General features: G+C 54.5%; 98 protein-coding genes and 11 tRNA genes (2 of these 109 running past the window's edge). 69 read left to right on the top strand and 40 right to left on the bottom strand.

The features are described 5' to 3' along the window. The 3 genes from BB497_08430 to BB497_08440 all read left to right on the top strand — a co-directional run. Nucleotides 1–349 carry the 3' portion of a glutamate--tRNA ligase gene (locus BB497_08430; GenBank protein ID AVI62730.1) on the top strand. 1,130 nt of this gene lie to the left of the window's left edge, so 349 of the gene's 1,479 nt are visible here — the last part of the coding sequence; its start codon lies beyond the left edge, outside the window; it ends in the stop codon at nt 347–349. A gap of 116 nt (nt 350–465) precedes the next feature. Continuing rightward, a tRNA-Ala gene (locus BB497_08435) sits at nt 466–541 on the top strand. A 36-nt stretch (nt 542–577) separates the two neighbouring features. Next, nucleotides 578–653 (top strand) — tRNA-Glu (locus BB497_08440). Between the two features lie 368 nt (nt 654–1,021). On the opposite strand, the gene BB497_08445 is transcribed toward BB497_08440, so the two are convergent. Together BB497_08445 and BB497_08450 are read right to left on the bottom strand one after the other, a co-directional pair. Beyond that, nucleotides 1,022–1,903 (bottom strand): oxidoreductase, encoded by an 882-nt coding sequence (locus tag BB497_08445; GenBank protein ID AVI62731.1) that lies wholly within the window; start codon nt 1,901–1,903, stop codon nt 1,022–1,024. Between the two features lie 122 nt (nt 1,904–2,025). Beyond that, nucleotides 2,026–3,312 (bottom strand): citrate (Si)-synthase, encoded by a 1,287-nt coding sequence (locus BB497_08450; protein AVI62732.1) that lies wholly within the window; start codon nt 3,310–3,312, stop codon nt 2,026–2,028. 477 nt (nt 3,313–3,789) lie between these two features. Here BB497_08450 and BB497_08455 point away from each other — a divergent pair, with 477 nt between their 5' ends. From BB497_08455 to BB497_08505, 11 genes are all read left to right on the top strand, one after another. Then, nucleotides 3,790–4,179, top strand: coding sequence for a succinate dehydrogenase, cytochrome b556 subunit (locus tag BB497_08455; GenBank protein ID AVI62733.1), 390 nt, complete (start codon nt 3,790–3,792; stop codon nt 4,177–4,179). Continuing rightward, nucleotides 4,173–4,520, top strand: a complete 348-nt coding sequence (locus BB497_08460) for a succinate dehydrogenase, hydrophobic membrane anchor protein (GenBank protein AVI62734.1) — start codon at nt 4,173–4,175, stop codon at nt 4,518–4,520. The genes BB497_08455 and BB497_08460 overlap by 7 nt, the downstream gene beginning before the upstream one ends. Before the next feature lie 3 nt (nt 4,521–4,523). Next, nucleotides 4,524–6,296 carry a succinate dehydrogenase flavoprotein subunit gene (locus BB497_08465; GenBank protein ID AVI62735.1) on the top strand — a complete coding sequence of 591 codons (1,773 nt, stop codon included), beginning with the start codon at nt 4,524–4,526 and terminating at the stop codon, nt 6,294–6,296. Between the two features lie 27 nt (nt 6,297–6,323). Beyond that, a complete protein-coding gene (locus BB497_08470; protein ID AVI62736.1) occupies nt 6,324–7,034 on the top strand; it encodes a succinate dehydrogenase iron-sulfur subunit in 711 nt (236 codons plus the stop codon). A gap of 340 nt (nt 7,035–7,374) precedes the next feature. After that, on the top strand, nt 7,375–10,209 hold the full coding sequence (locus BB497_08475; protein ID AVI62737.1) for a 2-oxoglutarate dehydrogenase E1 component: 2,835 nt from the start codon (nt 7,375–7,377) through the stop codon (nt 10,207–10,209). A gap of 38 nt (nt 10,210–10,247) precedes the next feature. Next, complete coding sequence (locus tag BB497_08480; protein AVI62738.1) at nt 10,248–11,819, top strand: dihydrolipoamide succinyltransferase; 1,572 nt, start codon at nt 10,248–10,250, stop codon at nt 11,817–11,819. 111 nt (nt 11,820–11,930) lie between these two features. After that, the gene (locus BB497_08485; protein AVI62739.1) at nt 11,931–13,370 is read left to right on the top strand and encodes a dihydrolipoyl dehydrogenase; all 1,440 of its coding nucleotides are present in this window, start codon (nt 11,931–11,933) and stop codon (nt 13,368–13,370) included. A gap of 150 nt (nt 13,371–13,520) precedes the next feature. Next, nucleotides 13,521–14,687, top strand: a complete 1,167-nt coding sequence (locus tag BB497_08490; protein AVI62740.1) for a succinate--CoA ligase subunit beta — start codon at nt 13,521–13,523, stop codon at nt 14,685–14,687. Next, nucleotides 14,687–15,559 carry a succinate--CoA ligase subunit alpha gene (locus tag BB497_08495; protein ID AVI62741.1) on the top strand — a complete coding sequence of 291 codons (873 nt, stop codon included), beginning with the start codon at nt 14,687–14,689 and terminating at the stop codon, nt 15,557–15,559. Before BB497_08490 ends, BB497_08495 begins: the two co-directional genes overlap by 1 nt. Nucleotides 15,560–15,811: 252 nt before the next feature. Then, nucleotides 15,812–16,228: a CopG family transcriptional regulator gene (locus BB497_08500; protein AVI62742.1), complete on the top strand. Its 417-nt coding sequence runs from the start codon at nt 15,812–15,814 to the stop codon at nt 16,226–16,228. A gap of 38 nt (nt 16,229–16,266) precedes the next feature. Next, entirely contained in the window at nt 16,267–17,466 is a 1,200-nt protein-coding gene (locus tag BB497_08505; protein AVI62743.1) for a plasmid partitioning protein, read from the top strand. A gap of 90 nt (nt 17,467–17,556) precedes the next feature. Here the strand turns inward: BB497_08505 and BB497_08510 are convergent, their stop codons facing one another. Next, nucleotides 17,557–19,497: an exoribonuclease II gene (locus tag BB497_08510; GenBank protein AVI64306.1), complete on the bottom strand. Its 1,941-nt coding sequence runs from the start codon at nt 19,495–19,497 to the stop codon at nt 17,557–17,559. A 181-nt stretch (nt 19,498–19,678) separates the two neighbouring features. Here BB497_08510 and BB497_08515 point away from each other — a divergent pair, with 181 nt between their 5' ends. From BB497_08515 to BB497_08545, 7 genes are all read left to right on the top strand, one after another. Continuing rightward, entirely contained in the window at nt 19,679–20,476 is a 798-nt protein-coding gene (locus tag BB497_08515; GenBank protein AVI62744.1) for a haloacid dehalogenase, read from the top strand. Nucleotides 20,477–20,596: 120 nt separating this feature from the next. Then, nucleotides 20,597–21,322, top strand: coding sequence for a DNA-binding response regulator (locus BB497_08520; protein AVI64307.1), 726 nt, complete (start codon nt 20,597–20,599; stop codon nt 21,320–21,322). Beyond that, nucleotides 21,319–22,791, top strand: a complete 1,473-nt coding sequence (locus BB497_08525; GenBank protein ID AVI62745.1) for a two-component sensor histidine kinase — start codon at nt 21,319–21,321, stop codon at nt 22,789–22,791. Before BB497_08520 ends, BB497_08525 begins: the two co-directional genes overlap by 4 nt. A 154-nt stretch (nt 22,792–22,945) precedes the next feature. Then, nucleotides 22,946–24,241, top strand: a complete 1,296-nt coding sequence (locus BB497_08530; GenBank protein AVI62746.1) for a sugar ABC transporter substrate-binding protein — start codon at nt 22,946–22,948, stop codon at nt 24,239–24,241. Nucleotides 24,242–24,324: 83 nt separating this feature from the next. Beyond that, complete coding sequence (locus BB497_08535; GenBank protein ID AVI62747.1) at nt 24,325–25,239, top strand: ABC transporter permease; 915 nt, start codon at nt 24,325–24,327, stop codon at nt 25,237–25,239. Then, nucleotides 25,232–26,110 (top strand): sugar ABC transporter permease, encoded by an 879-nt coding sequence (locus BB497_08540; protein AVI62748.1) that lies wholly within the window; start codon nt 25,232–25,234, stop codon nt 26,108–26,110. Before BB497_08535 ends, BB497_08540 begins: the two co-directional genes overlap by 8 nt. 161 nt (nt 26,111–26,271) lie before the next feature. Next, the gene (locus tag BB497_08545; GenBank protein ID AVI62749.1) at nt 26,272–27,393 is read left to right on the top strand and encodes a sugar ABC transporter ATP-binding protein; all 1,122 of its coding nucleotides are present in this window, start codon (nt 26,272–26,274) and stop codon (nt 27,391–27,393) included. 69 nt (nt 27,394–27,462) lie between these two features. Here BB497_08545 and BB497_08550 read toward each other — a convergent pair whose 3' ends face one another. The 4 genes from BB497_08550 to BB497_08565 form a co-directional block, all read right to left on the bottom strand. Next, on the bottom strand, nt 27,463–28,506 hold the full coding sequence (locus BB497_08550) for a TIGR01620 family protein (protein ID AVI62750.1): 1,044 nt from the start codon (nt 28,504–28,506) through the stop codon (nt 27,463–27,465). Further along, nucleotides 28,503–29,891: a hypothetical protein gene (locus BB497_08555; protein ID AVI62751.1), complete on the bottom strand. Its 1,389-nt coding sequence runs from the start codon at nt 29,889–29,891 to the stop codon at nt 28,503–28,505. The genes BB497_08550 and BB497_08555 overlap by 4 nt, the downstream gene beginning before the upstream one ends. 54 nt (nt 29,892–29,945) lie before the next feature. After that, nucleotides 29,946–30,137: a hypothetical protein gene (locus BB497_08560; protein ID AVI62752.1), complete on the bottom strand. Its 192-nt coding sequence runs from the start codon at nt 30,135–30,137 to the stop codon at nt 29,946–29,948. Between the two features lie 87 nt (nt 30,138–30,224). Next, nucleotides 30,225–31,094, bottom strand: a complete 870-nt coding sequence (locus BB497_08565; GenBank protein ID AVI62753.1) for a D-hexose-6-phosphate mutarotase — start codon at nt 31,092–31,094, stop codon at nt 30,225–30,227. A gap of 158 nt (nt 31,095–31,252) precedes the next feature. Here BB497_08565 and BB497_08570 point away from each other — a divergent pair, with 158 nt between their 5' ends. The 4 genes from BB497_08570 (at nt 31,253) to BB497_08585 (ending at nt 36,125) form a co-directional block, all read left to right on the top strand. Further along, nucleotides 31,253–31,495, top strand: a complete 243-nt coding sequence (locus BB497_08570; protein AVI62754.1) for a transglycosylase — start codon at nt 31,253–31,255, stop codon at nt 31,493–31,495. A 181-nt stretch (nt 31,496–31,676) separates the two neighbouring features. Beyond that, a complete protein-coding gene (locus BB497_08575) occupies nt 31,677–34,142 on the top strand; it encodes a hypothetical protein (GenBank protein AVI62755.1) in 2,466 nt (821 codons plus the stop codon). Between the two features lie 212 nt (nt 34,143–34,354). Continuing rightward, nucleotides 34,355–34,885, top strand: coding sequence for a glycoside hydrolase (locus tag BB497_08580; protein ID AVI64308.1), 531 nt, complete (start codon nt 34,355–34,357; stop codon nt 34,883–34,885). A 52-nt stretch (nt 34,886–34,937) separates the two neighbouring features. Then, nucleotides 34,938–36,125: an MFS transporter gene (locus BB497_08585; GenBank protein AVI62756.1), complete on the top strand. Its 1,188-nt coding sequence runs from the start codon at nt 34,938–34,940 to the stop codon at nt 36,123–36,125. Here the strand turns inward: BB497_08585 and BB497_08590 are convergent. The 5 genes from BB497_08590 to BB497_08610 are packed head-to-tail and all read right to left on the bottom strand — an operon-like array spanning nt 36,122 to nt 40,960. Then, a complete protein-coding gene (locus tag BB497_08590; GenBank protein ID AVI62757.1) occupies nt 36,122–36,736 on the bottom strand; it encodes a nickel ABC transporter ATP-binding protein in 615 nt (204 codons plus the stop codon). The genes BB497_08585 and BB497_08590 overlap by 4 nt on opposite strands. After that, on the bottom strand, nt 36,729–37,556 hold the full coding sequence (locus BB497_08595; protein ID AVI62758.1) for an ATPase: 828 nt from the start codon (nt 37,554–37,556) through the stop codon (nt 36,729–36,731). The genes BB497_08590 and BB497_08595 overlap by 8 nt, the downstream gene beginning before the upstream one ends. Nucleotides 37,557–37,602: 46 nt before the next feature. Continuing rightward, nucleotides 37,603–38,403, bottom strand: coding sequence for a peptide ABC transporter permease (locus BB497_08600; GenBank protein AVI62759.1), 801 nt, complete (start codon nt 38,401–38,403; stop codon nt 37,603–37,605). Further along, on the bottom strand, nt 38,400–39,380 hold the full coding sequence (locus BB497_08605; protein AVI62760.1) for an ABC transporter permease: 981 nt from the start codon (nt 39,378–39,380) through the stop codon (nt 38,400–38,402). The genes BB497_08600 and BB497_08605 overlap by 4 nt, the downstream gene beginning before the upstream one ends. Next, nucleotides 39,371–40,960, bottom strand: a complete 1,590-nt coding sequence (locus BB497_08610; GenBank protein AVI62761.1) for a nickel ABC transporter substrate-binding protein — start codon at nt 40,958–40,960, stop codon at nt 39,371–39,373. Before BB497_08610 ends, BB497_08605 begins: the two co-directional genes overlap by 10 nt. 118 nt (nt 40,961–41,078) lie before the next feature. Between BB497_08610 and BB497_08615 the strand changes: the two genes are divergently transcribed. Beyond that, nucleotides 41,079–41,480 (top strand): nickel responsive regulator, encoded by a 402-nt coding sequence (locus BB497_08615; protein ID AVI62762.1) that lies wholly within the window; start codon nt 41,079–41,081, stop codon nt 41,478–41,480. Between the two features lie 115 nt (nt 41,481–41,595). Here BB497_08615 and BB497_08620 read toward each other — a convergent pair whose 3' ends face one another. Then, nucleotides 41,596–42,078 carry a peptidylprolyl isomerase gene (locus BB497_08620; GenBank protein ID AVI62763.1) on the bottom strand — a complete coding sequence of 161 codons (483 nt, stop codon included), beginning with the start codon at nt 42,076–42,078 and terminating at the stop codon, nt 41,596–41,598. A 183-nt stretch (nt 42,079–42,261) separates the two neighbouring features. On the opposite strand from BB497_08620, the gene BB497_08625 reads away from it, so the two are divergent. Further along, complete coding sequence (locus BB497_08625; GenBank protein AVI62764.1) at nt 42,262–42,543, top strand: hypothetical protein; 282 nt, start codon at nt 42,262–42,264, stop codon at nt 42,541–42,543. 89 nt (nt 42,544–42,632) lie between these two features. Here BB497_08625 and BB497_08630 read toward each other — a convergent pair whose 3' ends face one another. The 9 genes from BB497_08630 to BB497_08670 form a co-directional block, all read right to left on the bottom strand. Next, nucleotides 42,633–43,103 carry a hypothetical protein gene (locus BB497_08630; protein AVI62765.1) on the bottom strand — a complete coding sequence of 157 codons (471 nt, stop codon included), beginning with the start codon at nt 43,101–43,103 and terminating at the stop codon, nt 42,633–42,635. Between the two features lie 328 nt (nt 43,104–43,431). Then, nucleotides 43,432–45,030 (bottom strand): isocitrate lyase, encoded by a 1,599-nt coding sequence (locus BB497_08635; GenBank protein AVI62766.1) that lies wholly within the window; start codon nt 45,028–45,030, stop codon nt 43,432–43,434. A gap of 410 nt (nt 45,031–45,440) precedes the next feature. Continuing rightward, the gene (locus tag BB497_08640) at nt 45,441–45,863 is read right to left on the bottom strand and encodes a GNAT family acetyltransferase (GenBank protein ID AVI62767.1); all 423 of its coding nucleotides are present in this window, start codon (nt 45,861–45,863) and stop codon (nt 45,441–45,443) included. A gap of 2 nt (nt 45,864–45,865) precedes the next feature. Next, nucleotides 45,866–47,044 (bottom strand): transcription factor, encoded by a 1,179-nt coding sequence (locus BB497_08645; protein ID AVI62768.1) that lies wholly within the window; start codon nt 47,042–47,044, stop codon nt 45,866–45,868. Nucleotides 47,045–47,112: 68 nt separating this feature from the next. After that, nucleotides 47,113–48,498 (bottom strand): adenylosuccinate lyase, encoded by a 1,386-nt coding sequence (locus BB497_08650; protein AVI62769.1) that lies wholly within the window; start codon nt 48,496–48,498, stop codon nt 47,113–47,115. 59 nt (nt 48,499–48,557) lie between these two features. After that, nucleotides 48,558–49,196, bottom strand: a complete 639-nt coding sequence (locus tag BB497_08655; protein AVI62770.1) for a lysogenization regulator HflD — start codon at nt 49,194–49,196, stop codon at nt 48,558–48,560. Further along, nucleotides 49,193–50,335 carry a tRNA 2-thiouridine(34) synthase MnmA gene (locus tag BB497_08660; GenBank protein ID AVI62771.1) on the bottom strand — a complete coding sequence of 381 codons (1,143 nt, stop codon included), beginning with the start codon at nt 50,333–50,335 and terminating at the stop codon, nt 49,193–49,195. Before BB497_08660 ends, BB497_08655 begins: the two co-directional genes overlap by 4 nt. 88 nt (nt 50,336–50,423) lie before the next feature. Next, entirely contained in the window at nt 50,424–50,864 is a 441-nt protein-coding gene (locus BB497_08665; GenBank protein ID AVI62772.1) for an NUDIX hydrolase, read from the bottom strand. Then, entirely contained in the window at nt 50,861–51,460 is a 600-nt protein-coding gene (locus BB497_08670) for a pseudouridine synthase (protein AVI62773.1), read from the bottom strand. The genes BB497_08665 and BB497_08670 overlap by 4 nt, the downstream gene beginning before the upstream one ends. Before the next feature lie 254 nt (nt 51,461–51,714). Between BB497_08670 and BB497_08675 the strand changes: the two genes are divergently transcribed. The 4 genes from BB497_08675 to BB497_08690 all read left to right on the top strand — a co-directional run bounded on the left by BB497_08675 (nt 51,715) and on the right by BB497_08690 (nt 58,429). Then, nucleotides 51,715–53,949 carry an isocitrate dehydrogenase, NADP-dependent gene (locus BB497_08675; protein AVI62774.1) on the top strand — a complete coding sequence of 745 codons (2,235 nt, stop codon included), beginning with the start codon at nt 51,715–51,717 and terminating at the stop codon, nt 53,947–53,949. Between the two features lie 281 nt (nt 53,950–54,230). Further along, entirely contained in the window at nt 54,231–54,539 is a 309-nt protein-coding gene (locus BB497_08680) for an ATP-dependent Clp protease adapter ClpS (GenBank protein ID AVI64309.1), read from the top strand. A gap of 138 nt (nt 54,540–54,677) precedes the next feature. After that, entirely contained in the window at nt 54,678–56,954 is a 2,277-nt protein-coding gene (locus tag BB497_08685; protein ID AVI62775.1) for an ATP-dependent Clp protease ATP-binding subunit ClpA, read from the top strand. A 302-nt stretch (nt 56,955–57,256) separates the two neighbouring features. After that, entirely contained in the window at nt 57,257–58,429 is a 1,173-nt protein-coding gene (locus tag BB497_08690) for a transposase (protein AVI62776.1), read from the top strand. A gap of 100 nt (nt 58,430–58,529) precedes the next feature. Here the strand turns inward: BB497_08690 and BB497_08695 are convergent, their stop codons facing one another. From BB497_08695 to BB497_08705, 3 genes are all read right to left on the bottom strand, one after another. Continuing rightward, entirely contained in the window at nt 58,530–58,748 is a 219-nt protein-coding gene (locus BB497_08695; protein ID AVI62777.1) for a translation initiation factor IF-1, read from the bottom strand. Between the two features lie 149 nt (nt 58,749–58,897). Beyond that, nucleotides 58,898–59,632, bottom strand: a complete 735-nt coding sequence (locus BB497_08700) for an arginyltransferase (protein ID AVI62778.1) — start codon at nt 59,630–59,632, stop codon at nt 58,898–58,900. Nucleotides 59,633–59,666: 34 nt separating this feature from the next. Continuing rightward, nucleotides 59,667–60,413, bottom strand: coding sequence for a leucyl/phenylalanyl-tRNA--protein transferase (locus BB497_08705; protein ID AVI62779.1), 747 nt, complete (start codon nt 60,411–60,413; stop codon nt 59,667–59,669). Nucleotides 60,414–60,529: 116 nt separating this feature from the next. On the opposite strand from BB497_08705, the gene BB497_08710 reads away from it, so the two are divergent. Next, nucleotides 60,530–63,778 (top strand): cell division protein FtsK, encoded by a 3,249-nt coding sequence (locus BB497_08710; GenBank protein ID AVI62780.1) that lies wholly within the window; start codon nt 60,530–60,532, stop codon nt 63,776–63,778. A gap of 175 nt (nt 63,779–63,953) precedes the next feature. Then, complete coding sequence (locus tag BB497_08715; protein AVI62781.1) at nt 63,954–64,607, top strand: outer membrane lipoprotein carrier protein LolA; 654 nt, start codon at nt 63,954–63,956, stop codon at nt 64,605–64,607. Nucleotides 64,608–64,648: 41 nt separating this feature from the next. Here BB497_08715 and BB497_08720 read toward each other — a convergent pair whose 3' ends face one another. Further along, the gene (locus BB497_08720; protein ID AVI62782.1) at nt 64,649–65,983 is read right to left on the bottom strand and encodes an AAA family ATPase; all 1,335 of its coding nucleotides are present in this window, start codon (nt 65,981–65,983) and stop codon (nt 64,649–64,651) included. 308 nt (nt 65,984–66,291) lie between these two features. Between BB497_08720 and BB497_08725 the strand changes: the two genes are divergently transcribed. The 5 genes from BB497_08725 to BB497_08745 all read left to right on the top strand — a co-directional run bounded on the left by BB497_08725 (nt 66,292) and on the right by BB497_08745 (nt 75,097). Then, complete coding sequence (locus BB497_08725; protein AVI62783.1) at nt 66,292–66,837, top strand: hypothetical protein; 546 nt, start codon at nt 66,292–66,294, stop codon at nt 66,835–66,837. A 116-nt stretch (nt 66,838–66,953) separates the two neighbouring features. After that, a complete protein-coding gene (locus BB497_08730; GenBank protein AVI62784.1) occupies nt 66,954–67,757 on the top strand; it encodes a glutamate racemase in 804 nt (267 codons plus the stop codon). A gap of 60 nt (nt 67,758–67,817) precedes the next feature. Continuing rightward, the gene (locus BB497_08735; protein ID AVI62785.1) at nt 67,818–68,930 is read left to right on the top strand and encodes a tRNA (uridine(54)-C5)-methyltransferase TrmA; all 1,113 of its coding nucleotides are present in this window, start codon (nt 67,818–67,820) and stop codon (nt 68,928–68,930) included. A gap of 173 nt (nt 68,931–69,103) precedes the next feature. Next, nucleotides 69,104–73,927 carry an NAD-glutamate dehydrogenase gene (locus BB497_08740; GenBank protein AVI62786.1) on the top strand — a complete coding sequence of 1,608 codons (4,824 nt, stop codon included), beginning with the start codon at nt 69,104–69,106 and terminating at the stop codon, nt 73,925–73,927. A gap of 153 nt (nt 73,928–74,080) precedes the next feature. Then, nucleotides 74,081–75,097 carry a dihydroorotate dehydrogenase (quinone) gene (locus tag BB497_08745; protein AVI62787.1) on the top strand — a complete coding sequence of 339 codons (1,017 nt, stop codon included), beginning with the start codon at nt 74,081–74,083 and terminating at the stop codon, nt 75,095–75,097. 100 nt (nt 75,098–75,197) lie between these two features. Here BB497_08745 and BB497_08750 read toward each other — a convergent pair whose 3' ends face one another. Beyond that, nucleotides 75,198–75,407 carry a ribosome modulation factor gene (locus BB497_08750; GenBank protein AVI62788.1) on the bottom strand — a complete coding sequence of 70 codons (210 nt, stop codon included), beginning with the start codon at nt 75,405–75,407 and terminating at the stop codon, nt 75,198–75,200. 402 nt (nt 75,408–75,809) lie between these two features. Here BB497_08750 and BB497_08755 point away from each other — a divergent pair, with 402 nt between their 5' ends. Together BB497_08755 and BB497_08760 are read left to right on the top strand one after the other, a co-directional pair. Further along, nucleotides 75,810–78,023 (top strand): 23S rRNA (guanine(2445)-N(2))/(guanine(2069)-N(7))-methyltransferase, encoded by a 2,214-nt coding sequence (locus BB497_08755; GenBank protein AVI62789.1) that lies wholly within the window; start codon nt 75,810–75,812, stop codon nt 78,021–78,023. 23 nt (nt 78,024–78,046) lie between these two features. Continuing rightward, nucleotides 78,047–78,382: a hypothetical protein gene (locus BB497_08760; protein ID AVI62790.1), complete on the top strand. Its 336-nt coding sequence runs from the start codon at nt 78,047–78,049 to the stop codon at nt 78,380–78,382. Nucleotides 78,383–78,465: 83 nt separating this feature from the next. Here BB497_08760 and BB497_08765 read toward each other — a convergent pair whose 3' ends face one another. Further along, entirely contained in the window at nt 78,466–78,747 is a 282-nt protein-coding gene (locus BB497_08765) for a hypothetical protein (protein AVI62791.1), read from the bottom strand. An 84-nt stretch (nt 78,748–78,831) separates the two neighbouring features. On the opposite strand from BB497_08765, the gene BB497_08770 reads away from it, so the two are divergent. Further along, complete coding sequence (locus BB497_08770; GenBank protein AVI62792.1) at nt 78,832–79,977, top strand: 4-phosphoerythronate dehydrogenase; 1,146 nt, start codon at nt 78,832–78,834, stop codon at nt 79,975–79,977. Between the two features lie 113 nt (nt 79,978–80,090). On the opposite strand, the gene BB497_08775 is transcribed toward BB497_08770, so the two are convergent. From BB497_08775 to BB497_08790, 4 genes are all read right to left on the bottom strand, one after another. Beyond that, the gene (locus BB497_08775; protein AVI62793.1) at nt 80,091–80,996 is read right to left on the bottom strand and encodes a zinc metalloprotease HtpX; all 906 of its coding nucleotides are present in this window, start codon (nt 80,994–80,996) and stop codon (nt 80,091–80,093) included. An 88-nt stretch (nt 80,997–81,084) separates the two neighbouring features. After that, the gene (locus BB497_08780; protein ID AVI62794.1) at nt 81,085–82,332 is read right to left on the bottom strand and encodes an aminotransferase; all 1,248 of its coding nucleotides are present in this window, start codon (nt 82,330–82,332) and stop codon (nt 81,085–81,087) included. A gap of 57 nt (nt 82,333–82,389) precedes the next feature. Then, the gene (locus tag BB497_08785; protein ID AVI62795.1) at nt 82,390–83,343 is read right to left on the bottom strand and encodes a ribosome biogenesis GTPase YlqF; all 954 of its coding nucleotides are present in this window, start codon (nt 83,341–83,343) and stop codon (nt 82,390–82,392) included. Between the two features lie 95 nt (nt 83,344–83,438). Continuing rightward, nucleotides 83,439–83,837 (bottom strand): peptide-methionine (R)-S-oxide reductase, encoded by a 399-nt coding sequence (locus tag BB497_08790; GenBank protein AVI62796.1) that lies wholly within the window; start codon nt 83,835–83,837, stop codon nt 83,439–83,441. Between the two features lie 327 nt (nt 83,838–84,164). Here BB497_08790 and BB497_08795 point away from each other — a divergent pair. The 25 genes from BB497_08795 (at nt 84,165) to BB497_08915 (ending at nt 101,915) form a co-directional block, all read left to right on the top strand. Then, nucleotides 84,165–84,240, top strand: a tRNA-Glu gene (locus BB497_08795). Nucleotides 84,241–84,265: 25 nt separating this feature from the next. Next, a tRNA-Gly gene (locus BB497_08800) sits at nt 84,266–84,340 on the top strand. Between the two features lie 20 nt (nt 84,341–84,360). Beyond that, a tRNA-Glu gene (locus BB497_08805) sits at nt 84,361–84,436 on the top strand. A gap of 26 nt (nt 84,437–84,462) precedes the next feature. Continuing rightward, nucleotides 84,463–84,537: transfer RNA gene (locus tag BB497_08810), tRNA-Gly, on the top strand. A gap of 20 nt (nt 84,538–84,557) precedes the next feature. After that, nucleotides 84,558–84,633: transfer RNA gene (locus BB497_08815), tRNA-Glu, on the top strand. A gap of 26 nt (nt 84,634–84,659) precedes the next feature. Next, nucleotides 84,660–84,734: transfer RNA gene (locus tag BB497_08820), tRNA-Gly, on the top strand. A 20-nt stretch (nt 84,735–84,754) separates the two neighbouring features. Further along, nucleotides 84,755–84,830, top strand: a tRNA-Glu gene (locus tag BB497_08825). A 42-nt stretch (nt 84,831–84,872) separates the two neighbouring features. Further along, a tRNA-Gly gene (locus BB497_08830) sits at nt 84,873–84,947 on the top strand. A 187-nt stretch (nt 84,948–85,134) separates the two neighbouring features. Next, nucleotides 85,135–86,097, top strand: coding sequence for an ABC transporter (locus BB497_08835; GenBank protein ID AVI62797.1), 963 nt, complete (start codon nt 85,135–85,137; stop codon nt 86,095–86,097). After that, complete coding sequence (locus tag BB497_08840; protein ID AVI62798.1) at nt 86,094–86,867, top strand: ABC transporter permease; 774 nt, start codon at nt 86,094–86,096, stop codon at nt 86,865–86,867. Before BB497_08835 ends, BB497_08840 begins: the two co-directional genes overlap by 4 nt. Nucleotides 86,868–86,900: 33 nt before the next feature. Further along, on the top strand, nt 86,901–87,734 hold the full coding sequence (locus tag BB497_08845; protein ID AVI62799.1) for an NADPH-dependent 7-cyano-7-deazaguanine reductase QueF: 834 nt from the start codon (nt 86,901–86,903) through the stop codon (nt 87,732–87,734). 50 nt (nt 87,735–87,784) lie between these two features. After that, the gene (locus BB497_08850; GenBank protein AVI62800.1) at nt 87,785–88,345 is read left to right on the top strand and encodes a nitroreductase; all 561 of its coding nucleotides are present in this window, start codon (nt 87,785–87,787) and stop codon (nt 88,343–88,345) included. A 31-nt stretch (nt 88,346–88,376) separates the two neighbouring features. Beyond that, nucleotides 88,377–88,883, top strand: a complete 507-nt coding sequence (locus BB497_08855; protein ID AVI62801.1) for a thioesterase — start codon at nt 88,377–88,379, stop codon at nt 88,881–88,883. Between the two features lie 92 nt (nt 88,884–88,975). Continuing rightward, nucleotides 88,976–89,063 (top strand) — tRNA-Ser (locus BB497_08860). A 563-nt stretch (nt 89,064–89,626) separates the two neighbouring features. Then, nucleotides 89,627–90,565 carry a sugar transporter gene (locus BB497_08865; GenBank protein AVI62802.1) on the top strand — a complete coding sequence of 313 codons (939 nt, stop codon included), beginning with the start codon at nt 89,627–89,629 and terminating at the stop codon, nt 90,563–90,565. Nucleotides 90,566–90,736: 171 nt separating this feature from the next. Continuing rightward, entirely contained in the window at nt 90,737–91,747 is a 1,011-nt protein-coding gene (locus tag BB497_08870; GenBank protein AVI62803.1) for a ribose ABC transporter permease, read from the top strand. A gap of 16 nt (nt 91,748–91,763) precedes the next feature. Further along, a complete protein-coding gene (locus BB497_08875) occupies nt 91,764–92,723 on the top strand; it encodes a ribose ABC transporter (protein ID AVI62804.1) in 960 nt (319 codons plus the stop codon). Beyond that, nucleotides 92,720–94,264: a D-xylose ABC transporter ATP-binding protein gene (locus BB497_08880; protein AVI62805.1), complete on the top strand. Its 1,545-nt coding sequence runs from the start codon at nt 92,720–92,722 to the stop codon at nt 94,262–94,264. The genes BB497_08875 and BB497_08880 overlap by 4 nt, the downstream gene beginning before the upstream one ends. Before the next feature lie 83 nt (nt 94,265–94,347). Continuing rightward, nucleotides 94,348–95,427: a maleylacetate reductase gene (locus BB497_08885; GenBank protein ID AVI62806.1), complete on the top strand. Its 1,080-nt coding sequence runs from the start codon at nt 94,348–94,350 to the stop codon at nt 95,425–95,427. Further along, nucleotides 95,424–96,809 carry a cytosine deaminase gene (locus tag BB497_08890; protein ID AVI62807.1) on the top strand — a complete coding sequence of 462 codons (1,386 nt, stop codon included), beginning with the start codon at nt 95,424–95,426 and terminating at the stop codon, nt 96,807–96,809. Before BB497_08885 ends, BB497_08890 begins: the two co-directional genes overlap by 4 nt. Further along, nucleotides 96,806–97,753, top strand: a complete 948-nt coding sequence (locus BB497_08895; GenBank protein AVI62808.1) for a dehydrogenase — start codon at nt 96,806–96,808, stop codon at nt 97,751–97,753. Before BB497_08890 ends, BB497_08895 begins: the two co-directional genes overlap by 4 nt. Next, nucleotides 97,746–98,609 carry a hydroxyquinol 1,2-dioxygenase gene (locus BB497_08900; protein AVI62809.1) on the top strand — a complete coding sequence of 288 codons (864 nt, stop codon included), beginning with the start codon at nt 97,746–97,748 and terminating at the stop codon, nt 98,607–98,609. Before BB497_08895 ends, BB497_08900 begins: the two co-directional genes overlap by 8 nt. Before the next feature lie 59 nt (nt 98,610–98,668). Next, a complete protein-coding gene (locus tag BB497_08905; protein AVI62810.1) occupies nt 98,669–99,259 on the top strand; it encodes a malonic semialdehyde reductase in 591 nt (196 codons plus the stop codon). Between the two features lie 114 nt (nt 99,260–99,373). Further along, a complete protein-coding gene (locus BB497_08910; protein AVI62811.1) occupies nt 99,374–100,117 on the top strand; it encodes a hypothetical protein in 744 nt (247 codons plus the stop codon). A gap of 34 nt (nt 100,118–100,151) precedes the next feature. Beyond that, the gene (locus tag BB497_08915; protein ID AVI62812.1) at nt 100,152–101,915 is read left to right on the top strand and encodes a sugar ABC transporter; all 1,764 of its coding nucleotides are present in this window, start codon (nt 100,152–100,154) and stop codon (nt 101,913–101,915) included. A gap of 85 nt (nt 101,916–102,000) precedes the next feature. Here BB497_08915 and BB497_08920 read toward each other — a convergent pair whose 3' ends face one another. Next, the gene (locus BB497_08920) at nt 102,001–102,804 is read right to left on the bottom strand and encodes a shikimate dehydrogenase (GenBank protein ID AVI62813.1); all 804 of its coding nucleotides are present in this window, start codon (nt 102,802–102,804) and stop codon (nt 102,001–102,003) included. 413 nt (nt 102,805–103,217) lie between these two features. On the opposite strand from BB497_08920, the gene BB497_08925 reads away from it, so the two are divergent. Next, nucleotides 103,218–104,048: a 3-keto-5-aminohexanoate cleavage protein gene (locus BB497_08925; GenBank protein ID AVI62814.1), complete on the top strand. Its 831-nt coding sequence runs from the start codon at nt 103,218–103,220 to the stop codon at nt 104,046–104,048. Between the two features lie 679 nt (nt 104,049–104,727). On the opposite strand, the gene BB497_08930 is transcribed toward BB497_08925, so the two are convergent. From BB497_08930 to BB497_08945, 4 genes are all read right to left on the bottom strand, one after another. Continuing rightward, complete coding sequence (locus BB497_08930; protein AVI62815.1) at nt 104,728–104,964, bottom strand: hypothetical protein; 237 nt, start codon at nt 104,962–104,964, stop codon at nt 104,728–104,730. Between the two features lie 722 nt (nt 104,965–105,686). Continuing rightward, complete coding sequence (locus BB497_08935; GenBank protein AVI62816.1) at nt 105,687–107,363, bottom strand: hypothetical protein; 1,677 nt, start codon at nt 107,361–107,363, stop codon at nt 105,687–105,689. Between the two features lie 66 nt (nt 107,364–107,429). Then, nucleotides 107,430–108,341 (bottom strand): structural protein MipA, encoded by a 912-nt coding sequence (locus BB497_08940; GenBank protein ID AVI62817.1) that lies wholly within the window; start codon nt 108,339–108,341, stop codon nt 107,430–107,432. Nucleotides 108,342–108,533: 192 nt separating this feature from the next. Next, a complete protein-coding gene (locus BB497_08945) occupies nt 108,534–109,811 on the bottom strand; it encodes a peptidase M42 (protein ID AVI62818.1) in 1,278 nt (425 codons plus the stop codon). Nucleotides 109,812–109,996: 185 nt separating this feature from the next. Between BB497_08945 and BB497_08950 the strand changes: the two genes are divergently transcribed. After that, entirely contained in the window at nt 109,997–111,220 is a 1,224-nt protein-coding gene (locus tag BB497_08950) for an MFS transporter (GenBank protein ID AVI62819.1), read from the top strand. Nucleotides 111,221–111,309: 89 nt separating this feature from the next. After that, on the top strand, nt 111,310–112,773 hold the full coding sequence (locus BB497_08955) for a transporter (GenBank protein ID AVI62820.1): 1,464 nt from the start codon (nt 111,310–111,312) through the stop codon (nt 112,771–112,773). Between the two features lie 4 nt (nt 112,774–112,777). On the opposite strand, the gene BB497_08960 is transcribed toward BB497_08955, so the two are convergent. The 3 genes in view from BB497_08960 to BB497_08970 are tightly spaced (at most 41 nt apart) and all read right to left on the bottom strand, a layout consistent with a single transcriptional unit that may run on beyond the window. Further along, nucleotides 112,778–113,887: a hypothetical protein gene (locus tag BB497_08960; GenBank protein ID AVI62821.1), complete on the bottom strand. Its 1,110-nt coding sequence runs from the start codon at nt 113,885–113,887 to the stop codon at nt 112,778–112,780. A 41-nt stretch (nt 113,888–113,928) separates the two neighbouring features. After that, a complete protein-coding gene (locus tag BB497_08965) occupies nt 113,929–115,227 on the bottom strand; it encodes a DNA polymerase V subunit UmuC (protein ID AVI62822.1) in 1,299 nt (432 codons plus the stop codon). Next, nucleotides 115,224–115,343, bottom strand: the 3' end of a protein-coding gene (locus tag BB497_08970) for an SOS mutagenesis protein UmuD (GenBank protein ID AVI62823.1). Its footprint extends 324 nt past the window's final position; only the last 120 of its 444 coding nucleotides appear in the window; its start codon lies off the right edge, out of view; its stop codon occupies nt 115,224–115,226. Before BB497_08970 ends, BB497_08965 begins: the two co-directional genes overlap by 4 nt.

The following is a 115,343-nucleotide window of genomic DNA, read 5'->3' on the forward strand; positions in this document are numbered from 1 at the left end:
CGCCTTAACAGAAGATGACTTTGACAGCGTTAAACTCGATAAAGAAACGCTGGTGAAGTTGCTGCAGTTCTTGGTATGGCGTTTTGAAACGGTGCCTGGCTGGGATAAAGAGGCATTGTTAGCTGAAGTGAAAGCGTTAGCAGAGCATTTTGAGCTAAAAATGAAGGCTTTCTTAGCGCCGGTCTTTATTGCCATTACGGGCAGCTCGTCAAGTACCTCTGTGATGGATGCTATGGCGATTTTGGGGTCGGATGTCACCCGTGCACGGCTTCGAAATGCGCTTGAAGTATTAGGTGGCGTATCCAAGAAGCAAGCTAAACGCTTCGAAAAGGAGTATCGCGAGCTGTAAGCCTGTTGGGAAGCGCCAAACTCCGCTGGTTGGGCGAGTTTGGCGCTTTCTGGTGAGCAATAGGGTTGACGAAGATCAGCTTAATCAGTATTATACGCTCCGTCTTAACGACATGTGGGGCCTTAGCTCAGCTGGGAGAGCGCAACACTGGCAGTGTTGAGGTCAGCGGTTCGATCCCGCTAGGCTCCACCAATAACGAGCATCGCGCGTCATTTCAAGGTTAGATACGTCCCATTCGTCTAGTGGTCTAGGACACCGCCCTTTCACGGCGGTAACAGGGGTTCGAACCCCCTATGGGACGCCACCTCCTACATTTCTTGCTCTGTTAATCTGCCAACGGGTCCTTACCTGTTAGTTGGCATTTTTTCTTGCCTGTCATTTGTGTTTCTACCCTATATCAGCCTCTTTTTGAGTGATTTTGTGCTTGACTTGTCCACTTTTGCGATTCTAGCGAAGGGGTTGTGCACAACCCCTTGTTGTTAGCCTAAAAAATCAGCGATTTAAATTAAAATCTATAAAATCAATGGCTTACGTTAGGTTAAAAAATGACCAATTTAAGGCTGGGTCACTGTTCATGGCGATTGTGGGACGTTTTCTAGTGGTTGTGAACAGGGTTATCCACAGATAGTGTGGAAAACCCTTTTCAAGACCGAGCCGCTAAAAAGTCAAGCGTTATTCTGGTTTTCGTAGCCGCTTTAAAAGTGACGACGTGTCCCACCGGCCGCCCTCCATGCGCTGCACATCCGCATAGAATTGATCGACCAGGGCGGTGACGGGAAGGGTGGCATCCAGGCGACGCGCTTGCTCTAGGCAAATGCCTAAATCCTTGCGCATCCAGTTCACTGCGAAGCCATGGTTATACTCATCGGCAATCATGGTTTTGTGGCGATTATCCATTTGCCAGGAACCCGCGGCACCTTTTGAGATAACGTCGATGACCTGTTGCTGATCAAGACCTGCCTGTTCAGCAAAATGCAGGCCTTCGGAAAGACCTTGTACTAAACCGGCAATGCAGATCTGGTTAACCATTTTGGTGAGCTGGCCACTGCTAGCAGGCCCCATCAATGTGACGGCCTTGGCATAGTGGTTGAGAACAGGCGCTACGGCATCAAAATGGTGCTGTTCACCGCCGCACATAACCGTCAGCGCGCCATTTTCAGCGCCTTGCTGGCCGCCTGAGACAGGCGCGTCTAGAAAGGCGACGCCTTTCTCGCGGCAAGCATTATCTAGCTCTAACGCCAAATCCGCAGAAGCGGTAGTGTGGTCAACTAGAATGCTGCCGCTGGCCATAGTGCTTAATACGCCGTCAACGCCGGTGGTGACTTGTCTTACGTCGTCGTCGTTACCCACGCATACCAGCACCAGGTCTGCGCCTTCAGCGGCTTCTTTAGGTGTAGCATGGGCAGTCCCGCCGTGTTCCTTGGCCCACGCTTCAGCTTTGCTATAAGTGCGGTTATACGCGCGAGTGGTTAAGCCCTGTTTCGCGAGGTGGCCTGCCATGGGGTAGCCCATAACGCCTAAGCCAATAAAGGCGACGGTTTTGATGGTCTTCATAGAGCACCTTTCTTGTGGATGTCGGTTTTGTCGATATCAATAAGTGGGTGGCGAAATATACGCAAAAGGCCACCCGAAGGTGGCCTTTCATCATCCTATAAATCCGCCTGACGGCTACAGATTTATTTTTTAGGATAGTCACGCTGGTCATGGCCAATATAGAGCTGGCGCGGGCGACCAATTTTGTAGCTTTCGCTGAGCATTTCGTGCCAATGAGAAATCCAGCCAATCGTCCGGGATACCGCAAAAATAACGGTGAACATATTGGTAGGAATGCCCATTGCCTTGAGGATGATGCCCGAATAGAAATCAACGTTCGGGTAAAGCTTGCGCTCAATGAAGTATTCATCTTCCAGGGCGATCTGCTCAAGCCGCTTGGCAATTTTAAGCTGCGGATCGTCAGCCATGCCTAGCTCTTCGAGTACTTCGTCGCAGGTCTCTTTCATTACCTTGGCACGCGGGTCGAAGTTGCGATAAACGCGGTGACCAAAGCCCATCAGCTTGAACGGGTCATCTTTATCTTTCGCTTTATCGACAAAGCGCTGAATGTTCTCTTCAGAGTCGTCGCCGATCTCATCTAGCATATTCAGTACAGCTTCGTTTGCTCCGCCGTGGGCTGGGCCCCACAGTGCGGCGATACCAGCGCTGATACAGGCAAACGGGTTAGCGCCGGTAGAGCCTGCTAAGCGAACGGTAGAAGTAGAGGCGTTTTGCTCGTGGTCCGCATGCAGCATAAAGATGCGGTCCATGGCTTTCGCGTATACCGGGTTGATTTTGTACTCTTCGCACGGGTTGCTGAACATCATGTAGAGGAAGTTCTCTGCATAGCTCAGGTCGTTGCGCGGATAGTTAAAGGGCTGACCAACATTATATTTGTGCGACATTGCAGCCAGAGTAGGCATTTTCGCAATGAGGCGAACGGCGCTAATGACGCGATCTTCTTCTTGGGTAATGTCCATATGGTCGTGGTAGAAAGCAGCTAAGCCACCCACCACGCCACACAAGATCGACATAGGGTGCGCGTCGCGGCGGAATCCCTTGAAGAAGTTGTTGATCTGGTCGTGGACCATGGTGTGATTGCGAATGCGCGATTCGAAATCAGCGTACTGCTCGTCGTCGGGTAGCTCACCGAAAAGTAGGGTGTAGCAAACTTCGACAAAGTTAGATTCTTTAGCCAGCTGGTCAATGGGGTAGCCGCGGTGAAGCAGTACGCCCTTGCCGCCATCAATATAGGTGATTGCGGACTGGCAGGAAGAAGTGGCCATGAAGCCGGGGTCGTAGGTAAACAGGCCTTCAGCACCTAAGCCGCGTACGTCGATGACGTCGGGGCCAAGTGTGCCGGAATACATGGGTAGATCGATCGGTTTTTCTAAACCGTCTACCGTCAATGTCGCTTTCCTGTCAGCCATGCTGGCCTCCTTTCGAATTCGGTTTGGGACGTAAAGTCGTTGTTTCGCTTACCGCGCCGGCGAAAAGGCCTGCCCACTATAGAAGCGTGCAACATTTTGTCAATTAGCCTATTCGCCAGTCATTGGTTGTACAAATGTTGTTGTTATGAATAATTTCTGTATATGATGTTTAGGCAGTTTATACTATAGAAGTGCCAGTGAGTTGACGATAAGTTAGGAGACTTATCAAACCGTCAAACTCCTGTCACTATAGCTATGCTGCAACGCAAAATCGACTCGGTTTGGTGGTAATCATCTTGCACCATGGTCGAGTCTAGCCTGAGTTCAGTTTGTCAGCGGGGGCTAAGGTTCTTATAATCCACGGCGCGCGACCGGCAGGCAGGTGGTCGTGCTCGACTTGGCGACGGCCGAGCCCCTTCCAGCAATCACTGCCCGCTCGGGCCATGCCCGAACAGTCGCAGAGCGGGCCAAGAGAGTGTGTACAACGCCGTGAATAGCAAACGACCCGTAAACTTAGATTTAAATACGATACATTTCCCACTTCCGGCGCTAACGTCGATTACACACCGTATCACGGGTGTCATCCTGTTCGTTGGCCTGATTTTCGCTTTTTGGGCGCTGGGTAAATCCCTATCATCTCCGGCTGGCTTCGATGCCGTCAGCAGTGCGCTGGCCAACAATTTTTTTGCCAAGTTCATCGCTTGGGGGTTGTTGTCCGCTTTAGCATTCCATTTTGTCGCAGGTATCAAACACCTGTTAATGGATGCTGATATTGGCGTAACCCTTGAAGGTGGTGTGAAAAAAGCACAGATCACTGTCGTGGTTAGTGCCGTTCTGATCATTTTGGCAGGAGTCTGGGTATGGTAACTAACATCACTAGCTTTGGCCGCAGCGGGCTTTCTGATTGGCTAATGCAGCGGGTTTCTGCGGTTATCCTGGCCCTTTATACGGTCTTTATAGTCGCTTATTTGTTGTTCAATCCGAACCTGGATTACTACGCCTGGAGCGGACTGTTCAGCCAAACGTGGATGCGTATCTTCTCGCTGCTGGCGTTTATCTCCATTGCAGCACACGCCTGGATCGGTTTGTGGACTGTCACCACCGATTATCTCAAGTCCACTCGCCTGCGCGTAGGTGTCCAGACGCTGATTATTCTGGCCATCTTCGTATACCTGGTGTGGGGCATTCAAATTCTGTGGGGAGCTTGATACATGTCTAACCTTCGTAGCCTGACGTTTGACGCCATCATTGTGGGTGGCGGTGGCTCTGGCCTGCGTGCTGCTTTAGAGCTGGCTAAGTCCGGTAAAAAGACAGCGGTTCTGTCCAAAGTGTTCCCGACGCGCTCTCACACCGTTTCTGCCCAGGGCGGTATTACCTGCGCGATTGCATCAGCTGACCCAAATGATGATTGGCGCTGGCACATGTACGACACCGTTAAAGGCGGCGACTACATCGCTGACCAGGACGCGGCTGAGTACATGTGTTCTGAAGGCCCAAAAGCGGTATTTGAGCTTGAGCACATGGGGCTGCCGTTCTCTCGCTTCGATAACGGCCGTATTTATCAACGCCCGTTTGGTGGTCAGTCAAAGAACTTTGGTGAAGGCGGCCAGGCGGCACGTACTTGTGCGGCAGCTGACCGTACCGGTCACGCGCTACTGCACACGCTTTACCAGAACAACCTTAAGAACAACACTACGTTCTTGAACGAGTGGTACGCGGTTGATCTGGTGAAAAATGCTAACGGTGATGTGGTGGGTTGTATCGCCATGTGCATCGAGACTGGCGAAGTTGTCCACGTTAAATCGAAAGCCACCGTACTGGCGACCGGCGGTGCAGGTCGTATTTATGCCTCTACTACTAACGCTCTGATCAATACAGGCGACGGTATCGGCATGGCGCTACGCGCTGGCTTCCCGATGCAGGATATGGAAATGTGGCAGTTCCACCCGACCGGCATTTACGGTGCGGGCACCTTGGTAACGGAAGGTTGCCGTGGTGAAGGTGGTTACTTAGTCAATAAAGATGGCGAGCGCTTCATGGAGCGTTACGCGCCGAATGCCAAAGATTTGGCAGGCCGTGACGTTGTAGCCCGCTCCATGGTGATGGAGATTTTGGAAGGCCGCGGCTGTGGCGATAAAGGCGATCACGTCTTCTTGAAGCTTGATCACTTGGGCGAAGACGTCCTAGGTAAGCGTTTGCCGGGTATCGTTGAGCTATCTAAAACCTTTGCTCACGTTGACCCTGCTAAAGATCCAATCCCGGTCGTGCCTACTTGCCACTACATGATGGGCGGCATTCCAACCAACGTTCATGGCCAGGCGATTACCCAAGACGAGAATGGCAAAGATCATATCGTTAACGGTCTGTTTGCGTGTGGTGAAGCGGCGTGTGTGTCGGTTCACGGTGCTAACCGTCTGGGCGGTAACTCCCTGCTTGATCTGGTCGTGTTCGGTCGTGCAGCGGGTATGTTTATCGAAGGCGCTCTGAACGAAGGTATTGAGTATCTGGATGCCTCTGAGTCTGACATCGAATCAGCCATGAAACGCATCACGCGCTGGAACGAATCAGAAGGCGGTGAAAGCATCCCCGAGCTCAAAGCTGAGCTACAAGACATCATGCAGAACTCTTTCGGTGTATTCCGTGAAGAGAAAAACATGCAAGACGGTGTCAAAAAGCTGGATGAGCTGCGCGCCCGTATTGCCAACGCGCACCTTCCAGACAAGTCCAATGCCTTTAACACCGCGCGTGTTGAAGCACTGGAGCTTGATAACTTGATGGAAGTGGCGGAAGCAACGGCGATTGCTGCCCTAGAGCGTAAAGAGAGCCGTGGTGCTCACTCGCGCTACGACTATCCTGACCGTGATGATGTCAACTGGCTGAAGCACTCGCTCTACTTCCCAGCAACGAAAGTGCTGAAGCAGCGCGACGTCAACTTTAAGCCGAAAACCGTTGATACCTTCGAGCCTAAGGTTCGTACCTACTAATCTCCGCATTGACGAGAGGGAGTCACCATGTCCAATCTTCAGGTATCCGTATACCGTTACAATCCGGAAACCGACTCCGCGCCTTACATGCAGGAGTTTCAGGTTGATACTAAGGGCCGCGATCTGATGGTGCTAGATGTTCTGCACCTGATGAAAGAGCAGGATAGCGGACTGGCGTTTCGTCGCAGCTGCCGTGAAGGCGTATGTGGTTCCGATGGCATGAATATGAACGGCAAAAACGGCTTGGCATGTATCACGCCGCTGTCAGACGTTGTGAAAAACAACAAGCTGACCCTGCGTCCGCTGCCTGGCCTGCCGGTTATTCGCGATATGGTTGTCGATATGGGGCTGTTCTATAAGCAGTACGAGCGCATTCAGCCGTACCTGCAGAACGATACCCCGGCACCGGCCATTGAGCGTCTGCAATCACCGGAAGAGCGCGATAAGCTAGACGGTCTGTACGAGTGTATTCTGTGTGCTTGCTGTTCGACGTCTTGCCCATCATTCTGGTGGAACCCGGAACGCTTTGTCGGCCCGGCGGGTTTGTTGCAGTCTTACCGCTTCCTGGCCGATACACGGGATACGGCAACACGCGAGCGCTTGACCAGTCTGGAAGACCCGTTCTCCGTTTTCCGCTGCCGCGGTATCATGAATTGCGTTGCGGTTTGTCCAAAAGGGCTGAATCCGACCCGCGCAATTGGTAAGATTCGCGAAATGTTGCTGGCAGACGCTACGTAAATGCCTAAAGTATGAGAAAAAAGCGAGTGCCACTTAAGTTCAGCTACAAAGCTACTTAAATCGTGGCGCTTCGCTTGTTATCATAGGGGCTATCATGTTGTGCGGCGACGCGTCGCACCCCATGATGAGTCAAGCTTAAAAGCCGGTGCTGGAAGTGCCGGCTTTTGAGCATGAACTGATAATAAAATAGCGCGTCATGAAAAACGTACGATGAACAGGGCTTCCGGCCTCCGGTCGGCGCCGCCGGCAAATGTCCCGCCCCGCCGGCAGGGCAATAGCGATGTCGTTGCGCTAGTGCAGCGATGCCGATACCACCCCATCAGTGCAGGGTGACCGAGAGATGCAACAAGGCATAATGGATTTAATGTGGCGTTCTTCTCACGTTAGTGGCGGCAATGTCCACTACGTGGAAGCGCTTTATGAGCAGTACCTCGCCGATCCCGATTCTGTCCCTGACGAGTGGCGCAGCTATTTTGACCAGCTGCCGCGTTCTGAGGGCAGTGCCTCCCACGATGTTCCACTAAGTCCGATTCGTGATCAGTTCTACCAGCTAGGCCGGGAAAGCCGTCCTGGGCAGGTGGTCGCCACTGTTGATAGTGGTGAAAACAAAAAGCAGGTGAAAGTCCTGCAGCTGATTAACGCCTATCGCTTCCGTGGTCATCAGAAGGCTAATATCGACCCGCTAGGGCTGCGTAATCCCACCCCCATTCCCGACCTCGACTTGTCGTTCCATCAGCTCTCAAAAGCTGATCTAGACACCGAGTTCCAGACCGGTTCGTTTTTCTTAGGTATCGATAAAGCGCCGCTGCGTGTAATCGTCGATGCGCTGGAGCAGACGTATTGCCGCTCCATCGGCTGCGAGATCATGCACATCGTTGATACCGAAGAGAAACGCTGGCTGCAGCGGCGTTTTGAGTCGGTTCGCAGTGCCCCCAAATTTAGCGATGACGTGCGCAAGCATATACTTGAGCGCTTAACCGCTGCTGAAGGTTTGGAAAATTACCTGGCGTCTAAATACCCAGGCACCAAACGTTTTGGTTTGGAAGGCGGCGAATCATTTGTTCCGATGATGGACGAACTCATCCAGCGTGCCGGTGGTTATGGCACTAAAGAAGTCGTTATCGGTATGGCTCACCGCGGTCGCCTCAACCTGTTGGTCAATATTCTGGGTAAAAACCCAACTGACTTGATCGACGAGTTCGATGGCAAAAAAGTGATTGAGCGTGGTTCTGGCGACGTTAAATACCACCAGGGCTTTAGTTCTAACGTCATGTCCCCTGGTGGTGAAGTCCACTTGGCCATGTCTTTCAACCCGTCGCACCTGGAAATTGTGGCGCCGGTAGTTGAAGGCTCGGTGCGTGCACGTCAAGACCGCCGCAATGACGAAGAGGGCAGCAAAGTACTGCCAATCAACGTTCATGGTGATGCTGCCTTTGCTGGACAGGGCGTGGTTATGGAGACATTCCAGATGTCTCAAACCCGCGCTTACAAAACCGGCGGCACGGTTCATATCGTGATTAACAACCAGGTGGGTTTCACAACATCGAACCCGCTGGATTCACGTTCTACTGAATACTGTACCGATATCGCCAAAATGGTTCAGGCGCCGATTTTCCACGTTAACGGCGATGACCCCGATGCTGTCATTCACGCGACCCAAGTGGCGCTGGATTACCGCCAGCAGTTCAAGAAAGACGTGGTGATCGACCTGGTGTGCTATCGCCGTCGCGGCCATAATGAAGCCGACGAGCCGTCAGGCACCCAGCCGATGATGTACGCCAAAATCAAAGACCACGCCTCCTCGCGTACTTTGTATGCCAAGCGGTTGGTCGAGCAGGGCGTTATTTCTGAAGAAGACGCTAAAGCGATGGTCGAAACCTATCGCGATGACTTAGTGGCAGGTAATCACGTTGCCAATGCGCTGGTTCAAGAGCCTAACACCACGCTATTCGTGGATTGGGCACCGTACCTGGGGCATGAGTGGAGCGGCGACGCAGACACTACCTTTGATATGAAGCGTCTGCAGCAGCTCGCGGCAAAAATGTGCGAGATTCCTGACGGGGTCGATGTACAGCGCCAAGTGGCTAAGATTTACGAAGATCGCCGTAAGATGCAGGCGGGTGGCATGGGGCTTAACTGGGGCTTCGCTGAAACCCTTGCTTACGCCACGTTGCTTGATCAAGGCCACCCGATTCGTATCACGGGTCAGGACGTTGGTCGCGGTACCTTCTCGCATCGTCATGCGGTGGTACATAACCAGAAAGATGGTTCTACCTACGTACCGCTGCAAAACATGGCCGACAGTCAGCCGCGTTTTACTATCCACGACTCCTTCCTTTCCGAAGAAGCCGTGCTAGCGTTTGAATACGGTTACGCTACTACCGCACCGAATCATCTAGTCATTTGGGAAGCCCAGTTTGGTGACTTCTTCAACGGTGCCCAGGTAGTGGTCGACCAGTTCATCTCCTCGGGTGAAACCAAGTGGGGTCGCCTGTGTGGTTTAACCATGCTGCTGCCGCATGGCTACGAAGGCCAAGGGCCAGAGCACTCCTCTGCGCGTCTGGAGCGCTTCTTGCAACTGTGTGCTGAGCACAATATGCAGGTATGTGTGCCTACCACACCGGCGCAGATTTACCACCTGCTGCGTCGCCAGGTAATTCGCCCACTGCGTAAACCGCTGATCGTAATGTCGCCTAAGTCGCTCTTACGCCATAAAGACGCTGTGTCCAGCCTTGAAGACCTTGCCCATGGCAAGTTCAACATGGTATTGCCGGATCAGGCAGAGCTTGCGGCTGAGCAGGTCACTCGCGTGATCATGTGCGCCGGTAAGGTGTACTACGATTTAGCTAACTGGCGTGCTGAAAACGAGCGTAACGATACGGCGATTATTCGTCTTGAGCAGCTCTATCCCTTCCCGAAAGAAGAGCTTCTGGATGTGCTCCAGGCGTATGCCAATGTGGAAGACATTGTGTGGTGTCAGGAAGAGCCGTTGAACCAAGGCGCCTGGTACTCCAGTCAGCACCACATGCGTGCCGTAGCCGATATACTTAAAGATGGCTTTGGACGTGAGTTGAAATTTGCAGGACGTCCTGCCTCGGCTGCTCCGGCAGCAGGCTATATGTCCGTCCACACTGAACAGCAGCGCCAGCTGGTGGAAGACGCTTTTAACCTATAAGCGCCCATCAGATTTAGAGAACATATAAGGGAAACGACATGGCTATTGATATCAAAGCGCCAACCTTTCCGGAATCCGTTGCCGAGGGCACTGTTGCTGCGTGGCATAAAAAGCCGGGTGACAGCGTCGAACGTGACGAACTGATTGTTGAAATCGAAACCGATAAAGTGGTGCTCGAAGTCGTCGCACCGGAAGCGGGTACCTTGACCGACGTAATGGCTGAAGAGGGCGAAACCGTCGAGTCTGAGCAGGTATTGGGCAAAATTGGCGAAGCCAGTGCATCAAGCAGCAAAGAAGACAAATCTTCTGGCGACAGTGCGAAAACGTCAGAAGAGAAGTCCGAAGAAAAAACCGCTGAAAAGAAAGCCAACGGTGGCAACGGCGGTGGTAAAAAGCATGATGTAAAAGCACCGAGCTTCCCTGAATCTATTCAGGAAGGCACCGTGGCGACTTGGCACAAGAAGGTAGGCGAAGCGGTTAAGCGCGATGAAGTGCTAGCCGATATCGAAACCGATAAAGTTGTGCTTGAAGTGGTTGCCCCCGCTGATGGCGCCTTGGCTGAAATTAAAGCCGAAGAGGGCAGCCAAGTTGAATCTGAAGCGGTTCTGGCTATCTTTGCTGAAGGCGCAGGAGGAGAGGCAAGCACTGCTGCCGATAAGACTCCTGAGGCATCAGCGGATGATGGTGCGGGTGATGAGAAAGTGGGTGATAAAATTCTCGCCCCGGCGGCACGTAAAATGGTTGCCGAGCATGATTTAGACGTTGCCAAGATCGAAGGTACCGGCAAAGGTGGCCGTATCTTGAAAGAAGACGTGCAAAAAGCAGTTAACGATGGCACTGCTAAGAAGGCGGCGAAGTCTGCTGCGCCGGCAAAAGCCGCTACGGCCACAGCCTCGGTAACGGAAGGCGAGCGTGTCGAAAAACGCGTGCCCATGAGCCGTTTGCGTCAAACCATTGCCAAGCGCTTGGTTCAGGCCCAGCAAACCGCTGCCATGCTGACCACGTATAATGAAGTGGACATGACCGAAATCATGGCCTTGCGTGCTCAGTACAAAGATACGTTCTTAAAAGCTCACGATATTAAGCTGGGCTTCATGGGCTTCTTTGTTAAAGCCGCTTCTGAAGCGCTCAAGCGCTTCCCGGATGTCAACGCCTCTATCGACGGTACCGACATTGTATACCACGGCTATCAAGATATCGGCGTTGCTGTATCTACTGATCGCGGTTTGGTGGTTCCGGTACTACGTGATACTGACAGCATGAAAATTGCCGATGTCGAGCGGACCATCATGGACTTCGGTAAGCGTGGTCGTGACGGCAAGCTGGGCATGGACGACATGATCGGCGGCACCTTTACTATCACTAACGGTGGTACCTTCGGCTCGCTGATGTCGACGCCGATCATCAACCCGCCACAAACCGCAATTCTGGGCATGCATAAGATTCAGGATCGCCCGATGGCGGTAAACGGTAAGGTCGAGATTCGCCCAATGATGTACCTGGCGCTCTCGTACGACCACCGTATGATTGATGGTAAAGACGCAGTGCGTTTCCTGGTAACTATCAAAGAGTTACTTGAAGATCCTGCACGCCTGTTGCTGGACGTTTAACAAAGCGCGTCAATGTGCTCTGTTTTTAACTAACGTTCTTATGCAATCGCACACTGCCTCTAGCCCGGTTTAAACCAATCGGGCAGAGGCAACCATGCTAAAGGAGCCAACATGGCTGACAAGTTTGACGTGATCGTTATTGGTGCAGGCCCTGGTGGTTATGTTGCCGCTATTCGCGCTGCGCAACTGGGCCTCAAAACCGCCTGCGTTGAGAAATGGATCGGTAAAGAAGGCAATGTCGTCCACGGCGGTACTTGCTTGAATGTAGGCTGTATCCCGTCTAAAGCATTGCTTGAAGCCTCACACAAGTTCGTCGAAGCCAAGCACGACTTCGACGATATGGGTATCCAGGCAGGCGACGTCACCATGGACGTCGAAAAGATGATGGCTCGCAAGGACAAGATCGTTAAGAACTTGACCGGCGGCATCTCTGGTTTGTTTAAGGCTAACGGCGTTACCGCTATTGAAGGTACCGGTAAAGTGGTTTCCGGTAAGCAAGTCGAAGTAACAGGCTTAGATGGCAACGCTACTACCTATGACGCCGATAATATCGTCATTGCAGCAGGCTCTGTGCCGGTTGAAATTCCGCCGACGCCGCTAACCGAAGGCCTAATTGTTGACTCCACCGGCGCGCTGGAATTCCAAGAAACGCCGAAGCGTCTTGGCGTTATCGGCGCTGGCGTTATTGGCCTGGAGCTTGGCAGCGTTTGGAACCGTTTAGGTTCTGAAGTGACCGTTCTGGAAGCGATGGACGCCTTCCTGCCGATGGTTGATACGGCGATCGCCAAAGAGACCCAAAAACTGCTTAAAAAGCAGGGCATGGACATTAAACTGGGCGCCCGTGTGACCGGTTCGGAAGTTAATGGTGAAGAAGTTATCGTCAAATACACCGACGGCAACGGCGAACAGGAAATGACGTTCGACAAGCTGATCGTTTGCGTTGGCCGCCGCCCATACACCAAAGGCGTGATTGCTGACGGTGTTAGCGTCGAGCTTGACGAGCGCGGCTTCATCTTCGTTGACGACCAGTGCCGCACGAATGTGCCCGGCGTTTACGCCATTGGTGACTGTGTGCGTGGTCCCATGCTGGCACACAAGGCATCTGAAGAAGGCATTATGGTCGCCGACATCATCGCAGGCCACAAAGCCGAGATGAACTACGACACGATCCCGAATGTGATTTACACCTTCCCGGAAGTGGCGTGGGTGGGTATGACTGAGCAAGATGCCAAAGCCAAAGGCATCGAAGTAAAAACGGGCAGCTTCCCCTTTGCGGCAAGCGGTCGTGCAATGGCTAACAATGCCACCGAAGGCAGCGCCAAGATCATCGCTGATGCGGAAACTGACCGTATCCTTGGCATGCACATCGTTGGCCAGCACGCGGGTGAAATGATTGCCCAAGGCGTGATTGCCATGGAATTTGGCTCTAGTGCTGAAGACCTGGCCTTAACCTGCTATGCGCACCCGACTATGTCGGAAGCGGTGCACGAAGCAGCGCTTGCGGTAGAAGGCCATGCGATTCATATGGCTAACCGCAAGAAGCGTAAATAATCCAGTAAGTAATAACGAAGCGCCACCTACTAGGTGGCGCCACACTTTTGGCCTTGTAATGAAACACAAGGATCAAAAGAACGGGGATGACCAGTTCTTTCAAAGCAACTAGTCATCGTTCGAGTCACATGCAACCAATGGCATGAATCGATGAACCTTCACGAGTATCAAGGCAAACAGCTGTTTGCTGATTATGGTCTGCCAGTGTCCAAAGGCTTTGCCGTGGACACCCCCGAAGAAGCGGAAGAAGCGTGTAAAAAAATCGGCGGCGACATGTGGGTTGTTAAAGCCCAAGTTCACGCTGGTGGCCGTGGTAAAGCGGGCGGCGTTAAGCTGATTAAAGATCCAGCTGAAGCGAAAGCGTTTGCCGAGCAGTGGCTGGGTAAAAATCTGGTAACGTTCCAAACTGACGAAAAAGGTCAGCCAGTTGCCAAGATTTTGGTTGAGACCTGCACTGACATCGCCGATGAGCTCTACCTTGGCGCAGTGGTAGACCGTACTACCCGCCGTGTGGTCTTTATGGCCTCTACCGAAGGTGGTGTAGAAATCGAGACGGTTGCTGAAGAGACGCCGGAAAAGATTCTTAAAGCAGAGATTGATCCGCTGGTTGGCGCACAGCCCTACCAGGCGCGCGAGTTAGCGTTTGCGCTGGGCCTAAAAGGCGACCAGATTAAGCAGTTCACTAAGATTTTCCTGGGTCTGTCCAAGCTATTCCATGAAAAAGACTTGGCCCTGCTGGAAATCAACCCGCTGGTTGTGACCGACGAAGGCAATCTGCACTGCCTCGACGCCAAACTGGGCCTCGACAGCAATGCGCTGTACCGCCACCCAGACCTGCAAGCGATGCGCGATCCTTCCCAGGAAGACTCTCGTGAAGCCGATGCAGCGAAGTGGGAGCTTAACTACGTAGCACTTGATGGCAACATCGGCTGCATGGTTAACGGTGCTGGCCTGGCCATGGGTACCATGGACATCGTCAACTTGAGTGGCGGCAAGCCCGCTAACTTCCTGGACGTAGGCGGCGGCGCGACCAAAGAGCGCGTAGCAGAAGCGTTCAAGATCATCCTGTCTGACGACAACGTTAAAGCCGTTCTGGTTAACATCTTCGGCGGTATCGTTCGCTGCGACATGATTGCTGAAGGCATCATCGGTGCCGTTGAACAAGTCGGTGTTAACGTACCGGTTGTGGTACGTCTGGAAGGTAACAACGCCGAGCTGGGCACTGAAAAATTAGCGTCTAGCGGTCTGAACATCATCGCTGCTACCAGTCTGACCGACGCGGCTCAGCAGGTCGTTAAAGCGGCGGAGGGCAAGTAATGAGCATCCTGATCGATAAGAACACCAAGGTCATCTGCCAAGGTTTCACCGGTGGCCAGGGCACGTTCCACTCCGAGCAGGCGATTGCCTACGGCACGCAGATGGTCGGTGGCGTTACGCCGGGCAAAGGTGGTCAAACGCACCTGGGCCTGCCTGTTTTCAACACCGTGAAAGAAGCGGTTGAGAAAACCGGTGCAGAGGCTAGCGTGATTTACGTTCCGGCACCGTTCTGTAAAGACTCGATTCTTGAAGCCGCTAATTCGGGCATCAAGCTAATCGTGTGCATCACCGAAGGTATCGCCACGCTGGATATGCTTGAAGCAAAAGTAAAATGCGACGAGCTGGGCGTACGCCTGATCGGCCCGAACTGCCCCGGTGTTATCACCCCAGGCGAATGTAAAATCGGCATTATGCCGGGTCACATTCACCAGCCGGGCAAAGTCGGTATCGTGTCTCGTTCAGGCACCCTGACCTACGAAGCCGTTAAGCAGACGACTGATCACGGTTTCGGTCAGTCTACCTGTGTGGGCATCGGCGGCGACCCGATTCCGGGTTCTAATTTCATCGACATCCTTGAGATGTTTGAGAAAGACCCGAAAACCGAAGCGATCGTGATGATTGGTGAGATCGGTGGTACCGCTGAAGAAGAAGCAGCTGCCTACATCAAAGCCAACGTTTCCAAGCCTGTGGTTTCCTACATTGCCGGTGTAACTGCACCTCCTGGCAAGCGTATGGGCCACGCGGGCGCGATCATCTCGGGCGGCAAAGGTACAGCCGACGAGAAGTTTGCTGCTCTTGAAGACGCTGGTGTTAAAACCGTGCGTTCTTTGGCACAAATCGGCGACGCGCTGAAAGAAGTGACTGGCTGGTAAGCACTCGCTTTACCAAGCAAGTTAAAAAGAGCACCTTCGGGTGCTCTTTTTTTTGCGCTTCATTCCGCAATGTCTTTCCCATCTCCTGGGCAGCTTCTCCTTTCAAGCACGCTTAGACCCGTTTTCCAGTTGCTCGCACCTTGACTATTACGTGCTTTGATCTAATATAACATCCATATAGATGGTATATGGAATCTATTTGGATGTTTTTTTGGCTATCAAGCCCAATGCTGGGCGCAACGAGGATCACCCATGAGCGTTCATGAACTTCGCCGTAAGACCGGCGACGCCAGCGAGAAGATCACCATTAATTTGGGGGTCGTCGATTTAGGGCAAATCGATCTACTGGTTCAGGAGGGGTTTTACTCCAACCGTACCGATCTAATTCGCACGGCCATTCGTAATCAATTGGCGACTCATGCCGAGGTGGTGAAGGAAACCGTAACCCGCAAGGCGTTCGTATTGGGACTTGAAAACTACAGCCGCTCGGATCTTGAAGCGCTGCAGTCAGCAGGTGAGAAATTGCAGATTCAGGTTTTGGGTATGGCCTGCATTGCTGATGACGTAACGCCGGAGCTTGCTCTTGCTACTATTGAATCCGTGGTGGTACTAGGCGCCCTGCATGCCAGTAAAGCGGTGAAGGCCGCTTTGGCAGATCGAATCCACTGAATCATTAACCACCGCTTAGGTGAATAGGGGCATTGATCATGATTAGCGCCACCATGACGAAGCGAATGGAAGAAGCAACACGACTCACCCGCGCGGGTAAGTTGAACGAAGCCATGACTCTCCTTCAGGGCGCAATGCCTGAAATGAAAGGTGAAGAAACGCCGGATAGCCCTTACCAGGGCGGGAGTATTTTTGACGGAACCTGCCAGGTCATCGACGAAGACGTGACGATATCGAAGCCAGGGCCAGAGCCAGAGTCTGCTGAGCCGATAGCTGGAGTCTTCTCGGCAAGCGATATTAAGATGCCAGCTGAATGGCGGGAAAAGTGGATGACGTTTCGAGGGAACTTAGCACAGCCCGAGCACGCCACCGAGGAGCCAAAGCCGGGCGCGTTCACTGCCGGGCGTTTTTCTAACCCTGTGGGTACGCGTGATTACAAACTGTATATACCCAGTGGCTACCATGGCCAAGCGTTGCCGCTGGTGGTCATGCTTCATGGCTGTACGCAGAACCCTGATGACTTTGCTTCAGGCACCGATATGAACCGGCTGGCTGAAGAGCAGCTGTGTTGCGTGCTCTATCCGGCTCAGCCGATGAGTGCCAATAGCTCTAAATGCTGGAACTGGTTCAAAGCTGAAGATCAGCAGCGCGAAGGCGGTGAGCCAGCGATTCTGGCGGGCATGACGCGGCAAATCATCGATACTCATGGGCTCGATGAAAGCCGCGTGTATGTGGCAGGGCTCTCGGCAGGCGCAGCCATGGCGACAACGTTGGCTATGACGTATCCGGATCTGTTTGCAGCGGTGGGCGTACACTCTGGGCTTCCTCACGGCGCTGCTCAAAGCCTTCCTGATGCTCTTGGCGCTATGCAAGGTGGCACTGGGCCACTTGGTGGCGGTAATAAAGCCAAAGGAGCCCGTTGGTTATCTGACGTACCTGCGATTATTTTTCATGGTGATCGGGATACAACCGTACACCCCAGTAACGCCGACCGTATTGCTGCTCAGTTCAGCGTATCGCGTCAAACAGGGGCGACGGTGGAGCAAGGACAGGAGGCCAAAGGTCATGCCTACACGCGTACTACGTACCACGATGCGGCAGGCAAACCCCGCTTGGAGCAGTGGCGGATAAAAGGGGCGGGACACGCTTGGGCGGGAGGCAGTGCCCAGGGGAGCTATACCGATCCAAAGGGGCCAGATGCCACCAAAGAAATGCTGAGATTCTTCTTTCAACACTAGCAGACTTGATGCTTGATACCGCACAGAACCAACAACGGCACCTTAGGGTGCCGTTGTTGGTTACATCAAGCATGACTTAGAAGGACAGGCTCAAACAGCAGGTTTTGCCACCAGCGAGCGTGTCTCTTCACGGGCCTCAGTGAGCACCACGCGAAGCGGGTCGCCAAGCTTGTAGCGCTCTTCGCCTTCGATCTGGATACGGCCCTCTTTATCGTCAATCACCACTTTGCTGCGGTCGCTGTGCATTAAAGGCGCAGGTACAAACGCTGTTGCGCCATTTTCCAACAGGCGAACGCGCATGCCGCCACGGTTGATGGCCATGATCTCGGCCTCAAAGGTGTCCTGGTTCTGTGCGGCAGGCGTTAGGTAACGCACGTAGAGCCAATCTTTCACGTCGCGCTCGGCCATACGGTTCAGGCGTCGGCGTTCAGTGAGCTGCTCGGTGAGCTGCTGGGTGGCCTCGGCGGGGGCCTGTTCCCCTTTTAGCACGCGCTTGATCAAGCGGTGGTTGACCATATCGCCATACTTACGGATGGGTGATGTCCAAGTAGCGTAGGCAGCCAACCCTAAGCCGAAATGCGGGCCAGGCTGGGCCGACATGCTGGTAAACCCTTGGAAGCGGCGTAGGCGTGCATCTAGCCAAGCGTCATCGCGGCTTTCCAGGGCGCGCTTAAGCTCGGTGTAGCGGGCAAGCTCGGTTAGCGCTTCGCGCTCAACCACAATCTCTTGGCCTGCCAGGAACTCCTGAGCGGCCTCGGCTTTTTCCGGCTCAAACGCGCGATGCACATTGAAGATGCCGTGGCCGATATGTTGTGCCAGGAAGTCCGCACAGCAGGCATTGGCGACAATCATTGACTCTTCGATCATGCGGTTGGCTATGCGGCGCTCTTCGGTGCGCACGGCCAGCACGTTGCCAGCGGGATCGAGATCAAACACGTAGTCGGGGCGGTCTTTAAATACCAGTGCGTGCTCGTTGCGCCAAGCGGTACGCGCTTCGGTTAGCTCACGTAGGGCAGTAAGCTGTTCGGCAACATCATCGGCTGGTGCCCACTCGCCTTGACCTTCAATCCAGTCGGAAACGCTATCATAGGCGAGTTTGGCATGGGATTTTACATTCGCCGCGAAGAAGCGGTAATCGCCCAGGCTGCCGTCGGCGTTAATGTCCAGCGTACAGGCGAGGGCAGGGCGCTCCTGGCCTTCCCATAGTGAGCAAAGATCATCCGCTAACTGCTCCGGCAACATGGTGACGTTTTGGCCGGGCAGGTAAACGGTGAAGGCGCGGGTGCGGGCTTCTAAATCCGCCGCATGGCCCTCTTCCACGTAAGCGGTGGGGTCGGCGATTGCTACGCTTAACCGCCAGCCACCTTCGGCGCGTTGGGAGATGTGCAGCGCATCATCCATATCGCGGGTTTTTTCACCGTCGATAGTGAAGAAGGGCGTTGCGGTTAAGTCTTCACGGGTAAGGCCTTCATCGATCAGCGGCCAGTCGGTGCCAGCATCGGGGCACTCTTGCTCCAGCGCATGGCGGGCCAGGGTAACGCGCCACGGCACGGCGGGGTCATCGCTCTTGGCGACCAGCTCATCAATTTGGGCAAAAAAGGCACGGTCGTCGGTTTTCAGCGGATGACGCACCAGTCGCGCCACAACCCAGTCGCCATCAGCAATGGTGGCTTCATCAAGGCTGTTCTTAATGCGCGATTTGAGAACGTTTTTAATCGAGGGGTGATCGGGTACAACGGCGAGACGGCCTTCGCGCTTCTGCACACGGGCAACAAACCGATCCAGCCCAGCTTCAATCAGCTTTTCCGGCTCAACGGACTTCTTGTCACCGTTTTCGTGGATGACGGCTTCTACGCGATCACCGTGAAGCACTTGCTTCATGGCGGGCGGTGGTACGAAATAGGATTCACCGTCGTCGGTTTCTAGAAATCCAAACCCTTTATCGGTGGCTTTTATCACCCCTTCGGCGCGTGGGGTGGTTTGACGAATCTGTTGCTTGAGCTGGGCAAGCAGGGAGTTGTTTTGAAGCATGTGCTCAATCAGTTGGCGAGAGTAGGCTGACACTATACGGATTCCCACTGGCTGCGCCAATTACCCTCCGTGGGGAAGTTGGATCCTCAACGGCAGGTCAATGACTTACCCGTGCTTCGTTGAATCGGTTAAGCTGAAGTCTACCCAGGGCTGCTGATCCATTGTTTAACGAGGAGCGCTTATGACACCGCGGCTGATTGTTTCCGACCTTGATGGCACGCTGTTAGGCAGTGACCACCGGCTGCACCAGAGCACAATTGACGTGCTGCGCGCGCTAGCGGAACAGGGGCATCATGTCGCGTTGGCGTCTGGCCGCCATTACAACGATATGCGGGTATTTCGTGATCAACTGAACATCCCCGCTCATTTAATCAGCACCAACGGGGCTTATACTCATGACCCTGCTGGCACGCTGTTGAGCGCGACGCATCTTGAACCAGCCCATGCCGAAACACTTATTCAGCTGCCGCGTCCGCCCCAGGTGCGGCTCAGCCTTTACCGTGAAAACGGTTGGCATGTCGATGCCGAGGCACCACATCTATTGTCATTGCATGCGTCGACTGGCTTTACTTACGAGGTCGTACCGCCGGAAGAGATGGATGCCAAGGGCGTTGGTAAAGTGCTCTATTTGGGCGACCCAGATTCATTAGCGCAACTGGAAGCGCAGGCCCATCAAGCATGTGGGCAGAGTTTACATATTACTTACTCCACCACGGATGCTCTGGAAATCATGGCCGGTGGCATCAATAAAGGCGTGGCCTTAACGGCGCTGCTGGAAACGTTAAAGCTGACTCCGGCAGAGTGTTTGGCCTTTGGCGATAACCTGAACGATACCGAAATGCTTAACCTGGCAGGGGAGGCTCAGGTAATGGCCAATGCCCACCCGGCGCTATTTGATCGTATAAAGGGGGCTGAACGTATCGGCCACCATGGCGAAGCCGCCGTTGCCGAGTGGCTGAAACAGCGCTTTGGGCTGTAACAAACGCTTCGCGCTGCCACCTTGGTCGATGACCGCTTGCGATAGGGTGGCCACTCCACCATCATTTAGCCCCGACAACGATAATAACGAGTGATATTAACCCAGGGGCGCTTTGCTACCATGACTACCACGCCAGCTACTTTGATGGTCGTTGATGACGACTTGGAAATTCGCGAACTACTGGCAGACTATTTAGGGCGTCACGGTTATCACATGTTGACCGCCGACGGGGCGGATTCGCTGTATCAGCAACTGGCCAAGCAAACGCCAGACTTGTTGATTGTTGACGTTATGATGCCGGGAGATGATGGTTTTACCATCTGCCGAGAGCTGCGCAAAACCAGCGATATACCGATTGTTATGCTTACCGCCAGTGCCGATGATACTGACCGTGTTTTGGGGCTCGAATTAGGCGCTGACGACTATATCGCTAAGCCCTTTAATCCTCGCGAGCTGCTGGCGCGGATTAAAGCGGTGCTGCGCCGAGCCCGTCCTGCAGCAACTGTCGCGACAGCCCAAGAGGCTCGCTGGGTGCGGTTTGGCGACTGGCAACTTGACCGCATGACCCGCGAACTGATCGACCAAGAAGGCATTCGTACCGCACTTTCCGGCGCAGATTTTCAGCTATTACAGGTGTTTCTGGAGCGGCCTGCCACGGTCATTACCCGCGATGATCTCTACGCATTGACCCGCGGTCGTGAAGCACCACCGCTGGATCGCTCGATTGACGTACATGTGTGCCGCTTGCGCCAGCGGTTGGGGGAAGATGCGCAGCACTCTCAGCTGATTCGTACCGTGCGTGGGGCTGGTTATGTGCTGACCGCCATGGTTGAACCCGCTTCGTGAAAGGCGTAAAGCGAAAACTCGCATGCTGGTTACCCAGCAGTCTACGCGGGCGCTTTGTTATCATCATGATTGCAGGGGTTCTGGCTGCTCAAGCGGCCAGCTATGCGCTATGGACTTCCCAGGTGCGGGCCAGCCAGCTGGAACAGTTAGATGAGCTTTCTAGCAATATGGCTTTCAGTATTGCCTCGACTATGCGGTTTTTCCGTTCGCTGCCGGTAGATTACCGCCACATTGTACTGGATCAGCTGCGTAGCATGGGGGGCACGCGCTTCTTCGTCAGCGTTAACGAACGGCGTATTCCCGTCGAAGATATTGGCAGCGGCCCGGAAAAAGAGGTGGTGGTCGACAATGTACGCGCTATCTTGACCCAACAACTCTCCATTGACGATGTGGTGGTGGAGTTTTCCCGCCCGGAAACCTTGCGTGTCTTCAATAACGAAGTGCTGCTTTATGATTTACCACCCCGTTGGGGGCAGCACAGTTTGTTAATGGAGCCACTGTCTCCACCTATCTTAGTGGTGCAACTGGAGCTGGCGCCTGACACCTGGCTTTACGTGGCCACACTGCTGGGCGTACCGGATATTTTTAGCGGCTATCGCTGGCTGTCTGAAGAGCGTTTATTGGTTGGCGTGTTGGTGCTGCTCAGCGTATTAGCGCTTTCCCTACTGGGCATTACCAGTGTGACTCGCCCGTTGGCGCGGCTTTCAAAAGCGGCACGCCAGCTGGGCGATGATTTGGATAGTCCGCCACTCAAAGAGAGCGGCCCTAAAGAAGTGGCCGCCACTGCGGTGGCCTTTAACCGGATGCAGCGGCGTATTCGTGAACAGATTGATGAGCGCGAGCGTCTGTTTTCGGCGATTTCCCATGATCTTAAAACCCCCATTACACGGTTGCGGCTGCGGGCTGAAATGCTCGATGACCCCGTCCAGCGTGAACGTTTTTGTGCCTCGCTTGATGAGCTAAGTGAGCTGGTCAAAGGCGCACTGGCCTCAGCAAAAGGACTGGACCTGCATGAAGAGCCACAACCCACGGATCTTAACGCGCTGGTGTTGGAGATTGCCGAAGCGCTGCGTTTACATGGTGGAGAAGTATCTCTCTGTGGAAACGTATTACCACTGACTGTTAAGCCACTGGCGCTAAAACGCTGCTTGGCAAACCTGCTGGAAAACGCGGTTTTTTATGGGCAGAAAGCGACCGTCACGCTGGAAGAGCAGGCGGGGATTGTGACGTTGCGCATTCATGATAATGGCCCCGGCATTCCTGATGCGCAGCTTTACCGGGTGTTTTCACCTTTTGTGCGCCTGGAAGTCTCTCGAAGCCGTTACACCGGTGGAAGCGGCCTAGGGCTTGGCATTGCTAGGCATATTGCCCGCGCCCATGGGGGCGATATTGTCTTATCTAACCATTCAGAAGGGGGGCTAGTGGCCACGTTAACGCTACCACGCCAAACAAGTATTACAGGTTTGTAATAAACCACTAACACTAGTAACAAACGGCCAAGACTATGCAGGACTCGGTAACTCCCGTTGTGTGCCTGGGTGGCGTACTCTGCTGTGAGTCGTTCAGTCGATCATCATCAGTAACGACATCTCATAAGCACAATAACAACAGCAGGAGCTATTCATGCCGATCATCAATATGCCCATTTTTAACGTGCCCATGTTTAAAAAATCCGCACTCGCGTTAGCTCTGGCGGCTGGCACCACCATGGCGGCCAGTGCCACCGAGGCCAACGAAGTGGAGGTGCTGCACTGGTGGACATCCGGCGGTGAAGCCCGCGCGGCAAACGTTCTCAAAGAGTTAATGGAAGCTGAAGGCTATGGCTGGCAGGATTTTGCCGTGGCTGGTGGCGGTGGTGAAACCGCCATGACGGTACTTAAGTCTCGTGCAATGTCGGGCAACCCGCCTTCCGCCGCACAAATCAAGGGCCCTGAAATTCAGGAGTGGGGCGAGCTTGGCCTGTTAGGTGATTTAGACGACGTCGCCACCGCCGAAGGCTGGAACGACCTACTGCCCGAGACGGTTGCCGATATCATGCGCCATGACGGCCACTATGTTGCCGTACCGGTCAACGTTCACCGCGTTAACTGGCTGTGGGCCAATCCCGATGTGCTAGAAGCGGCAGGCGTTGAGATGCCTACCACGCTTGAGGAGCTATTTACCGCAGGTGAAGCCATTCGCGAGGCTGGTTTTGTACCGCTAGCCCATGGCGGCCAAGCGTGGCAAGACGCCACGGTGTTTGAAAGTGTCGTACTGGGTAGTCAAGGCACCGAGTTTTATCAGCAAGCGCTGGTGGAACTAGACCCTGAAGCCCTGGGTGGGGAACAGATGATTGCTGCGCTTGAAGACTTTAAGCGTCTGCGCGAGTTGATGGATCAAGGTATGTCAGGCCGCGATTGGAATATTGCCACCGCCATGGTGATTGAAGGCGTTGCAGGTTTTCAGCTAATGGGCGACTGGGCAAAAGGGGAGTTCACTGCCGCAGGTCTTACAGCCGGTGAAGACTATTTGTGCGCCGCAGCCCCCGGCACTGAAAACGCGTTTACGTTTAATATCGACAGCCTGGCAATGTTCCGTGTTACCGACGATGCTGAACGCGATGCCCAGCAAACCCTGGCGCGCTTGGTGTTAGAGCCGACCTTCCAGGAAGCCTTTAACCTCGCTAAAGGTTCCATTCCTGCCCGCCCCGACCTGGATATGAGTGAGTTTGATCGCTGTGCCCAGCAGTCACTGGCTGATTTCCAACGCACCGCTGATGAGGGTGGCCTGGTGCCCAGCATGGCTCACGGGATGGCGGTGCGCGCGGACGTTCAGGGAGCGATTTTTGATGTTGTGACCAACTACTTCAACGATACCACTATGCCTGCTGAGCAGGCCGCCCAACGCATGGTCAATGCGGCCAAAACCGCCTCTTTTTAAGCCACCGTGTGCTTTTGTATAAGTGACGACATTCGCGCCGCTGCAACGGCGGCGCGAGCGGCTGACTGGCGAGGAACTACCTTATGAGTGAATCCACAACGCGCACTGCAGCGAGGCCAACGGCGTCTGGCTGGCTGCAAGCCTGGCTGCCCCGTTTGGTGCTTGCTCCCTCTGTTGCGGTGTCTCTGTTTTTTGTTTACGGCTTTATGCTGTGGACCTTTGTGCTTTCTCTAACCAGCTCACGCATGCTACCAAGCTACGACTTTGTTGGTTTTGGCCAGTATGCGCGGCTGATGGCCAATGACCGCTGGTGGGTAGCCTCTACCAACCTGATGGTGTTTGGCGTGCTGTTTATTGTGATCTGTTTGGTGATTGGCGCGCTACTGGCAATTTTGCTGGATCAAAAAATTCGCCAAGAGGGCGCGCTGCGCACGATTTATCTCTACCCCATGGCGCTGTCGTTTATCGTCACCGGCGTGGTGTGGAAGTGGCTGCTGAATCCCCAGTTGGGCATCCAGGCGATGGTGCAAAGCTGGGGGTTTGAGTCGTTCCGCTTTGACTGGCTCGTGAACCCGGATATGGCCATCTACACCCTGGTAATTGCCGCGGTTTGGCAGGCATCAGGGTTTGTGATGGCGCTCTTTTTGGCGGGGCTGCGCGGTATCGATGACAGTATCGTCAAAGCCGCTCAGTTAGATGGTGCCAGCTTGCCGCGCATCTACTGGCGAGTAGTGATGCCTTGCCTGCGCCCAGTGGTGTTCAGCGCGGTGATGATTCTGGCCCATATTGCGATTAAGAGCTTTGACTTAGTGGTAGCGTTAACCGGAGGCGGGCCTGGCTACGCCACCGACCTACCGGCCACCTTTATGTACACCCACGCTTTTAACCGTGCCCAAATAGGGCTTGGCTCCGCCAGCGCCATGTTAATGCTAGGTGGCGTGCTAGCCATCCTGATTCCTTATCTTTATTCCGAATTAAGGAGCCGCAAACATGGCTAACGTGATTCGTCGGCAAACGCCCGCCGCACGGCTGTTGCGTGTCGTGCTTTATGGCGTACTTATTGTAGCGGGGCTGTTTTATATCCTGCCGCTGGTGGTCATGCTGATGACCTCCATCAAGCCGTTGAGTGAAATCAGCGCGGGGACGCTCCTGTCGCTGCCACAAAACCCAACCTTTGAGCCCTGGGCAAAGGCTTGGGGAGAAGCGTGTACCGGTATGCGCTGTGAAGGGGTAGGTGGCTATTTTTGGAACTCTTTTGCGATTGTGATTCCTGCGGTGTTGATCTCCACCACGGTCGGGGCGCTAAACGGCTATGCGCTGACCAAATGGCGCTTTAAAGGCTCTGAGTTGGTCTTCGCGCTGATGCTGTTTGGCTGCTTTATCCCGTTTCAGGTGGTGCTGCTGCCTATGGCACAAACCTTGGGTTGGTTGGGGCTATCAAGCTCCCGTGCAGGGTTGATTTTGGTTCATGTGGTCTTTGGCATCGCCTTTACCACGCTGTTTTTCCGCAACTTCTATGTTGGTGTTCCTAACGAACTGGTCTCGGCGGCGAAGCTGGATGGCGCGGGGTTCTTCCGCATTTTCTGGCGCATTTTATTGCCGGTTTCCGCGCCGATTATTGTGGTGTCGGTGATTTGGCAGTTCACCCAGATTTGGAACGACTTTTTATTCGGCGTGGCGTTTTCCGCCCATAACACCCAGCCGGTGACGGTGGCGCTTAACAATCTGGTGAATACGTCCACCGGTGTGCGTGAGTATAACGTCGATATGGCCGCCGCAATGATTGCAGCACTGCCAACGCTGGTGGTGTATGTGCTGGCCGGAAAGTATTTCGTGCGCGGGCTGACGGCAGGCTCCGTGAAAGGCTAATAACAACTAAGTGAATGGCAGCAACCATTTCTAGACGGTCAGAAGCAGCCCTCGGCGGGGCGCTGTGAACCCATCCATGGCGAAAGATCCCCGCTACGGGCTGCTTTTGACCGATCCAACTAAGTGGAGTTTGTCAGTCGCTTTACAATGGGATTTTCATTATGGCAGCGTTAGAAATTCACAACGTGCGCAAAGAGTTCGGCAGCGAGCGGGTGCTGAAAGATGTCAGTATTTCGATTGACTCCGGTGAGTTCCTAATTTTGGTGGGGCCATCTGGCTGTGGTAAATCCACGCTGATGAATGCCATCGCCGGGCTGGAGCCGGTGACTAGCGGCAATATCTATATCGACGGCGAAGACGTCACTTGGCGCACACCTGCTGAGCGGGATATTGCCATGGTGTTTCAGTCCTACGCGCTTTATCCCAGCATGACCGTGCGGCAAAACATCAGCTTTGGCCTGGAAATGCGCAAGGTGCCCAAAGCTGAGCGTGTCGCTGCCGTAGAGCGCGTGGCCGACCTGCTGCAAATCTCCCACCTGCTGGAACGTAAGCCAGCCCAGCTTTCCGGTGGCCAGCGCCAGCGGGTGGCCATGGGGCGGGCGTTGGCCCGTGAACCCAAGGTGTATCTATTTGACGAGCCGCTATCAAACCTGGACGCAAAACTACGGGTAGATATGCGCACCGAGATTAAAAAGCTCCACCAGCGCTTAGGCACCACGATTGTTTACGTCACCCATGACCAAGTTGAAGCAATGACCCTGGCTGACTGTATTGCCGTCATGCGCGATGGTCATATCTTACAGCTTGGCAGTCCCGATGAGGTGTATAACAACCCAGTTGATATGTTCGTCGCAGGCTTTATGGGCTCACCGTCGATGAACTTTATTCGCGCAACGTTGGAAGCGACGGGCGATGGCTATGCACTGCGTATTGCGACCCCTGATGAAGACGATGTTCTGCTGCCATGGCCCTCTGAACGCAACGCAGCAGGGCTCGTGGAACAGCTGAATAAGCCGATTATTCTTGGGCTGCGGCCAGAACACTTCAGCGAAGAGGATGTGCGGCTGAGTGAGCAGGCGGAAGGGACGTTAATGGAGGCCAAGGTAAGCGTCGTTGAGCCTACCGGTGCCGATATTCTGCTGCGCCTACCGCTGGGTGAGCAGGAAATCACTGCCAGGGTAGGGCCTAAATGTGCAATTTCGCCAGGCGAACGCTTGCCGCTACGCGTCGATATGGCCCGCGCTGTGCTGTTTGATGCCGAGACTGAACAGCGCTTGGCGTAAATAGGTTGGCCTCCCACAAAGGCATTCAGCGCTACTTTGTGGGGGGCCGTAGCAGTTTATAAAATGCGCTTAATTGTGAGGGCGAGTGGCGGGTGCCGTTTCTTTATCCAGCCGTTTGATTTGTCGCCATAGGTCTTGGCGGAGGTCAGCGAGCTTAGGCTGTTCTTCAGGGGTAAAGGCCACGGGGCGGCATAAGCGTTGGGCGCGTAACCCTAAACGGGCACTGAGCAGCCCGGTGGCTAGCCCCTGGCCCGCCCGTGCGGAGAGCCTGCCTGCCAAATCCAGCGAGAGCATATCCATGCTGGCATCGGTAGCGAGCTCGCTAGCACCAGCAAACGCCATGTTGTGTAGTACGTTGCGAAATAGCCGCAGGCGACTGGCGTAGCCAAGTTCAAGGCCGTACAGGCGGCATAACCGGTCCACCATGGCGAGGCTTCGCCAGGCCACCAGTGCCATATCCACCAGGGTTAGCGGGCTGATGGCGACCATAATGGCGGTTTCACCGGACATACGGGTAATTAGGCGCTGAGCTTCGCGGTCGCGGGGCACCAGCAAGTGGTAACGCAGTAATGTCTGTATCTCTTCACCGCTGTGGTGTGGTTGGCAGGCCCGTTGGAACGCCAGCCAATGCGGGTCGTCATCGCTCAGTTTTAGTTGGCGCTTCAGCTGCTCTGCCATGGATTGGGCTTGTTTGGTAGAGCGTTGTGGCAGTTCGGCAAGGTCAGCTCGTAGCGTGTCGTGGCGCTTCAAGCGGCGCAGGCGACCAAGCTCTTTAAGCAGGGAGACACCGCCTAGGCCAATGAGGCTAATACCAAAGAGCTGCCAGGCCATGCTCATCCACTGAGATTGGGAAAGCGCTGCGGGAATGCCTGTGGCTAACTCTACGGCGCCCAATGTGGCACCGCCCACCAGCGCAAACATTAGCCCCCAGCGTCGCTTGCGGGGCGTGCCTAGGCTTGCCTCGGGCAACGCTTTTAGCTCTGCTTGGGGGGTTAGTGGCTGATGAGGCTCGGTGGCGGCAAAGGTTTCGCGCTGGCGTAGGGGTTCTGAGGAGGGCGCATGCTTCGGTGTCTCATCTAGCGTGAAGTGCCGACGTGGCTGCGGGGTACTCATTTCAGTTTATCTCCAATCAGCCAGTCGATGGCGGCGTCCATACGAATGTGCGAAAGCGCCTCTGCATCGGTCGCCATGGGGCGGAAACTAGGGAAATCAAATCCTTGCTGCTGCCAGAAGTCGGCTTTCGGCAGGCGACTCGGGACATCGCCTGGGTAGACCAGCACCTCTTCACCTTCAAGCGTCGTGCCTTTTAGCGCGGGCGTGCGCTTGCCTTCGTGGAGTACTTCCCTGGCATCGGTGGCGCGTATGGCGGCTAGTGACAATGCCTTCACCGGAATGTCGGCAAAGCGTAGGTCTTTGAGGGGCTCGGCTAGCAGTGCTTCTAGTAGTAGTACCACATTGCCGTGCTGGTCGGGGGTGACGTGGTCGGCTTTGGTGGCGGCAATGGCGAGCCGGTCAATTTTGGGCGCAAACAGACGCGTCAGCAGACTGCGCTTGCCGTAATCAAAGCTCTGCATCAGCTGGCGCAGCGCCCTAGAAAGGTCTTCAAAACGCTCTGGGCCGGCATTAAGCGCGCCAAGTACATCGACCAGCACAATTTGGCGGTCAAAGCGACGGAAATGGTCGCGGTAAAAAGGCCGTACCACCTGCTGCTGGTAGTAGCGAAAACGCGTTGCTAAAGTGGCGTAAACGCTGGTGTTAGGCAGTGCTTCCAGGGTCTCTTTGGGGGTGCGAAGCGCGGGTAGCGGGAAAAACTGCAGCACCGGCGCGCCATCTAGCTCTCCTGGTAGTAAAAAACGCCCGGGCTGCAGGTCTGAAAACCCCGCTTGCTTGGCGCGCCGCAGGCCTTGGGCGTAGGCTTCTGCAAGCGTGGCGAGTTGGGCTTCATCGGCTTCAGCGGTGGGGTCAAGGTGTTCTATCTCGGTTAACCATTCGCTAAATAGCGCTTTCCTATGTGGCCCTTCAAGCTGCGCCTGGGCGTGGCACCAACTATAAAAGTCGTGCTGTAGCAGGGGGAGATCCAGCAGCCACTCGCCGGGGTAGTCAAATAGGTCAAGGGTTAAGTGGGCGATGTCTGGCGTCAGCCAGCCCTGCTGGGCGGGCCGGTAGCGTAGCTGTAAGCGTAGCTCGCTAATGCCGCGGGTCGGCTCAGGCCAGCGGGGTGGGGTATCACGAAGTGCGGCCATGCCAGGGTCGTAGGGAAAGCGTGGCACACCGAGGTCTGGTTGGTTCAGCCGCTGCGCACCCAGTAAACGGCCTTCGCGAGCGACCGGTAATAAATCAAGTTGCGCTTCCACTCCTGCGTGGCGTAACTGATTCACTAACGAGGTTAAGAACGCAGTTTTTCCTGCTTGAGATAGTCCCGTGACCGCCAGCCGCAACTGCCGATCGCGTCCCCGCTCTAATAAATTGCTCAATTCGCGGCTTAACGGCTGGCGCATAAAACAGGCCTCGTAGGCATCACAAAGTTAGGGGGAGTGCTCCCAGCATAGCGGCTAGTGCCGCAGCATGAGCACTAACTGATAGAACATCGGCATCGTTGCAATTTGGAAGCCTATCACTGCGATCACATAGCCTGGCCATTTGCGTGACATCTTTTGGGCTAGCGTTAGGCCAACCAAGCACACCACCATGCCCACTAGGTTAAACACAAGCGTGGCTGCCTCAAGCAGGTCTTGAGGATTCATGGAAGCTCCTTGTCTGAGTTGTATGGCATCTATCGGTATCGCTACATTACCAAGTTATTGATGTGCAAGTGATTGCTAAAACACGAATTAGCCGCGGCTTAATGTCGTACCTAGCAGGTGCTGTGCGCCAGGCACCAGCCAAACCGGATCTAGGCGGGTATTCGCCGCTTCTACACAGAGAAAGTGGCGAGCTGACTCGGCGGGGGTGTCGCTAGGTAGCTCGCTGTCGGGGTGCCATACGACGGTAGAGTCGCTGGACTGTTTGGCAATGCGTAGGCTTCGCCTGCCATCGTTAAGCAGTACGGCTTCATTGGTATGATAAATGCGGTCAACTTCGCCACGAACGGCCAGTGTTCCTTGTTGCTCATCTTCAGCAAAATCGCGCAGCTTATCTAAGTAGCGCGCGCCCGCTAGCCCTTCCAGATGGCACTGGTGGGTATCGGCAACGGCTACGTAGGTATGCAGCGCGCCGCTAGTTTTAATCGGCGTGTCGCCAACGTTTTCGCTAATCAGCTCGACATTCAGCCGTTGGGCGTTGGCTTGAATAACCACCCGAGCCGTCAATACGCTATGCAGACGCTTTGCGGGTGAGAGGTGAACTTCGATGCCTTCGGCGTGCTCATCCACGGCTTCTAGACGCCACTGGGCATGGCGGGCAAGGCCGTGAAAGGGGCCATCACGTTCAGGGCTTTCATCGGCATAACGCTCGTCTCCAAACCACGGCCAACAAAGTGGGATGCCGCCACGGATGGCACCAGGCAGCGCTTGTGGAGTGGGCGTGACCCATAGCCAGTTGTCATCGCCTGTGGGTTGAAAATGCAGGACCTGCGCACCCTGAAGGCTGATCACCATTTCCCCCCAGGCCATCTTGAACAGCACTACCTCACGCCCTTGCCAGCTGGCCTGTTGCTGGCCGTCTACGTTGTTAAGGAGCTGTTTGAGAGAATCGGGGATCATGGGGTTTCCTTTATAGAGAGCAAGCATCCGGTGCGCCGAACAGTAGCGCTGTGTGCTATGTTAGGACAAGCGCGATGCGTAGGTAAAACAGCTGGCGAGATGAAGCAGCTAGAATAGATGGGTAAAACCCCAAGTAAAGTGAATATCAAGGAGGCACTATGGGCTTTATTGCATGGCTGATTATTGGTGGTTTAGCTGGCTGGATTGCTGGCAATATCATGCGCGGCGGCGGTTTCGGTGTGCTGGGTAATATAGGTGTCGGTATTATTGGTGCGTTGGTTGGCGGCTTCCTGTTCAGCCTCTTAGGGCTTCAAGCCGGTGGTTTTATCGGCTCGCTGGTGACGGCGACCGTTGGTGCAGTCGTTTTGCTATGGGTCATCAGTAAAGTCAAAAGCGCTTAGCGCCACACAGCCTGTCCTATATGCGCTGCCCGGCCTTTGTGTCGGGCAGTGTTGTTTTGTGGCGTTGCTATCGGTCTTGGCACAAGTTTCCGTTACACTATGCAACTTTTAGCAGCCTGATTAGGGCTGCTTCATTTTGTTTGGCTTTCATTGATCGCTTTCTGCTTCTTCGAGGTGTCTTTTGGTCGACGCGCTGAATGCCTGGTGGGCCCAACAGCTGGTGCTGTGTGATTGGGCGTTTACTCCACACCCGCTGGCGGTGGATGCAGTGGCGGCTGAACAGCGCCTGCTGCAGTTAGGTATTGCCCACCGGGGCGATCTGGCCGACCAGCTTTTCCACGGCTTGGGTGCGCCCCCAGGTGAGGCCGACCGGCTTTTAGGCACACTTGAGTGGGCAGCGCTGGCGGGCGCAGCGGGGTGGCTAACTCAGGCAGAAGCCACCAACTGGGCCCACCACGTAACCCGGCGAATTACCTCTGAGTACAGTGACCTGCGGGCTTGGCTTGGTGATTTACGCCGAGCACTAGGCGCAAAGGGCTGGGAAACCGGTGCCGACGACCGTTTTATTGATGCCTGCCAAGCGTTAGCTGACCTGGAGAGTGAAGGCGAAGGCATTACCTGGGAGACGCTTGAACAAGCGTTGTTAACTTTGCCTGAGCTTAAGTCGCTATGGCCGCAAATGCCTGCTGCTCAGCCGTGGCGGCTATGTGCGCTGTTCAGGCCGGTGATGAGCTACCCAGCCAATGCCATCGACTGGCCCGATGCACCAGAGTGGTTAGAGCGTATTTGGCAGGTTCACGACCGCGAACAGCTGCTAGAGGTCATCCTGTGGTTAAGCGCCCAGGGCGAGCGCCAACGCTGGGATATTGAAGCTCGTGAACTACTGACCATGGATAATGCTCAGCGGTTAGAGTGGCAGCGTAATGTGCTTGAAGACTCCCCCTATGCGCCGGTGCTGAATAAGTTTGTCAGCGAAGGTGAGCCGCTAGAGTGGGCAGCCTGGGACTGGCTACGAGTGGTGGAATTAGCCTGGGCGGGAGCCTGCTGTGAGTGGTTAAGCCAGGATGAGGCCGATGCGCTGGCTGCCCATGCCGCCGACTTGATCGGCCGTCGCTACCACGACTGGTATGCCGTTTTAAAAGCGTACATGCGTGGCCAAAGCCTGTTTGAAGGGGTCGACCGCCGTGGCATGACGCCTAATGTTCGCCACAAGCTGCTGATGCACGCGTCCCACAGCCCTTGGAAGCATCCATTGGGAACGTTGCTGGACGATATAACGCGAAGCGCGTCTCGAGCGCGTATTAAGCAGTGGCGCAATTCGCCGCATCATTGGCTATTAGCGTTAGCGAGCGTGCGGGAACCCGATGTGATGCTACGCCAACTTAATCCTTCGGCACCTGTTGCTGAACAGCGCCGCGCCGATGCGGCGGTGTACCTTCAAGACTCGTTGGGCTTACATGCAGATGAGGGCCATCAGGCGTTGGCACGTTACTGGTTGCCGGCCCAGGCGCACCACCTTAACCAATTGGCAGCGGATGCGGTACACGGCGTGATGCCGCCTTCACAAACCTTGTTTGGGCAACCTACGCCCGATGAGTTGCAGCAGCGCAACGCTGTGAAAGGCGTGAGCCGCCATGCGGCCACTATTCACATGGCGGAGAAGTTCGCATTTTATCTGCATATGGCGATGGATAGCGGGCTGTTTGAGCAGGCACCGTTACTGGCCTACGCCAGCGCCCTGCGTAGCTGCCTGTGCCGTTTTTATGCCACGCCTAAGCGCTTGTTAGATGCATGGTTTGCCTGGGAGAGTTGCCTGCCCGAGCCTGAGCATGACTCGCTGATTAACGAGATTGCATGGCATCTTGATGACCCTGGCAGCCTGTTTCATTGGCTTGATTGGCGCCACGATGCCTGGTGCGAACCCGGCGAGCGGCCTACGCTAAGTCACTTCACCGCTATGTCGTTGGTAGGGCCGCTAAATAGCGCCGTCTGGAGCGAGCCTCAGGTAGAAAGCCCCCGGGAGTGCGCCGATATCCGCGAGTGGGTGGAAAGCCATTATCACCTGAGCAGCGCGAGTGACATGCAGGAGTTTTTAACCTTTATGTTGGAGTCCGGCGACCGCCAGGAGTACCAGATCAACTATGCGCCTTATACGCTCAACAACGAACGGTTAAATGCTGAAATCGCTATTTTGGAGTCGGGTGATTGCGGTGAAGAGGAGCGGCATCATCTACTCCGGTTGCGCCGTGTACGTAGCAACGAAGATGGTTGTAATGATGTGGACATGGCTGCCTGGGATATCGCTCAACTGGTAGACCTCGCCATTGCGGCTCGCCAGCTTGGCTGGCTAGAGCGTAAAGCGTTTGCAGATATATTGGATCGGGCATACAAGCTGGCCGCTGACCATTACGCCGGTTGGCAAGAGTACGCGGTGGGCATGTACGCAGGTTTTTCGTTTTTTATGGGAGAAACCCCTGAGCGGGAAAGTTTTTTAGCAGGATTTCGCCAGGCGATGGTGGCCTGGGTGTGCGGTGCGCCGGTATTAGCAGGCCCCTGGTCGAGCCTCGATTTTCCTGGCAATAAGCCGCGCCATTTCGCGCCGCTGCATATTGATACCCTGCCCGAAGATCAGCGTACGTTACATTGATGCTCGCCAAACCTAAGATGATTAGCTTATAGTCCTCAGGCCGAAAAAAATGAGTTTTGTCATATTTCACTCTCTTTCACCGTCCACACTGTTATGAGGTTAATCGCATGGTTGCGTTGCCACACCCCGCTGTGACCGCTGTCCGTGTTGTAAGTGCTTGTGTCGTTGTTGCTTTTTTAGCTGGCTGCGCTGGCTCAGCTACACGCCAAGGCATGGAAGCCCCTGAAGATTATTTCTCGATGTCGCTTCCGGGGATGAAGGGAGCCACTCCCCAAATGTCACCCGTTGACCCTATCGATGCACATCTGCGTAGCCTCCAGACGCCTCCACCAACAGCTATTCGCCAAGCGCTGTTAGAGCAGCATCAGCAATGGGCAGGTACGCCTTATCGGATTGGAGGGACGACGGAGCGAGGGATCGACTGCTCCGCCCTGGTAAGAAATGTTTTCCGCGACACGTTTAATTTACAGCTACCTCGTTCTACCCAGGATCAAGTGCATGAGGGACGCCCGATCGACCGCCAAGAGCTGCAGGCGGGCGATCTGGTCTTCTTCCGTCCTCCAGGAGCTTATAATCATGTGGGCATTTACGTGGGGGATGGCCACTTTCTTCACGCCTCCACCTCCCAAGGGGTGATTATTTCCAGCCTGGATAACAACTACTGGCAGCGTTACTACTGGCAATCACGCCGTACTTTAGAGCCGACTAACCTTGCCCATCTGGGTAGTCGTTTTACCCAGTAAGTGCCTGCCACCATCACCGCTTTGATACTCGGCGTTTAATAGTGGGAATGGCATGATCGAAGCCAAAACGCGCGCCTGGTGGCGCGCGACGGCGGCCCTATGCTTAGGGTCGTTTCTTGTGTTTATCAATTTGTATGTGCCTCAACCGCTGCTGCCAGGGCTGAAAGACGCCTATGGGGTCTCCACCCTGGGTGTCAGTCTGCTGATGTCGGTATCCACGCTCTCACTTGCCTTAGTACTGCTGGTTTTTGGGCCGCTTTCTGATGCTATCGGTCGAGAGGCCATCATGCGCATTACGCTGCTGCTTGCGGGCGCTCTTTCGCTGGCGCTAGCGTTTGCACCGACCTTTGAAAGTCTTCTATTTCTGCGTTTACTGCAGGGGTTTGTGCTGGGGGGGCTTCCCGCCGTCGCCATTGCCTGGATGGCGGATGAGTTCGACAAGCCGGCGTTACTGAGCGCTGTAGGGCTTTACATCGGTGCCAACTCCCTAGGTGGCATTAGCGGGCGGATTGTTGGCGGCGTTGCCGCTGATGTAGGTGGGCCTACTGCGGCCTTTTTAGCGGTTGGGGTAATGACGGTCGTCGGGTGTGTAGTGTTCTGGCGGCTACTGCCCAATAGCCGCGCCTTTACCGCCAAGCGTTTTAAGTTGCGCCAAGCAGTGGGGGATTTGCTGGGCCACCTGCGCACCCCTGTGCTGTTGGCAGCCTACTGTTTAGGTGGCATCAACTTTCTTATCTTTATCAATCAATACAGCTATATCACTTTTCGTCTAGCGGTTGAGCCCTACCACTTAGCCGCCAGCGGCCTAGGGTTAATCTTCCTAACCTATCTAGGCGGCACCTTTGGCTCTACCGTTTCAGGTAGGTTAGCAGGACGATTCTCTCCCGCCAGCTGTATCAGCGTTGGAGTGGTTATTTTGATGCTTGGTACGGCGGTCACGTTAGCCAACTCGTTAACGTTAATTATTGTCGGTTTAACCATCAACGCGTTTGGCTTTTTCCTGGCCCATTCGCTAGCGTCTAGTTGGGTAGGCCGTTATGCCCAGGGCGCGCGGGGCAGCGCCTCGGCACTCTACTTGGTGTTCTACTATTTGGGGGCCAGCGTGGGTGGGTTTTGGCTGGAGCCGTTCTGGCGCTGGGGGCAGTGGCAAGGGGTGGCCGTTGGTTCATGGTTATTGCTGGGGGTTGCCCTGGTTATTGGAGTGGGTATGTGGCGCTTTGAACGTCGCGCTAACCGCTAGCAGCTCATACAATAGCCCTGGGTAAGGTGGTAGCGCCGCTGGCAGAGACGTTTCAACAGGGCCGTGTCATGACTGATGACCAGCACGCCGAGCCGGTGTTTTTCAGCGTATGTTTTGAGTGCCTGCCATAGCGCAACCTGGGTAATGGGGTCGAGCATGGTGGAGATTTCATCGGCAATTAAGTACCGCACCCCAGGTGCTAAGGCTCTTAGCACGCAAATCCGCTGTAATTCCCCACCGGATAGTGCATGGGGGAAGCGCGACAGCCAAGCGGGCTGAATGCCAAAGGCGTGAAGAAGCGCGGCTGGCGGCTGCCACGCCTCATGAAGAATTTTAGCGACTCGCCAGCGGGGATTAACAGCAAGCTCGGGCGACTGCGGCAGCCACTGTACCGGGCTTAGCCCGCTAGCTGGGAGCGGTCCACCATCAATATAAATACGCCCACCTTTAGGGCTAAGCTGGCCCGCCAAGAGTTTACCCAGGGTCGATTTTCCTGCGCCTGAATCACCACTCAGCCCGAGCCACTCTCCCTCACTAAGTGCGAGCGAGATATCATTTAAAACCAGTTGTTCAGGGCGAAAGCCAAACTGCAGACTCTGGGCTTCAAGCAATGTTTGGCTCCTTGCTATGCGCCATCTGCGCCACAGGGAGGCTGAAAGCGTTATCGGGTAGTGCTTGCCAAAGCGACTTGGCGTATCCGCTGCTTAGCGTGTCACCGTTGCCCTGAAAGGCGCAGGCGGTGGTAGTTTCTACGCACTGCCCCTGGCGCATAATCGTCACTTGTTCAGCAATGGGCAGGGCGTGGCGTAAATCGTGGGTAATTAACATCACGGCCTTGCCTTGATCGGCAAGTGCTTTAAGCGCTGCCATCACGCGCTCACGCTGTAGCGGGTCTAGCCCAACGCTGGGCTCATCGGCAATAATCAGCTGCGCGTGGCTAACGTGGGCCATGGCGGTGAGCACTCGTCGTGCCATGCCTCCCGAAAGCTCATGGGGATAAGCACGCTGTGCAGCGTCATCGAGCTGATAATGAGCGAGCGCTTTCCCTGCAGTTTGCCAGGCACTAGATTTCGCGTGCCCCGCCCGGCGGGCTGCCCAACTTACCTGGCGCTGGCTACGTACTAACGGGTCGAGCGCGCTGAGTGACTGGGGGATTAGCGCAAGCTGGCGCCCGCGAAGTTGGCATTGGCGGGCAGGCGTTAACGCCTCTGAGTGAAAAACAAGCTGACCGCTGGTTTTGGCACCTTCAGGCAGCAGGCCCATAATCGCGTAGGCTAGCAAGCTCTTTCCTGCACCGGAGGCGCCGACAATGGCGTGTACTTCTCCTGGCATAAGACTTAACGTTATCTGCTCAAAACAGGTAGCCCATTTCCGCTTCCACCAGGGCTGGTAGTAGGGCAGCTGTAGCGTGAGACGATCAATATGCAGCACAACAGGCTCCTTGAGTGAGTGACAACAGGCAGTGGACGCCAGCGAGCTATAACGCCCGCCGTAACGTAAACGCTAGCCGATCAATGCACAGCACCAGCAGCAGTAGTCCTAACCCTGGAAATACCCCAAGCCACCAGTAGCCTGCGGTGATGTAGCGCATGGCGTCTGCCAGTAATACCCCGATGGCCGGTTGGTTGGGGTCTAGGCCAACCCCTAAAAAGGTGAGGGCGGCTTCATGCAAAATGGCGTGGGGAAACAGTAGCAGGGCACCAACAAGGCAGTGAGGCAGTACGTGGGGTAATAAATGATGCAGCAGGATAAAGCCACGGGATTTGCCCAGCGAGCGTGAAATACGCACGTAAGGGGCATGACGCAGGGTGAGTAGCTCAGCCCTCAGTACCCTCGCTAGGCTTGGCCAGTGGGTAACGGCGACAGCAATAATGACGGCCTGGGTGCCGCCGCCCAATGCAAAGGCAATTAACAGCAGTAAAATCAAATGCGGCACGCTGAGCAGTGTATCGATCAGTAGGCTGACCAGCGCATCAAGTTTACTGGACAGTGTAGCGATAGCGGCCAAGGTTAACGCAATGGCGGTGCCCAGCAGTGCCGCGCTGATACCGACCCAAAAGCTTAGCCTAAGCCCGGCCAGGGTGCGTGCCCATAGCTCACGGCCCAGTGCATCGGTGCCTAGCCAGTGGCTGGCGCTGGGCGGTGCAAGGCGCGCATCAAACTGCATCTGTAGTGGTGCTGCCCCGAGCCATAAGGGGCTGGCGATAAGTGCGCTTAATAGCACCACTGCAAATGCGATATACGCCACAGCATAAAGGCGCGGCTGGGAGGCGCTCATAGCGGCCCCTGCTCGATACGTGGGTCAATCAGGTGATAAAGACTGTCGGCGATTAGATTACCTACGCTGACGAACAGCGCGGTAAAGAGCGCAATGCCCAGTAACAGGGGGACATCGCTACGCAGTCCTGCCTCAACGGTGGCTTGCCCAAGCCCTGGGTAGGCAAAAATCTGTTCGATTAAAATGGCGCCGCCAAATAGCTCGCCCAATGAGGCAAACGCTAAGGTAAGTGCGGGGAGGCTTGCGTGGCGAATGCCGTGTCGCCAGGCAATATCAATACGACTGGCCCCCTGGGCAAAGGCATGGGTGGCAATCTCAGAGCGCATCAGCGCAATCATGCGCGTACGAGTGTGTAGTGTAATAGAGGCAATACCCAGGAGCGTCAATGTCGCAACGGGAAGCGCTAAATGATGTAGCCGGGTGAGTAGGCTGACCTCCTGACTCAGCATTCCTGGTGGGCCGGCACAGCAGATAGGCGTCCAGCCCAGGTACACCGAAAACAACAGCAGGCCTACTATGCCGAGCCAAAAAGTGGGCGTTGAGGCGGTGATATACGCATAGCCGCTAATCACTCTATCAAGCGTTGACCCCTCTTTAGCGCCTGCAATAACGCCTAGCGCAAAGCCCACCACTACCGAGAGAAGCCACGCGCTGCCTAGTAGCATAATAGAGCGGTAAAAGCGCTGGCTGATGACCTCGCTGACCGGCTGGTTATAGATATGGCTCCAGCCTAGTTCGCCGCTGAGTAGTTGACGTAGCCAGTGGCCAAACTGGACGGCAGGTGGGGACTCAAAGCCCCAGCGCTCTGTGATGAGGGCGCGCTGCTCAGGGCTCACTTGGGCCATTTGTGGCCCCAGGTAGGCGTCTACCGGATCGATAGGCGATAGCATCACAAGCCCAAATGCCAGCGCGGCGACGCAAAACAGTACCAGTGTTAAGCGCAGGCAGCGGTAGGCTAGCCAGCGGGTCAATCGCACGTCCAGCGCCACGTCTGGAGGTTGGCGGTAATGGGCCAGCCGTGGCCATGGGGAGCAATACCCAGTTCGCCAACATCTAGGCAGCGATGGGCAGCATAGACGTGAGCAAGGTTAACCATCCATGCCCAGCTGGTATCACCACGAACACCATAACCGGTTTCGCCATCCCACTGGGCGGCTTGCCAGTGTTGGTTGGCGGTTTCCTGATCAGCCGCTGTTTGAGCTGCGTCTAAATGGCGATCTACCGTAGGGTTGGCGTAGTAGCCGCTGTTGTAGAACCCAAAGCCTGCGTGCTGACTATGAAATAAGTAGTACACTTCCTGGGGGCTGTGGCTGCCAAAGCCAAAGACAATGGCATCCTGGTGGAGCGCCTCGCGCTGTATCTCGTCCCAGTGGCGCCCTGTGGGCTGCATCTCAATCCCTAAGGGGCGCACCATGTCAGCACTCACTTGGGCTAATAATTGGCGCGTGGTGTCGCTCGCCGGGTAGGTTAAGCGAAAGCGCGCCGGTTGGCCGTCCTTGTAGCGCAGCCCGTCTGCACGAAGCTCCCAGCCTGCGTCATCTAAGAGGGTATGTGCGCGTGTAAGGTCAGGCGCTTCAAAAGCTTCATCTGTATCGCTCCATGCCAAACCGTCGGCAGGGCCAAATGCCGGGCGGCCATAGCCATGTAGGGCAACGTCTACCAGCGTTTCTCGATCAAGGGCCAGGTTAATCGCCCGACGGATGGCGATATCGGCGGTGACATCATTACCAATAGGGGCGCCTGAAGGCGCGTGTTCACCGCTCGCTGGCTGCATTGGGAACAGGATACCGCGGTTATCAACGCTCTCCATCACCACGCGCTGCATATGGGTAGGAAGGTTGGCTGCCAGCGCCGGTGGCAGCGCGGCGAGGTCAACTTGCCCGGCGTGTGCGGCACTTAAGGTGGTGTCTTCCCCGGTGAATAGAAATACTAACCGCTCAAAGGCAGGCGGTTCGCCGTAATAGTAGGGGTTACGCTCAACGATAAGCTGTTCGCCTTCCTGCCACTCCACCAGTTGGTAAGGGCCAGCGCCCAGGGGTTGCCTGCCATAATGATCGCCATAGCCATTTTCCCGCTCTGCGGCAGGCACAATCCCTAGGGTCATTAACTGGTCGATAAAGGTGATACGGGGTGCTTTGAGGGTCAGTTCAACGGTATATCGGTCAATAGCGTGAGCTGCTTGTAACGCGCTAAGGTCGGCGCGCCCCCCCGCACTAGACGCCGCATTAAAGGTATAGGCAACATCCGTTGCGGTTAGTGGCGTGCCATCGGCAAAGTAGGCATCGTCGCGCAGGGTGAGCGTCCAAGTGAGCCGGTCTTCTGAAAGTGACCACGCCGTGGCGAGCTCAGGCGTTGGGGCTAGGTCATGGCCACGGGATAACAGCGTTGCTTGAAACAGCGGGCTGCCATACTGGCCCCAACCTAGCAGGGGGTCGAACCCTTGTTCGGGTTCACCGCCAATGGCGAGCACAAGCTGCTCTTTCGCTTGAAGTGGGCTATTAAACGCTAAGCAAAAAGCGGTCAGGCCCAGTAAGATGGAACGCTGGTAACGAAACATGGCTTAGCCTTTTAACTCAAAAGTATGATGATTTAACAATAACATCATACTCTACGGTCAGGAAGATGCCCTTTGCCGCATTTGATAGGTTAAGTAGACGTAGACAATAGGAGGCGGGATGCAACGTGTCACGGTGACGTTGGATGAAGAGTTGCTTAGCGAGGTGGACGCGCTAATGCGTATACGCGGGTATCAGAATCGTTCAGAGGCAATTCGCGATCTAACACGCAGTGGTTTGAAGCAGGCAAGGGAAGAGGTGGCCCCAGAGGCACCTTGTATGGGGGCGCTGGTCTACGTGTATGATCATGCCGCGCGAGATCTATCTAAGCGCTTAACTCGCCACTCCCACGACCACCACGACTTGACCCTTTCAACTCTGCACGTGCATATCAACCACGATAGTTGCCTGGAAGTGGCGCTTCTAAAAGGGCAGGGTAGCGCCTTGAAACAGTTTGCCGACGAAGTGACCTCATCGCGCAGCGTGCGCTATGGTCAGCTCGTGTTAATTCCAGAAGAGTAGTGGTTAAAAAAGGTGGGTAAAAAGTCGAGGTTAGACGTTAGCTGGCTGAAGGGTATCCAATAAAAAGGGCGGCCCATGGCCACCCTCTTATGCGAACGTTCAGCAACTAAGAAAGTTAGTGCTCAACGCCGCCTTCGCCGTGCACATGACCGTGCTCAACTTCTTCCTGGCTTGCTTCACGCACTGTAGCAATCTCAACATCGAAGTTGAGCTGCTGGCCTGCCAGCGGGTGGTTGCCATCAACCACAACCGTATCGCCTTCAACCTTCTTGACGGTGACCATCAGAGGGCCGCCCTGGGTTTGTGCCTGGAACTGCATGCCTGGCTCAATGCTTTCAACGCCCTGGAAGGCATCGCGGGGTACTTCTTGCATCAGCTGTTCTTGAACTTCACCGTAGCCTTCAGAAGGCGAAACGGAAACGTTCAGTTTGTCACCAGCGGCACGGCCTTCGAGCTCTTTTTCCAGACCTGGGATAATGTTGCCAGCGCCGTGGAGGTAGGTCAGCGGCTCGCGGCCTTCGGAACTGTCAAGCACCTCACCTGCATCATTGGTCAGGGTATAGTGGAACGCGACAACCGAGTTTTGCGCAATTTGCATTGATTAACCTTTCGGTGAGTGCATGTCCCAACATGGTAACGCGTGTGAGCTAGCTTGTCAGGGGGTAAGCCAGGGTTTTTCCCGCTACTGGCCTTTGGCGGTATTGCGCCATGCTGTGCGCAGGGATACTCTACAGCCACAACTTCTTCTCCCTCTTCCAGACAGCTTTATATGGAGTTTTCTATGACGGTCTTCGTTCTTTGGGTAATCGCCTTTGTTTTGATTGCCTATTTTGCTAATAAGCGTTGGGATAACGGCGTAAGCCAAGGCCTAGATAAAATGCTACCGGATGTTTTAAAGACCCACGGTGATAATCGCCACTTATGGATTGGTGCGCTGGCGATCCTAGGCGCCACCACGCTGGTGCGTCCGGTAGATATCCTGTTAGTGGTGGTGCTACTAGCCATCATAGGGCTTATTGTTATGAAACTGGCGAGCTGGGCAAGTAGCAAAACCACTCACTAACGCCCTCAGCACCATAAAAAAGCGCCCGATCAGCTTGGCTGATCGGGCGCTTTTAATTTACTTGAACTTTAAAACTGTATAGCGAGCGCTTAGTAGGGCGCAACACTCATGTTGGCACCACTGCCAATCAAGCGAACCCGCTGGCCAGCTTGGAATTGACGGTCGGCGCGCTGAACCACAATAACGTCCGTGCCGTCATCGCGGCGGATTTCCATTTCGAGTGCGCTAACACGGTTAGCACGGTCTTCAGCTGCTGTACCGGCAACGGCACCACCGAGTGCACCTGCTACGGTTGCAAGCTGTCGGCCAGTACCGCCGCCTACTTGGTTACCTAAAATACCGCCGATCGCTGCGCCGCCGCCGCCGCCCAGCAAGTTACCAGTGCGGCTGTCCGCCTGAATTTGTACCGGACGTACGGCAACAATGGTGCCATACGCAACGCTTTGGCCGGTTTGGGCTTGGCTGCCACGGTATACATCGCCTGAGTAAGGGGCGGTATTGGCACAACCCGCCAATGTAAGAATGCTTAACGCAGCAACGGGTAGTAGTAGACGTTTCATTAAAACCTCCAGTATCTCAGCTCATAAAGCTGCAACGAATAGCATGATAATAGAACAGCGTTCTTTAAAAGATAACGGAAGCATCCTGATTTGACCAGCCATCAATGAAAAAGGTCATAAATTGCTGAGGAGGCGCGCATTGCGCAAGCAGTGTGCAAATACTTTGCACATGCGTGATGTACGCCTACGGGTGGCAATAAGCGACTATGAAGTGGGCCAACTGTTCAATACGAAAAATTATCCAACACAAAAAACTATCCAACACAAAAAAGGGGGCTTTCGCCCCCTTTGGTTGACTGCTAAAGCTTTATTGCTTATCCGGTATGAATTAACCGAATTGGTTCATTGTGTTGTCTTTACCACCGGCTTTCAGTGCGGCATCACCGTGGAAGAACTCTTTATGGTCGTCGCCAATGTTCGAGCCTGCCATATCCTGGTGCTTAACAGTCGCGATGCCTTGGCGAATTTCTTCGCGCTGCACGCCTTTAACGTAGGCCAGCATTCCCTCGTCACCAAAGTAGCCTTTCGCTAAGTTGTCGGTAGAGAGTGCCGCAGTGTGGTAAGTCGGCAGTGTGATCAGGTGGTGGAAGATGCCGGCTTCACGGGCGCCATCGCGCTGGAAGTTACGCGTCCACTCATCTGCCAATTGGCCAAGTTCGGTGTTGTCGTACTCAACGCTCATCAGCTTATCGCGCTGGTAAGCGGAAACGTCTTTACCTTCTTTCTCCCACGCATCAAACACTTGCTGGCGGAAGTTCAGCGTCCAGTTGAAGGACGGTGAGTTGTTGTAAACCAGCTTGGCGTCCGGGCACACTTCGCGAATGCGGTTAACCATGCTGGCAATTTGGCCAACGTGGGGTTTTTCGGTTTCAATCCACAGCAGGTCAGCACCGTTTTGAAGGCTGGTGATACAGTCCAAAATAACGCGGTCTTCGCCGGTGCCAGCTTTGAACTGGTAAAGGCCTGAGGCCAAACGCTTGGGTTTAACCAGTTTGCCGTTCTGCTTGATGACAACATCGCCGTTGTTAATGTCGTCAGCATTCTCGATAACATCGCCATCCAAGAAGCTGTTGTACTGGTCGCCCAGGTCGCCTGGTGCGTTGGTAACAGCGATCTTCTGGGTCAGGCCTGCACCTAGCGAGTCAGTACGTGCCACGATGACGCCATCATCTACGCCTAGTTCTAGGAAGGCATAACGTACGGCGTTGATTTTTGCCAGGAAGTCTTCATGAGGAACGGTCACTTTACCGTCCTGGTGACCACACTGCTTTTCGTCAGATACCTGGTTTTCCAGCTGGATGCAGCACGCGCCTGCCTGGATAAATTTCTTAGCCAGCAGGTAGGTCGCTTCGGCGTTACCAAAGCCCGCGTCGATGTCAGCGATAATCGGCACGACATGTGTTTCGTGGTTATCGATTTTGCTGATCAATTCTTGCTCTTTAGCGCTATCGCCAGCTTCTTTGGCGTCATCTAGCGCGCGGAAGAGGTGGTTAAGTTCCCACGCATCTGCCTGCTTCAAGAAGGTGTATAGCTCTTCAATCAGGTTGGCAACGGAGGTTTTTTCGTGCATGGACTGGTCAGGCAGCGGACCAAACTCAGAGCGTAGTGCGGCAACCATCCAGCCAGAGAGGTAGAGGTAGCTGCGCTTGGTGGTGCCAAAATGCTTTTTAATCGAGATCAACTTTTGCTGGCCGATAAAACCGTGCCAGCAGCCCAGGGACTGGGTGTACTTAGATGTATCAGCGTCGTAGGCCGCCATGTCTTCACGCATAATTTTAGCGGTGTAGCGGGCAATATCTAGGCCGGTGTGAAAGCGGTTCTGGGCACGCATACGGGCGGCGTATTCTGGCTTGATCGCTTCCCATTTACCACCTTGTGCTTCGCGTAATTGGGCGATGGCTTTAATATCGTCGAGAAGTCCTGACATGAGCTGATACCTCCGGGGTCGTGATAGCGATATCGCAAGTACGTTAGTTAATGCTTATGTTGCACTTGCGAAGTTGTTTCAGGGTTACTTATTTAAGTTGCTGTGTCGCTTAGATAATCGTCTCTAATAGAAACGTCTCTAAGAGGAACGTCGTACTCTCTTGAAAGCTATAAGCAAACTGAGCGAGTGCGCCGTACTGCAATGCAACAACTATCAACTAGTACGACGCATTCAACAATTGTCACTTGGGGGCAGAAGGGGTTGTAACTCGACTACAGGGCCTAGTCATAACGCCGTGTTTGTGTAGTCGTTTTTCGTCAGTTCACTATCAACAGGCCAAAAAAAGCGCCACCTAGCGGTGGCGCAGTCGTCAGTTATGAGACGGTTAAGTGGGCGATAAGAGGTGTTCTCTAAAGTGTTAACGCCATGTCGCGATGGGGAATGCCTGCATCCATAAATATCTCGCCGTAGGCGACAAAACCTAGGCGCTCATAAAAAGCCAGGGCATGTAGTTGAGCGCTAAGCTCGGCTTTTGCATGGCCAGCTTCGCGGGCAGCTTGAATGGCTGCTTCCATCAGCTGATAACCAATCCCCGTACCTCTGGCGCTGGGAAGAACCGCCACGCGACCAATATGGCCATCTGGCAGTAGGCGGGCGGTGCCCACCGGCTGGCCATTGAGAGTGGCTAAAAAATGGCGGCACTCGGCATCCCGGCCATCCCACTCTTCCTCTTGGGGCACGCGCTGCTCTTCAATAAAGACAGTGCAGCGAATAGCAGAGGCTGCCTCCCCTAGCGTGGGCCAATCGCCACTAACAATGTCCACAGGTGACATGGCTAATCCTCGTCCTCTTCGCCCATAAAGCCTAGGCTGCCCGTATTGGTGAGCTGCGTGATGAGTTCAGTGGCACCGCTGAGTTCCAGCACGTCAGCGTGGATGGGTGCAGGGTCGGCAAGGCGTTTGGCCAATGCTTCTGTGCAGGGGTGGCCATCGCCATCAACAAACAGAGTGGTGCCGCTGGCATCACTACGCCAAGCGATTCGGGAACCCGGCATTTGGAACAGAGGCTCGCCAGCGTGTAGTTGCGCAACAAGGTCTTCTTCGCTCATGGGCTGCTCTAAGGGAACAACCTGATCGATATATTTTGGCTGCGTCATAACGCGGCCAAACCATTGTGCCATTTGTTCCGGCTGATCCAGGGTTTCAAGGATAAATTGGCGCATCCGTTCTACGGCGGCATCGTCCACCTCACCTAGCTGGCTGGCGGGTGCCATGCCTGCATCACTGTAGCGCTGGGAAGCCGATAGCTGTTCACCAAGGTAATCAGCATAGGAAGTGATGGCTTCATCTGCTGAGGGCGCGCGAAAGCCGACCGATATCGTCATGCAGTCATCGGTTTGGCTAACCCCATGATGCGCCCAGCCGGGTGGCAGGTAGAGCATGTCGCCGGGTGCTAGCGTCCAGTCGGAGTTTGCTTCTACCTCAAAGGTTTCAAGAATGCGCAGGTCGATCCCTTGAATGATCGGCGCATCGTCAGACTGCTTGCCGCCCAATTGCCAGCGACGATGGCCGCTGGCCTGGAGCAGGAAGACATCATACTGATCAATATGCGGTCCAACGCTGCCACCAGGGGGGGCGTAGCTGATCATGATGTCGTCTAGCCGCCAACGGGGCAAAAAATCAAACTCATCCATTAACGCCGCAATAGAGGGCACGTAATGATCTACAGCCTGCACCAGCAGACTCCAGTTGCCTTCTGGAAGCCGCTCAAAGGTGGCGTCGTCAAACGGCCCGTGGGATACCTGCCAGGGGCCGTCGGGGCCATCTTCCTCGACTAGCCGAGCCTCAACGCCAGGTTCGCAGGCCAGGCCTGCTAGCTCATCGGGCTCAATGGGGCTTAAAAACTCGGGAATAGCGCCACGAATCAGTAGCGGTTTCTGTTGCCAGTAGTTGGCCAAAAAGTCTTCTGGGGTCAAATCGCCCAGCAACGTTAATGGCGTATTGGGTTGGCTCATGGCGGTATCCTAAATAGGTGAACGCGGCGCTATTACAGTTAGTGACAACTGTTGATGACAACAACGAATTACAGTAAATCTAGCCGCTGGGTAATCGCTTCGGCTTGTGCCGTAGCATTACCAATGTAGCTAGCCGGTGAGAGCGCTTTCAGCTCATCTTTTACCGTCGCGGGTAATTCGAGCGTATCAATAAAGGCGGCAAAGCCAGCTTGGTCGATGCGCTTTCCACGGGTTAGCTCTTTCAGTTTTTCGTAAGGCTTTTCAATGCCGTAGCGGCGCATGACCGTTTGGATCGGCTCGGCGAGGACTTCCCAGCTATTGTTTAAATCTTCTGCCAGCCGCTCTGGGTTGGCTTCTAGTTTGCTAATGCCTTTTAAGCTGGCGTGGTAGCCGATCAACCCATAGGCCAAGCCTACACCGAGGTTACGCAGCACCGTGGAGTCCGTCAGGTCGCGTTGCCAGCGGGAAATCGGCAGTTTTTGCGCCAAGTGGCTAAGTACTGCGTTGGCAAGGCCCAGGTTGCCTTCCGAGTTTTCAAAGTCGATTGGGTTAACTTTATGCGGCATGGTGGATGAGCCAATTTCGCCTTCCACGGTGCGTTGTTTGAAGTAGCCCAGGGAGATGTAGCCCCATACATCGCGGTCAAAATCGATCAGGATGGTGTTGAAGCGGCAAATGGCATCGAACAGCTCAGCAATGTAATCGTGGGGTTCGATTTGCGTGGTATAGGGGTTAAAGCTCAAGCCTAAACCTTCCACAAAAGTGCGCGCATTGGCTTCCCAGTCGATATCGGGGTAGGTGGTTAAGTGTGCGTTGTAGTTACCCACGGCACCGTTGATTTTGCCTAGTATCTCAACACTTTCGATCTGCTTGAGCTGACGCTTAAGGCGGTAAGCCACGTTGGCCATCTCTTTGCCCAGCGTGGTCGGGCTGGCCGTTTGGCCGTGGGTGCGGGACAGCATCGGCTGACCTGCGTGGGCAATTGCCAGCTTGGCAATATCGTCGGCAACCTCATGCATAGTGGGCAGCAAGGCTTTTAGGCCGTCGGCCAACATCACGCCGTAAGAGAGGTTGTTGATGTCTTCACTGGTACAGGCAAAGTGAATAAATTCGGTGACGGCATTGAGTTCGGTTTGGCCTGCAATCTTCTCTTTCAAGAAGTACTCAACCGCTTTGACATCATGGTTAGTCGTGCGCTCAATTTCCTTGATACGCTCAGCGTCTTCTACCGAGAAGTCGCGAATCAGCTGCTCTAAAAACGCAGTCGCTTCAGCGGAAAGGGGAGGGACTTCGACAATTTGGCTGTGGTCTGCCAGGCGCTGCAGCCAGCGTACTTCCACAATCACGCGCGCACGGATCAGGCCGAATTCGCTGAAGTGTTCACGTAACACAGCGGCTTTAGCGCCGTAGCGGCCGTCAACGGGGGAAAGGGCGGTTAAAGCTGAGAGTTGCATGGCGTAAGCTTCCAATGGGTCGGTAGGAGGATGAAGAGAGCAGGATTGTATAAAAAGGGTTAGCTAAGGCTATCCAGCGCGCGCCGTAGAGCTTTACGCTGGAAAACAAGCTTCCAGCGGCGACCGCCCAATTGGTGCCAAAGCAGTGCAAAGCGAATGCCTGCCATTAAACACGCGCGAACCCGCTCCGGCATCATGCGGGTTTGCAGCAGTGAAGGGTCGCCTTGCACCACAATACGCGTTTTAAACGTCGAAATTGTTTCCTGATAGGTCTCGCCTAGGCTGGCAATGACGTTCTCATGAGTAGTGCCGAAGTGCTCCGCCTGCCCCTGGACATGGGCTAGCTTTTGGCCGAGTACATCCATCATGTGGTGATCGGTGCGCAGTTTGTTCATTAACAGCAGCAGTGAAAAGCCATAGCGCAGCACCACGGGGTTGGCCTGTTTGCGGCCTACCAAAGCTTCCAGTGTATCCAGCCCGCGGCGAAGGTTGTTGGGGTGGCCGCCATAAATGGCTTCAAAACTTTCCGGATTGGTGTCTACCGTGGCGTTAATCAGCGTTTCCCAGGCGCGGGAATCGACTTGCCCCGTGCGTGCTAGCTCATCGACGAGGCTTGCGGCTTGAAAAACGCCAGCAAGTGCGAGCGCCTGGCGGGCAGCCGGCGTATCCGGTGCGCGATGAATAGGTGTGGCACTCATGCAGCAGTCTCCGAAGCTTTCCAAGTGGCGCGGATCACGCCACCGCCTAAACAGATATCACCATCATAAAGTACCAGCGACTGCCCTGGCGTTACCGCCCATTGTGGGTCATCGAAGACCACTTCCACGCTGCCATCCGCTAGAGCGCGTATTTCGCAGGGGCAGTCGCTTTGGCGATAGCGGGTTTTCGCGGTAAAGCGGCCCTGCTGTGTGGGCGGTTCGCCCGCGACCCAATCCATTTTTTCCGTGGCTAGGGTATCGGTATAGAGCAGCGGATGATGCTTGCCCTGTACGGCAATCAGTACGTTGCGTGCTAAATCTTTGGCAGCCACGTACCAGGGGTCTTCTGAGTAGTTGGCAAGGCCGCCGATACCCAGGCCCTGGCGCTGGCCAAGGGTGTAGTACATGAGCCCCATGTGCTTACCGATGACATCGCCTTCCGGGGTTTCAATCATACCGGGCTGTGCAGGTAGGTATTGCTGCAGAAAATCGCGGAAACGGCGCTCACCAATAAAGCAAATGCCCGTGGAGTCTTTCTTCTTGGCGGTTACTAGGTCGTGGTGCTCTGCCAAGGCTCGGACGGCGGGTTTCTCCAGCTCGCCGACAGGGAATAGCGTGCGTGCAATGGCCGCTTCGGGCACTGCATGCAGGAAGTAGCTCTGGTCTTTGTTACCATCCAAGCCTTTTAGCAGGCGCGGGCGCCCTTCACGAACCCCTTGACGCACATAGTGTCCGGTCGCAATTTTATCTGCGCCTAGCATTTCGGCGTATTCCAAAAAGACCTTAAATTTGATCTCCCGGTTACACAGAATGTCAGGGTTAGGCGTTCGGCCTGCCTTATACTCGGCAAGGAAGTGTTCAAACACGTTATCCCAATATTCAGCGGCGAAATTAGCCGTATGCAGCTTAATCCCCAGCTTGGCGCACACCGCTTCGGCATCGGCGAGGTCTTCCTTCGCTGTGCAGTACTCTGTGCCGTCGTCTTCGTCCCAATTCTTCATGAACAGGCCCTCAACCTCGTACCCCTGTTGGAGTAGAAGCAGGGCAGAAACAGACGAATCGACGCCACCCGACATGCCGACAATAACTTTGCCGTTAGCGGTTGGCTCGGTAGTGGACGACCCAGTGGTGGCCGACATAGGCATCCCCAGTAGAAGTAGTGTGCATAAGAGCAGTAAGCAAGTGGCCGAAGATTATACACGATGGGGGCTTAACGCTTCGAGTGCTTCACTCCCGAATCACGGTAAGGGGGTAGCAGTGTCCGCTGCTGGCATCAATAATGCGTTTAAGCACCAAGGGGCTGCGTAGCCGCTGAGCGGCATTAAGTGCTTCTATTTCTTGACGCGTGAGCCAATGGGTAGCCGTTATATCGCTATCTATAGGGGTGTTCAGTTGGGTATCTGGGGTGGCGACAAAGCCGTGGCTATGAAACGTCACTCCCTCCGGTGTGTGAAATACATAAAGCCCTAAATAGCCCGTTAACGTTACCTGCCAAGCGGTCTCTTCTTTTACCTCGCGCACTATCGCCGCAAGCGGCCCTTCGCCAGGCTCCACATGTCCTGCAGGCTGATTAAAAACGGTTGCTTTGCCACCGCGTGCTTCTTCCACCATCAAGTAGCGCCCATTTTGCTGGATCACACAGGCAGCTGTGCTACGTATATGGCTCATGAGGTGCGCCTACGCCGTGGCGAGCTGCCACGTTTAGGTTTAGTTGACTGTGGGGCATGTAGCGTCTCTTTGCGCCACTCGCCGGGCGCTAGGTCTCCCAGCTGCCATGGGCCAATCGCTGCGCGAATCAGACGCAGGGTGGGAAAACCTACATGGGCGGTCATGCGCCGGACCTGACGGTTACGGCCTTCGCTGATGGTTAGCTCCAACCAGCTAGTGGAGGGGTGGCGCTTGGGGTCAACGGCGGGGTCGCGCGGCGCCATGGCAGGCGCTTCAATGCGCCGTGCTTTGGCGGGCTGAGTAGGGCCATCTTTCAGGGTGAGGCCTTGTTTAAGCAAGCTGATCGCCTCATCGCTTATATGCCCCTCAAGCTGCACCCAGTAGGTTTTTGGCTGCTTATGCCGTGGGTGGGCAATGCGATGAATGAGGCCACCGTCATCGCTGAGAAGTAGCAGCCCCTCTGAGTCGTAGTCCAGCCTTCCAGCGGCATAAACGCCGGGCGCGTTAATTACATCGGCTAGGGTGGCACGGCCTTGGTTATCGGTAAACTGGGAGAGCATTCGATAGGGTTTATGCAGTAAGTAAAGCGTACTCATGTTGCCTCGTAGGTCGTGCTTTTAATTTGTCGACAATCGTTCATGCGGTTAAAGTTCAGCGCTGGTATACTTCGGCGTAGCCGTATGAGACGTGCTTGAGTCGTCGTAATCACCACCGCAGTAAACCACCGAGTGATGCCGGGGCAGCCAAGAAATGCTCCCCCTACTTCGCGGCCTGGTCTTTTGTTGAATGCGCCGCGTAGCTTGAGATTTTTTATAATCACAGCGACAGAAAAAAAGAGGTTAACGCAAAAATGTCCACAACGCCGAAGATCATTTATACGCTCACCGACGAAGCCCCTGCGCTAGCAACCTACTCTTTGTTACCGATCATTGATGCCTTCACCGACTCTGCCGGTGTCGAAGTTGAAACGCGGGATATCTCTTTGGCCGCGCGGGTATTGGCGCAGTTCCCCGATGTGCTCAGCGACGAGCAGCGCGTTAGCGATGACCTGGCCGAGCTTGGCCAGCTGGCTACCACGCCTGAAGCCAATATTATCAAGCTGCCGAACATCAGTGCCTCCGGCCCGCAGTTAAAAGCCACCATTAAAGAGCTACAAAGCCAAGGCTACTCGCTGCCGGACTATCCGGAAGAGCCGCAGAACGACGAAGAAGCTTCCATTAAAGCGCGCTATGACAAAGCCAAAGGCAGTGCGGTAAACCCCGTGCTGCGTGAAGGTAACTCTGATCGCCGTGCGCCAAAATCAGTAAAAAATTACGCTCGTAAATACCCGCACCGCATGGGTGAGTGGAGCGCGGACTCCAAGTCCCACGTGTCTCACATGAGCGAAGGTGACTTCTACGGTAGTGAGCAGTCTGCCGTTATGGAGAAGGCCACTAAGCTTAAAATTGAGCTGCAGCAAAAAGATGGCACCAACGTTGTACTGAAAGAAAGCCTCTCCGTGCTTGAAGGCGAAGTGATCGATGCTGCCAGCATGAGCAGCCGCCGCCTGCGCAGCTTTATCGAAGATCAGATCAATGATGCCAAAGAGCTTGGTGTGCTGTTTTCGCTGCACCTGAAAGCCACCATGATGAAAGTGTCGGACCCGATCATGTTCGGCATCGTGGTTGAAGAGTTCTACAAAGACGTACTCGAAAAGCATGCGGATGCGTTAAAAGAGGTTGGCTTCAACCCCAACAGCGGTATCGGCGATCTGTACAGCGCGATTGGAAAGCTGCCTAGCGCTCAGCAAGAAACGATCAAAAGCGATATCGAGGCGCTTTACCAGGAGCGTCCTGCCATGGCGATGGTGAACTCCCACAAGGGGATTACCAACCTACACGTGCCTAGCGATGTCATCATCGACGCCTCTATGCCTGCTATGATCCGCGATTCTGGCAAAATGTGGAACGTCAACGACGAGCTGCAAGACGCGAAAGCGGTTATTCCAGACCGCTGTTATGCGACCATTTACCAAGCAGTGATTGACGATTGCAAAAAACATGGCGCCTTTGATCCTACCACCATGGGCAGCGTGCCTAATGTGGGCTTGATGGCGCAAAAGGCGGAAGAGTACGGCTCCCACGATAAAACCTTCCAAATTCCTGCCGATGGCACTGTCGTGGTGACTGACGACGCTGGCCACACGCTGTTTAGCCATGCAGTAGAAGCGGGCGACATTTGGCGTATGTGCCAGACCAAAGACGCCCCGATTCAGGATTGGGTGAAGCTTGCCGTCACCCGCGCCCGTGATAGCGGTGCGCCGGCTATTTTCTGGCTCGACGCTAACCGCGCCCACGATGCTCAGCTGATCAAGAAGGTAGAAACGTACCTAAAGGCGCACGATACCGCTGGCCTGGATATTCGTATTCTGGCACCGGTAGATGCTATGCAGCTCTCCCTTGAGCGTATTCGTAAAGGTGAAGACACTATCTCCGTGACGGGTAATGTACTGCGTGACTACCTCACCGACTTGTTCCCGATTATGGAGCTAGGCACCAGCGCCAAGATGCTCTCTATTGTGCCGCTGATGAACGGTGGCGGCCTGTTTGAAACCGGCGCGGGCGGTTCAGCACCTAAGCACGTTCAGCAGTTCTTAGAAGAGAACCACCTGCGTTGGGATTCGCTGGGCGAATTCTTGGCGCTAGCGGCGTCTCTAGAGCACTTGGGCAGCACCTTTGGTAACGAGCGCGCGACGCTGTTAGCCAAAGCGCTGGATGAGGCTAACGGCCAATTCCTCGACAGCAACAAGTCTCCATCGCGTAAAGTAGGTGAGCTTGATAACCGTGGCAGCCACTTCTACTTAGCGATGTACTGGGCCGATGCACTGGCTGCGCAGGATCAGGATGCAGAGATGAAAACCCTCTTTGCTCGCTTGGCTGAAACCCTGAAAGCCAATGAAGCCACTATCGTTGATGAGCTAAACAGTGTTCAAGGCCAAGCCATGGACATTCAAGGCTACTTCCACCCTAATGGTGAACTGGCCAGCCAAGCAATGCGCCCGAGCAAAACGCTCAATGACGCCCTTGCAATGGTTGCTAAAGGCTAATAACCACACCCAGCAGCCGTTCGTGCTGCCGCTGGGCATAGCGCATTAAAAATGTTGCTATCACCCCTCGCCCGCTAGCCGGGCGAGGGTTTTTTGTCTCGCTCAGTGTGATAATTTGTTTTTTTCCATGAACCCTTGCTGGCGTCGCGCGTCTTATAGAAGTAACGACTCAAACTAGATGCCGCGTGATAGCTAAGAGACGATATCCCTTGCTGCTTATGCCCAATATTCACAGTTCATACCTGGCGACTATCCTGCAAGCAGGCATGTCACTCCCTGATATGCCTGACCATGATGATGGCCTGGCGGTAGAAACAGCCAAGCCTGAGTTAGCTCAGCCTCCGCTTTATAAAGTGGTGCTACATAACGACGATTACACTCCTATGGAGTTTGTCGTAGAAATTTTGCAAGGCTTTTTCGGTATGGATAGTGAAAAAGCGGTGCAAGTAATGCTCGCGGTGCACACCCAGGGTAAAGCTACCTGCGGTATCTTTACCCGCGACATTGCCGAAACTAAAAGTTATCAAGTCAATGAATACGCCCGTGAATGCGAGCACCCACTAATGTGTGATATCGAATCTGCTAACTGAAAGCGTTGAAAAAAATTAGCGGAGGGGCTTGCAACCGCGCCATTTGTACCCGATGTTGAAAGTGCCGGTCGATTAAACTGATCCGATGCAACCCCTAGGTGGCAATATGCCCTAGGTAGTAGCGAAAAGGGGACTGCCATGCTGAGCAAAGAACTTGAACTGACCCTGAACACGGCCTTCACCGTGGCACGCTCTAAGCGCCACGAATTTATGACCGTTGAGCATCTGCTCTTAGCATTGCTGGACAATGCCTCTGCGGTGGATGTACTGAAGGCGTGTGGGGCAAACCTCGACAAGCTGCGGTCCGATCTGCAGGATTTTATTAACTCGACCACGCCCCTGATCCCTGAAGGCCAGGGCGATCGTGAAACGCAGCCAACGCTTGGTTTTCAGCGTGTGCTGCAGCGTGCTGTGTTCCATGTACAGTCATCCGGTAAAAGTGAAGTCACCGGTGCGAATGTGCTGGTTGCTATTTTTTCTGAGCAAGAGAGCCAAGCGGTTTACTTCCTGAAGCAACAGAGTGTCGCCCGTGTTGATGCGGTGAATTACATCGCCCATGGAATTTCTAAAGTAGCAGGCCATGGCCCTGCGCAGTCGCCCTCTTCTCCAGAGAGCGAAGATGCCGAAGAGGGCAGCGCAGAAGGTGCCGCACACCCGTTAACCGGTTATGCCACCAATTTAAACGAGCAAGCGCGCCAGGGTAAAATTGACCCGTTGATTGGCCGAGACCACGAGCTTGAGCGCGTGGTGCAGATTCTTGCTCGTCGGCGTAAGAACAACCCGCTACTGGTCGGTGAGGCCGGGGTCGGTAAAACGGCGGTTGCCGAAGGCTTGGCGAAGCGCATCGTTGAAGAAGACGTGCCTGACGTTATTGCTGATGCAGTTGTGTACTCACTGGATATGGGTGCGCTGCTGGCGGGAACGAAGTACCGCGGCGATTTTGAAAAACGCCTCAAAAGCCTGCTTAGTGAATTGCGTAAGCAGCCAAACGCAGTGTTGTTTATTGATGAAATTCACACCGTCATTGGTGCAGGAGCGGCTTCTGGCGGCGTGATGGATGCGTCTAACCTGTTAAAGCCCTTGCTCTCTTCTGGCGAGCTACGCTGCATCGGTTCAACGACTTTCCAAGAGTTTCGCGGTATTTTTGAGAAAGATCGTGCACTGGCGCGTCGCTTCCAAAAAGTGGATGTGCTGGCGCCCTCAGTGGAAGACACCATCAAAATTCTTAAAGGGTTGCGCTCACGTTTTGAGGAGCACCACGAACTCAAGTACACCGATGGTGCTTTGGAGAGCGCTGCGCGCTTAGCGGATCGCTACATTAACGATCGTTACTTGCCCGATAAAGCCATTGATGTGATTGACGAAGCGGGCGCGCATCAGCGCATGCTGCCGCCTGAAGTGCGCACGCCAACCATTGATGTGGAGCAGGTCGAAGCCGTTGTTGCCTCCATTGCGCGTATTCCGCCGAAAAGCGTTTCAAGCTCGGATCGGAAGCTGCTTGAAAAGCTCGACCGCGATCTGAAAATGCTTGTGTTTGGCCAGGATGAAGCGATTGACTCGCTATCTGCCGCGATAAAACTGTCTCGTGCCGGGCTGAAGTCACCGGATAAACCCGTGGGCAGCTTCCTGTTCGCAGGGCCTACCGGTGTCGGTAAGACCGAAGTGGCTAAACAGCTTGCGCATATTATGGGCATCGAGCTGGTGCGCTTTGATATGTCGGAGTATATGGAGCGCCACACCGTATCACGCTTGATTGGCGCGCCTCCTGGCTACGTAGGTTACGACCAGGGTGGTTTGCTTACCGAAGCGGTAACCAAGCAGCCTCACTGTGTTCTACTACTTGATGAGATCGAAAAGGCCCACCCTGAAGTCTTTAACTTGCTGCTGCAGGTCATGGATCATGGCCGCCTGACGGACAACAACGGTCGCGAAGCAGACTTCCGGCACGTTATCCTGATCATGACCTCAAACGCAGGGGCTGAGCAGGCATCGCGTCGCTCAATTGGTTTCCAGCATCAGGATCACTCTACCGATGCCATGGAGGTGATTCGTCGGACGTTCTCACCAGAGTTCCGCAACCGTTTGGACGGAATTATTCAATTCCATGCGCTGCATACCTCTGTGGTGCGAAACGTGGTTGATAAGTTCTTGATTGAGCTTCAGGCGCAGCTGGATGAGAAACGTGTTCAACTGGAAGTGGATGATACCGCCAGAGATTGGCTGGCAGAGAAGGGTTACGACCCAGACATGGGGGCGCGTCCTATGGCTCGCCTCATCCAAGAGAAGCTTAAAAAGCCGTTGGCTGAGATGATTTTGTTTGGCGAGTTGGCAGACCAAGGGGGGATTGTGCATGTCAGCCTAGAAGAGGGTGAACTGCATCTTTCTACCGAATCGGAAATGGCGGATGCGCCCTGATAAGGGCGCTAAGTCGCTGTTAAGCATCATGCCTGGCTCTTTTGTGCTTGAAGTTCATAGCTGAAAGAGTCAGCGTGGTTGTCAGCCTAAGTTAGTAAAGCAGTAACGCACAGCGCCCTGTCATCGACGGGGCGTTGTCGTTTCCAGGGAGCGGCGCCGTATTTAACTTAGCAAAAATCCGCGTAAACCCTCGCCCGATTGAGGGCGGAGATACAAGCGGGCAGCGCGCTAGCGCTGCAGGGGTTGTAGTTTCGTATTTATCTGGCACTATACATTCATACAGTCAACGAGTTGAAGCCGTTGTGTTAACAGCCACCAAAGTACGCATCTACCCCACCCCCGAACAGGCTGATTTCTTGAATCAGCAATTCGGGGCGGTGCGGTTTACGTACAACAAGGCACTGCACATTATCAGCTCGCAGTACAAGCGCCATGGCACCAAGCTGCGCGCTAAGAAAGACCTCAAGCCGTTGTTGGCGGTGGCGAAGAAGTCTCGCAACTACCACTGGCTCAAAGCGTTTGATTCTATCGCACTGCAACAGGCGTGCATTAACCTGGATCGCGCCTTCCAGAACTTCTTTAACCCCCAGCTTAAAGCCCGCTATCCGCGCTTTAAACGCAAGCATGGCAAGCAATCGAGCTATCACTGCACCAGCGTTAAGGCGGGTGATGACTGGATCAAAGTCCCCAAGCTTACGCCGATTAAAGCCCGAATCCATCGAGAGATCGCCGGCACGCTGAAAAGCATCACACTGACCCGCACCCCCACGGGCAAGTATTTTGCCTCGCTGCTGGTGGAGGATGGTGTGGAGGCAGCCGCACCGCTGCAAACGGTGGAGACGGTGCTGGGGGTCGATATGGGCTTAACGCATCTGGCCATCGACTCCACTGGCCGCAAGGTCGCCAATCCTCGCTTCTTGAAGCTGGCGTCTGCCAACCTACGCCGCAAGCAGAAAGCGCTTTCACGCTGCCAGAAAGGTAGCAAGCGCCGTGCGAAAGCGCGGCTAATGCTCGCCAAGGCGCACGAGCGGCTGGGGAATGTGCGTGCTGACTTCCAGCACAAACTGTCTCGACAACTCATTGACGACAACCAAGCGGTGGTGGTCGAGACACTGAGCGTGAAAAACATGCTCAAAAACCGCAAGCTGGCCAAGCATATTGCCGATGCCAGTTGGAGCAGGTTGATCGAAAAACTGGCGTATAAGGCGAAGCAGCAAGGCAAGCATCTGGTCAGAATTGACCAATGGTTCGCCAGCTCCAAAACCTGCGCTGGCTGCGGCCACAAAGTCGAACAAATGCCCCTCAGTGTCCGCACCTGGGATTGCCCAAGCTGTGGCACAAAGGCGATTGACCGTGACGTAAACGCCGCGATCACTATTCGCCAGCAAGGCATTTTAAAATTAAAGGCGGAAGGGCTGTCCGTCTCTGCCCATCGAGGCCTGTGTGAGACCGGTCACGCACCGGCTGCGGCCTAAGACATGGGAAGCCTCACCCGTGGTTGCGTAGCGACGTAGGGTGGGGAGCAGTCACATGTGCATACACTAGCAGAGTCTGCTCAACAAGCGTCATCAAGGCTTAGCGCGAACGGTAAACGATACGGCCTTTAGAAAGATCGTAAGGCGTCAGTTCCACTTTTACCTTATCGCCCGTCAGGATGCGGATGTAGTTTTTGCGCATCTTGCCAGAAATGTGGGCGGTAACGACATGGCCGTTTTCAAGCTCCACACGGAACATGGTGTTGGGAAGGGTATCAACAATAACGCCTTCCATTTCAATATGATCTTCGCGTGCCATATAGGCAGATCCTCACTTATTTAACGTAGTATTTAAGACAACGGTTAGTCGAACGGTCGCTTCGTAAGGCGTTATTATATCTCAGGCGCCGGAGAAACAGCGCTATATTGTGCCGCAAGCCCGCCGTCAAGGCAAAAAAGCTGGCAAGATTAGTCAATTAATGGTCGCCAGTGCCGTCCATCCAGTATCTCCATAGGCGAAAAGGCCCGTTTGTAGCGCATTTTTCGACACTCCTCAATCCAATAACCTAAATAGAGGTGAGGCAGTGCTTTTTGACGGCAGAGTTCGATTAATTTAAGAATTGCCAGCGTGCCAAGCGAGCGCTTGTCTAGCTCATCGCCCACCGCAAAAAACGTATAGATTGCAGAGAGGCCGTGTTCTAACTGATCAAAGGCGGCGACGGCCACTAGCTCCTCACCCAAATACATTTCCAACAACTGTGCATAAGGCTCATCAAGTGTGAGAAAGGTGCGGTACTGCTCTCGGCTGGGAGGGTACATGTCGCCGTCGGCGTGGCGTAACCGGATATAGTCAGCGTAAAGCGCGTAGTGCTCAGGTAAAAAGCGCGCAGGAATTACCCGCGTTGTAATATCCTGGTTGCGGCGTAAAATTTTTCGTTGCGTGCGGTTGGCACTAAAGTAGCTAACGGGAATACGTACCGAGCGGCAGGCATTGCAGCCTTCGCAATGCGGACGATACAAATGGCGGCCGCTGCGACGAAACCCTAACAGTGAAAGTGAGTCGTAAACACCTGGAATGGGCGACTCTTGGGGGTCTAAAAACAGCGTGGTAGCTTCTCTGTCGGGCAGGTAGCTGCAAGCGTGTGGCACAGTCAGGAAGAAGCGCAAATCCCGCACAGGGCGGCGAGGAGCGTTACTACTCACGGCTTGCCTCCTTGTTTAAACTGGTGTTCAGCCATTAGGGTTGATCAGCCAACGCTATGGCCGTTAGCCAGGGCGAGGTTGGCACGATGGGTGCTGTATGGGCTGAAGGTGTTAATCTAAATGCTTTTTCCGGCAACCACTTCTCAAGATAGTTGATGAATGTCTCCCGGGCGACCGTTGTTGCGCCAAGGCTGGCCAAATGAGGTGTATGCATTTGGCAGTCAATTAGTTCACCACCGTGGCTCTGCATGGCACGGGCTAAGTGGGCAAGGGCTATTTTTGATGCATCGGGAACATTTGAAAACATTGACTCACCGAAGAATACGGGCCCCATAGCTAACCCATAAAGACCGCCCACTAACTGATTTGCCTGATGCACTTCAATGCTATGGGCAATGCCTAGTTCGTGGAGGCGCTGATAAGCACTGCGCATATCGGCGTTGATCCATGTGGCTGACTCGCCCTGGCGAGGGGCAGCGCAGGCGTCAATCACTTGCTCAAAGTGTTGATCTAGCGTGATGCTAAAGCCACCATTACGTAGACGTTTGGCAAGGCTGCGGCGGAGTATAAACTGTGCAGGCTGCAAGACCATGCGCGGGTTAGGGCTCCACCACAAAATGGGTTCACCGTCGCTGTACCACGGAAAAATACCCCGCCGGTAAGCGTCAACTAGCCAGTTTGGGGAGAGTTCTCCCCCTGCTGCCAGTAAGCCGTTTGGCGAGTCGAGGGCCAGTGCGGTAGAAGGAAATAGCGGATGTGGCGATGAAAGCCAAGGTAGCATTGCTTGCTCCTGTTACTGAGCGCTTCAAGAAGCTCTGTGACGGCGCAAGGATGCTCGGTATGATGCAAACTCGCAAGTGGATTAAAGACGCCATTGAGGTGTAAAGGGAGAGTCGCTTGAAAGTAAATAAGGCGGTAGACAAGCGAACGCAGCGAAATTCGCGTCAACCATCATCATCAAGTTCTTCGGCCAGGGTGAAAGCTGCAAAGGATAAAGCCCGCCGGTTTGGTTTGCGCTTGCAAGGCTCGGTACGCGAAGGCGTCGTCGTGGTGTTGCTTGCGCTATGTGTGTTCCTGTTATTAGCACTGTTTAGTTACCACCCCGCAGATCCTGGCTGGTCGTATCAAGGGCCGGAAACCGATGTGCGTAACTGGATGGGCCCCGTGGGTGCGTGGCTTGCCGATGTTCTCTACTCGTTGCTGGGGGCCAGTGCACTATGGTGGCCGGGTATGTTGGGTTACGCCGCATGGTGGCTCATGCGCTCCCGCCAAGTACGTTTTGAAGTAGACCCCGTCGCTATTGCTGTGCATGCCGGTGGCTTATTGCTACTGATGTTTGGCACCACGATGCTTGGCGCGCTGCATTTTTATCACCCCAACAGTATTTTACCCTATGCCTCTGGCGGCATCTTAGGTGAGGGCTTAGTCGGCACGCTAAAGCCGTTGGTGAGCAGCGGTGGTGTAGGGCTAATAGCTGCCGCGCTTATTTTAATCGGCTTTCCGTTATTTAGCGGCATGTCGTGGTTGCAGGTCGCCGATGAGGTGGGGCGTCGGCTATGTAAGTTAGGTGGCTGGTTTAGCGCTCGGCGTGCGAAAGGGCAAGAGAAACGGGCCGAGCGCGCTGCTGTTCGTGCAGCGGCTAAAGCAGCTTCGCAAAAGGTAAAAGAGCGCTCTCGGGTCGATGAGCCGAAAGCTGCTGGATCTAGTTCAGTTGCTGCCGATACGCCTAAATCGAGTGTGATGGAGCCTAAACTGTTTGCCCAAGAGCACCATGTGGAGACCCCAAGCAGCGCTAAAAAAGATATCGAAAAAGAGACTGAATACGTTTTTGAAAAAGAGGATGAGGAGAGCGTTGAGAAAGCTCACAAGAAAGCAGCATTGGGTAGCACGGTAGCCGTAAGCTCAGAAGCTGGTAGTGATGAGTCTGAACCTACGCGTGTTCGCGGCCGTGAGCGGCGCGAGCCCAGTTTCTCCTCAGCGTTTGCAAGCGCTGATGATGCGCCCTCAGCCACGATGGATACATCCATTCCGTGGGAGGCGGCCGCGGCGCCTAAAGAGTGGCCCGCCGCTAAGGTAGAGCCGACAAAAGTGCCAGTTGAGCCAGCGCGTTCTGAGTCTACTGCTGTTGAGCCTGCTGCCACTGAGCCTGCAAAAGCGCCTGAGCCAACGCCTAATGAGTTGCCGCGGGCAGACGCTTTTGCGATGCGTACTAACACGCCTGATGAGCCCATTGAGCTGCGTGTGCCGCTGTCTGCTAAAGAACCAGAACCAAAATCAGAGCCAGAAACAGAACAGAATTTTGTATCTGAACCAAAGCCCAAACCAGAGCCTGTCTCTGAGCCTGAACCTGAGCAGCAGGCCCCTTTGCCTGCGGTATCGCCACGCCCCCCAGCTGATACGACTGATCCAGTGATGCCTATAGCAGCGGAATCCCGTCGCGAGCGTGTGCCGGAAGTTGTGCCTGAGCCAGTATGGGATGAAGACGAAGACGTCGCTCCATCCGCACCGGCGGTGACATCCGCGCGTCACGAGCCAACCTTCTCCGAGCCAGCCGAGGAGGAGGCTGATAACGGCCCCACGCTATGGACCGTTGAGCACCTGCAGAGCCAGCGCCCGGTGTTTGAAACCCTGGACGAGCCAGAAGGGGATGTGCCTAGCCTGCAGCTGTTAACGCCACCAGAGCCGCATCAGCCCAATTATACCGATGAGCAACTGTCGGATATGGCAGAACTGCTGGAAGTGCGACTACGCGAGTATGGGGTTAAAGCGGAAGTTGTCGATACGTGGCCTGGGCCGGTCATTACCCGCTTTGAGATTAAACCCGCCGCGGGAGTGAAGGTTTCTAAAATCAGCAACCTTGCTAAAGACCTGGCGCGCTCGTTGATGGTTAAGAGCGTTCGCGTTGTGGAAGTGATCCCAGGGCGACCAACGGTAGGTATTGAGATTCCCAACCCCCATCGGGCGATGATCCGTTTGCGTGAGGTGATCGACTCTGATCGTTACCAGCAGGAAACCTCGCCGCTTACCATGGCGTTAGGCCAAGATATTGGCGGCGGCCCGGTGGTGGCTAACCTGGGAAAAATGCCTCACTTACTGGTGGCAGGCACCACGGGTTCCGGTAAGTCGGTAGGCGTAAACGCCATGCTGATTTCGATGCTGCTCAAGGCCACGCCCGATGAGCTGAAGTTGATTATGGTCGACCCGAAAATGCTGGAGCTATCGGTATACGACGGCATCCCCCATTTGCTGGCACCTGTGGTTACCGACATGAAAGAGGCTGCCAATAGCCTGCGCTGGTGTGTGGCGGAAATGGAGCGCCGCTATAAGCTAATGGCTGCCATGGGCGTGCGCAATATCGCCGGATTTAATGGCCGCTTGGATGAGGCAGGGCGTGCAGGTGCCCAAGTGGCTGACCCGCTGTGGGAGCCGCAACCCTGGGAAATGCACCAAACACCACCCGTACTCGAAAAGCTGCCCTACATTGTGGTGGTAATCGACGAATTTGCCGATATGTTTATGATCGTGGGTAAAAAGGTCGAAGAGTTAATCGCGCGTTTGGCACAAAAAGCGCGTGCAGCGGGTATCCATCTCATTCTGGCTACCCAGCGGCCCTCTGTTGATGTAGTCACGGGCTTAATCAAGGCCAATATTCCGTCGCGGATGGCGTTTCAGGTCTCATCAAGGATTGATTCACGCACAATTCTGGATCAAGGCGGTGCGGAAAGCTTGCTAGGCCACGGCGATATGCTTTATCTGCCTGCTGGTTCTGGTCCGCCTAACCGTATTCACGGTGCCTTTGTAGATGATGATGAAGTCCACCGTGTGGTAGATGACTGGAAGCGCCGAGGTACGCCCGAGTATATTGAAGAAATTCTTTCCGGCGGCGTTTCAGCAGATGCATTAACCGGCTTAGAAGCCGACGGTGTAGATGGCGATGACGCTGAGCAGGATGCGCTTTATGACGAGGCGGTGCAGTTCGTTACCCAGACCCGCAAAGCATCGATTTCAGCGGTGCAGCGCCGTTTCAAAATCGGCTATAACCGGGCAGCACGGTTAGTGGAAGCCATGGAGGGTGCAGGGGTTGTGTCTTCAATGGGTACCAATGGTGCCCGCGAGGTGCTAGCGCCACCGCCTGTCGGTCATTAAAGCGGCAGTAGACGCGTTATAAATCATGCAACAAACGTGGAAGCCACGCCGTAGGTGAAACCCTACGGCGCTTTTCGCGTCATAGAAGCCACATGGAACGTCTTAATGCCGTTCGTTAGAATAACTGGCTTAAGCACGACCGCTTTTCGGCAATTATTGCCTAGGGAGTACAGTAATGCGCGATACTCAAATACGACGCACTTCACCATTAGTCTTGGCGGCCAGTGCACTGGGGTTAACCTTTGCATCCTCTGCTTTATGGGCAAATGACGCAGCCGAGCGCTTGACCGAACGACTCGACCCGCTAGAGAGCTATCACGCAACGTTTGAGCAGCAGATATTAGGTGGTGATGGCGAGCGTTTGCAGAGTGCACGTGGTGAAATGTGGCTCTCGCGTCCCGGCATGCTGCGCTGGGAAGTGGAAGCGCCGTATTCACAAATTGTGGTATCAGACGGTAGCGATGTCCATCTGTATGACCCGGACCTGGAGCAGGTAACCGTGCAGGCAATGGATAACCGAGTGTCTCATACGCCTGCGCTTCTGCTGTCGGGTAGCGCCTCTGATTTGACCGCCAGCTACGAAGTGTTTTACGAGCAAGATAACGGGGATGATGTGTTCACTTTGATTCCCTCTTCTGCGGATACGCTGTTTGAAGAGCTAAGCATGGTGTTTGATAACCAAACGCTGACCGAGCTATGGATGATGGACAGCACAGGCCAGCGTACCGCTATTACGTTCAGCAATATTACTCGTAATGGCAATATCGACCGCAGCCTGTTTGATTTTGACATTCCAGAAGGCACGGATGTGATCCGCGAAGGGTTCTAAGACCCCCTGTTTTAGCGACGTTTTCGACCATATCAGGCGCCTTAGGGCGCCTGATCTGCTTCTTGGTCACGCTGCTCCCGCCACGCCATTATCTCCCCAAAGCGTTTTTCCTGTCCTAGCGTACTGGGCTCGTAAAAACGGGCGGTGGGTAGTGCGTCGGGCCAGCAGCTATGGGCACTGCCCGCTGGATAACCGTCAGGTTCGTTGTGGGCGTAGCGATACCCTTCACCGTGCCCTAGCTGCTCCATGAGTTTGGTGGGCGCATTACGTAAATAGCTAGGTACTTCTAACTGTGGCTGCTGCTGGGCAAACTGTTTGGCCGCTTTCCAAGCGCGGTCAATGCGGTTGCTCTTGGGAGCTACTGCTAAGTGAATAGCCGCATGGGCAATGGCCCGCTGGCCTTCGTAATCACCCAAACGTAAATACGCATCCCAGGCGGAAATTACCAAGGGTAAGGCGCGGGGGTCTGCATTGCCGACATCTTCAGAGGCAATGGCGGTTAAGCGGCGCACGATGTCTAGCGGGTCGCCACCGCCTTGTATAAAGCGCGCCATATACAGTAAGGCTGCATCCGGGCGCGATGAGCGGATGGATTTATGAATCGCCGAAAGCAAGTCGTAATAGGCATCACCCTGCTTATCAAAGGCGCTTGATTGATGGCCGACCACATCGGCCAGCACTGCTTTATTAAGCACTTCCCGGCCATTACTCGGTTCGGTAAAGTCGCAGGCGGTTTCCAGCAGCCCTAGTGCGCGGCGAGCATCACCTGCGCTGGCGTGTGCAAGCGCTTCCAGTACGCCTTCCTCAATGTCGATAGCGCGTTTACCCAAGCCCCTCTGCTGATCGCTTAGCGCCTGGCGCATAACCGTTATCAACTCATCCTGACTGAGGGGTTTAAGGACATAGACCCGGGCACGGGATAGCAGGGCTGAGTTCACTTCGAAGGAAGGATTTTCGGTCGTCGCGCCAATTAGGGTCAGCAGGCCTGACTCAACGTGTGGTAGAAGCGCATCCTGCTGGCTTTTGTTTAAGCGGTGAATCTCGTCTAAAAAAAGCAGTGTCGGCGAGGTACTTTGTTGGGCACGCTCAACCGCCAGGCGAATCTCTTTTACCCCGGCCATCACCGCGCTCAGGTGTTCCAAGTGAGCACTCGAGGCACGCGCCAAAAGTTCTGCAAGCGTGGTCTTACCCACTCCAGGCGGCCCCCATAAAATCATTGAGCGCACCACACCAGACTCCGCCATGCGTCGCAGTGGTTTGTCTGGCCCTACCAGTGCTTGCTGGCCAACATAGTCGTCAAGCGTCAGCGGCCGCATGCGGTAAGCGAGCGGTGCATCCTCGGCGGGCGACGCAGGCTGGCGGTCAAAAAGATCCATGTAAACTTCCGTTGTAAATCGAGACGTTGAACAACACGCTATTAACAAGTGTCTGTGGTAAACAGTGACCTGTAAGACTACCTTTGGCTTAACCGACGAGAAAGCCTATCTGGACAGGCTTTAAACAACGCTAAAGAAAAAGCACCTGCGGTAGTCGCGGCGGCTGTCTAGCAATCGGCGCGGAACGCATGGTAAACAGTAATGCTAGTGTAGTTGAAACCAGTCAAAATCAGCAGATACCGCTGATGACCGCGTGCCAGGCTCCTGCTGGGGGCGGCAAGCATGACACTTATAGAGGAGACGGCACGATGTTAAACCAATTGCGTCTAGATCATGCCAATATGGCACGTATGCTCCATGTGCTTCAGCTTAAGCAGAAAACTCTGGCGTTGGGGGAGCGCCCTAACTTTCAGTTGATGCGCGAAGTGGTGGACTACATTCTTTCCTATATGGACGGCTTTGCCACCCCGCTAGAGCGGATATGTGTAGAGCGGCTAGAGGCCAAAGCGCCTGAACATCTCCCGCTGATGGAGCAAATGGCGGCTGACTATCGTGAGCTTAAACCGCGTCTGCAGCGGCTATCCAACGATATCGATATGATCTTAATGGATAATATTTTGCCGATGGATCGTTTCGCACAAGATCTAAAAGCCTACCTGGAGGCGCATCGCGCTTACTTGCGCCGCGAGCGCGAAGGCTTGTTTCCGCTTATCGACAAACACTTTAGCCCTGAAGATATGCAGGAACTCCGCGAAGCCCTGCCAGAAGGGGCCGAGCAGGAGTTGGAGCGCCTTCAGCATGCTTATCCCGAGCTATATGCCGAGCTGTGTGGCGCTGAGGTGCCATCGCTCTAGGAATTCAAGAACTCTTCAGCGCAGAGCGGGGCGTGTTAAACTTACGCCCCGCTGTTTATTAATGGCTTGGAGAGGGCTGGCGTGGCAAGAGCGTATGATAGGTTGGGAACGCTGACATGGTAGGCCCTGTGCTGATTTTTGATTCAGGTGTAGGTGGTCTTTCCGTCGCTAACTCGTTGCGTTTGCACTACCCCAAGGTGGCGATGTGCTATGCCTGTGATAATGCTTGGTTGCCTTATGGGCTACGTGACGATGACACACTGGCTAAGCGCATTGTAGCGGTTTGCCAAGCGGCGGTTGCGGCGTGTCAGGCCAGCCTGTTAGTGGTTGCCTGCAATACCGCCAGCACGCTGGCGCTGGAAGGCCTTCGTCAAACCTTAACGATTCCAGTGGTGGGTACGGTGCCGGCCATTAAACCGGCAGCGCTGGCAAGCAAGACACGCCATATTGGCCTGCTAGCTACCACCGCGACGGTTAATCGGCCTTACACGCAGAGGCTAATCGAAAGCTTTGCCAGTGACTGCCTGGTGACGAAAGTAGCGGCAGACGCACTGGTCTCGGAGGCGGAAGCGTGGCTAGCTGGGACGCCGCTTAACGCTACCCGTATTCATCAAGCGCTGCTGCCGCTATGGCAAGCCGCTCAGTCGACCCCCGCGCTAGATACTGTGGTGCTTGGCTGCACCCACTTCCCGCTGCTAAAACCTATGCTTGCAACGCTCACTCCAACGCCTCTGGCGTGGGTTGATTCCGGCGATGCCATTGCTCGACGAGTAGGTCAAATAGCCAAACAGCTGGCCTTTAGCATGGCTGACGGCCGCTGTTTTACCACTGCGCCAGCGGATGCGCTGATTGACGGGTTCGCCCGCTATGGTTTTCGAGCGCCGCAGCGTTTAACCCTGCCCGACGCAGAGGCAGTGTAGTAGCCCATCTTCTTAGTTGCCCAAACGGTTAATGATTACCCATCTTTAAGAGGAGCCACCTTGGCGATCCCCACTGTCGATCCAGAACGCTACGCTGAGCAGCTAGCCGAAAAACGTACTTATATTGAGAGCACCTTCGCCCACTTTGCGCCCCCTGAGCTTGAAGTGTATCCCTCGCCGCCAAGCCACTACCGCCAACGCTGCGAGTTTCGTATTTGGCATGAAGAGGATGACCTTTTTTATGCCATGTTCGAGGTCGATCCAGAAAATCCCAAGAACAAAAAAGTGGTGCGCCTTGATCAGTTTCCGGTTGCCAGTAAGCATATCAATGCGCTGATGCCACGCTTGCGCGAGGCGTTTCTAGCCAGCGATGAGCTACGTCGCAGGCTGTTTCAAGTGGAGTTTCTGACCACGCTTTCAGGGGAAGCCTTGGTCACGCTGATTTACCACCGCCCGCTAGAAGATGCTTGGGAAGCAGAAGCGCGTGAGCTAGAAAAAGCGCTGGGCATTATGATTATTGGCCGCTCGCGCAAGCAGCGCATCGTCCTCACCCAGGACCACGTTTGGGAGCGCTTAACGGTAGATGGCCGTCCGCTGCACTACCAGCAAGTAGAGAACAGCTTTACCCAGCCCAACGCAAATATCTGTCAAACCATGCTGAGCTGGGCGCGTGAAGTGACCGCTGGCCGCCAAACAGAAGACTTGGTAGAGCTTTATTGCGGCAACGGCAACTTTACCATCGCTTTGGCGGATAACTTTCGCCGCGTGCTGGCGACTGAAATTTCCCGCACTTCGGTGGCTAGCGCTAACGTCAACCTGGAAGCGAATAGCGTGACCAACGCCCAGGTGGGCAGAATGTCTGCAGAGGAGTTTTCCTCAGCGCTGAAAGGCGAAAAAGCTGGCCGCCGGGTGGCCGAGATGGGGTTGGAAAGCTACGATTTTTCTACGGTGCTGGTCGATCCACCGCGGGCAGGCTTAGACGAGCAGAGCTGTCAGCAAATCAGCGAATACGAACAGATCGTCTATATTTCATGCAACCCTGCAACGCTCGCTGAAAATTTAACCATACTGACTAAGACCCACCGCATAGAACGGTTCGCGCTTTTTGATCAGTTTCCCTTTACCCATCATTGTGAATGCGGGGTATGGCTCACGCGGCGTACGGCAGTGTGATCGTCAAATGTCAATAGTGCTTATGATGCACAAGCGGCATACACCATGAATAACCTGTCAGATGGTTAGGGTGGCGGCCACGGGTAGCGTAAGCTAGTGAGCAGCGTGGCCTAAAGGCCTATTGTTCTTCGTTTTTTGGCCATAGTCATGGCCCCAGGCAGTCGAGGTGATGGATGCATTACGTTGCGATTGAAGAGAGTCGGCAGGATCTTTTAAAGCAGCTACAAGAGCGATTGAAAGCGCGATTGGAGCCTGCACGCGCGGCAGATGTTGAAGCTTTCGCTCGGCACTTTTATGCCACGGTTCCCGTTGAAGACTTGGTTGATCGTCGGCTCGACGATCTCTATGGCGCCACGCTATCGATTTGGCAGTTTCTGCAAAATCACGACCCCCTAAGCCCCAAAGTACGGGTGTTTAACCCCGATTTCGAAGAGCATGGCTGGCAGTCTACCCACACTTTTGTGGCTGTTTTACATGAAGATATGCCATTTTTAGTCGACTCAGTGCGTATTGAGTTAAACCGCCGTGGTCTAACGGTGCATGCTATTCAAAATGCCGTCTTCGCTGTTGCGCGTAATGGCCAGCATCAGCTAAAAGAGCTTGCCTCGCCACGGGATGAAGATGCGCCGGAAGCGCGGGAATCGCTCATCGTCATTGAGGTAGATCGCCATACTGACCCTGACGCATTGGCTAACATTGAAAGCAAATTGCGCGACGTACTGCGGGATGTGCGCACCGCTGTAGGTGATTTTGACGCAATGTGCGGCCAAATAACCACTGCGATTCAAGAGCTTGAAAAAAACTGCCCACCACAGATCGACCCAGATGATCACGAAGAAGCCATCGCTTTTTTAGAGTGGTTGCTTAAGGACAACTTCACCTTCCTGGGTTACGACGAGTACTTACTGGAAGGCAATGAGTTACAGCGTGATCCCAATAGCGTGCTAGGTGTTTTCCGCCTTGATCAGCCGCGCTATCGGGAGCGTATTCGTACCGAAGAAGGTATCGATGAACATAACGACTATGTGCTGGTGCCTCAGCTACTGTCGTTTGCCAAAAGTGCCCACCACTCTCGGGTACACCGCCCCACGTATCCTGATTACATCACCGTTGATCGCTACGACGATGATGGCAATGTCATCGGTGAACGGCGTTTCTTTGGCTTGTTCACTTCTACGGTGTACAACGAATCTCCGCGCAACATTCCGCTGTTGCGTCGTAAGTTGAAAGCCGTTATGGATATTGCCGGTTTCAACCCGCACGGACACAACGGCAAACAGCTGTTTCAAGTGCTTGAAGTGTATCCCCGTGACGACCTGTTCCAGATTAGTACGGAATCGCTGGCCAGCACTGCGTTGGGTATTCTTAATATTCGTGAGCGCCGACAGGTACGTCTGTTTATTCGCGCGGATGTCAGCGGTAAGTTTTACTCTTGCTTAGTTTTTGTACCTCGGGATGTGTTCTCTACTGATCTGCGCCAGCGTATTCAAAATATGCTGTGTGACGAGCTAGATGCCCACTTTGGCGACTTCAATACCTATTTGTCGGAGTCAGTGCTGGCGCGTATTCAGCTTATTTTGCGCTTTAACGGTGATGCGCCTAGCCAGTACGACCTTAAACGTCTGGAAAGCAAAGTGGCACGCTTAGCGCGCAGCTGGCGCGATGACCTGCAGGCCGCAATGATCGAAGGGTTTGGCGAAGAGCGTGCCAATCTACTGACTGAGCAGTTCCAAGAGGCGTTCTCAGCCAGCTACCGTGAAGATTTTAATGCCCGCACGGCGGTGTTTGATGTACAGCATCTGTTGGATTTAGATGGTGGCGCAGACCTTTCGCTGTCGCTCTATCGCCCTCTTGAGGAGCAAGCGGGCGGTATGAACCTGAAGCTGTACCACCGTGAGTCGCAGATACCATTATCCGATGTTTTGCCGATGATGGAGAACTTAGGGCTGCGGGTGATTGGTGAGCGCCCCTACGATATCAACGCCCCTCAGCAGCGCTATTGGATTCATGACTTTGAGCTTGAGCACAGCCGTGAAGGTGTGAACTTAAGCGAAATGCGCGATACCTTCAGCGAAGCGTTTAAGCGTATTTGGGCAGGTGAAGCAGACAACGATGCCTTCAATCGGCTGATTATTGGGGCAGGGGTAGATTGGCGCGAAGTGGCCATGCTGCGCGGCTATGCCCGCTACTTAAAGCAGATCCGCTTTGGCATGTCCCAAGACTACATCGCGGCAACACTGGTGAATTACCCGGCGATTACCCAAGGGCTGGTTGAGCTGTTCCGTCTGCGCTTTGACCCAGCGCATCAGCAGAGTGCAACCGACGACTGTGTGGCCCGTTTAAACGAGCACCTGGAGGGCGTGGCGAGCTTAAACGATGATCAATTGTTGCGCCGTTTTATGGAGCTTATTCAAGCCACGCTGCGTACCAACTACTACCAGAAAGCTGATAACGGCGGCTTTAAAGACTACATCGCCTATAAGCTTGAGCCATCGAAAGTCACGGGCATGCCCAAGCCCCGCCCGGCGTTTGAAATTTTTGTTTGTTCGCCAAGAGTAGAAGGCGTACACCTGCGCGGTGGCAAAGTAGCGCGGGGTGGCTTGCGCTGGTCTGACCGTCTGGAGGACTTCCGCACCGAGGTGCTCGGCCTAGTTAAAGCACAACAGGTCAAAAATGCAGTCATCGTGCCGGTAGGCGCAAAGGGCGGCTTTGTGTGTAAGCGCATGCCGGAAAATGCCGACCGTGAAACGCAGCAAAAGGAAGGTATCGCCTGTTACAAAATCTTTATCCGCGCGCTGTTAGATGTCACCGACAACCTCGTAGGTGGTGAGGTAGTGCCGCCACAAAACGTCGTGCGCCACGATGAAGATGACACCTATCTAGTTGTGGCCGCTGATAAAGGCACCGCGACTTTCTCGGACATCGCCAACGAGATCTCGGTTGAGTATGGACACTGGCTGGGGGATGCGTTTGCCTCTGGCGGCGCCAATGGCTACGACCATAAGAAAATGGCGATTACCGCCCGCGGAGCCTGGGAGTCTGTTAAACGCCACTTCAAGAACCTCGGCATCAACACCCAGCAAGACCTGTTCACGGTAGTCGGTATTGGAGATATGGCCGGTGACGTGTTCGGTAATGGTATGCTGCTGTCGGATAAAATTCAGCTGGTGGGGGCGTTTAACCACCTGCATATTTTTGTCGACCCCAATCCGGATGCAGACGCCGCCTTTGCTGAACGTACGCGCCTGTTTAACCTGCCCCGCTCCAGTTGGGAAGACTACAGCGTAGAGTTGATTTCCAAAGGCGGCGGCGTGTTTAGCCGTAGCGCTAAATCCGTCGCCATCAGCCCTGAAATGCAGCAGGTATTTGGCATTCAAGAAACACGCCTATCCCCCAACGACCTGATTCGCGCCATGTTGAAAGCCAAGGTCGACCTGCTTTGGAATGGCGGCATCGGGACCTACGTGAAAAGCTCCGATGAAACCGACGCTGACGTGGGTGATAAAGCCAACGATGCACTGCGCATTAACGGCACTGAGCTGCACTGCCGAGTGGTAGGTGAGGGCGGTAACCTCGGCTTTACTCAGCGTGGGCGGATGGAAGCCGCCGCCAACGGCGTGCGGGTTTACACCGACTTTATTGATAACGCGGGTGGGGTTAACTGCTCCGACCACGAGGTCAATATCAAGATATTGATTGATGAAGTGGTTAAGCGTGGCGATATGACCGACAAGCAGCGCAACCAGCTGCTGGCGGATATGACAGAAGAGGTTGCTGATCTGGTTATTTTGGATAACTATCGCCAAACCCAGGCGCTTGACCTCTCGGAAATCCTTTCCCAGCAGGGAATGGGTCCCTTCCGCCGCTTTATCAGTGAGCTTGAGTCTGCCGGGCAGATCGACCGTGAACTTGAATTCTTGCCCGCTGACGATGTGCTGAAAGAGCGTGTCAGCAACAACCAGGGGATGCGCTTGCCGGAGCTGGCTGTGCTGATCTCCTATGCTAAGAGCACTCTGAAAGGCGATTTGATCAACTCAGATATACCAGATGATCCCTATATTCATCGCCACTTAGAGCGCCTGTTCCCGGCCGTGTTGACTGAGCGCTATCAGGGTGAGATGTATGAGCACCGCTTGAAGCGTGAAATCGTTGCTACTCAGGTGGCAAACGATTTGGTCGATCACATGGGCATTGTGTTCGTTCGCCGTTTGATGGATTCCACGGGAGCCGGGCGGGCCGATATCGCGCGTGCTTACATCGTTGCCCGTGATGCATTTAATCTGCCTGCCCTGTGGGCGCAGATTGAAGCGCTGGATAACCAAGTGCCGAGTCGTGTGCAGTACTCGATGATGCTCGAACTGATGCGCATGATCCGTCGTGCTACTCGCTGGTTCCTGCGTACCCACCTGGGGCTTTCTACTCACGATGCCATTGAGTTCTTTGGCCCGCGTTTGGCGCAGCTGCAAGAGGCTATTGGCGAGTTGCTAAGCGGTGAAGAGCAGGCTGCTTGGCGCAAGCGCTGTGATGAACTGCAGGAAGCTGGCGTGCCGGAAGCGTTGGCATCAACGGTGGCAGCGGCACCAAGCCTCTACGCTGGCCTGGGCATTATTCAAGCGGCACGAGTCACCAATGAGAAGCCCCAGCGGGTCGCCGAAGTGTTCTACGAGATCGGCAGCCGCCTGGAACTTCCCTGGATGATCCAGCAGGTAACTCACCTAGAAGTGCGCGATGCTTGGCAAGCGCAGGCAAGGGAGTCCTTCCGTGACGACATCGACCGCCAGCAGTTAGCGCTTACCACAAGCGTGCTGAAACTTGAGGTGGGCAGTCGCGATACCCAAGAGCGTGTCGCCCAATGGCTAGAGCAGCATGCTGAGCTGCATCGTCGCTGGTGCCGCTTGATTGATGAGGTTCGTGGCGGCAGTGAAGGTGGCTTTGCACTATTTGCCGTTGCTATTCGTGAACTGGTGGATCTCGCAGAGAGCGATAGCGAAGCGTAAATCTTACGCCGAGCTGTCAGTATAAGCCGTGCCCTGGTTCGCCAGGGCACGGCTTTTTTGTGGGCTGCTTACCCTGCGAACTGCTGTTGATGTGCGTTATACTGCGGCCGCCCCGCTTATGCTGCCTACCCATCGCCCAGGAGAGCCTTGCTGATGTATAACATTGCCCGTTCGCTACTGTTTCGCTTAGACCCGGAAATGTCGCATGGTATGGCGCTGCGTGGGTTAGATGCCCTGCATCGGGTAGGCAGTGTTAAGCGCGTCTACGGCGAGCCGGTAAGCGACCCTGTTGAACTGATGGGACTGCGTTTTAGCAACCGAGTAGGCCTTGCCGCCGGGTTAGACAAAAATGCTGACCACCTGGATGCATTAGGCGCGCTGGGCTTTGGCTTTGTGGAAGTGGGAACTGTGACGCCCAAAGCGCAGCCAGGCAACCCTAAGCCGCGCTTGTTTCGCTTGGCGGGTCATGAGGCCATCATCAACCGCTTTGGTTTTAATAACAAAGGGGTTGAACACCTGGTGCAGCAAGTCAAGCAGCGCCATTACGGTGGCATCGTGGGCATCAATATCGGTAAAAACCTTACTACCTCGGTCGAGCATGCCCTGGATGACTATCTGCTCTGTCTAGAGGCCGTCCACGGTGTGGCTGATTACATCGCGGTGAATATCTCATCGCCCAACACCCCAGGCTTACGCACCCTGCAGTTTGGTGAGCAGCTAGACGCGCTGCTTGGGCCTATCCGCGCCCGCAGCTATGCGCTGGATGTCGAGACAGGCCGCAGGGTGCCACTGTTGGTAAAAATTGCCCCGGATATGAGTGAAGAGGAAGTCGCGCTGGTAGCAGGCAGTATTGCGGGTAACGCGTTAGATGGCGTCATTGCCACTAACACCACGGTTTCCCGGGATGCGGTGAAAAGTGATCCACAGGCAAACGAGGCGGGTGGGTTATCCGGCAAGCCGGTTTTTGAAGCCTCCAACACTGTTATTCGCCTGCTGCGAGCACAGCTTCCTACGCTACCCATTATTGGCGTGGGGGGAGTCGATAGCGGCGACGCAGCCAACGCTAAAATTGCCGCAGGCGCTGATTTAGTACAGCTCTACTCAGGCTTGATTTATCAGGGGCCAGGGCTTGTGAAACAGTGTGCCGAGGCGCTGAAAAAAGGGCGGTAAAGACGTCAATAGGGGAAAATGGGGGCGAGATAAGAACTCATTAAAAAGCCCGCGTGCTCGCGGGCTACTTATACCTAACGTAACTTGTAAAAAGTGAAAACTAGGACATGACTAGGGGGTTTTTATGGATGCCGGAAACGCCAGTCATACCGTCCCACTGGTCGCCGCGCCCTTCACGCCAGCCGCTCATCCAGTATTCGCGTAAATTAACATCTTGGCTGGGGCAATCATCACGGGAGCGACCCGTAATACCCGCTTTATATCCGTGAACATAAGCCCGTTGGAAGCGATCACGTTTTTGTCGTTTCATTGGCTAACCTCGTTTCATGAAAGCCTTTGATAAGAAACAGAGCCTGATGCTGTGTTGCGTAGGTTCACAAAGTTGCTAACAAGCAATGTGTCACCTTTATCGCATCAGCGTCTGTTCCGAGAGCTGACCTCAACAGCGAGGTACCGCACAAGCGCTAATGCCTAGCACTCACGTGCTGAACGGGCCAAGCGGTACTCTCGACAAGCCATAAGCCATTAACGCATTCACATAAAGTGGATGAACCCATTAACGACGATGACCAACAACGCATGCGTTTTTTTCAGTAGCTACACTCCTATTGTTAGACCATCATGGGGTCACTTGTCGACTATGAAATTGTCATAAGACGTAAACACATTTGCCATATATAGGAATATCGCGCGGTTACGCGCGGCGAACACCATGACCGAGCTGAACCAAACTGCCCCCCAAAACCTCCTGGCGACGTGCCCTAAAGGCATTGAAGGCCTGCTTGCAGATGAATTAACGGCTTTAGGCGCCGTGCCGGGTAAAACTACCGTAGCAGGGGTTTATTTTTCGGCCAGCCAAGAAACGGCTTACCGCGTATGCCTGTGGTCACGTCTGGCGAACCGCGTTATTTTGCTGTTGGCCCGGGAGTCGATGATAGAAACTGCTGAGCAAGTACATGACGCATCGACCCGAATTGCCTGGACACAGCACTTACTCCCCGGCAAAACCCTCGCGGTAGATTTCCATGGCCGCAGCGATCATATTCGCCATACGCGCTTCGGTGCCCAAACTGTAAAAGATGGCATTGTCGATTCACTTCAGTTAGCGGGCCAAGAGCGGCCTAGCATCGACACCAAGACGCCTGATCTACGCATTTATGCGCACTTGCACCGGGCAAACCTAACGCTGGGAATCGACCTTTCTGGTGAAAGCCTTCACCGCCGTGGCTACCGCCGCGATGTCGGGCATGCGCCACTAAAAGAGAATTTAGCTGCAGCCCTGTTGGTTCGTGCAGGCTGGCCTGAGCGTGCCAAAGCCGGTGAGCCGCTGTTAGACCCGCTATGCGGGGCCGGTACGCTATTAATTGAAGCGGCAATGATGGCTGCCGACCAGGCGCCCAATGTCAATCGGGAACGCTTTGGTTTTCACGGCTGGGCAGGCCACGACGAGGCGTTGTGGCGGGAGCTTAAGCGTGAAGCTGAAGCCCGTGCGTCTATCGGCCGTAAACGCTGTAAAACAGCGCTGATTGGCTTTGACCAAAGCCCGGCGGCATTAACGGCTGCGAAGGCTAACGCCATGCGTGCAGGCATTCCGGCGCTTATCACCCTACATGGCCAAAGCCTTAGCCAGTTAACAAGGCCAGAGACGCTTACCGCCGAACAGGGGTTGTTAATCACTAATCCGCCCTATGGCGAGCGCCTGGGCGAGCTACCAGAACTGGTTCGCCTATACGCCCAGCTGGGTGAAAAAGCTAAAGCACTGTTTCCTGGCTGGACGCTGGCGCTGTTTACCGGCAACCCGGATTTAGGCCATCGGTTGGGTCTACGCGCTCATAAGCAGTACGCGCTGAAGAATGGCGCCTTGGATGCCAAACTGCTGCTGATGGCGATTGGTAGCCATGCAGGGGGAGAGGATGCACCTTCTGAGAAAGTCCCGCAAAATGGTGACACTAGCCAGCCGTCGAACGCTAGCGCAACACCATCGGTGTCTGAAAATGCCCAGATGTTTGCCAACCGGCTGGCGAAAAACCAAAAACGTCTGAAAAAGTGGTTAAAACAGAGTGGTGAAACCTGCTATCGCATCTACGATGCAGACATGCCGGAATACGCTTTGGCGATCGACCGATATGGGGATCGCGTGCATGTGCAGGAGTATGCGGCGCCTAGCTCCATTAACCCAGCCCAGGCTCAAAAGCGCCTATTTGATGCGCTGGAAGTGTTGCCAGATGCGCTGGGTGTTGACGCCAGCAAGGTGTATATCAAACGCCGTGAGAAGCAGGCAGGCAGCGCTCAGTACCAGAAGCGCTCTGCTAGCGGTGAGCGTTTTGAAGTTCAGGAAGGAGCGGCTCGGCTATGGGTGAACCTGCGTGACTACTTGGATACCGGCCTGTTTTTGGATCACCGTCCGGTACGTCGCATGCTCAATGAGATGGCCAGCGGAAAACGCTTTTTAAACCTGTTCTGCTATACCGCCACCGCAACGGTACAGGCTGCCTTGGGTGGCGCAAGCGACAGTGTCAGCGTGGATATGTCCAATACCTACCTTGAGTGGGCGCGGGATAACTTTGCGTTGAATAAGCTGGACTCCAGGCTGCACCGGGTCGTGCGGGATGACTGTTTCCGCTGGCTAGAAACTGCCAACGCCGAGTTTGATCTGATCTTTATGGATCCGCCCACGTTTTCAAACTCTAAGAAGATGCGCGACACCTTAGACGTGCAGCGTGACCACCCGCGGTTAGTTGAACTCGCCATGGCGCGCCTTGCTCCAGGTGGCACGCTGGTGTTCTCAAACAATCAGCGGCGTTTCAAATTAGACGAGGCGCTTAGCGAGCATTACGCGGTGGAGGAGATCACCTCGCGCACCTTCGACCCGGATTTCCAGCGGCGCACCAACTTGCACCATGTATTCTTGTTACGCCACAAATAGTCATCAGGAGAAGAGCGTAGGTAATGATTCAGCTATCAATTTACACTACCCTGGGCTGCCATTTATGCGCCCAGCTTGAGGCGCTAGTCACCACGCTGGCTAACCAGGAAGTAGCGCTGCACCGTATTGAGATTAGCGATAACGATGCCCTCGTTGAACGCTATGGGGTGCGTATTCCGGTCTTAGTGGATGGTGAGGGGGTTGAGCTAGATCGAGGCTTCGATTTGGAGCGGCTAAGTGCTTGGCTACAGGCGCGCGGCTGGCTGGATGAGGTGGCGCTTAACGCGATCACCTCACCGCCCGAAAAAGCCCCGCCCGTAGGGGCTCATCAGCGAGGCGGGCGGCGTTTTTTAGGCTGATGTTTTGCCTAAATGACATAGGTTTTGCTTAAATTACATAGATTTTACTTAAATTACGTAGTTGTAAAAGAGGGCGGGAGTGGCTACAGCGCGTCGAGTAGCGATAGCTGGCGCATCGCTTCCTGCCCTTCAGGCGTATGATCGGCTGCCTCCAGCACTTTACGGAAACCCCGCGATGTCTGGATGGTGGTCTCATCTTCAAGCCACATGTGTGCTTGCTCCAGTGTATCTGCCAACTGGTGCTTTAGCCCGCCAAACTGAGTGCCAATTTGCCCCCAGGCGCGGCTAAAAATCCAGTCGCCAAACATATCCTGGTGAATATGCACTAACACATAGTCATGGTCGGTTTCCCAGCGTACGATCACAACACTCTCCTTAAATGCCCCGCAAATACGGCTGCGTATCAAGCCGTTGCGGGTGTATTGTAAAGCCCGGATACCCAAACGCCTATGAAACTTGTCATCGACGCTAATATCCCCGCTGCCGACACCTGTTTTGGCGCCTTTGGAACGCTTAACCGTGTGCCGGGGCGTGAGATGCGCGCCGCCGATGTGACAGGTGCTGACGCCCTGGTGGTGCGCTCCATCACCCAGGTTAACCAGGCGCTACTGGCGCAAAGTCAGGTGCGCTTTGTAGGCACCTGCACCATCGGCACCGACCATATTGATCTTACCTACTTGGCAGAGCGCGGGATTGGCTTTGCCAGCGCCCCTGGTTGTAATGCTGAGGCCGTGGTGGACTATGTGCTCAGCAGCTTGCTCACGGTGAGTGAGCGTGAAGGTTGGCCGCTGCTAGCGCGCACAGTAGGCATTGTGGGTGCGGGCAACGTGGGTAGCCGCTTACAGCGCCGCTTACAGGCGCTAGGCATTGAGGTGCTGGTGTGTGATCCCCCAAGAGCCGAGCAGGAGGGGGAGGGCGGCTTCGTTGCGCTGGATATGCTGATTGAGCGCTGCGATGTGCTCTGTTTACATACACCGCTGGTGAAAGAAGGCCCCCACGCGACCTATCAACTGTTCGATGCTCAGCGGATTAACGAACTGGCGCCCGGCACGGTGCTGCTAAATGCCGGGCGGGGTGACTGTATTGATGGCTTGGCGCTGCGCAGCCGTTTAGCAGGTAAAGGCGATATCACGGCTATTTTGGATGTATGGGAAAACGAGCCGCAGATAGACGCTGGACTACGTGACTTAGTAGCGCTGGCTACGCCACATATTGCGGGGCATAGCCTGGATGGCAAGCTGCGCGGCACCTGGATGATTCAACAGGCGCTGGCCGACCACTTGGTGCAGTCAAGCCCAATGTCCTTTAGTGAACTCTGCCCGCCGCCGGCCCTTGCCGGGCTAACGCTGCAGCATGCACTTCCCGTGGAAGAGGCGCTACGGCTCTGTGTGCATGCCGTGTACGATGTACGCCGTGACCACGACGCGCTACAGCGCAAGGTGCTTGAGCAGGGGATTCAAAAAGGCTTTGATGACTGCCGTGCTAATTACCCGCTGCGACGGGAATTCAACACGTTAACGGTCGTTTTAAAAGGCGATGCTATGTCTTTGCAAACGCCGTTAAGCGCGGCGGGCTTTCAGGTGCAGTGTGCTTAATATTTGGTTTAGAAAGCTTTGTGGTTAAAACTGGGTATATCAAAAACCATGAGCACCCAAAACAGTAAGGCCCGCATCTGCGGGCCTTACGTTCTTTGACTAAATGAAGGCGGTTACTGACGGTAGGCGGCTTCTTTTAGCGCACGGATACGGTCATCCAGCGGTGGGTGGCTAGCAAACAGGCGCTCCACCAGTGAGCGGGTCTGGCCTTTGGTAATTGCCATGGCCCGCATGGTGTCCGGCATTTGATCAGGTAGTTCCGTTTCGGCTTTCAAGCGAGCCAAAGCATTCACCATAGCGCCGGTGCCTGCTAAGCGTGCCCCGGCCTCATCGGCACGGTACTCCCGGTAGCGCGAGAACCAAGCAACGATTGCAGAGGCAACAATCCCAAAGACAATCTCTGCGACAATAACCACGGCAAAGTAGCCCATAAAGCCTAATCCCCCCTCGCCACCGCTGCGGCTTTTCAGGAAGTTGTCGACTAAATGCGCCACCACACGGGCAAAGAACATCACAAAGGTGTTCACCACGCCTTGAATAAGCGCCAAGGTAACCATGTCGCCGTTCGCCACGTGGCCAATTTCGTGGGCCAGTACCGCGCGTACCTCTTCCGGGCGCATACGGTTCAATAGCCCAGCAGAAACGGCAACTAGGGCATCATCTTTGTTCCAGCCAGTGGCAAACGCATTGGACTGCTGGGCCGGGAAAATACCCACTTCTGGGGTTTTAATGCCTGCTTCCCGGGAGAGCTCGGCCACGGTATCTACTAACCACTGTTCGGTGGCGTTCGAGGGTGCTTCGATAATGATCGTACCGGTGCTGCGCTTTGCCATCCATTTGGAAATGAACAGCGAGATCATCGAACCGACCATACCGAAAATAAAGCAGAACAGTAGCAGGCTTGTGAAGTTGATGCCTTGGCTGCGCAGGTAGCCTTCTACGCCAAAGAGTCGCAGCGTAAAGCTGGCCACCAGCACGACCGCTAAGTTGGTGGCCAGAAAAAGCAGAATTCGCATCATCGTTAAGGTTCTCCCTAAAGGATTTAAAAGCGGTTGTAGGATAGTTGCTTAGATACGTGCAGCAGGCACCAGTTTCAAGCCCGTGAATTTATTGACGGTAACGAGACAAGAAATTAGCAAAGCGGTCGAGGGCATCGCCAAGCTGGTCGGCCCAAGGCAGCGTTACAATGCGCACGTGATCGGGCTCTGGCCAGTTGAAGGCGGTGCCTTGTACCAGCAGGATTTTTTCCTGCAGCAGCAGATCTAACACCAGCTGCTGGTCATCTTTGATCTTAAAGACCTTCGGGTCTAAGCGGGGAAAGGCGTAAAGCGCCCCTTTGGGCGTTACGCAGGAGACACCCGGAATCGCGTTGAGCTTTTCGACGGTGATATCCCGCTGCGCCAACAGCCGGCCACCGGGTAGAATCAAATCGTTAATCGACTGGTAACCCCCCAGTGCCGTTTGAATGGCGTGCTGGGCCGGCACGTTAGCGCACAGGCGCATAGAGGCGAGCATGGTTAGCCCCTGGATGAAGTCCTGGGCGCGCTGTTTGGCAAGCGTGCCGGAGATCGTCATCCAGCCTGATCGGAAACCAGCACAGCGGTAGCTTTTGGACAAGCCATTCATGGTAATCACAAGCTGGTCGTCATCGGCTAAGGCGCCGGTAGAGGTATGCTCTACACCGTCATACAGAATTTTGTCGTAGATCTCATCAGAAAACACCACAAGATTGTGCTCTTGGGCGATAGCCAGGACCTCCCGAACTACCTCGGGCGGATAGACCGCACCGGTGGGGTTGTTGGGGTTGATAATTACAATGGCCCGGGTGCGACTGGTTACTTTGGCACGTATATCGGCTATGTCTGGCGCCCAATCAGCCTGCTCATCACACAGGTAGTGAACACCATGGCCGCCGGATAAGTGGGCAGCGGCCGTCCAGAGTGGGTAGTCGGGGGCCGGGATCAGCACTTCGTCGCCGTCATTTAAGAGCGCTTGCATCGCCATCACAATCAGCTCGGAAACGCCGTTGCCGATATAGATGTCTTCGATGCCAACCCCAGGAATCTGCTTGCGCTGGCACTCCTGCATAATCGCCTTGCGCGCGGAGTAGAGGCCTTTTGAGTCACAGTAACCCTGGGCAGTGGGCAGGTTGCGCATCACGTCCTGCAGAATTTCTTCCGGCGCTTCAAAGCCAAAGGGGGCCGGGTTGCCAATGTTGAGCTTTAAAATTCGCTGGCCCTCTTCTTCCAGGCGCTTGGCGTGGTCGAGCACGGGGCCGCGAATGTCATAGCAAACCTTGTGCAGTTTGTGTGACTTTTTCAGCGGCTGTAATTCTGTAGGCTGCGGGGTGTCCATGGGGTGTGTTATCCAAAAGTGTCCAGTGGCCGTTAGAAGTAACTGATTATTCGCCCATTATGCGTCGGATGGTAGCGGGCTGTCTTCGTCGTTTTGTAGCGGTGGCGGTGGAATATCACTGGGGATTTCCAAGGTAACCCGGCCTAGCTTGCCATCGCGCAGTTCGTGTAGCAGCACTTCGGCACCGCGGTGCAGGTCTACCGCGCCGCCTGCGCGTAGGCCGCCGCGTTTTCCGGCGATTTCTTTCAATATGGCGTGGCCGTCGAAACCGGCAATGGCTAGAAAATCGGGTTTTTTGGGGCCGTCGGCATCAACCTCGAAAGCAACCGGTGCTTCGTAGGTGGGCAGTGCTTTTAGCTTGTAGCGGGCGGTTAGCTCTTGCGGGTACCGTTTGGCAAGCTCCGCGCTGGTCACAATCGCCACATCGGTGTATTCAATGGCTGTATCGCGAATAGCCCCGCTGGCGGCTAAGCGGTAGGCGCTGGCCTGGTCTTCAATTTTCGGCCAGAGCACTCCTGGCGTGTCGATCAGCGCCACGCGCCCGTCGATGCGAACTTTCTGCTGACGCTTAGTGACCGCGGGTTCGTTGCCGGTTTTGGCGATTTTTCGCCCTGCTAAACCGTTAATCAGGGTGGACTTTCCTACATTGGGAATGCCCATCACCATTACGCGTACATCGCGGTCAGCGCGCACGGCGCCTGCCAGCTCATGGCAAAGCGTGGGTATCTTCTTGAGTTCCCGGGTATTGGTGGTGGTGATCGCCAGTGCGCGCGTGTCCTCTTGGGCATCAAAAAAAGCCACCCACTCGGCGGTACGCTCGGGGTCGGCAAGGTCGGCCCGGGAGAGAATTTTGAGCACCGGTTTGTGGCGAGTCAGCTCGGCCAGCATCGGGTTAGCGCTGGAGTAGGGCAGGCGCGCATCAAGCACTTCAATTACAACATCAATTTCTGGCAGCGCATCCTTGATCTGGCGGCGGGCCTTGTTCATATGTCCGGGGAACCAGCCGAGCATGAGTCTCTCCTACAAGCACAAAATACAAGCACAAAAAAGCGGGCGACCATTCTAACAGATGGTGCCCGCCTTGCTGGGATTGATAACGGTTTTTGCTATTCGTCGGGGTGAAACTCTAGCGAAACAGAGTTGATGCAGTAACGCAGTCCAGTCGTCTCTGGGGGGCCGTCGGGGAATACGTGGCCAAGGTGGGCATCGCAGTGGGAGCAAACCACCTCGGTACGCTGCATCCCGTGGCTGGTGTCTGTATGCTCTTCCACGCATCGCTTGCCAAGTGGCCTGTCAAAGCTAGGCCAGCCGCAGCCCGCATCAAACTTGTGTTCATTTTCAAACAGCGGCGCGTGGCAGCACACGCAATGGTAGATGCCTTGGGCATCGGTGACCTGATAATCGCCGGTGAATGGCCGCTCGGTTCCCTTTTCTCGCGCTACCCGGTACTGCTCGGGGGTGAGTTGTTTGCGCCACTCGTCGGTGGATTTTTCTATTTTCGCCATGGGGATCTCCTCTCCCTCTGGTTACCGTTAATCAGAGGCTTGCTAAGCAGGCTAGCGTATCACCTACCAGAGTGACAGTAGATAGCCTGCCTAGGTTCAGCATGTGCTAAGGTCAGAAAAATCGCCAGGTTAGGTATTACACGCTAACAGCACCACCGTTGCTGGGTGGAGCGTGGGTACGCTCAATCAACCCATCGGCTTAGCCTTCCCCTGGGCGAGTAATCATGGGATGGCCGTTAGGGCTGCAAAACTGTTTCGATTTCAGAGTGCTTGACACAAAGTGAGGCTCTGAGTAATATACGCGCCACCTCGACGAGGCAATGAAACGTCCCATTCGTCTAGTGGTCTAGGACACCGCCCTTTCACGGCGGTAACAGGGGTTCGAACCCCCTATGGGACGCCACTTACATCGTCAGGTTATCGGAATTGCGGGAATAGCTCAGTGGTAGAGCATCGCCTTGCCAAGGCGAGGGTCGAGAGTTCGAATCTCTTTTCCCGCTCCAAGCAGTCAAATGCTTACAGTGTCCCATTCGTCTAGTGGTCTAGGACACCGCCCTTTCACGGCGGTAACAGGGGTTCGAACCCCCTATGGGACGCCAATCCGATCGCGAGTAGTGCAGATTAAGCGGGAATAGCTCAGTGGTAGAGCATCGCCTTGCCAAGGCGAGGGTCGAGAGTTCGAATCTCTTTTCCCGCTCCAAGCAGTCAAATGCTTACAGTGTCCCATTCGTCTAGTGGTCTAGGACACCGCCCTTTCACGGCGGTAACAGGGGTTCGAACCCCCTATGGGACGCCAATCCGATCGCGAGTAGTGCAGATTAAGCGGGAATAGCTCAGTGGTAGAGCATCGCCTTGCCAAGGCGAGGGTCGAGAGTTCGAATCTCTTTTCCCGCTCCAAGCAGTCAAATGCTTACAGCGTCCCATTCGTCTAGTGGTCTAGGACACCGCCCTTTCACGGCGGTAACAGGGGTTCGAACCCCCTATGGGACGCCATCTCGCACATCTCAGTAGTGCTTGTTGTAGATCGTTTGCATCGCGGGAATAGCTCAGTGGTAGAGCATCGCCTTGCCAAGGCGAGGGTCGAGAGTTCGAATCTCTTTTCCCGCTCCAAGCAAACGTACTCTTTTCTCCCCGTGCCATCAGTACATTTCCTCCATTTCTATAACGACGAATCGTACCTAAGTGGCGATATTTTTGCGTGGCTGCTTTTCAAGCGGCTTGAAAAATATATGAATGCCCCGATATCCCTTCATCTAGCTCGTTTTTTGTGCTCCCCATTTGCTGACAGGACATGTTCATGGCCGAACCGGCATTGTCTATCCGTGGCCTCACTAAAGTGTATGGCAACGGCTTTCACGCGTTAAAAGGTATTGATCTCGATGTCCAGCAGGGCGACTTTTTTGCCTTGCTAGGCCCCAATGGGGCGGGTAAATCCACCACATTAGGCGTGGTGTGTTCGCTGGTGCAGAAATCGACAGGCAAGGTGTCAATTTTTGGTATCGATGTTGATAAAGATTTCGCCAAAGCTAAGTATCAGCTTGGCGTGGTGCCCCAGGAGTTCAACTTTAACCAGTTTGAAAAAGTCCTGGATATCGTGCTGGCCCAGGCGGGTTACTACGGTATGACCCGTAAGGAAGCGCTACCCCGCGCCAAGCAGCTGCTTAGTGATCTTGGGCTGTGGGATAAGCGCAACGGCAGTGCACGTATGCTCTCTGGTGGTATGAAGCGTCGTCTGATGATTGCCCGTGCGCTCATGCACCGCCCAAAGCTGCTGATTCTTGATGAGCCAACAGCGGGAGTGGATATCGAACTGCGTCGGAGTATGTGGGAGTACATGCGGCGTATTAACCGCGATGAAGGCACCACCATTATCCTGACCACGCACTACCTCGAAGAGGCCGAAAGCCTATGCCGCAATATTGCCATCATTAACCACGGTGAAATTGTGCGTAACACCAGCGTGCGCGAGTTATTGGCGGAACTGGATACTGAAACCTTCCTGCTCGATTTAGCGACACCGGTTGACCACGCGCCCAGAATTGAAGGGTTTGAGATTCTGCAGATTGAGCCTTCCCAGCTGGCGTTGGTCATTCATAAGGGCCAGGAGCTTAACGATGTATTTAGTGCGTTAAGCGAGCAGGGACTCAAGGTGGTTTCCATGCGTAATCGCGCTAACCGCTTAGAGGAGATGTTTGTTTCCATGGTGGAAGGAAGCCAGCAGGCGATTGACCAGCGCGAGCCGCAGGAGGCGCAGGTATGAATGCAACCCAAACCCTCATTGCGCTGTGGACATTAGTACTTAAGGAGATCAAGCGCTTTACGCGAATTTGGCCACAAACCCTGCTGCCGCCGTCCATCACCATGGCGATGTACTTCATTATTTTTGGTAATTTAATTGGCTCGCGCATCGGTGATATGGACGGGTTCAGCTACATGGACTTCATTGTCCCTGGGTTGATTATGATGTCAGTGATCACCAATAGTTACTCCAACGTGGCCTCAAGCTTCTTTTCCAATAAGTTTCAGCGTTCTATAGAAGAGATGATGGTCTCGCCGATGCCTAACTGGGTCATCTTATCTGGCTTTGTTTTGGGCGGAATGGCTCGAGGGCTGGGCGTGGGCCTTATTGTAACGGTGGTTTCGCTGTTCTTTACCCGCTTAACTATGGAGCATCCGTTGCTCACGGTATTAGTTGTCGTACTGACCTCGGCACTGTTTTCCATCGGTGGTTTTATTAACGCGCTGCTGGCGAATAAGTTTGATGATATTTCTATCGTGCCGACGTTTATTTTGACCCCGTTAACCTACCTGGGCGGCGTGTTTTACTCGATTTCGATGCTGCCCGAGTTTTGGCAGGGCGTTTCAATGCTCAACCCCATCTTGTATATGGTTAACGTCTTCCGCTACGGATTTTTAGGCGTTTCTGATATTCCGGTAGGCTGGGCGTTGGCCGCCATCTTTGCCTTTATCGTTGCGCTGTTTATGGTGGCGCTTACCATGTTAGAGCGTGGCAAAGGCATCCGCAGTTAATCGTTTTACCGTATACCTTAAAGAGTAAACGTAATGGCAGAACGCCCAGACACCCTAGAACACGCGCCGCTTGGGCGTGATTCCGCTTATCCAGAACAGTATGACGCTGGACTTTTATACCCTATTCCCCGGGCAGCGAACCGTGCCCCACTGGGGATTGAGGAAGGCAAGCTACCGTTCGTTGGGGAAGATGAGTGGCACGCCTTTGAAGTTTCCTGGCTGAACGGCCGTGGTAAACCCATCGTAGCCGTTGCTCGCTTTCGTCTACCCGCTGACTCACCCAACTTGATCGAGTCCAAGTCTTGGAAGCTTTATCTCAATAGTCTTAATCAAACTCGCTTTGCGAGCCAAGAAGAAGTGCAAAGCACACTGATTAGCGACTTAGCCGCAGCGGCGGGGGCTTCAGTTGGCGTAGAGTTGTTGGCGGTAGATGACAGCGAGCTTGCCCCCCAGCGATTGCCGGGGGAATGTCTGGATAACCTGGATATTGAAATAAGCGGTTACACCCCTAGCGCGGAGCACTTAGTAGCAAGCGAAGAGGTCGTCGAAGAGACGCTCTATTCCCATCTGCTGAAATCTAACTGCCCTGTGACGGGCCAGCCTGATTGGGGCAGCGTGATGATTCGCTATAAAGGCCCTAAAATTGACCGCGAAGGGTTGCTGCACTACCTGATTGGCTACCGGCAGCACCAGGACTTTCACGAGCACTGCGTCGAGCACATCTTCACCGATTTAATGGAAAAGATTAAACCAGATGAGCTGCTGGTGCTGGCCCGCTACGTGCGGCGTGGCGGGCTAGATATAAGCCCTTGGCGGGCAACGCCAGGGTTAACGCCACCCAGCCCCCTGCGCCTAGCTAGGCAGTAAGCGAGCGGCGCTAACGTAGCGCCCAACGATAAATGAAAAGGGGAGTGATAATGGATGCACTAACGCTACTTCATGAACGCAGTTCCATGGGTAAATTGACTGAGCCTGCCCCCAGTACCGAACAGCTTAGCGCTATTTACCAAGCGGCGCTGCGCGCTCCGGATCATAAAGAGCTGCGCCCCTGGCGCTTTATTGAGTTTATCGGTGAAGGGCGCGAACGCCTGGGCGAGCTGTTTGCAGAAGCGGAGTTTCAAGATGACCCGCATGCCAGCGACGATACGCTCAATGCCGCGCGCAAAAAGCCGCTGCGTGCGCCGATGATAATCGCCGTGATTGCCAAGGTAACGCCTGATGTTCCCAAAGTGCCCAAAATTGAACAGGTGATTTCTGCTGGTTGTGCCGCCCACAGTATTTTGCTAGCTGCCCATGCATTGGGTTTAGGCGCCATGTGGCGCAGCGGTAAATACGCCTTTGACCCTGTGGTGCGCAAAGGCTTAGAGCTTAACGAAGAGGATGAAGTAGTGGCCTTTATCTATTTGGGTAGCTTAGCAGGCCGCCACAAGCCACTAGCGCAGCACAACCAGGCCGACTTTGTTGAGCGTTGGGGTTAGCACTTGTGGAGTTAACACACAGGGATATTCTATGAGCCAGTTACGCCAACCGGGAGTGCCTTACCCACGCTTGCCGCTACCGAAAAGCCAAGAAGACCTTACCGCCTTTCAGCAGTGGCTAGGCGAGGCGATTCCCATGGTAGGCGCGCTTGGCATTCAAAGCATGGCCCAAGAGGAAGGAGGGCTGAGCTGGCAACTGGCGCTTAGCCCCAACCTAAACGATAAAGGCACGGGCTTTGGCGGCGCGCTCACCGCGCAAGCCACGCTACTGGGCTGGTGTTGGGTAACGCTGTGGCTGCGTGCCCAGGGGTGGGCACAAGATGTAGTGGTCGCCGAAGCCCATCAGCGTTTCCTTGCTCCAGTCACCAGCGACTACCGTATTATTTGCTCCCCCAGCGACCCCCAAGGCGCAGAACAACTAGCGGATAAGTTAAATACACGGGGCAAGGGCAGCATTGCACTGACCCAGAAGCTCTACTGCGGCAACACGCTCTGCCTAGAAGCCAACGGGCGCTACGCCGTACTGCCCGTTGGTTAAATCTTTAAAAGGCTTGCTATTTTAGGGTTTGGGCAATAGAATGTGCGCCGTTCTGTTGGGAAAGGCAACGCCCTAACAACCGAGCAAAAAGTGGAGAGGTGTCCGAGTGGTCGAAGGAGCACGCCTGGAAAGTGTGTAAGTCGAAAGGCTTCGAGGGTTCGAATCCCTCCCTCTCCGCCACAGAATATAGAAAAAGCCCGCTGAGCAATCAGCGGGCTTTTTTGTTTTTTGAGTTTGGGCATTCCCTCTCTCTGTCCCCTCAGTGAAATACCTTTTGGCGTTATCTGTGCGAGTAACTCTGCTTACCCCCCATTCTCCACGATGGCCACGAATCCCATGTTTGGTGCGTTGTCACCCATGTGAGTCACAGCTTGCACGGGTTACGCTGCAATGATCGCCTTGGCCGACTGTAATAACGTCTATGTCTCTTGTGAGCGGGTGTTTAACCCGGCACTAGAAGGGCGACCGGTGGGAGTGCTTTCAAATAACGATGGGCAAAGGCGCTTGTAATGGCTGGGCGCTGCGCAGTGAGAGATGCATGCCACGATACACGCTTCAGTTGAATGCGCTGTTGATGTTAGTGAGGGCTGTCTTAGGAATGTAATACATTAAAATAACCAACTTGGCCATTTCTGTGCTGTGGCTGCATTGTGCCAAATCAAAGCGCAGCAGTAAGCTCCAAATCCAGGCCTGCATAGTCCGCAGGTCAAATAACAATTACTAAAAAAGTCAGGAGAAACGCAATGTTCAAGAAAACCGCTATTGCCGCGTCTGTCATGATGATGTCGATTACGACGGCTCAAGCTGAAACTACCTATCGCATTGGCATTACCCAAAACAACGTCGGTGTCGATAGCTACCAAACGACGTATGAGCGTGCATTTGAAGCGGCGGCAGCGCGTGAGGAAAATGTGGATATCGTGGTGCTAGACGCGGGTGGTGATGTGGCCCGCCAAATCGGCCAAATGCAAGACCTCATTCAACAGCGTGTCGACGCCATCATTATTTGGCCAACCAACGGCCAAGCGGTCATTCCTGCTATCCGCCAAGCTCATAGTGCTGGCATTCCTGTCATCGTGACCAACTCTAAAATCGCTGAAGCAGGCATGGAGTTTATTGCTGCTTTCTCTGGGCCGGACAACGTTCAGCAGGGCATTTCCTCTGCTGAAATGATGTGCGATGCCTTGGGAGGCGAGGGTCAAATTGTTCAGATTTCCGGCCAGCCGGGGTACACCACGGCCATGGAACGTGCAGGTGGGTTTGAAGGTCGCCTAGCTGAAGCTTGCCCAGGTGTCGAACTGTTGGAAACACAGCCCGGTAACTGGAACCGTGAGCGCGCCCAGCGGGTAATGGAAGATTTCCTAACGAAATATGACCATATCGACGGTGTGTATTCGGGCGACGACAACATGGGTGTAGGCGCTTTAAATGCCGCTAAAGGCGCGGGGCGTGCAGACGACATTATCTTTATTGGAGCTACGAACTTCGCTGTTGGCTACGACGCGATTGCACGCGGTGAATATTATGGCTCTATCTACCAATCCCCGGTGGATGATGCAGAAGCAGCGCTACAAACCGCACTGGATGTGTTAGCGGGCGAAGATCTTCCGAAAATGAATTTCTTTGATACACCGAAAATCACCGCAGAAAACCTTGAAGAGTTTGATCGCCCGGTTTTCTGAGCATAGGGCGCATTACCCAGTATTGATGATGTGAAGACAACTCAATACCGATGGGGTGCGCACCTGAATGCAGGCTTCCTGCGCTGGGAGGTGCCGCTAGTGTGACGATAAACATCGTGCATCGTCATCTTCATAGGTGCCTCCCTAGGTGATTTTTTACAGGTGAATAGCATGGCTTCCACAGAACAAACAAAGGTTGGAGTGCCGTCAGGAAAGCTTAGCAAAGCAGGTGTGCTGAGTTTTTTATCGGCTCAGGGCATTCTCATTTTTTTCCTGATCGGCATGTTCGTTTTTTCGTTTTTTTCTGAGCAGTTCCTCTCTCAGTCAAACATTATGACCGTTGTCCGCCAGGCATCCATTATTGGCATTATCGCGGTGGGGGTCACCGTAGTCATTATTGGTGGCAACTTAGACCTTTCCGTCGGCTCAATGTTGTCGTTCTCCACCGTTCTGGTGGTTGATCTACATGACAAAATTGGCCCCACTAATGCCATTCTGCTGATGTTCGCGCTGACCTTGATGATTGGTGCTGTCAACGGGTTTTTGATTGGTTTTCTACGACTCAACTCGCTGATTGTGACGCTGGCCATGCTGTCAGCCATACAAGGGTTTGTGCTGATTTATAGCGGCGGCCAGAACGTCGATATTGCCAATCAAGAGAATACCTGGTTTGCCTTCTTCGGCCGTGGGTTTGTGGGGGGGATTGCGGTGCCGGTTCTGATGTTTGGTCTGCTGGCTATCGTGATTCAAGTAGTGATGTCCTACACCGGATATGGGCGACGTATCTTTGCCGTCGGCGGTAATCCAATGGCGGCCGTGTATTCGGGTATTCGTAAAAACTGGTGTGTGTTCAGCACTTATCTAATTTCTGCTTTCTGTGTGGCATGTGCCGCCCTGGTGCTTGGCTCGCGGGTCATGGGTTCGCAAAACAACGTAGGGCAAGGGTACGAGCTACTGGTGTTGGCCGGCATTATCCTTGGCGGCACAAGCTTGCTAGGCGGTGCAGGCAGTATCTGGAAAACGGTGATTGGCGTGTTGATCCTCGGCTTTATCCAAAATGGCCTTTTGTTGATGGGCTACCCCTATTACATCCAGTGGATCGTGACCTGGGTAATTATCATTCTGGCCGTATGGCTGGATCTCGCTAACAAACGTAAGCGCTTGTTTACGAGCCACTCATAACGCGGAGGAATGCAAGATGACATCGATTAAAGGGTTCTTCCGCGGTAGAGCGAAAATACAGCCGATCTGGGTATTCGTTATCGCTCTGTTTATCTTCTTTAGCGTCATGTCGGAGTACTTCCTGTCATTTGGGAATATCAGCAACATTCTGGTGCAGACCTCAACGATAGGCCTGATTGCCCTGGGCATGACCTTTGTGATGATTAACGGCAACATCGATTTGTCGGTGGGCGCGATACTGGGACTGTCAGCTTCTTTAGCAGTAGGCTTGCAGGAAATTAGCATGACGCTGGCCATTATCGCCGCGTTAGTCTCAGGTATTTTGCTGGGTGCCCTCAATGGCTTTGTTGTTTGGAAAACCGGTGTTAACGCGTTCATCGTAACGCTAGGGGCCATGCTGGGGGTGCGTGGCTTGATCTTTCTATACACCGGTGAGCAGTCTTTCTTCGCCATGAACTTTGCGTTCGCCGACTTCGGCACGAGTACGATCGGGCCGGTTCCTGTCTTGGCCATTATCTTTCTGATTTGTGCGCTGATCATGCATCTAGTGTTGACGCGTACCAGCCATGGCCGCAACACCTTTGCCGTAGGTGGCAACCCAGAAGCATCGATTGATGCCGGCATCCGCCTAGGCCGACACATGATGATCAACTTCATCATCGTAGGGTTTTTCGCGGCACTCGCGGGTGTGCTGCTTGCCAGCCAAATGGGGGCCGCCACGCCTAATCTAGGCCGAGACTACGAGCTTTGGGTGATCACAGCGGTAGTGCTGGGCGGCACGAAGTTAACCGGTGGCTACGGCAGCATCGTCGGCACGCTAGGCGGCGTACTGGCCATCGGTATTCTGCGCAACGGCATGAATTTGATGCAGGTACCCGCTTTTTACGTACTCGTTATTCTCGGCGCGATTCTCATCTCTGTGCTGATCATTGATAAGAAGCTTAATGCACCCTCGGCCAAGGAGGTGCGGATATGAACGCCTCTTCAACGCAATCACGTCAGTCAATCGACGCAGCACCCATCCTGGAACTTAAAGGCATCACCAAGCGATTCCCCGGTGTGGTAGCGCTCAACAACGTTGATTTTGACGTTCGCCCCGGTGAGGTGCACGCCTTGCTGGGTGAGAACGGGGCTGGCAAGTCGACCCTGATGAAAGTGCTAGCCGGTAAACACCAGGCCAATGACGGCAAGATTATTCTAGGCGGCCAGGAGATGGCGTTTGAAAATCCCAAGCACGCCAAACGCGCCGGGGTTGTACTGATTCATCAAGAGCAGTCGCTGGTGTCTGAAATGACGGTTGCTGAAAACATCTTTCTCGGCAGTTTGCCAAGAAAGCCGTTCAACCGCGTTGACTGGCGAAAGCTGCGCGAAGATACCAATAAGATTCTTGAGCGGCTCAAGTGCGGTTTTCAGCATGACGATGTCGTGGGCTCGTTGTCGATTGCCAAAAAACAGATGGTGGAAATTGGCAGGGCGCTTGCCTTTACGCCGCAGGTTGTTGTGTTTGACGAGCCGACGGCGTCGCTCACCGACCACGAAAAGCCGGTGCTCTACGACGTAATTAACTCGCTGTGTGAGCAGGGCGTGGGCATTGTGTACATCTCCCACCGTATGGATGAGATTTTCCACCTGTCGCACCGCATTTCAGTGCTGCGAGACGGTGAGTACACCGGCACGGTCAATACCGCCGATACCAACGAAGATGAAATCACGCGGATGATGATCGGCCGCAGCCTAACGCTTGATCATGCCAGCAAGCCCACTGATTTCGGCGACAACATGCTGGAAGTTCGCAACCTGTCAGTGAAGCGAGTCTTTGAAGATGTCAGCTTTAACGTTCGCAAGGGCGAGATTGTTGGCATGTATGGTTTGGTCGGCGCAGGGCGTTCAGAGGTGGCCGAAACCATCTTTGGCTTACGCACGCCATCGAAGGGTGACGTACTGCTGGATGGCGAGGTGGTGAGTTTTCGTAACTCCCACGATGCGGTGGTAAGCGGCGTCGCGTTAGTACCGGAAGACCGCAAAGACCAGGGCCTGATTCTGGGCATGAACTGTCGTGACAATATGACATTGGCAAGCCTCTCCAGCGTGTCGTCATTAGGCTTTATGACCAGTGCGAAAGAGCGTGAAGTCTACGACAAGTATCATCAAGCCATGAAAATCAAAACCCCCAGCTGGCGCCAAAAGGTTGGCAATTTAAGCGGTGGTAATCAGCAGAAGATCGTCATCGGCAAGTGGCTGCATACCCAGCCTAAATTGCTCATCCTCGATGAGCCAACGCGGGGGATTGATGTCGGTTCTAAATCTGAAATCCACACCCTCGTCAAAGACTTAGCCAAATCCGGCTACGCCGTGTTGGTGATCTCTTCAGAGATGCCCGAAGTGCTGGGTCTGAGTAACCGCATTATCGCGATGTACGACGGCCGCGTCACCGCAGAGTTTGATGGTGACAACGTCAGTGAGGACGCGCTGGTGCAAGCCATTACCGGTATGGGAAAGCAGGCGCAGGCGAGCTAGCTCCCCTGCTGCGATTAGTGTGCTGGCGAGCAGTTAGAGGCTAGCGAGCACACAGCTCCCTTCACGCGACTAAGGAATGTTTTATGCAACCTTTTGTTTATGATGGCCTGCCATCCCGGGTGGTATTTGGCCAAGGTACCCTGGCTCAGCTGAGAGAAGAGCTTGAACATCTCGGCTGTTCACGCGCCCTGGTGTTAGCCACGCCTCAGCAGCACGAGCAGGCAAGCCGCGTACTAGAACTGCTAGGTGATAAGGGCGTGGGCGTTTACGCGGATGCCGTGATGCATACGCCGGTCGAGGTGACCAAACATGCCTTACAGGTAGTCAAAGAGCTCAACGTAGACTGCACGGTGGCCATTGGTGGCGGCTCTACCATCGGCTTGGGTAAAGCCATTGCCTTGCGTACTGGCTTGCCTCAGATCGCGATACCCACCACCTACGCAGGCTCGGAAATGACGCCGATCCTGGGTGAAACGAGCGACGGCATCAAAACCACCCAGCGCACGCTGGACGTACTGCCGGAAACGGTCATTTACGACGTTGACCTGACCTTAACGCTGCCTGCGGTGATGTCAGGCACCAGCGGGATTAACGCGATTGCCCATGCCGTAGAGGCGCTTTATGCCCGCGACTGCAATCCGGTGATTGCGCTGATGGCAGAAGAGGGGATTGCGGCGCTGGCGCGAAGCCTACCGGTCATTGCCAACGACCCCGCCCATGTTGAAGCGCGCTCTGATGCGCTCTACGGCGCTTGGCTGTGCGGCACTTGCCTGGGCTCGGTGGGCATGTCGCTGCATCACAAGCTGTGCCATACCCTCGGCGGCTCTTTTAACCTTCCCCATGCGGAGACGCACACCATTGTGCTGCCTTATGCGCTGGCCTATAACGCGCTAGCGGTGCCGGAAGCGATGGCGCGCATTGGGCGCGCGCTGGGCTGTGACGATGCGGCGGCTGGCCTTTACGACTTAGGGCGTGCCGTGGGTGCCCCAAGCGCACTCTCCGAACTAGGCTTTAGCGTAGACGACGTGGCGCGGGCTACGGAGATTGCGACCCGCAACCCTTACTGGAACCCACGCGAAGTGGAGGCCAAAGGTATCCACCGTTTGCTCAGCGATGCCCAGTCGGGGAAACGGCCCCAGGCGGAGAGTGGAGGTGGCCAATGAGCACGCTGTTTGTTAACGCCACGATTGTCACCATGGACCCGCAGTTGGGCGAACTGAGCGATGGTCAGGTACTGATCGAGGGTGATCGTATCGTCGCCGTGGGGCATGACCTGACCGATCACCCCAAGGCAAACGCAGCCGAGGTGATCGACTGTGGCGGCGGTATCCTGATTCCCGGGTTGGTGAACGCCCATATGCATACCTGGCAGACCGGCCTGCGCGGCGTTGCCGCCAACTGGACGCTGCTGGAGTATTTTCGCCATGTTCACCGTGGCCTGGCGGCGCTGTTTACGTCCGAGGATATCTACATTGCCACCCGGATGGGCGCGATTAACCAGTTGAATTGCGGTACCACCACATTAGGTGATTGGTGCCATAACAACCCGACCCCCGAACACACCGATGCCGCGGTGAAAGGGCTAAAGGAATCAGGCATTCGCGCGCTGTTTCTGCATGGCTCGCCTAAGCCCGACCCCCAACCAGGCCAGCCGCACTTTAGTGAAATTCCCCATCCCCGCCATGAGATAGAGCGCTTGCTGAATGGTGAGCTGGCAAACCCAGAAGGGCTCGTCACCTTAGGCATGGCTATTCTCGGCCCTCACTACTCAACCTTAGAGGTGACGCTGCAGGATTTTGCTTTGGCCAAAGAGTTTGGCCTGGTCGCCTCAATGCACCAGGGCGGCGGTGAAGCCGTGGCCCCCGGTGCCTGGGACGAGGTGGAAGCGCGTGGCCTGTTAGGCCCCGATATCAACATTGTGCATGGCCAAAGTTTGGACGAGGGCCAAATGTCCCGGTTCTGCGCCAGCGGCGTGACGTTCTCCATTGCCCCTGAAAACGAGATGACCCAGGGCCACGGTTTCCCGGTGACTGGGCTTGTTCGCCAAAACGGCGGCGTGGTGTCGTTGGGCGTGGATCTTGAATCGGTGCTCTCTGGAGATATGTTCAGCGTCGCCCGGGCAGCCCTGGGTATGCAGCGCGCGCTTGATAACGACGCCTCGCGCCATGAAGAGGGCAAGATCCCCGATACCTCCACCATTACCACTAGGGAAGCGCTGGGCTGGATTACCCTCGATGGGGCAAAAGCGCTGGGTCTTGATGACCGTATTGGCAGCCTCACGCCGGGTAAGCAGGCCGACTTAGTGCTGCTGGATAGCAACCAGCTCAACATGCAGCCGGTGAACGACCCTATCTCCACAGTGGTCATGCAAACCAGCCTTGCCAACGTCGATAGCGTGATGGTGGCCGGGCAGTTCAAAAAACGTGGTGGCCGTCTGCTCATGGAGACTCAGCAAGGTATCGCTGAGCTAGCCAAATCCGGCCACCGCATTCACGCCGAACTGCTGGCGCGTGAAGCGCAATCAACACAGGAGGTCACCCAATGATAACCGCTTCTACAACGTCCTCAACGACCCCAAAGGTGGCGTGGGTAGGCTTGGGTAAACTGGGTTTGCCGATGGCTGCTCGGATCATTCAATCCGGCACTCCTGTTCAAGGGTTTGACCTGTCGGCGGAGCGCCTTGCTCTCGCTGCAGAGATCGGGGTGACGCCTCATCAAACGCTGGCAGATGCTGTGGCCGGTTGCGACTTGGTGTTTGTGTCCATCCCCGATGACCGAGCATTGATCAGTCTATGCCTTGAGGCTGGCGAGCTGATTCGCCACATGATGCCCGGCAGTACCTTGATTGAGACAAGCACGGTGAGTGTGGAAGCCTCTGCGCGAGTGGCCGAGGCGGCAACGGCTCACGGTGTGGTCTATCTGCGCAGCCCGGTATCCGGTAACCCCGTCGCGGCAGAGGCGGGCACGCTGTCTGCGATGGTCTCCGGCCCACGGGAAGCATTGGAAACGGCCAAACCCGTATTTGCAGCGTTTACCAAAGCGCAGTACTGGTTGGGCGACGAAGAGCAGGCCCGGGTGGCCAAACTGGCCATCAACCTAATGATTGCCGTCAGTGCCGGGATGATGAGTGAAGCGCTGACGCTGGCGCGTAAAGGCAATATTGAGTGGGACGCTATGTTAGAGCTGATCTCTGACAGCGCGGTGGGCTCCCCCATGGTGAAGTACAAGGTGCCGCCCCTGTTAGCGCGGGATTTTACCTCGACGTTTTCCGCCGCGCAGATGGCCAAAGATCTTGATCTTATTCTTGATTGCGCCCACGGCACTGGGGTCTCGACCCCGCTAGCGGCGCAAATGCGCGAAGCCTATACCGCCCTTATCGCCACCGGGCATGGTAACGATGACTATATCGCCACCGTGCATCATACCGAGCGCCTGTCAGGGTTGGGTGAACCTTCGCCAGCCACGCAGGGAGGGCACACACATGCGTAATCTCACCACCGACAATATTACCGCCGCCGTAATTGATGAGTTTTCAAGCTGTGAAGATGAACGGCTGAAAACGCTGCTCAATGGCTTGGTAAACCACCTGCATGCTTATCTGCGCGAGGTGAAGCCCACCGAAAAAGAGTGGACTCAAGCAATTGAGTTTCTCACCCGTGCAGGGCAAATGTGCGACGACGAGCGCCAGGAGTTTATTCTGCTGTCTGACACCTTGGGCGTCACTATGCTGGTGGATGCAATTAACCACGCCAGCAGCGACCCTAAGATTACCGAAAGCACCGTGTTGGGGCCTTTTTACGTTGCCGACCCTCCCCAAGCCAACCAGGGCGATGCCATTAACTGGGGCGTTGAAGGCGAGCCTCTGTTCATCGAAGGTTACGTACACGACGCCCATGGCAAGCCTTTGGCGAATGTCGTCATCGACGTTTGGCAATCGGACAGCGAAGGCTTTTATGACGTCCAGAAGCCTGAGCTTGAAAGCTCGACCCTGCGCGCACGCTTTCATACCGACAGCCAGGGCCGCTACGCCTTCTGGACGGTGACGCCGTCCCCTTATCCCATCCCGACCGATGGGCCGGTGGGCAAAATGCTCGAAATCACCGGACGTCATCCATATCGTCCCGCCCATGTGCATTTCATGCTGATGGCACCGGGCTACGAAACCCTGGTGACTCAAATCTTCGCGGAAGATGACCCCTATCTCGACTCTGACGCGGTATTTGGCGTGAAAGATTCCCTGGTGAAAGAGTTCATTTACATGCCAGCGGGAAAAGCGCCAGACGGTCGGCAGATGGACACCCCATACCGCTATTTTCAATACGACTTCGGCTTAAAGACGGCCTGAACGACTCACCCTGAACGCCTGGCTCCTACTGAGCGGGTTAAACCGAAAGAGGCAACACCATGACAACGATTAACCAAGCAGCGATGGCCACCCTATTCACAGAAGCGCGTACCCATAACGTTTGGCAGGACCGAGAGGTGAGCGAGGAAACGCTGCGCGAACTGTATAACCTGATGCATTTCGGCCCCACCTCAATGAACTGCCAGCCATCACGGATTATTTTCCTGACCACTGACGAAGCCAAGGAGCGCCTGAAGCCAGCGCTTTTGCCAGGCAACCAGGAAAAAACCATGAAAGCCCCGGTGGTGGCAGTGATTGGTTTTGATACGGAGTTTTACGAGCACCTGCCGCGCATGTTTGCCCATAACAAAGACGCTAAATCGCTGTTTGAAGGCAAGCCGGACTTCATTCACTCTACGGCGTTCCGCAATAGCTCAATTCAAGGCGGCTATTTGATTTTAGCGGCCCGTGCGCTTGGCTTGGATGCAGGCCCTATGTCGGGCTTCAATAACGCTGCGGTGGATGAAGAGTTCTTCCCAGAGGGTAAAGTGAAGAGCAACTTCCTGTGCAATTTAGGCTATGGCGATGCCAGCGCCCTGTTCCCGCGTGGCGACCGCTTTGCCTTCGATGAAGTGTGCACCGTACTGTAAGCACACTTACACACGCATACTGGTTGACCTACCGAAAAAGGGCCGTGCCTGTCATGGCCCTTTTTTCTGCGTGGGTGGCCCGGCGTTAAGGCGCAATCTAAAAGGGGTGTTCTGATGGCGTTTGATTGGGTGTTTGTGGCACTGATGATAGTGGCCGTGTTACTGACGGGGATTTCCAAATCAGGGTTTGCGGGTGGGGTGGGGGTGGTCGCGGTACCGCTGATCTCCCTAAAGGCGAGCCCGACCTTTGCAGTGGCGGTGATGCTACCGCTGCTGATTGTGATGGACGTGTTTAGCCTAAAAGCGTGGTGGCGACAGCGGGTGGACCGCTTGTTGTGGCTGATGTTTCCGCCTGCGATATTGGGCGTTGCGGTGGGCTACTTTACCTATGGCTGGTTTGATGAAGCGCTGCTGACATTGCTGCTGGGGATTTTTTCCGTACTGTTTGGTCTGTGGGGCCTGCTTAAACCGCTGCGCGGCCGACTGCTGCCCACGTGGGTGGGGCGTCTGTGTGGAGGAATCGCCGGGTTTACCAGTTTTATTGCTCATGCGGGCGGCCCACCGCTGAACTTTTACTTGCTGCAGTGCCAACTCACTAAGCAGCAGTTTTTAGGCACGGCGGTGGTGTTTCTTGCGATCACCAACGTGGTAAAGCTGGTGCCCTATACGCTGCTTGGCTTGGTGACGTTCGATAATCTCACCATCGCACTGTTGCTGTTGCTGATGCCGGTGGCATGGCTGGGTATTCGGTTAGGGCTGATCATTCAGCGGCGGATGGATGGCGAGCTGTTTTTCAGGGTGATTCTTTGCCTACTCATTTTGTTAGGTATCCGGTTGATCATCGATGGAGTAAGTTAAAGCCACCATAAAAAAAGAGGCGAGTGGGCTGACCATGTTTGACGATACGCATCCAGAAGGGCCTTACGATACGCTTTCACAAACGCCCTTATCTAAAATATCGAACACAGAGTTAGCTCGTTTCATTGAGTTCATAGAAAAATTCGAAAACGAGACCGAATCAACACTCTCGATGTCGTTGGGGTATCGTGAGATGCGGATGTTGCTGCACGTGATGCGCAATCATCTGGCTGGCCGATTAACCACGCCCACCTCGCTGGCGGATGCCTCAGGGCTGACCTACGGCACCGCCAAGCGCGGGATTGAAAGCATTATGCAGCGCGGCCTTCTGATTTCGCGCCCACGCACAAAGACCGGAAAAACCGTCTCATTGCACCCCTCCCCACAGATGATAGATGAGTGGGAAAGCTACGCGGAACGCATCAAGGGCCTGCTGGGCCCGCTGTTTGGGATCGACCCCGCCTCAGAGTCTGGCAGCAAGATATTTTTAGGCACGTCAGCGTCTCAGCAGGTGATCTCGACGCCCGCTGTGCTCTCCGCGCGGCTGGAGCTGAAAGGGGGCTTACGTGTGCTGGCGCATGCGGACCCTACGTTCATGGCCATGCATAATTTAAAACGCCAGCTAGAGTCTATTTTCGGCCTGGAAATTCGCAATAAAGCGCGCTCCATTGATAACTTACTGGATGATATTCTCGACAATGCTCGCTTGGCGAAATCCCGCTACGATATTGTGGCCTGCGACTTGCCCTGGTTTGGTGACTTGGTTTCGCAAGGCGTTTTGATGCCGCTAGATGCGCTCATCCAGCGCGATGGCTACGATCTTTCTGACTTCCACCCGATGGCGATCCAAAGCGCCGGCTATGGGGGCTGTCAGTACGGTATACCCGTACAAACCACCCCTGAACTGCTCTGTTATCGCAAGGATATTTTGGCGGCTGCGCAGTTAACGCCCCCCAGCACCACCGAGGCCTTGGTAAAAGTTGCACGACAGTTGCACGACCCCGCGAAGGGGCGATACGGCATCGCTTGGAACGCCGCCCGTGGCACGCCGCTGGGGCATACGTTTAGCTTCCTGATGGCTAAATTTGGGCAGCCCATTGTCGATCTACCGCTGCATGCAGGCGGCTTCGATTTTCAAAACGCCAGCGGTGAGCAGCTGCGGCCGATGTTTCAATCGGACGCCGCTTACCGAGCCTGCGAGTATATGCTGGATATTCTCAAATACTCTCCGCCGAATATTCTCAATATGTCTTGGTACGAGCGGGCGCAGTCCTATGCCTCGGGTGAGTCGTGCATGGCTTACTGCTACACGCTGTTGGCACCCTTGATTGAGTTCGATAAGCGATCACCGACATACGGCAATACGGGCTATTTATCCCACCCGGTGGGCAATCACGGTAGGGCGATTACGCCCATTGGTGGGTATGCGCTGGCGATACCTGCCAACCTATCTAAAGAGCGGGTGGAGGCCGTGTGGACGGCGCTAAAACACCTTACATCGCCCAATATGTCTAAGCTCTACATCATGAACGGTAGCTTGGTCACACCGCGTTTTAGCGTTAGCCAAGACCCGGAAGTGTCCGCGCTGTCGCCGTTGATTAAGATTGTCGATGATATGGCGAAGCAGGATGTTTTGCAGGCGTGGCCACGCCCGCCGGTTCCTGGCATTACCGAGCTTATCAGCATCGCAGGTAATGAGATTTTCGAGGTGCTAGACGGGCGGCGCTCGATAAAGAAAGCGCTCTCTATCGCCCAAGAGCGCGCTGATAACGTTATGCGGGAAAAGGGGCATTATTGAGCAGGGCCATTACGGAGCAGATAAAAAGGAGTAGCCCCCATCCCTGAGAGGCAGGCATGGGGGCGGTGGCTTCTTTGCTGGAGGCTTACTGCATGATCATACCGCCATCGATCATCAGCAGCTGGCCTGTCATATAATCAGACTCTTGGCTGGCAAGGAACGACGCGGTGCCGACCACATCTTCTGGATAAGAGTAACGCTTCATCAGAATCATTTTTTCAGCCAGTTCATCCATTGACTGGCCCTGCTTTTCGAATTTGCCGATGCTGACTAAGTCTTTATCCAGCTGTTCCCAAAGCTCGGTGCGCACCACGCCTGGGGCATAGCCGTTAACGGTAATGTTATGATCAACCAGTGCTTTTGCACCGCCGTTAATCATCGCCAGCACGGCATGCTTGCTGCAGGAGTAGGGCACCACATCGTCAAATGCCTGACGGGAAAGAATCGAGCCCACGTTAATGATTTTATAAGGCCCGCTTTCTTTGCCCTGGCTAATCATCTGTTTAGCGGCTTCCTGCATACCGAGCAAGCAACCCAGCGCATTGACATCCATAATTTGATGCCAATTTTCTTCAGTGATATCCAGAAACATTAATGGCTTATTGATACCGGCATTGTTCACCATCACGTTTAAACTACCAAACGCTTCTACTGTGGCGTTAACGGCTGCCTGCACTTCTGCCCGGTTAGTCACATTCAACTTAATGGCAATGGCATCGCCACCTTTTGATTTGATGCGCTGAGCGACCTCTTCGCACCCCTCGATGTTGAGATCCGCCACGCAGACCTTTGCCCCTTGCGCGGCATAATGCTCAGCGACAGCCGCCCCCATGCCACGCGCAGCGCCAGTAATGAGACAGTGTTTACCTTTCAGTCGAGTGTTATCCATGAGGTCACCTTGTAAGTTTTGTTGTGGGTCAGTATGCGCTGCCACCTTTGCCACATCGTGGTGGTGGGGTGCCGGTAGCCCGCGCTAACAAGGACGTGCGTTGTTAAATCGGCGTTGCGAATAACAGAGGTGCAACCTTGTGATAGGCATTCTCAGGCGGTCTTGTCGCTAAGGACAGAGCGCCTTGTTGTTAATATGGCCAGATTGGACTTTTTTTCATTCCTCGCATTATGAAAAGCGAAAGTGGCAGTGCTTTAATCGCCTCAGAGTGATAGGGAGTGCAGCCGTTAATAACGAATGTAAGTGTTGTAAAACGCTATTAGTGCGTTTTTTTAATGTTAGGTGTTAGCCGTATTGCATCTAACGCTTATTCCTATTGTTAGTGCTTATTATAAAAATAAAGCGAGGTACTTATGTCTCAGCCATGCATTATCTGTGTTGCCATAACGGGTAGCCTGCCGCGTAAGGAGAATAATCCTGCGGTACCGATTACCGTTAATGAGCAAATAGAGAGCACCCAGGCAGCCTTTGAAGCCGGGGCCAGTATTGCGCACTGCCATGTGCGTAACGACGACCAAACACCTTCCTCTGACCCAGAAAAATTTGGTCGCCTGATGGAAGGACTCAAGAAACACTGCCCGGGCATGATTATCCAGCTTTCTACCGGCGGCCGATCCGGAGCAGGCGAAGCTCGCGGTGGCATGCTGCCACTGAAACCGGATATGGCTAGCCTCTCGGTAGGTTCTAACAACTTTCCCAACCGGGTTTACGAGAACCCTCCCCAGCTGGTGGAGTGGCTGGCAGGCGAAATGCTCAAGTATAACGTGAAGCCTGAAATTGAGGCGTTTGATCTCTCGCACATCCATCAGGCAGTCGCTCTCTCAAAGCAGGGCAAGTTAAAAGCGCCGTTATACGTTCAGTTCGTTATGGGGGTGAAAAACTCAATGCCCGCCGACAAACACAGCTTTGACTTCTTTATTGAAACGCTCAAACGACTAGCCCCCGACGCCCAATGGTGTGGCGCAGGTATAGGAGCCAATCAATACCGGCTCAACGAATGGTCAATTGCTGCTGGTGGGCATACCCGTACTGGTCTTGAGGATAACGTTCGTACTGACCGTGATACGCTAGCGACCTCGAATGCAGCACTGGTAAAACGGGCCGTTGAATTGTGTGAAAAGTATCAGCGTCCAGTGGCTACCTGGAAGCAAGCGCGAGAAATATTGGGGCTTCGAATTGTCTGAAGTAAAGGAGTCAGCCCATTTTAAAGCGAAAGTTTTTCTGGTGAACTTAAGGTATGCATACATGTGAGCATGTGCGGTCACCAGAACTCGACGCCCTGATTTCTCAACAACAGCGCATCGGACTCCATTCTCAAATCTGCGTGTGCGCCAGGTCATGGATGTATGGATGGATGATGACGACCGATCTTTTTTAAAAGGTCGAATTGGCCAATGCAACCCAGGAGCCAGGTAACGGCTACTTAATCTGTTTTGATACTTATACGCTGTCATATAAGTCACTGTGCACCTTCGCGAAAGCTAGAACGGAAGCTTACTGACAGGAGTGCGTTGAGGCGCTGGTGCAAGCCACATTAATTTACCGCTGAACCATTATTCCAAGCGCCACGTTTGCATGAACTGGCCTTGGCTCCTATCTTAGTTATAAGGAACCTAGCATTGTCGAGCAACATGATGGCGATGTTTTAGTTGTTATCTCAATATGAGCTAACTAATGGAGAAATGAAATGTTGAAATTTTTGGCGAGTACAGTAGGTATAATTTTCATGATTGGCCTACTAGTGGTCATTGGTCTTTTAATGCTTATTTTTTGAAAAAGCTACAGCTTACCATTCTTGTAGGCTTTGCCTTTCTAAGGAGGGGTAAAGCCTTTTGGTGAGTATTACATTAAAAATGGTGCCGGTTAGTGCTTGATGATGGGCCTTTGATCCTGTAACCATTTTTCGAACATGTCGGGCAAAAGCGGCTTAGCTATAAGGTACCCCTGGCGGTTTTCGTCGGTGAGTGATATGGCTGCGATCGGCAAACCGAAAAGCTGGCTAGCCATTCGCGTAATCCGATCAAAACCTTCACTTGGCGAGGTATCCAGCAAGTTTAGCTGGCGGAGCGCGAACAGGCGGTTCTGTTCATGAGCATTCATTAATCTAGCGGTACTCAAAAGGGGGATTGGCTCTTGAATAACAAAGATACCACTCCTTAAAAAAATACATTATTGAATATAGTGAGCTTTCGGGGGCTATTTTTAGGTTAATCAGAGGAGTCGCTGAAGGATAAGTATGAATGTTAATGCGCTGTTTAGCTTACTGGGTGTTAACTAATTAAAGCTATCGAGCGCATAACGTTTTATATATCAAGACGCTTCAGGTTTATATGCCCCTAGCAACGGGTTAGCTGGGGGCGCTGTATCCTAATGGTGTTTGCTCTAAAACGGCAGTCCGCCGCTGAAGCCAATGCCTGCGACAGCGATTACAACAATGATAACGACGATTACGGTAGTGGAGGGCATGCTCTCTTCCTTTGAGAATGGGGGTCTATTTAGCCTAGCTGGCATCTCTCTTTTTCGCACGCTGGAAGACGGTGGAATAAGCCGCTGGGCGACCAGACGTCAGTTAGCTGACTCACCACATTGGCAATCGTGACCACAGTCGCCAGAACCATCGGCGTGGCCGGTCGCGCAAGATTGACAGCAGTAACGCTGCCCATCTTTTTCGATAGAGTGGTTATCGACGGAGCATTTGCACTTGGGGCATGCGCACTTCTGTTGAGACATATGCTGCTGTGACATAGTGGATCTCCTGTGTTTGCACCTTCAGTGTAGGTCGACTCCCCAATGTTATGTAATTGCGTAAATGAGGCTTTGTATTAGTGATGGGCTCGCGCTTCACGGGCTTGAATAAAATAGTCACGCAGGCGAGTGAGTTGCTGCTCATCCCAATCGGGTGGTTCGGAAAGTGCCGCCCAAGCATCAATGTAGTGTTCAGCCGCTATTTCATGACCATAGCCAGTTGGGGCGCTGCCGGTGGTTAAATCAGCCAGCAGCTGCAACATGGTAACCACCGGATACCAGCGCAGCTGGGGAGAAACATCCGGGCCGCGTGGGGCGCGCAGCCACTCCGGTTCACGCCAGAAAGCTTCCGGCTCAAAAAACGTAATGGGGTCGCTGGCATATTGCAGATAGGCGATGCGGAAATCCCCCCATTCAGCCGGCGCAGTTTGAAGCCCTTGGGTTTGATTCATAAAGCGGACGACCGAACCTCCGCGAAAGGTGGGCAGCCATGCAGGGCTACCTGGGTCGCGGTCAGCAGTCACTGAGCGCCAGGTGTCGCTTCGAAAGGGAGGGCCGCTCCATAGGGCGCCGTGGAAAGGGTCGTCAATAATGTCGTAGAGGTCGAAAGAGAGGTCAGAGTTAAGGGCGCCTAAGCTAAGGCCGGTTAAATACAGTTTTGGGCGTTCATCGCTAGGCAGTGACGTCCAGTAGTCGTATACCGTGGTGAACAGTGCGCGGGCGTTTTCAACACCGTATTCGGCTTCGGAAATGAGCGCTAGATGGCTGGGTAGGTAGGAGTACTGGGCTGCTATCGTGGCAATATCGCCTCGGTGCAGGTACTCCACGGTATCTTGGGCAGCAGGGTCTATCCAGCCTCGCCCAGTGGGGGTCGCGATAATCAAAACGGAACGCTCAAATCCGCCTATACGGATGAGTTCTTCAAGGGCTAGCTCGGCCCGTTCAGCGGCGGTATCTGCGGCGTTGAGTCCCACATAAACCCGTACGGGGTCAAGGGCGGCTTCGCCTAGGAATTCACTGATTTGCCCGCCGTCCGGGCCTTGAGTAACAAAACGCCGCCCACGGCTGCCTAGTGCCTCCCAGCTAATTAATGATTCAGCACTACCAGGCTTGTTTGGCGCTTGGGGAGGTGATAACTCATCCTGCATCAGCTCATCTACCTGCTGATAAGAACGGTCAGCTACCTTGAGCGCATAGGAAAAAATTACCCCCTCAATCACTGACCAAAATAGCGCCACGGCAGCGATGATGCCAATTACTTGTGCCGTACGACGCGGCAGTATGTGCGCCAGCTTATGGGAAAGCAGCCGAAAAGTGCGTTTGAAAAGCAGCGCAATTAACAGTAAAAAAATGAACACAGTCGCAGCGATCAGTGCTACTGATAGTGGCCGCGTGCCGGGAGTTGGCTCCATTTCCATTAGTAGCCGAATGCTGTTTTGCCACTCGGCAGCTTGCCAAAGAAAGATACTTGAGACGGCGAGGCAAAGCAGGGCGGCCAGCCATTTTAGGTAGCGCTCTACTTTCGAGCTGGGTTCGGGTAAGTGTAGGTAGTGCCATAGGAAGCGGCTTGTTACGCCTAGCGCATAGCCTGCCGTAAAGCTAAGCCCAGAAACAATGCCTTGAGCTACTAGTGGGCGCGGTATTAGGCTGGGGGTTAAAGAAAACGCAAAGAACAGCGTGGCAACGATTAACCCTACCCCTGAAAAATGGCTGCAACGTTCTATCATCCAGTGTCGTGTGGCGTTGTTCTCCATACGTGCCCATTGCTCTTTGTAAATGTTGGTGACTTCAGCCCTGGTGTTTAACACTTGCCTAGCTTATTAGAAGCGATAGCTTAACGAAATACCGCCTAAGGCTTGCCACTCGCTGCCCAGCTCATCAACTATTGGGCTATCTGCGGCGCTGCCGGTTAGATAGGTAGTGCCTATGAAGCTTGTGGCTGTCCATTCGGGTGTTAAGGCGTAGCTAAGACTTGCATTAACGCCCATGCGCCAGTAACCGCTATCGGGTGTGTAGGATGCGACCCCGCTACGGGCACTGTCTTGTGCCGAAACGCCAAATAATGAGTCGGTCCACTTTTCGTTGGAGTAAGTTACGCTGGGCGATAAGGTAAAAAACGTACGCTGATCCACGGGCATGCGTAGAGCGGCTCTTGCGGAAAACTTAGCGCCCTCCACGTCGCCGCTAATAGGCGTACTGCCTGCAACACTGTAGCGCCATGGCCCCTGCTGATAACTTACACGAAGTCCCAGGGTGGCGCCGCCATCGACCTTTTCAAACTGGCTGATGTCGCCTTTATTATCGCGCCCGAAGGTGTAACCGATGAACGGGGAGGCCGTCCAGTTGCCTTGGCGAACGGCATGCCACTCAATGCCATCACGTACGTTGATTGAAAGCAGATCGCCGTAAGCCAGGTTAAGCACCGGTAGGACACGCGTATCGTAATCATCGCTACCCAAATAGTCCGGCGCATAGGTGGCGCCCGCGCCGAGGCTGCCTTGCCAGCTGTTACCCCAAGTGGGTGCGCTTAGGGTGATGCCAAAAGCCGCTACCAATAGCGGGGCTGCGCGTTTATGGGTGGCGCGGCGTAAGGTTGAACAGCAGGCTGTGGTTGGCATGAAAAAGTCCTTTTTATTTGGCAAACGTGCTTGATTGTATGTTTCGATACAAAGCTGTCGCAAGCTTTCTTTATCGCATAGCACAAAGTGACAGAAGACTTTTTTGCATTTCATATCCCAGGTTAGATAACTCAACCGCTATAGGGCGCACTCTGTGTACATAGCGCAGGGATAGCGTTACAAGGAAGTGCAGGCAGGGATCGCTTGTGGATCACATGGAAGCATGAACAGGATGTTCGTGAAGAAAGATTAGGGAGGACCTGATGAAGCCCCGGCCAGCAATGGCCGGGGCTTTTTTTATGCCGTTTAGGCGGGGTTTGCTTCTGGGTCTTTTGGCTCTTCGTCGCCCTTGGGCTTGGCGCTACCCTGATGGTCAAGCGGGCTAGCCTGATCAAGCCGCGGGTGATTGTCGAGAAACTCTCGTTGAAGGTCAGGCAGCTTATCTAATGCTTGAATAGTGTGGGTGATTGCATGGATAGCGGCCATCACATCCTGGGTGTTGCCGGTTTCTGAAATAGTGTGCATGTTGCGGATAGGGAAGCCAATCGAGGTGGCTGCGCTGTCGATGGACGCTAACACGCCCGCCATGCCGTCAGTACCAGTATCCACGCCGACGATATCCCGCTGCAGGGGAATATCCTGCTCTTTGGCGGCGCTGGCAATAATGCGGTTGAGCTGTTCGCTGGCAATCGAACCCACCGACATCGTGAAGCCTTTGCCCATCTCCAGCGGCTGCATACGCTTGTCGCCAATACCGGGGGCGGCCACGTAGTCGTGATTCACATCCACGCCAATCAGCGCATCAGGTTTTAGCTCACCGGCCATAACGCGGCTGCCAAAACGGCCAATCTCTTCGTAGCTGGCAATGGCAAACAGCACGCGTACCTTTTCGGTACCGCCTGCTTCGGCAATCAAGCGCGCCACTTCTGCGGTTACAAAACAGCCTAAGCCATTATCCAAATAGGCGCCGTAGAAGGTGTTAGGGCTAAAGCCAGGGCGGATTGGACGGTCAAAAATAATTGAATCGCCTGGGCGAACACCCAAGTTCAGCACCTGTTGTTTCTTGTTTTCGCCGTGGATCTGCAGATCGAGGTAGATTTGCTCTTTCTTAATACCCTTGCTGCCATCGCGCTGTGCCGGGTCAGAGAAGTGAATCGCGCCCAGTGCTTCCACGGTGCCCCCTTGGATAATGCGGTAGCTGCCGGGGGCTTCGGGGTCTTCGCTGAACAGCTTAACTTCATGGCCGATCAGCACCGTGGGTAGAAAGGAGTCCGTATTAATCCAGATTTTGCCATCGTCGCCGATGGAACGTACCTGCATGCGGATTTTATCCGCGTGGCCGATGATCATTAGTGTGAACATATCATCACGGCCAGGGTGCGTATCCAGCACCACGCCAGCGTTGCCCTTAAATTGATGCAGGTGCCAGTCGCTAGGCGCAAAGCTCTCAAAATGGGGCTTGAGTACGCCGTAGGTCATGGCGCCTTCCAGGCCTACCGGGCTTGGAGCGGCAAGGATATCGCGCATCAGTTTGAACTGTGCGTCGGGCATTGGCTGTGTCCAGGGGGTGGCGCTATTGCTCATGTAAGCACTCTCCGTTAAGTAGTGGTCATCATGCCTAGTCTGCCAGATTCTTGGTTTAGATGCGCTGATCGGCATGCCACGTTTGAGCGATGGTGTCGTCGACGTTTCCGCGTATTATTGATTCATTAAAAATGAATATAAAACCATGCTGATAAAAACAACGGTCTCTTGACGAGGATGTCTCCATGACCATCGCAAGTCTTCAGTCGCAGCGCTTTAAAGTGCTGTTGGCCGGTGTCTTTAGCCAAATTCTGTGCATCGGCGTTGCCCGCTTTGCCTACACACCTCTACTCCCGGTGATGCAGCAGCAGAGCTGGATCGGCGATGCCGATGGCGGCTGGTTAGCGGCGTTAAACTATGCGGGCTATATGCTGGGGGCGGTGTTGGCGGCCTCTATTCGCAGTATTTACCTTAAAGACACGCTGTTTCGTATTGGCCTCGTGCTCGCCGTGCTGACCACGGCGGGGATGGCGCTGACTGAGCACTTCTGGCTATGGGCGGGGCTGCGTTTTCTGGCAGGGCTTTCCAGCAGCGGCTCAATGTTGTTAGCGTCAGGGTTGATTCTGCACTGGTTGATCCAGCACCAGCAGCGGGGCGAGCTGGGTATTCACTTTGCTGGGGTGGGCATTGGTATTGTTGTGGCGGCGTTAGCGGTTGAGCTGATGCTGGGGCTGTCTTTGAATTGGCAGGCGCAGTGGTGGGGCTTCAGTGCCCTGGGTGCAGCGCTGCTAGTGCCCGCGTGGCGCTGGTTGCCTCGCCCAGTGAAACCAGTGTCTGGGGCAGGCACGGCTCCTCAAGCGCCTGCTAAACCGCCCTCTCGCACGTTTATGCGCCTGATGCTGCCTGCCTACTTCTGTGCTGGCTACGGTTATGTGATTAGCGCCACGTTTATTGTCACTATTGTCGAACGTGAGCCGCTGCTGGCTGGGGCGGGTAACTGGACCTTCGCCTTAGTGGGACTGGCGGCTGCGCCCGCGGTGATGCTGTGGGATTTGGTGGCCCGGCGCATTGGTTATCTAGGGGCGCTAAGCGTGGCAATGTGGATACAAGTGGTGGGCATTGTGCTGCCCGCTATCACTTCAAGCCTGGCTGGGGTGCTATTTAGCGCGGTGCTTTATGGCGGCACTTTCTTAGGCTGCGTTAGTTTAGTGCTCACTATGGCGGGCAGGCTCTATCCCTCTAGCCCCGCTAAGTTAATGGGGCAAATGACGCTGGCCTACGGCGCGGCGCAAATTTTCGCCCCTGCGCTGACCGGTATGCTAGCGGAGGCCTCGGGGAATTACCGCTTGGGATTATGGCTGGCAGGGGGCTTTGTTGCCGTAGGGGCGCTGTTCTTGATGTGGTTAAGAAAGGTTGATCAAACTGCCCAACGGCTAGATGTGGAAGCCAAAGCGCTCAAGGTGGCCTAGCCGGTATGTGCTCAGCGGCAACAGAGGCTTGGGCTTTGGGTAAGAAATCCTCTAGGATAGTCGCCTTTTTTTCAATAGGGTGGAAGGACATGGCGTCTACTGGGCAACCTCGCATTCAGTGGCTAGGCCGCTGGGGCTTTATGTTGGCAGCCACCGGCTCGGCGGTGGGGCTTGGCAATATTTGGAAATTTCCTTATATCACCGGGGAGTATGGCGGCGGCGCCTTTGTGCTGGTTTATTTAGCGTGCATCCTGGCTGTTGGCGTGCCGGTAATGATGACCGAGATCTCCTTTGGTCGTCGTGGTCGTGGTAGCCCTATTGACGCGATTCGGCGCGTGGTGAATGAGTCGGGTCGCTCCTCTGCTTGGTCGCTGATTGGCTGGATGGCCATGTTGTGCGGCTTTATGATCTTGTCGTTCTATGTCGTCGTGGCAGGGTGGTCGTTCTCATATCTGTGGAAAATGCTAACCGGCGGCTTGAGCGGCGGTAGTGTCGATGAGATGGCTGCCGTATTTGGTGCCAACAATGCTAACCCGCTCATCCTGGGGGGCTGGAGCACCCTAGTAGCGCTGCTCACTATGTTGATCGTAGGAAAAGGCGTGCAAGAAGGCATCGAAAAGAGCGTTAGCTGGATGATGCCTGGTCTTGTGTTAATGCTGGTGCTACTCATTGTGTTTGGGGTGTTTTCCGGTGGTTTTGGCGATGCGGTGCGCTTTCTGTTCTCATTCAATACGGGCAGCCTCTCCAGCGAGGGGATGCTGGCGGCGCTGGGCCACGCGTTTTTCACCCTTTCATTGGCTTCTGGTGCCATTCTTACCTACGGCAGTTACTTGCCCAAAGGCGCCTCTATTGGCCGAACTACGGTGAGCGTTGCGTTAGCAGATACCGCGGTGGCGCTAATGGCGGGATTAGCCATTTTTCCGGTTATTTTTGCCAATGGCATGAACCCCGGTGAAGGTCCTGGGCTGATTTTTATGAGTCTGCCGCTGGCCTTCCAGGCGATGCCGCTGGGCACGCTGTTTGGCATTCTGTTTTTCTTAATGCTCTCTATGGCTGCGCTAACCTCTTCCATTTCCATGGTGGAGGCCACGGTGTCCTGGCTGTGTGATAACAAAGGCATGAGCCGTAAGTCGGCGTCCTGGGCGACGGGCATTGTGCTGTGGTTGATCAGCACATTGGCCATGCTGTCGTTTAATGTGGGTGCTGACTGGACCCTGGCCGGTAGAACGTTCTTTGATTGGCTGGATTACTTAACATCGCGTTGGATGATGCCATTGGGTGGCTTAGGCATGGTGCTGCTGGCGGGCTTTGTGCTGAAAAGTGAGACCTTCCGCGATGAGCTGGGCCTAGCACCACTGCCCTACGCAATATGGCTTACCATGGTGCGCTACGTAAGCCCGTTGGGCATTTTAGTGATTTTTGTGGATGCCTTGGGCATTTACCACGTGTCGTTTACTGCCCACTGGCCGTGGCTGCTGGCTATTTTGGTGGTAGTGGCTGCCCTGGGGGAAACGTTAAGCCCGCGTTTGCGTCACGCGTTAAAACCCGCCTAAGACGTTAGAGCTTTTGACCAGATAGTAAGCGCCGCTGAAGGGAGGCCACTTTCTCCTTTTGCAGCGGCGTTTGGCAGGTGGCAAAGACGTCGTTTAAGAAGCGTTTGCGTGAACCGCGATAGCTGCCGCTAAGCAGAGTCGCTTGGGTAAGCGTATCAAGAAGCGTTTGGCGGTTGGGGTCGGTCAGCTGCGCATAGTCGTGTAGTGCGGTTGGCCAATCAACCTCAAGGGCGGTGGGCTTATCCGGTAGGCTATCCAGCAAGCGAGCCAATAACAGGACTAAGTTGGGATGCGGGTGCTGGTTACGCATCATGAGCTCTCCCACGCCTTGGGCGACTAAATAGCGCGTATGCGCATCGCTGTTCGCCAGTGTTTCCATGATGTGCTGAACCAGTTCAGGGCCACGGGCCTGTAAGTAGGCTTCTTGCGTAATGCGCGCAGCAATCCAGGCGTTCCATACTGCGTATAGCGGCCCGGTGAGCACGGGTAGAAAACCGCGCAGCGTGAGGCGGCCAAGCAAGCGACGCAACACTAAACGCAGAATAAAACTGCTTAAGCTAATTTTTAAGCGATACAGCAAGGCTTTAAAAGTGAGCTTCCAGCCATGTAGGTAGGCGTGGGGATCAACGCCATAGATTAAGCTGCCTGGGCTTGGATACTCCAATGCAACCCGTGAAACGCCATGAACCGTCAACTGTATTTCAGGGGATAATGGCTCGCCTTGGCCGTAGCGCAGGCCTGCCAAACGGCTAATTTTTGACACGCCGCGCAGCGCATTCCAGTATAAAAAGCCAATTTCTAACACGGTAATAAAGCCCGCAAAGACCATATACCCGGCCCAGTAGGGAAGCTGCTCTTTGAGGCTCATGGCTTCCCAGTCATCGGCGGCAAAGACCCGCATCCACCACTCGGCACCGCCAATCAGTGAGCCGGAGATAATACCTGCCATGGCGGCCCAAACAATAATCCAGCGCCTTGCCTGCTTTAGTGTTTGGGGGTTGGGGGCGTCAAACGCAGGGTGGTGGCGAAAATAGTGCTTGATATAGCGGCTCGCCCAACGCTGAGGTAGGTCGGGGTCGGGGGCATACTCTGTATCGGGACGGGTAAGTGACATAAAGGCAAGATTTTCCACGCATTGAACGTCTAGCGTAGCGGTTACGGGCGAGAAGTAAACGCTTGTATAGCGCCAGGGTGTGTGCCGGCCTCCATTAACTCATCCCACCGCGTCGTATAACGCCGTGAGCGATGCGCACAGCGTAGCTGCCATGGTGCTTGGGCATCCGTCATGCCAAAACGTATCGTGCCTTGGCCCATGCGCTGATTAATGGCATCTACCGTCCCCATCAAATGTGGGTGCGTCTGTAACGTTGGCTGGAGTAACGACAGCTGATGCGCCTGGGCATCGACTAAGTCCAGCAACATGACACCCGCTTTTATAAAGTGATGCCCAGGGCGGTATATCTGCATTAGCCCTTCACGTACGGCCTGGAGAATAAGCCGCGTATCGTCGCTGGGGATAGGCAACGAGATCATCGCCCTGGGGTAATACTGCGGCTGGTCTTTGCGGTGACGGTTGGTACTTAAAAAGAGCATTACAGCGCGGGCCAAGCTATGTTGTTGGCGCAGTTTTTCGGCGCTACGCTGGGCGTGGCGCCGCAGTGCTGCGTGTAGCTCTGCTTGATCGCCGGTTGCCTTGCCAAAAGAGCGGGAGGTCATAATCCGCTGGCGTGGCTGCTCCACGGCGTTCATTTCCAGGCAGGGTGTGCCGCGCAGCTCTAACGCCGTGCGAGCCAGCACCACGGAAAAGCGCTTGCGCAGCGCCTTGGTATCACTCTCCCGCAGCTCCCACGCTGTACGTATGCCGTAAATGGCGAGCCGCTCGGCCAGCCGCCTGCCTACGCCCCATACAGCGCTGACCGGCAGCTGTTTAAGTAGCGCCTTGGTGGTGTAGCTATGTGCGTTAAGCAAGCAGACGCCCTGGTAGTGTGGCTGTTTTTTAGCCACATGGTTGGCGAGCTTTGCCAGTGTATGGGTGGGGGCAAGCCCTACGCATACCGGTAGCCCAAGATGGCGGCGAATGCGTCGGCGTAGCGCTTCACCTATGGCTTGGCACTGCGGCTCGCTCAATCCGTCTAAATAGATAAACATTTCATCAATGGAGTAAGGCGCCATGTCTGGGCAGGCGTCCTCCAGCAGCTGGGCAAGCCGCGCTGACATATCGCCGTATAGCTCGTAATTGGATGACAATAGATAAATCTCACCCTGGCGCCGTAACCCTTCCAACTGGAAAGATGGAGTGCCCATAGGTATCTCCATCGCCTTCATTTCAGCCGAGCGGGCAATAACACAGCCATCGTTATTGGACATCACACCCACGGCTTTGCCTTCAAGCGATGGGGCAAATATCCGCTCACAGCTGACATAAAAGTTGTTGGCATCGACGAGGCCGATCATGGCAAATACTCATGAACCACCGCACGTACCACCCCCCATAGTTGGCACTCTGTGCCCTTTAAAGGCAGCGGTGGGTAGTGGGGATGGGACGAGCAGAGGTGTGGTGTACCGCCATG

Origin of the sequence: Halomonas sp. GFAJ-1 (assembly GCA_002966495.1) — a bacterium.
GTDB lineage: Bacteria > Pseudomonadota > Gammaproteobacteria > Pseudomonadales > Halomonadaceae > Vreelandella.

Bases quoted from the DNA above. Each gene is read 5' to 3' on its own strand.
- BB497_08905 (AVI62810.1), top strand. From the start codon at position 98,669: ATGACAACGATTAACCAAGCAGCGATGGCCACCCTATTCACAGAAGCG.
- BB497_08760 (AVI62790.1), top strand. From the start codon at position 78,047: ATGATTCAGCTATCAATTTACACTACCCTGGGCTGCCATTTATGCGCC.
- BB497_08610 (AVI62761.1), bottom strand. From the start codon at position 40,960: ATGTTTCGTTACCAGCGTTCCATCTTACTGGGCCTGACCGCTTTTTGC.
- BB497_08730 (AVI62784.1), top strand. From the start codon at position 66,954: ATGGTAGGCCCTGTGCTGATTTTTGATTCAGGTGTAGGTGGTCTTTCC.
- BB497_08950 (AVI62819.1), top strand. From the start codon at position 109,997: ATGACCATCGCAAGTCTTCAGTCGCAGCGCTTTAAAGTGCTGTTGGCC.
- BB497_08920 (AVI62813.1), bottom strand. From the start codon at position 102,804: ATGGATAACACTCGACTGAAAGGTAAACACTGTCTCATTACTGGCGCT.
- BB497_08875 (AVI62804.1), top strand. From the start codon at position 91,764: ATGACATCGATTAAAGGGTTCTTCCGCGGTAGAGCGAAAATACAGCCG.
- BB497_08490 (AVI62740.1), top strand. From the start codon at position 13,521: ATGAACCTTCACGAGTATCAAGGCAAACAGCTGTTTGCTGATTATGGT.
- BB497_08880 (AVI62805.1), top strand. From the start codon at position 92,720: ATGAACGCCTCTTCAACGCAATCACGTCAGTCAATCGACGCAGCACCC.
- BB497_08535 (AVI62747.1), top strand. From the start codon at position 24,325: ATGAGTGAATCCACAACGCGCACTGCAGCGAGGCCAACGGCGTCTGGC.
- BB497_08470 (AVI62736.1), top strand. From the start codon at position 6,324: ATGTCCAATCTTCAGGTATCCGTATACCGTTACAATCCGGAAACCGAC.
- BB497_08955 (AVI62820.1), top strand. From the start codon at position 111,310: ATGGCGTCTACTGGGCAACCTCGCATTCAGTGGCTAGGCCGCTGGGGC.
- BB497_08645 (AVI62768.1), bottom strand. From the start codon at position 47,044: ATGAGCCAACCCAATACGCCATTAACGTTGCTGGGCGATTTGACCCCA.
- BB497_08640 (AVI62767.1), bottom strand. From the start codon at position 45,863: ATGTCACCTGTGGACATTGTTAGTGGCGATTGGCCCACGCTAGGGGAG.
- BB497_08625 (AVI62764.1), top strand. From the start codon at position 42,262: ATGACGGTCTTCGTTCTTTGGGTAATCGCCTTTGTTTTGATTGCCTAT.
- BB497_08580 (AVI64308.1), top strand. From the start codon at position 34,355: ATGGAAGCCCCTGAAGATTATTTCTCGATGTCGCTTCCGGGGATGAAG.
- BB497_08935 (AVI62816.1), bottom strand. From the start codon at position 107,363: ATGGAGAACAACGCCACACGACACTGGATGATAGAACGTTGCAGCCAT.
- BB497_08460 (AVI62734.1), top strand. From the start codon at position 4,173: ATGGTAACTAACATCACTAGCTTTGGCCGCAGCGGGCTTTCTGATTGG.
- BB497_08965 (AVI62822.1), bottom strand. From the start codon at position 115,227: ATGATCGGCCTCGTCGATGCCAACAACTTTTATGTCAGCTGTGAGCGG.
- BB497_08715 (AVI62781.1), top strand. From the start codon at position 63,954: ATGCGCGATACTCAAATACGACGCACTTCACCATTAGTCTTGGCGGCC.
- BB497_08750 (AVI62788.1), bottom strand. From the start codon at position 75,407: ATGAAACGACAAAAACGTGATCGCTTCCAACGGGCTTATGTTCACGGA.
- BB497_08755 (AVI62789.1), top strand. From the start codon at position 75,810: ATGACCGAGCTGAACCAAACTGCCCCCCAAAACCTCCTGGCGACGTGC.
- BB497_08695 (AVI62777.1), bottom strand. From the start codon at position 58,748: ATGGCACGCGAAGATCATATTGAAATGGAAGGCGTTATTGTTGATACC.
- BB497_08570 (AVI62754.1), top strand. From the start codon at position 31,253: ATGGGCTTTATTGCATGGCTGATTATTGGTGGTTTAGCTGGCTGGATT.
- BB497_08655 (AVI62770.1), bottom strand. From the start codon at position 49,196: ATGAGTGCCACACCTATTCATCGCGCACCGGATACGCCGGCTGCCCGC.
- BB497_08495 (AVI62741.1), top strand. From the start codon at position 14,687: ATGAGCATCCTGATCGATAAGAACACCAAGGTCATCTGCCAAGGTTTC.
- BB497_08940 (AVI62817.1), bottom strand. From the start codon at position 108,341: ATGAAATGCAAAAAAGTCTTCTGTCACTTTGTGCTATGCGATAAAGAA.
- BB497_08475 (AVI62737.1), top strand. From the start codon at position 7,375: ATGCAACAAGGCATAATGGATTTAATGTGGCGTTCTTCTCACGTTAGT.
- BB497_08450 (AVI62732.1), bottom strand. From the start codon at position 3,312: ATGGCTGACAGGAAAGCGACATTGACGGTAGACGGTTTAGAAAAACCG.
- BB497_08685 (AVI62775.1), top strand. From the start codon at position 54,678: ATGCTGAGCAAAGAACTTGAACTGACCCTGAACACGGCCTTCACCGTG.
- BB497_08505 (AVI62743.1), top strand. From the start codon at position 16,267: ATGATTAGCGCCACCATGACGAAGCGAATGGAAGAAGCAACACGACTC.
- BB497_08945 (AVI62818.1), bottom strand. From the start codon at position 109,811: ATGAGCAATAGCGCCACCCCCTGGACACAGCCAATGCCCGACGCACAG.
- BB497_08705 (AVI62779.1), bottom strand. From the start codon at position 60,413: ATGCTACCTTGGCTTTCATCGCCACATCCGCTATTTCCTTCTACCGCA.
- BB497_08870 (AVI62803.1), top strand. From the start codon at position 90,737: ATGGCTTCCACAGAACAAACAAAGGTTGGAGTGCCGTCAGGAAAGCTT.
- BB497_08550 (AVI62750.1), bottom strand. From the start codon at position 28,506: ATGAGTACCCCGCAGCCACGTCGGCACTTCACGCTAGATGAGACACCG.
- BB497_08635 (AVI62766.1), bottom strand. From the start codon at position 45,030: ATGTCAGGACTTCTCGACGATATTAAAGCCATCGCCCAATTACGCGAA.
- BB497_08615 (AVI62762.1), top strand. From the start codon at position 41,079: ATGCAACGTGTCACGGTGACGTTGGATGAAGAGTTGCTTAGCGAGGTG.
- BB497_08895 (AVI62808.1), top strand. From the start codon at position 96,806: ATGATAACCGCTTCTACAACGTCCTCAACGACCCCAAAGGTGGCGTGG.
- BB497_08740 (AVI62786.1), top strand. From the start codon at position 69,104: ATGCATTACGTTGCGATTGAAGAGAGTCGGCAGGATCTTTTAAAGCAG.
- BB497_08600 (AVI62759.1), bottom strand. From the start codon at position 38,403: ATGAGCGCCTCCCAGCCGCGCCTTTATGCTGTGGCGTATATCGCATTT.
- BB497_08585 (AVI62756.1), top strand. From the start codon at position 34,938: ATGATCGAAGCCAAAACGCGCGCCTGGTGGCGCGCGACGGCGGCCCTA.
- BB497_08545 (AVI62749.1), top strand. From the start codon at position 26,272: ATGGCAGCGTTAGAAATTCACAACGTGCGCAAAGAGTTCGGCAGCGAG.
- BB497_08680 (AVI64309.1), top strand. From the start codon at position 54,231: ATGCCTGACCATGATGATGGCCTGGCGGTAGAAACAGCCAAGCCTGAG.
- BB497_08775 (AVI62793.1), bottom strand. From the start codon at position 80,996: ATGATGCGAATTCTGCTTTTTCTGGCCACCAACTTAGCGGTCGTGCTG.
- BB497_08925 (AVI62814.1), top strand. From the start codon at position 103,218: ATGTCTCAGCCATGCATTATCTGTGTTGCCATAACGGGTAGCCTGCCG.
- BB497_08960 (AVI62821.1), bottom strand. From the start codon at position 113,887: ATGTCACTTACCCGTCCCGATACAGAGTATGCCCCCGACCCCGACCTA.
- BB497_08900 (AVI62809.1), top strand. From the start codon at position 97,746: ATGCGTAATCTCACCACCGACAATATTACCGCCGCCGTAATTGATGAG.
- BB497_08520 (AVI64307.1), top strand. From the start codon at position 20,597: ATGACTACCACGCCAGCTACTTTGATGGTCGTTGATGACGACTTGGAA.
- BB497_08885 (AVI62806.1), top strand. From the start codon at position 94,348: ATGCAACCTTTTGTTTATGATGGCCTGCCATCCCGGGTGGTATTTGGC.
- BB497_08555 (AVI62751.1), bottom strand. From the start codon at position 29,891: ATGCGCCAGCCGTTAAGCCGCGAATTGAGCAATTTATTAGAGCGGGGA.
- BB497_08465 (AVI62735.1), top strand. From the start codon at position 4,524: ATGTCTAACCTTCGTAGCCTGACGTTTGACGCCATCATTGTGGGTGGC.
- BB497_08660 (AVI62771.1), bottom strand. From the start codon at position 50,335: ATGTCGGCCACCACTGGGTCGTCCACTACCGAGCCAACCGCTAACGGC.
- BB497_08865 (AVI62802.1), top strand. From the start codon at position 89,627: ATGTTCAAGAAAACCGCTATTGCCGCGTCTGTCATGATGATGTCGATT.
- BB497_08480 (AVI62738.1), top strand. From the start codon at position 10,248: ATGGCTATTGATATCAAAGCGCCAACCTTTCCGGAATCCGTTGCCGAG.
- BB497_08930 (AVI62815.1), bottom strand. From the start codon at position 104,964: ATGAATGCTCATGAACAGAACCGCCTGTTCGCGCTCCGCCAGCTAAAC.
- BB497_08650 (AVI62769.1), bottom strand. From the start codon at position 48,498: ATGCAACTCTCAGCTTTAACCGCCCTTTCCCCCGTTGACGGCCGCTAC.
- BB497_08620 (AVI62763.1), bottom strand. From the start codon at position 42,078: ATGCAAATTGCGCAAAACTCGGTTGTCGCGTTCCACTATACCCTGACC.
- BB497_08485 (AVI62739.1), top strand. From the start codon at position 11,931: ATGGCTGACAAGTTTGACGTGATCGTTATTGGTGCAGGCCCTGGTGGT.
- BB497_08720 (AVI62782.1), bottom strand. From the start codon at position 65,983: ATGGATCTTTTTGACCGCCAGCCTGCGTCGCCCGCCGAGGATGCACCG.
- BB497_08565 (AVI62753.1), bottom strand. From the start codon at position 31,094: ATGATCCCCGATTCTCTCAAACAGCTCCTTAACAACGTAGACGGCCAG.
- BB497_08515 (AVI62744.1), top strand. From the start codon at position 19,679: ATGACACCGCGGCTGATTGTTTCCGACCTTGATGGCACGCTGTTAGGC.
- BB497_08445 (AVI62731.1), bottom strand. From the start codon at position 1,903: ATGAAGACCATCAAAACCGTCGCCTTTATTGGCTTAGGCGTTATGGGC.
- BB497_08780 (AVI62794.1), bottom strand. From the start codon at position 82,332: ATGGACACCCCGCAGCCTACAGAATTACAGCCGCTGAAAAAGTCACAC.
- BB497_08840 (AVI62798.1), top strand. From the start codon at position 86,094: ATGAATGCAACCCAAACCCTCATTGCGCTGTGGACATTAGTACTTAAG.
- BB497_08560 (AVI62752.1), bottom strand. From the start codon at position 30,137: ATGAATCCTCAAGACCTGCTTGAGGCAGCCACGCTTGTGTTTAACCTA.
- BB497_08745 (AVI62787.1), top strand. From the start codon at position 74,081: ATGTATAACATTGCCCGTTCGCTACTGTTTCGCTTAGACCCGGAAATG.
- BB497_08790 (AVI62796.1), bottom strand. From the start codon at position 83,837: ATGGCGAAAATAGAAAAATCCACCGACGAGTGGCGCAAACAACTCACC.
- BB497_08785 (AVI62795.1), bottom strand. From the start codon at position 83,343: ATGCTCGGCTGGTTCCCCGGACATATGAACAAGGCCCGCCGCCAGATC.
- BB497_08510 (AVI64306.1), bottom strand. From the start codon at position 19,497: ATGCTTCAAAACAACTCCCTGCTTGCCCAGCTCAAGCAACAGATTCGT.
- BB497_08835 (AVI62797.1), top strand. From the start codon at position 85,135: ATGGCCGAACCGGCATTGTCTATCCGTGGCCTCACTAAAGTGTATGGC.
- BB497_08630 (AVI62765.1), bottom strand. From the start codon at position 43,103: ATGAAACGTCTACTACTACCCGTTGCTGCGTTAAGCATTCTTACATTG.
- BB497_08770 (AVI62792.1), top strand. From the start codon at position 78,832: ATGAAACTTGTCATCGACGCTAATATCCCCGCTGCCGACACCTGTTTT.
- BB497_08540 (AVI62748.1), top strand. From the start codon at position 25,232: ATGGCTAACGTGATTCGTCGGCAAACGCCCGCCGCACGGCTGTTGCGT.
- BB497_08670 (AVI62773.1), bottom strand. From the start codon at position 51,460: ATGAGTACGCTTTACTTACTGCATAAACCCTATCGAATGCTCTCCCAG.
- BB497_08500 (AVI62742.1), top strand. From the start codon at position 15,812: ATGAGCGTTCATGAACTTCGCCGTAAGACCGGCGACGCCAGCGAGAAG.
- BB497_08850 (AVI62800.1), top strand. From the start codon at position 87,785: ATGGATGCACTAACGCTACTTCATGAACGCAGTTCCATGGGTAAATTG.
- BB497_08725 (AVI62783.1), top strand. From the start codon at position 66,292: ATGTTAAACCAATTGCGTCTAGATCATGCCAATATGGCACGTATGCTC.
- BB497_08675 (AVI62774.1), top strand. From the start codon at position 51,715: ATGTCCACAACGCCGAAGATCATTTATACGCTCACCGACGAAGCCCCT.
- BB497_08530 (AVI62746.1), top strand. From the start codon at position 22,946: ATGCCGATCATCAATATGCCCATTTTTAACGTGCCCATGTTTAAAAAA.
- BB497_08915 (AVI62812.1), top strand. From the start codon at position 100,152: ATGTTTGACGATACGCATCCAGAAGGGCCTTACGATACGCTTTCACAA.
- BB497_08845 (AVI62799.1), top strand. From the start codon at position 86,901: ATGGCAGAACGCCCAGACACCCTAGAACACGCGCCGCTTGGGCGTGAT.
- BB497_08890 (AVI62807.1), top strand. From the start codon at position 95,424: ATGAGCACGCTGTTTGTTAACGCCACGATTGTCACCATGGACCCGCAG.
- BB497_08665 (AVI62772.1), bottom strand. From the start codon at position 50,864: ATGAGCCATATACGTAGCACAGCTGCCTGTGTGATCCAGCAAAATGGG.
- BB497_08910 (AVI62811.1), top strand. From the start codon at position 99,374: ATGGCGTTTGATTGGGTGTTTGTGGCACTGATGATAGTGGCCGTGTTA.
- BB497_08855 (AVI62801.1), top strand. From the start codon at position 88,377: ATGAGCCAGTTACGCCAACCGGGAGTGCCTTACCCACGCTTGCCGCTA.